The following is a 115343-nucleotide window of genomic DNA, read 5'->3' as shown; positions in this document are numbered from 1 at the left end:
TAAAATTGCATTAAATTCATTAATAAGATTATCCAAATTACTACGTTCAGTAGTAATTTGATTGATTAAGGCATCAATTTTTTCAATACTATTAATGCTTTCTTCATTTAAATCATTAAGTTTAGGTTCTAAACCTTTACGGGTATCATTTTCTAAACCTAATTTTGAAGTTAAATCTAAACGAAGTTGATCTTTTTTAGCATTTCAATCCCTGATAAATGTTTCAAGCTCAGTTTCAATAGCTTGAATGTGGTCTAAGGTTTTGGTTTGGTTTAAATCTTCTAATTTTGCTTTAAGGGAGTTTAGTGCATCATTGTTATTTGGAACATGATTAAACTTATCTAAAACCTCTTGTTTACGAACTTGGAATTGATCAAGAATTTGATCAATTTCTCGTTCTAATTCTTCTAATTTTAGAATACTTTGGGTTTTTTCATGTTTCTTGTTATTTAAAATATCTAAGTAAGCTTGTTTTTGAGTGTCATCTAAAATATTATCAACTTTAGCTTTAATTTGATTAATCTTATTATCTAATAAATTACGTTTGTCTTGTGCTCTTTGAATTAATTCATTAATTTTAGCTTCTGTTGCTGTTTCAGTTAAATCATTGAAATTAGCTGTATCTGGGAAATAAGGGCTAAATTCATTGTATGTTTCTGAATTTTGAGCAAAGTTTGCTTCCACATAAGTTTTTAATTCAGATGCTTTATTTTTTAGTTTTTCTTGCTCTTGTTTAACTTCATCAATTAAAGCTTGAATTTTTGCTTCTGAATTTTTAGCTGGATCTTTGAAGGCCAGATTTTGAATTTCTTGGAAGCGTGGGTTAAGTTTATGAACCTTAGCTAACTCTTGAGTTAATTCATTATTCTTTGTATAAAGTTTTTGTAATTCAGTTTCAATTTCTTGGATCTTAGCATCAATTTTATTTGTTGAATTTAATTCATCTGAATGGCTTGTCATTAATGCATTAATTTGGTCAATTAAAGCATGTCCTTCAGGTAAATCGTTTAATTTGTTTGAAAGTTGTGCTAATTTTTGATCGTGAGCATTTTTAGCTTGAACTAAAGTATCATAGATTGCTCTTATTTTGTCAACAGAATTTACTGATTCAGCAGTTTTATCATTAATTGCATTTAAAGCTGTAGTTTTAGCCTCAGCATTATATACTCAATTATTTGCAAAATCAGTGATTTTTGCAAATTCAGCATCTAATAAGGCTTGCTCAGCTAAAGCTTCTTGGGTTTTAGTTTCGTAGAATGATTTGTTTAAGGCATCTGCACCAGAATTATTATTAATACTTGGATTAAGAGTAGTTCTTACACTATTATTTGTAGGTAATTTTTCAACTGTAGTTTTGAAGGTTTCGATAGTATTATTTAAATCTGTGTATTTATCTTTAAGTAATTGTAAGTTAGTATCAGATTTAATATTATTAAAAGTTAATTCTTTTTCTACTTCGCTTTGTCTTGATTGAATATGACTTACAGTAGGCAAGTAAGTATTTTTAAATTCATCAACTCTAGTTTTAACAGTTTCCAAAGTAGTTGTATAAGCCTTAATTGCATTACCACCAGCAGGATAAATTTCATTATCTCTTTGGTTTTCAAATCCACTTCTAGCGGCTTCTGGTAAAGCAGCAATTAAAGCATCAATTTTTTTCTTTTCTTCAGCAAGAAGACGTTTAGCTTCTTCGGCTTGTTTCTTAATTTCTGTAATATCTCTGGTAGCATAAATTGCTTGAGTTAACTTATCTTTATCAGCATCTCAAAGTTTATTAATTTCGACTAAGGCTTCAGCGCGAGCAGTTTTAACCTCATTATCAACTACTTGCTCTTTAACACGTTTTTTAATCTCATTAATTTGAGCAACGCTAGTTGCTAATGCAAGCTCTTGCTCAAATTGAGTTCTTTCATTAGCTGGTAATTTATTAATTTCTAATTCAACTTGTTCTCTAGCTTGTTGTTTAATCTTAGTTTCTAAAGTATTTAGTTTGGTTCAAGTATCTGCATTATTTAATTCAGTTTGTAAGTTTGCTTTATCAGCTAATTCTAATTGTTCTAATTCAGCAGTTACTAAAGTTTTTTTATCTTCATAAAGTTTCGTTGCTTGAGTAACTACATCATTATGAATTGATTCAAGTTCTGAATCTTTAGCTTTTTGTAATAAAGTTTGGTATTCAGGAGCATTTTCAATTTTGGCTAAAGCATCTGTTGATTTTTTCTTGTATTCAGTTTTCAAATTATTAAGCTCGGTAATAACTGAATTATAATCTGTATCTGAAGAAGTATCACTTACTTTACCCAATAATTCATTGTATTTAGTTTGAGAAGTTCCATCTTTATCAATAGAATTTTCTAATAATGCTCTTGCATTAGCTTGTAAGTTGACTAAGTAGTTTTGAGCATCTTGTTTTAAATTATTTAAAGTATTTAATTCAGGTAATTGATCATAGTTAATAGTTGCTTTAGTTTGATTAAATTCATTTGATTTATTTGTTTCTTGAACTCTAGCAAGCAATGCATCAATTTCTTGTTTTAAAGCTTCTTTTTGGCTTGTATAATCAGCAATTGCATTAGCAATTTCTGAATCTAATCTTGCTAAAGCAGCTACTTTATTATCTAATTGATTTGCACCATCTGTTGGAGCAAAAGTATTTTGTAATTGTGATGAATATTGATTTTTTAAACTTTCAGGAAGTTTATTAATTTCTTCAAGTAAACGCTTTTGATTACTTGAAGCTTGTTTTGATTTAAGAGCAAAGTCTAAATCAGCAATTGTTGCATTTTCTGCATTCATTTTGGTATCAAAACCACTTGTATCAAAAGTATCTTGAGCAGTTAATGTGTTATATTGTGCAAGAACTTTCGCTTTATGATCATTAAATGCTTGGGTATATTCAGCAATTAAAGCATCAGCCTCTTGCTCAGTTAAATTAGCATTAAATTTAGCAGCAAAATTATTATAATCAGGATTACCAGCAAGTTTAGCTAATGCTGCATTAGCTTTAGTTTGTTTCTCAGCTAATGTTTGTTTCATTTCAGCAAGGATCGCTTCCACTTGTGCCTTAGTTGTTGCTGATGCAATTTGTGCTTTAAATTCATGAACATTGTTCATATTATTTGCAAAATCATTGGCTTCTTGTTTTTTAGCAGCTAATTCATTTGCTTCTTGATTTTTATGTTCATCAATTCTTGTTTCTAATTCGTTTAAGGTATTTAAATCAGGAGCTTGATCAATAGCAGATGCAAATTCTTCCTTTTTGGTTTGATCTTCAATATTTGCAATTTTATTTCTAAGAGCTGTTTTTTGTTTTTCAACTAAAATCTTTCCTTCAACTTCTAATAACTTAGCAAATGAATCTGCCGTTTCTTCTTTTAATGATTCAGTTAAAGTTGCTCTTTGAGCCTGAGTAAGTAATGGATCATTTAATGAATCAAGTAATGCTTGGCGTTTTTCACTATATTTAGTTTTCGCTTGATTTAAAACATTTTGTATCTCAGTATAAGATGTTTTATTATCGATTAATTGAAGCAAGGCTTCTTTTTCAGGGTGACCATCAAGAACTTTAGTTACTTCTTGTTTTGCTGTTTGTTTATGTGCTGCTAATTTAGTATCAATTTCAGTATTTAAAGCTGCAAAATCTTCAAATTTTTGAACTGCATTAATACGAGATTCTAAATCTGTAATTTCTTGTGGACTTAAAGAGTCTTTTTTAGTTAATAAACGTTGTTTTTCAGCTTCAAAAGCATTTTTATCAGCTTCTAAATCTTGTTCAAGGCGCTGTTTTAATTCAAGTAATTGATCAACTAAATTATTTGATCAATTAGCAACTGGGTTAGTACTTGAAACTAGTGCATCAAGTTGGGCTTGGTAATTTTGTTTTTTAGAATCACCATCTTTTTTAAAGCCATCTAACTTACTTACTAAATCAGCCTTCATAGCTTGTAAAGCGTGTGAATAATTATCAATTAATTCTGTTGCTGTATTTGAATCAAAAGTTTTTTGATCATTTGCTTCTTTTTGAGTAGTCACATCAACAAAGGCTTTAGCAAGTTGCTCTCTAATTTGAGATTGTGTTTGAGTAAATGCATTTTGAATCTCTTGTTCAAGTTGCGCATATTCAGCTTCAGTAAGGGTTCCTTTGTTTTGCTCTAAATTATCTTTAATTTGGTTATAAGTTCTGCTTAAAGGATTTGAATTAGCGATAACACCAGAAGGTTGTTCTAGTTTTTTAAGTTTTTCTAAAGCTGCAGTGTTTTTTTGCTCTAAGTATTGTTCAAGTTCTTGTTTTAATGTTTCAAGTTCTTGTTTTTGGTTTGATTTAATTTTCTCTTGATATTCAGCATATTTTGCATTATCAGGACTAATTCGATCTAAGACTTGTTGAGCTGCTATTCTCGCTGCTTCTAATTCGCCTTTATCTTTTTTAATTTGCTCATTAATCTTTGTTTCGAGTGCTTTAACTGATTCGCCTCTGCTTGTTAAAGCACTAATTTCTTGAGCAAGGCTTGCTTTTTCCGCTTGATCTAAAACATTTTCTAGTAATGCACTAAGAGCTTCTTTATCTTGTTCTAATTTAACTTGCTCTTTAAGGTCGTTTAAATCTTTAATAGTGTTTTTGTTCGCTAAAGCAGTTTCAAACTCAGCTTTTTTAGCTGGGTCTTTGATTTTAGCTATTTCGTTATTTACATTATCTTTTACACCATCAAATGCAGCATTGGCTTGCGCAATGATTTCATCAAGTTTACTTTCTTGTTTTTGTTCACCCATTGCTTGTTGCATTGAATTTTTAAGTGTTTCATCACCTTCAAGTCGATTAATTGCAGCTTGACTGCTAGCACGTTTTTGATTAATATAATCATTAATACGAGCTTGTAATGCCGCTAAGTCATTTTTATCACGGATGTTATTTAATTGTTCTTGTAATTGGTTTTTTAACTCATTATTAACATTAATATTAGCAAGTAAATCATTAACAGGTGTTTTATCTTTTTCTAATTCTTTATTGTAAGTTTCTCTAGTTGCTATTTCTTGTGTAGTTCTTTCTAAATCTTCTAATGAACTAGAATTATTGATTTTATCAATAAAACCTTGAATTTGGTCTTGGTATGTGGCATTTGCACGCACTTTAGCAATTTGAACTTCTTTTGCTTCTTGTAAGGTTATTGCGGGTGTTAATGCTGTAACTTGTGTTAAAGAACTTGCATTGTCTAAGCGTGCTTGTAAAGCTGCTTTTTGCACAGGATCATCTAAAGCATCAATACGAGCTTGTAAACTGGCTTTAACATCAGCTAATTCTTGGCGAGCCTGATTAATAAAGTTGTTTAATTCTGCTTCACTAGAAATATTTGATAATGTTGCTAGTTTATTTTCATATGATGCTTGTAATGGTGAACCAGCAATGATTTTGAAAGCATCTTGTGCTGTTTTATATAAATTATTTAACTTAGTCTTATTTGCTTGATCTAAAGCTTTAATTGCGGCAAAATCACTTGCTTGATTAATTAATACACTTAAAGCTGATTTGTCATCTAGTTTTTGTGCAAAATCAATAGCATCAGTTTTAGCAGCATTTAAGGCAGCTACTAACTCAGCTTCAATTGCATTAAATTCACTAATACTACTTGCATTATTAGCTTTAGCTAATAATTGGTGTTTTAAATTATCTACTTCTTGTGTATTTAAAATGCTATTAATTGATTCAATTAAGTTATCTTTAGCTCTTGCTAGAATATTATTAACTTGAGCAATTTTGTCTTCTAATTCTGCTTGAGTTTCTAAAGTTTTTTGTTCTTCTAAAAATTGTGCTTGTTGCTCAGGGGCAAGCTTAGCAATTGCATCAGATAAATCATTATTTAAATTATCTAAAACATCTTGACCTTGCTTGGTTATATCAGCTAAGGCTACAAAAGTTGAAGCATTATTTAGCGCATTTTCCAATTCTTCACGAAGCGGGTTATCAATTCTTAATTTAGCTAAAGTTGCAAGGCCCTCGCGACGTGAATCTTGAATTCTTGATTCTTGTAATGCTAAATAATTATTAACATTAGCCAGTAAATTATCAATTGAACCAATTGAATGAGGATTTGCTAATTCTTGTTCATATAATTTAATAATTGCTGGGTCTTGGATTGCTGCTAATTTTTCTTGAATTGTAGCCTTAGTTTGGGCAACGTAGCTAGTTTCTTGAGCTAGTTTTTCTTTAACTTCAGATAATAATTGGTCAACAGCTTCTTTATCTTGAGCAGTTGAAAGTTTTTTAAGATATTCATTAACTAAAACTTGATCATTAATTTTTTCTAGTTCTTGTGCTGTTTCTTTTTTAACTTCTTGTAATTGTGATGATTTTTCAATATTTGCTTCAATAGCAGCAACATCGTTAAGACTCTTAATATCTTGTGCTAATAATGCTAAACCTTTTTTATTAGGGTTATCATAATCTAAGTCATAAATTTTCTTTAATAAATCATTTTTAGCATTAGTTACTTCTTGTTCTAACTGTGCTAATTTATCTTGCACTTCACCAGGATTTAATGCTTCTAAATCAAGGTTCTTAGATTCATGTCCATCTGGAAGATTATTAACTAATTCTGCTAGTTTTGCCTTGTTTTGTGCTAATTTTTCTTTAGCATTAGCAATATTATTTTTAGTATTAGTCAAATTATTAACTAATGAAGGATTTAAATAATCACTAATGAAATCAAAGTTTTGGGCACCAGATTGTTCACCTAAATCACTTATTAAATCATTAGCACCTCCTAATAATTCTAATAAATCACCTTTTAAAGCCGTATTTTCAGCAAATGCATCGTTTAATTTTGGTGCTAAACTTGCATAAATTGCCTCTAATTCTGCTTTAGTTGTATTTGGATCAAGTAATTTATTATTAATTTCTTCAAGGTTATCGAAAATTGTAGCGGCATTAGCTCCAGCTTGGCGAATTACACTTGCAATTTGATTACGAAGTGGTGTTTTATTTTGTAATTCATCTAATAAATTATCAATTGTTGCATCATTAACTGGATCAGTAGTTAAAGACAGTTTTTTCTCATTTGATAATTTAAAGCCAAGGTCTTTAGCAATTGCAGCAAGTGCTTCTTTTTTCTTGTCTTCTGGAATTGAAGAATCAGATTTAATTTTAGTTAAAGAACCAAGAAGAATATCCCTGGTTTCATTTGGAGATTTTTTATCTTTTTGTGCATTATATGAATCTAATACTTCTTTTAGCTCAGGAATCTTAGCTAAATTAGCGGCAAGATTTTCATTATCTTCAATATTTCTATTTAAGTTATTAAATTCAGCAATTGCTAAGAATTTTTCAGTATCAGTGCCTTCTAAATCAGCTAATAATTTTGCTTTTTCTTTATACTCAGGAATTTTAAGAGCACCATCAGTTAATTGAGCAAATTTTGCTTTATTAACTTCAGTTTGTAATTCTTTAAGTTTTACTTGAGATTGTGCTAGTTTTTCTTCATATGGTAAAGTTGTATTTTTGCTTAATGCTTGAATTTCTTGTTTTAATTTTGTGATTGCTTCATTTTCTTTAACATTCGCTAATTGATTTTGTAATTTAGAATCAATAATAGAATTTAGAGCATCTTTTTTTAGTTCTTCAAGTTTTGCTAATACTTCTGATTCAGATGAATTAAGTGGTAAAGTTGCATCAAAATTATCAATTCACTTTGCTTTAAATTCAGGGTTATTTAATAAAGCATCATTGGCTTTAGCATACTTTAAAACTGCATCACGTTCTTGACGTAAAACATCATTAATTGAATCTAAAGCACGTTTGTAAGCATCAACATTATCTTGATCAATAACGTCTTTTAAAATGCTATTTTTTAATTTAGAATTATTTGCTAATTTAGCTACAGCTTTGTCAAATTCTTTTTTAGAATCATCATAAATTTTATATGCTTCATCTTGAAGTTTTTTAACATCCTCAACTGAAGTTAAATCATTTAATTTTGCTTTTAGTTTTGTTTTTAATGGTTCATTAATTAAGTCTAAAACTCCATTTGTATTATCTTTAGCTCTTTGTAATCTAACTTGGTTAATAACTTCCTTACGTAAGTTATTTAAATCAGTATTTGAAGATGCGTTTTCGAGATCTGATAATAATTTTGCTTTAGTTTGTTCATCAAAGGTTGAACTGTTAATAATTTTCTCAATTTCATCTTTTTTAAATTTAGCTAAAGCACCTTCTCCAGAATTAGCCTCTAATAATTTCTCATATTCGTCTTTCAAGTCTTGTGCTTTTTTAATAAAATCATCGGCATTTGTATTTGCTTTAAGCTGTGCAAGTTTATCTCTTAAAGTTGGATCCTTAATTTCATTATCTAAAAAATCAAGTTGTTTAATAAATGATTCTTTTACGTCAACATAATCAATTTGCACTTGTTCTTGCACTTGAGCAAAAATAGTTGGTAATTCATTTAAATTAGCATTTCTAATTTTTTCTAATAATTTATGACGTTGAATTGGATTTTCAATTTGATCTGCAAGTAATAAAGCTTCATTATATTTTTCTAGTGAACCTTTTAATGATTCTTTATCTTTAATTGTTTTAGCTTTATTGAATTCATCTAAATACTTAGCTTTGTTTTCAGGAGATAGTTTATCAACCACACTTGAATTAAAAGCATCAAGTGTGGTTCTTTGGTTTGCTTCTTTTTCTAAAGTTTCATTAATTAATGCACTTGCTTTGACAAATGATTCTTCAGTTGCAGTTGGATTTTTAGAAGAATCAAATAAATCTTTAAAAGATGCACGAACTTTATCTTTATCTTCAATATCTTTTGCCTTAGCAAGGTTATTTTTATTTGCTTTAATTAAATCACGATTTTTTATATTTCTCGCAAACTCTTCTTCGCTACCTAATGCAGGGAAATATTCTTTCTCAATTCCAGAAGCTGCCGAAGCATCCTCAAGCACTTCTTGGGTTGTCACATAAGCATATTGATTTAAATTAGCATTGATCTTTTGTAATTCTTGAATAGTTTTCTTGCTTAAAACTCCACTAAAGTTGATATTTGCAATATCAACTGAAGCACCTAAAATGAGTTTATCTTCATCAGATAATAATTCTAACTTACTTTGAATTAACTTTTTCAAGTTGTCAAATGTAGTAACATTTTCTTTATGTTTAGTTACTGTTGTATAGCCCAAAACTCCGGTGATACCAGCTGCTGTTGTTAAAAAAGCGGCACCACCAATAATAATGGCTTTTTTCTTGTTGTTTTTCTTTTTAGTCTCTTGACTCATGTTTATCCTTTCTATTGCATATATATATATATATATATATATATAAAGTGTAAAAAATATGCTTTAAAAATTATACAACTTTGTATAAAAAAGTTAAGAAAATCACCTAAAAATGTATTTTAGGTGATTTGTAGATTATTTTATTCATTAACTGTTGTTGTTTCAACTTCAGCAAAATTCGGTGCTACTTGGCCGTTAGTATATTGGTATGCAGGCCAATCATATTTGTAAATAGTATATTCAAAAGCCTTGCGTAAACGTGCATCAGCATTAAATTTCCAGTTAACATTTGAAATAAATTCATTAGTTCGAATCGTAATAGTCGTATTTTGAGAAGTTTTATAATTAGTTAAATCAAGATTACGGTCATTTGGACTAACTGAACCAACTACTGGGTGTTCTCTTGAGGCAACTGCATCTGTTTCTGATTTAAATAACGTTATTTTTCATTTTTGGTTTCTACCACCAGATTTGAATAATCCTGAGTTATTGTATATATCAGCCATTTTAGTTGCAAAAGTTGTAACTTCTTCTGTAGTAGCATGATGTTTTAAATAACCAAGATAATTAATCATATCTTGTTTATCTCAACCATCAATATACATACGAATATCTGTATTAGCACCATTACCTGTGGTTATTAATGCTTTGGTATTTATAATAACTTTGAGTTTTTTAACTTCTTCAGGCTGAGTTACAGTACCACCATTAGAACCATTATTTTGCTGTGGATCTTCTGGTTGGGCACCAGTAGTGTTATTTTGGTTTTTTTCTAGTTCTGCAACCTTTGCTGCTTTTTCGTCTAAATTACGTTTTTCAGTTGTTAATCTTGGTTTAACAGAATCAACTAAAAGTTCATAATCACTTAAAGCGGCATTAATTAGATCTTTATCACTTGTAGTGATAGTAATTAATTCTTTGTTCAAGATTGTTGCATGTTTTGATTTAAAATTTTCAATTGCTTGATTACGTATTTTTTCATCACTTTCAGCTTGTTCAAGTTCTTGAACGCGTTTTATTTTGTCATCTAAATTTCGTTTTTCGTTACTTAATTTAGCTTTAGTTCTAGTTTCTAATAAACTATAATCACTTAAAGCATTATTGATATCTTGCTTATCACTAGTGGTAATATCAAAAACTGACTTACCAAGAATAAGATTATGTTTTTGTTTAAAGTTCTTTTCGGCATTATCCTCGATTGTGCCAGAATTATCTGTTTTCACTGGAGGAGTATTTTGATTATTAGCATTACTTTCTAAAGCTGTGATCTTAACTAATAATCTTGCCAAAAGATTTTTCTCAGCAAGCAACTTATCTTTAGATTGCTCACTGAGTTCATCGTATTTAACTAGTGCAACATTTACTTTGAATTTGTCTTCTAAAGTAATGTTATCTTCTGTTTTAGATAATACTTCTTGATGGTCCTTTCGATATTTTGTTTCCACATTTTCAACTTGTGAACGTCTTGGAGTTGCGCTAACTGCAATAATGGTAGTTAAAATAGAAATACCTAATGCACTTGCTCCACCAATAAGGATTAATTGCTTCTTAGTTAATTTTAACAATTTATCCTTCATGTTCTGGATTGAGTTTTTCATGTTTGTGTTATATAAAATTCCTTTCAATTAAATATTATTTGTCACGGTTTAATTATAGCATATATATATATATATAAAATATTAAATTAACCCCAAAACGTATTATATAGGCACAAAAGAAATAATTTTAATTTTTTTGCATTAAAAAATATTTAAAAAAGAAATAAAACTATCAAATAAATAGATAAAAAGATAAAGAATTAGTATCTTTATCTTTTTAGTAATTTTTCTTTTAATTCCAAAATCTCAGTTACTTTATTCAATCTTTCTCATGGTAGATCTAAATCATCACGCCCAAAATGTCCAAAGTAGGCTGTTTTAGCATAAATTGGTTTTTGTAATTCTAAAGTATCAATAATTGCTTTAGGTCTTAGATCAAATAATTGGTGCACAATTTGGTAAATAATATCTTTTGAAACTGTTTCAGTTTCAAAAGTTTCTACCAAAATTGAAACTGGTTTTGCGATCCCAATTGCATATGAGATTTGGATTTCAAGTTTACTAGCTAAATTTGCTGCAACTAAGTTTTTAGCTACTCACCTTGCAGCATATGCGCCAGAGCGATCAACTTTAGTAGCATCTTTGCCACTAAAAGCTCCGCCGCCATGCCTAGATGCTCCGCCATAAGTATCGACAATAATCTTACGACCAGTTAATCCAGTATCGCCAGTTGGTCCGCCAACTACAAATTTACCTGTAGGATTAATTAAAGTATGTTTTGGAGTATCCAAATCATACTTTGCTAAAACTGGTTTAATAATCTTTTCTTTAATATAGTTTTTAAATTCACTTTCAACATATTTTTCACTATGTTGAATACTCATTAAAACTGTATCAACTAAGGTTTGCTTTGGATCAGTGTAATCCAAAGTAACTTGTGATTTCATATCAGCTTTAGCTCATTTAAAATCCTGGCTAACTCTTAAACTTTCAGCTTTTTTGACCAATTCATGGGCTAATGTAATAGCTAAAGGCATATAACTCTTAGTTTCATTAGTGGCATAACCAAACATAATCCCCTGGTCACCTGCTCCTATTTCGTTATTATCCAAAATAACTCCTTGAGAAATATCTGGACTTTGGCGGCGTATATCAGTAATAATGCTGGTATGACTGGTAAAATAATTTAATGATTTTAAGATATTAATAATTATTTCAACAACATAAATATCAGCCTTTGATTGAACCTCTCCAGCTACAAAAATAATATTGCCACTTGCTAATGTTTCAATAGCAACTTTTGAATCAGGGTCTAATTTTAGATACTCATCTAAAATTGCATCTGAGATTTGGTCACATAATTTATCAGGGTGCCCGCGCCCCACTGATTCACTAGTAAATAAATTTTTCATAAATAAAAACCTCGCATTCTTTCTATGTGAGGTATAAAGACATTTACAGTATGTTAAGTTGATCCAACTTCTGGCTATCCACCTTACACTTTGTGCAGGTTGGCGATGGTTAAAGCTGCCTAGCTACCATCTTCTTTATACCTTGTTTTGTTTATTATATTACAAAATATAAAAATATCAAAGCTATTTAATATATTTTATAATGCAAATTATTTTAGTTATTTGCAACCAAATAAAATATATATGGTTTATAATAATAATTAATATGAGAAACGCAGCAATTTTTAGTGATGTTGATGGAACAATTTATCCATTTCCATCAAAAATCTTACCTGAAAAAAATAAATTAAAAGTTAATGAAATAGTTCAAAAAGGTGTTAATTTTGTAATTAGCACAGGAAATGGGCCATACCCAAAAATTAAAAAACTTGCAAAAACCTTGGGGGCTAGATATATATCTTTTTCTAATGGTGCATTTTTATATGATAATTTAAAACACGAAATTTTAAATATTGAATATATTGATCATAATGAGGCTCAAAAAATATGATCTTTAGCTAAAGAATTTAACTTACCATTGTATTATTTTGGGACAGAAAGATTTTTCTTAAAAGATGCAACTAAAGAGCAAAAACAATTCTTTACAGATTTTTGTGAATATGAAGCATGGATTGAAGATGGCTTAATTCCTGATGATTTGCATAAAATTGAAATTTATGGTGATCCTAAATTATTAAAAGCATTTTATGATAAAGCATTAGAGCAAAAAATTAACCTTAACATTGTTTTATTAGCAAGACATATTGAAATAACTAAATTAGGTATTTCAAAAGGTTCAGGTCTTAAATGATTTTGTGAAAAGATTTTTAATTTAGATGTTAGCGATGCAATGGCAATTGGGGATAGTCAAAATGATATTTCAATGTTCCAAATGGCTGGATATTCATATGCAATGGAAAATACAGATCCCGAAACTATGCAATATGCTAAATATTATACATCAAGCGTAGAACAAGCCGGACTTGCTGAAGCAATTGACGATTATTTATACCGTATTGATTGAGATTTAAAAAGAGAAATCTCACAACAAGGACCCAAACATTCTAAATAGTCAACATGTTGACTATTTTTATCATATATTATAAGGAGGTAATATGTATCAAAAAATCTTAATTCGCTATGGAGAATTAGTCTTAAAAAAGAAAAATCGTAAAACTTTTATTAATTATTTAGCAAATAATATAAAGCATATCTTAGGCGAAGCACCAGAAGTAGAGTTTGACCGCATGTATGTAACTTATTCCAAAGAAAATTTAGAAAATTTAAAATATGTCTTTGGAATAAGTTCTTATTCACCAGTTTTAGTTCTTGAAAATAATTTAGATAAATTTAAACAATCATTAAATGTTTTATTAAATAAAAATACTAAAACATTTAAAATAGCCGCAAGACGTAATTATAAAGCTTTTGAATATACTTCAAATGAGTTAAATCATAATTTAGGATCATATTTATTAAAAAATTATGATTTAAAAGTGGATGTACATGATCCTGATCAAATTTTTTATTTAGAAGTAAGACAAAAAGCTTCATATATGTTTAGTAATTATATAAAAGGACTAGGTGGGCTGCCAGTAGGTTCATCAGGTAAAATCTTACATTTATTATCAGGAGGCTTTGATTCCCCAGTTGCAGCTTGGCAATTAATGAAGCGAGGTTTAAAAGTTGATTGTTTAAGCTTTATGACTCCGCCGCAAACTGATCAATTAACATTAGATAAAATTCACAACATAGTTAAAACCTTAAATAAATATCAAATTACGAGTAATTTGATTATTGCAAATTATTCTCATTTGATGAATTATATTGCATTTGTGTCAAAAGAATCATATAAAATAACTTTAATGCGCCGCAGTTTTTACAGAATTGCAGAGCAAATAGCTTTAAAAAATAAAATATCAGGTATTTCAAACGGCGAAAACTTAGGACAAGTTGCCTCGCAAACATTAGAATCAATGCACGTGATTGGCTCAGTGACTACCTTACCAATCTTACGTCCTTTATTAACATTTGATAAAAATGAAATTATTCAAATTGCTAAAGATATTAATACATACCAAATATCAATTATTCAAGCTAACGAAACTTGTGAATTATTTGCACCTAAAGAGCCTGTAACTAAGCCGTCTCTTGCAGTTGCAAAATTATTAGAACAAGAACTTAATCAACTTCCAGATTTAGAACAAGAGTTAATTAAAAATTCTTTAGAATATCATAAATATAGTTTAAAAGATGAAAACTAAAATTTACATTGATTTTGAAGCTATTACTTTTAATTATTTAACTCCCTTAAATTATGTATATTTTAAAGAATTACAAGATCAAAAGCTTGACTTGCCCTTTTGTTATACACTTGGTGTCGTAAACTCAAAAAATAAATTAAAAACAGTCTCGCAAACTTTTGATCTTAAACCCATTGCAAAGTTTAAACCCTTTGATGTTTTTTGAACTAAAGCAAAAACATTATTTTTAAAAGATTTGAGGATTTTATTGCATACTAAAAATCTAGATTTTAATCAAATTGAATTTTATTCTTGAAATAATTCGCTTGAATCAAAATTATTAACAAAGTTTTTTAATGTTGAATCAAATGACTTATCAAAAGGGCGCTCAATTTCACTTGATAAATTAGTTCCATTAAATGAATTTGAAGATGATAATTTTCAAACTATAATTAATATGCAAGCCAATAAACTTACTAAGCGCATTAAATTTCAAGATAATGATAGCAAAGGGAAAATTGCAGCATGCCTAGGTGCTTTAATCATTGCTTGTCAAAATAGTTTTTATGCTCGAAACCTTAAAATATCTAAACCCTTAACACAAAAACAAATTGATGATATCTTAGCAGTTATTTTAGCTTATAATAAAAATGATGTTTTAAAATTACATTATGTGGATATGCATAGCCAGCAAACCACAGAAATTATTAATAAAATAACGAAGTTAAACCACAATAAATCTAAAATTATTAATGAAATTAATAAATTATCTAGTTGAATTAAAGACCTAGAAATTGCTCATACAGAATATAAAATCTCGTATAATATGAATTTGCAACAATTAATGGAATATTTAAATAAAGCTATTCAAAATTTAGAAACTCACAACTTTAATCCTAAACAACCTTCTAATCAACATAAGTTTTATAACAAACTACTTTTATTAGTTGTGCGCCGTGGTAAATTTGATTTATATATTAAAAACCTTGATGCTAAATTAAATACTCTAAAACAAAATTTGCTACATGCTATTAATTTATTAAATCAAAAATTAGAATTAGCAAAACAAGAAATTGAGCAAACTCCACAAAAAATAATTAGAAAAAACCAAGCCAAGTAAACTGGGAAATTTTTTTCGGACGGTTTAACCTTCCCCAACCATACCATTTGGCTAAGCCAAACGGAATGCTTTGGGAAGGTTTTTTTATCTTATTCTTTTATAATTATATCAGTTTATAAATTCTTTGATTTTTTGTGATAATTCAATAAAAGTAAGTTTTTTACAGGTTTGATCAAAATTTGGGAAAATTTCACTTTTAAGAATTGAAAAGAAATACTCAATTTCACGATTGTCAAGACTATTACCAATTCTTGACATTGATATTTTACCTTTTAGTGATTTTATTTTTTTAGTATATTCGACCGACGAATAAGCAGTTCCATGGTCAGAATGTAAAATAAAATTATTTTTGAATTTTGTATTACTGATATTATTCAAAATTAGTTCAGTATCATTTCTAAGTGATAATTCATAGGTCACAAACTTAGTTTTATGATCAATAATTGCAGATAAATAAATATGATTTTGTTCAATATCTTTTGGTGCTGGTATGTAGGTCACGTCTGTTGCATATATATTATTGTTACGTGAATTATAATCTCTTTTTACTAAATCAGGTATTTTAATACTAGTATTTTTAGATTCCTTGGTTTTACGTTTTTGTCTAACAAATGTTTTCAAATTAAGCTTTTTCATATAATTTCCTAGGGTTCTAGGATTTATTTGAATATTATATTCTTGGAAAATATATTTAGCAAGTCTCCTTCGTCCATACCTTTCTTTATTTTCGACAAAACTTTGAAAAATTATTTCTTTGTGTTTAACCTTTAGTTCTTTAGTCTTGTTGTTATCTTTCAATTTCTCGTAATATGTAGATCTTGAAACACATATCATTTTAGATTTTTTAGTATGTGAAAGATTCTTGATTTTCTTTATCTTTGAGATATCTGCATCAATATTATTTTCATTAAAAATTCGATAGTAGTATTTTATAACTGCATCTTTTTCATCATCTTTAAGAGTATCAATTCATGTATAATCGAGAACTTTCTTTTTCTTTCTCCCAACACCTTTATCTTTCTTAGGTGATTTACCGCTTTGTGATTCTATGTTCATATTTAAATTATACAGTTTTCTTTTCTTTAACATATTTCTCATTGATTCTTTATTTCAGTATACTTTTCTGATATCAAAACAGAAATTATCAAATTCTGCCTTCGTTATTCCCAGGTTCAAATATTTATCGTATAAGTCAAAAATTTTGATTCATTCTTTAGTCTTTAAATGCCTCATAACTACCTCTCTTTCTTTATATTAAAAATATTCGGATTTTGTCCGAATATTTTTTCCCTGTCTACAAGTAAAGTTGGCTTGGTTTTCTAAATAAAATTATTTGTCTTTGTAGCCTTTGCCATCACGGATTTTTCCATTTTCTCCGTGAATATAAAAAGTTCCACTGTGTTTTTTAGCTAATTCTCTTGCATAAGGAATAGCTTCTTTTTGTGTATCGAATAAACTAGTCGCTCTTTCAGCTCCTTCACGGTACACTCTTCATTTATCTTTTTCTTTATCTTTTGTGATATGTCAAACAGGTCTTAATTCTTTTTTGTCTTCCATTTTATACCTCCTGGTCTAATTGTTCTATTCTAACTTGGTGTCTGCCACCTTCAAATTCTGTTTTAATATATTCATCAACCATAGCCTTTGCTTCGTCAAATGATATTTGACGCCCGCCAAATACAAGCACATTAGCATTGTTATGTTGTTTTGCTAAGTGAGCATCTTCTAATGATACTACTCTTGCTGCTCTAATTGCTTTATGACGATTTAAAGCATAAGAGATGCCAAGTCCAGTACCACACATAGCAATCCCAAAATCTGGTTGTTCTTTAGTAATGTAATTGGCTAATTTATGACCTTGTTCAGCATAACTTACTGAATTAGAATCGGTATCAGGTCCTAAGTCTACAATTTCATAACCTAGTGATGCTACATATTCTTTTAGCTGCTCTTTCAATGCAAAAGCTGCATGATCGCTTGAAAAAGCAATAACTTTTTTCTTCATTATACTCCTATTAGTTGTGTAAGTTCAATATCTTTAGTATATAAATTATACATTAAAATTAATAATAACAAAAATCATATGAATAAATGTTATTTTTTGTCCAATGACAACTATTTAGGCCCATATATAAATCCCTCCGAAAATGAACTAATTTAATAAAATATGGTATAAATTATTTATGATAATCAAACATAACATAGATAAGTACAAAAACTTAACAAACTACGAACTAAAAAAACAGCAATCTCTCATATTAATTGCTGCTAATATTGAAAAATCTTTATCGAAACTTAGTTTAATTACAAACCTTAGTGTATCAACTGTAAAAAGATATAAAAAAATAATAAAAAGTAATCAAGAAATTGACATCAGTCATAAAAATAAAAATCAACAAAGAAGTTGCAAAGTTACCGATTCAGAAATTGAATTAGTGTTTAAAGATTATTTAAAAACATGTGAAATTATTTTAAACAGTGTTTAACAAATAACCAACTTTCGTTTAAAAGTTATTATTATTCAGAATATGGTTCTTTTATAAGGCAAAAAATTTCTTACAAAACTTTGGTAAGAAGATTCAACCAATTAGGATTATTTAATATACATACAACCAAAAGAGGAAGAAAAATAGCAAAATTATCAAAGAAGAAAACTTCACAAGAGACAACATTGCTATTAAAAAAATATTATAAACAAATTAAACAAAATGAAAAACAAAGACAAGTTTTGGGTCTAAAGAAAAATTTAGAATTTGGTGAAATTGTTGAAATCGATGCTCAGCTTGAACCATATTTAAAAAATAAAAAACCATTCTATCTTTATCATGCAATTGATGTTGCCACTGGAACATTATTAGCAGCATGATTTGAAGAACAAGAAACAACGTTAGGATATCAAAGACTGTTAGAAATAGTATTTAAGAAATATGGATTTCCAAAGAAAATTTATACTGATAAAAGAAGAACTTTTTGGGGAAACGAAAACACACAAACAATTTTTGAAAAAGATTTAAATAAAAAAGGAATAGAAGTACTCAGTTCATCTAATCCCAAACATAAACCACACGTTGAGAGATCTTTTAGAACATCATTAGACAAATACCCATTATTAATTCATGAAAACGGATATAAAGATATTAACGATTTAAAGCAAAACAACGAAGTATTTCAAAATTATTACAACACGAGGAATAAAAAAATAATTTCTAAACATAATGTCTTTCAAAAAGAAGGAAAGAAAAACGGCAATTGAGCCGTTGATTTAGAGATTAATAGAAAAGTTTTAAATGGTGTTGTTAGATACCAAGGCAAAAACCTTGCGGCTTTTGATATGCATGACAAAAGGATTGTATTTCCTTATAATTCTGATGTTGTGTTAGTACATTGTTCTGATGATAATTTGTATTTTAAATATAATGGAAAAAAATACTTTGCCAAAGAACCTAATGGAAAATATCTAAGCTTTACAGAAATGTGAGCTCTTGAGAAAGGTTTAGATTATTCTATCCCTGCCGTTGGAAAACTAGCATTTATCCATAAGAAAACAAACTCATTTTTTAAAACTCTTGAATTATACATCTCAAAGTTTAATAGTGTCTCTGTGAATGCACAAGGAAATAACCTTGAAGCCAATAAGATTATGGCTGAGTATTTAGAGATACTTCGAACATTACACAGAAGCATCAATGATGAAATAAAAATTGATGCATATTAATTTTAATATTTTTTAATAAAAAAGAAAATAATAAAAATAGAAAACACGGGCACGTGTTTTCTGGGAGTTTTGCTTACTTTTTCAAAAGTAAGGCCCCCTTGATTGCAATCAAGGGCGGGGGGTTTAAAAATCTTTTTGTTTCATTTTGAAATTTTATAGTTAATTTAACAATATACATAATTATGTCTTGATTTTTTAGACAGTAAAAATATCAAAAAATATATAAATTTCCTAATTTAGTTGCCAAAGAAGAGAAAAATTTTTTTTCTTTGTTTTTTCGTTATCTTTTTTTGCAACAAAGGAATCCATAATATAAATCAAAAAATAAAAAAATGATTAACCCCAAGAGTCTGGGCAAAAAATTAAAAAAGTAGTGCAAAAAAGTAGTTATTCTACAAATAATAACAAAAATCATATGAATAAATGTTATTTTTTGTTTTTATGTATAGTACAAAAAGAATTAAATATCATTTATATATACATATGAAAAATTAATTTAACGTTATTTTTTTAATAAACAAGTATTAATTCTTGTATTCAGTAGATATTATGAAATTAACTAAATCCAGAAATTACATATGGTATAATTATTATAAGCGAATCAAAAAAAACCTTATCTTTTATATTAAAATGCTTATATTAAAGTTTTTCGCTAAATTGCATACATAAATATTTAAGGAGATATTATGACTAAATTAAAATTCAAAAATCTGGTTATATGACCAGTTACAACACACGTAGTAAGGAATGAAAATGAATAAAAAAATATTATTGATTGGATCTTTATTAACTCCACTTATTGCTTTTTCGTGTACACATACCAAACCACATGAGCCTTCAAAACCAAATCCTGTGCCCGTTCCACCAACATCTAGCCCATCATATGGATCATATAAACCTCCTCAAGCTTCATGAAAACAAAAAGTTAAAGATGATATAGAAAAAATTTATAAGAAGGCTTTTGATAAATTCACAAAATTTATAATTAGAGCTAGATTTATACCACCTACAGCTGACGAAAATTTTGAAAAGATTGTGAATGGTAACTATAATAGAATTAATTTTGGGTTCTTTGATCCTGTTGCTGAAAGTAAAAAATTCCATGATTGGATTAAAATCCAAAACAAGGATGATTTTGATCAAATTATTATCAAAAGATTTCAAGAATTAAATAATCGTAATGATGTACATACTGATGAAACTGAAATAAGAGAGTATTTTCAAAAAGTATATTTAAAAAATCAAGATGTATATGAATTTTTAAAAAACAATGATATTTATATCACAGATTCTACTTCTAATTTTGCATATTGATACATCGTGCCTTTTGAAGAGAATAACTCTGTTGTTTTAAATATAATTGATGATGTAATACCTAGAGTTGAACCTGCTGCATTAAGTTATCATACAACATGAGGTGTATTTAGTTTTCCTAAAAATAAAGATATTACAATTAAAAATATAAAAGTCGACAGAAACAATGATGACGAAATTGCTTATTTAGAGAAGTTTAAAGCTGAGCTCTATAATTGGTATAACAACGAATATAAGAAATATTATAATGATTAAAATGTAGTTAAAAGTTATATGAAAGATAAAACCTTCATATAACTTTTTTTATTATTAAATAGTGTTATTTTTAACTTATTGAACTATAATTTAAACATGAAACAAAGGATTGATAAATTTATATCTCATAATACTAATTATTCACGAAATGAAGCAAAAAAATTAATAAATAAAGGTAAAGTTAAAGTAAATAATGGAATTATTAAAGATCCAGGTTTAATAATTGCATTACAAGATCAAATTATAGTTAATGATGTAATTATAAAAAATAATCAAGAAATTTATCTGATTTTAAATAAACCTAAAGGTTATATTTGTGCAAATTTTGATAAAATGCATCAAACTGTCTTTGATTTACTGCCTGAATATTTAAAATCACTTAATAATATTCATACAATTGGCCGCCTTGATTTAGATACTACTGGCCTATTAATTATTACTACTGATGGTAATTTAACTCATAAGTTAACAAGCCCTAAAAAAGATTTATTGAAAACGTATTTTGTAACAGTTGATAAACCCTTAGATAAAAACTTGATAAATATTTTCAAAGCAGGGTTTAACCTTGGGAATTTTTATACTTTACCAGCTTACTTAACTATTTTAGATAAATTTCATGCAAACTTGAAAATATCTGAAGGGAAATTTCACCAAGTAAAACGGATGTTTGCAAAATTTGGATATACTGTAACAGACTTAAAACGAACAAAAATTGGGTTTTTAAGTTTGCCTGATGGTTTATCTGAAGGAAAATATAAAATCCTAAATAAAGAAGAATTAATTAAATTAATATTTGAAAAATAAAATATGGAAACAATTCCACCTTTTTTTTATTTTTCTTTGTATAATCTATTTAATTATTAATATTTTCTATTAAAATATAACATTATAGAATTTAAAGCAAATTAACAATATATGGGAGGTATATTATGAATATTAAAGGTATCGGAGCATCAAAAGGTGTAGCAATTTCAAAAATCTTCAAAATCGAAGAATTACCGGTTGAAATTACTCAAAAAACTAATGATGTACAAGGTGAACTTAATTTATATCAAGAAGCAAGAGAAAAAGTTGTAGCAAAAATACAGCAAACTAAAAAACTGGCACAAGACCCAGAACATGCTGCAATCTTTGAAGCACATATTGGCTTTGTCAATGATCCTTTTGCAATTGAAACAATTGAAAATAATATTAAAAATAATTCTGAAACAGCAGAATATGCTGTTAAAGAATTTTACACGAGTTTTGCAAGTACGTTTGAAATGATGGATGATGAATATATGCGTGAAAGAGCCGCTGATATCAAAGATGTACTTAAAAAACTTTTATACGTTTTAAATGGCTTAGAAGAACCTGATTTAGCTAATATTAGCGAAGAAGTCGTTATTGTTGCTCAAGATCTAAGTCCATCACAAACAGTACAATTAAACAAAGAATTTGTTAAAGGATTTGTAACAAATATTGGTGGACCTACATCGCATACAGCTATTATGGCCCGTAGCCTTGGAATTCCATCTGTAGTTGGAGCAGCAGGTGTTATGGAACATGCAATGCATGGGGATTTAATCACCTTAGATGGAGCAACTGGAGAGGTTATTTTAAATCCTAATCAAGAAGAAACCCAAAAATTCCAGGTTGCAAAAGAAAAATATTTAAATTATTTGGCAATGCTTACAAAACTAAAGGGACAAGAATCAAAAACTCTTGATGGTAAACATGTAGAATTAGCCGCTAATATTGGTACACCAAAAGACTTACCTGGTGTTATTGACAATGATGCTGAAGGTATTGGATTATTTAGATCAGAATTTTTATACATGGATAATGCTAATTGACCAACTGAAGAAGAACAATTTAATGCTTATAAAGCAGTTGTTGAGGGCATGAAAGGTAAAAGAGTTGTTATTAGAACTTTAGATATTGGTGGTGATAAAACCTTAAAATACTTTAAGTTCCCAGAAGAAATGAATCCATTTTTAGGTTACCGTGCAATTAGATTTTGTTTACAAAACTTAGATATTTTCAAAACACAATTACGTGCCTTAATTCGCGCTAGTGAATTTGGAAAAGTTGCAATTATGTTCCCAATGATTACAAATGTACGTGAATTTTTAGATGCGAAAGAAGTATTTATAAAATGTTACAATGAATTAAAAGATCAATATCCAAACATTAAGCCAATCTATGATATAGAAGTTGGATTAATGATTGAAACTCCTGCAGCAGCTATTTTAGCAGATAAATTTAGTGAACATGCCGACTTTGTTTCAATTGGTACAAATGATTTAATTCAATACTCAATGGCCGCTGATCGTATGAATGAAAATATTTCTTATTTATATCAACCATTAAATCCATCAGTTTTACGTTTAATTAGTCATGTAATTAAAGGTGCTCATAAAAATGGTAAATGAGCAGGTATGTGTGGTGAAATGGCTGGTGATAAACGTGCTATCCCACTTTTAGTAGGGTTAGGACTTGATGAATTTTCAATGAGTGCAAGCAGTGTTTTAGATGCCCGTGATTTAATTAATAATTTAAATTATGAACAAATGAAAGATTTAGCAAATCGTGCTTTAGACTTAAGCACACAAGATGAAGTATTAGCATTATTAAATGAAGAATTAGTATAAGAAAAAGTTGGTTATCCTTATAACCAACTTTTTATATTAAAAAAAGTTAAATCCGCTTGGTGTTTGGTTGGTATCTTGTTTTTTAGTATTGTCTCATTTAAAGGTTGTTAATTTATCTTTTACTTCGCCATCGATCGAAAAGGCAGCTTTAAAAAATCCTAAAATTGATGCTAAAGAATTCATTAAGACTGGGATACTGGAAACTATGGCACTAATACTAAAAGCAGCATTAGTTTGCTTAAGTTCTTGTTCATCTAATTTTTCTAAATTACTTAATTTCATGCTTATTTCTCCTTCCGTTTAATTGATAAATTATTTTTATATGCAAGACTAAAAAAGTAAAAAAATAAGACCATAATTAGGTCTTAGTAATTATTATTCAACATAATCAGTGCTAAAGAGCCCTTGGATCTGAGTTACTTTTTCAACTGAGATTCAAATTTTAGGATCAATTTGTTTTAAGTCTGCAATAATATTATTTGCTTCTAAGCTTAAAAGCACTGTGACGATTTTTGTTCCTTCTTGATTTGTATAACCAGAGATATATTTTTCAATGCGATATGAATGTCAAAAATTAATTAATTTAAAATATGCAATGACAATCTCGGGATTTGAACTAATAATAGTTAATGAAACTTTCTTATATTTCGGGTATAGTAAATTTACTACTAAATTTACTACAATAATATATATAAAAGTAGTAATTTCACGCATACCAAAATAAATCTTTGATTCATAATAATTTTTGGTAATGAGTTCATGTTGCTTAGTTACTGCTTCAAGATTTTGGTTAATTCCTTTATAATCATGTAATTGTGCATATTCTTGAGAATTTAAAGCCATAATTTGCTGAATTGTTAAAGGTTCTTCTTTTAAATAATTTGGCTTAATAAATGCAAAAATAATTAAGAAAACTAAGGCACTCGCAAAGCCTAGAGTTGATAATACTTGACCAATACTTTTTTTAGCTTTAGTTGAAAAATAATATCCAATAATATCAGTCCCACCTGTTGAGCCACCAGATTTTCAAGCCAATGAAATTCCAAGGCCCACTAATGAAGCTCCGATAATTGCATTAATTAAATTACTTCAATTTGTGTATGGTAAGTATTTTTCAGTTAAGACAATTTTATCTTTAAACCATTCTGAGACTTCTGGAGTAGTAAAGATCAGGTTAGTTAAAATTTGAAATAACATAAAAATAAAAGTAAAGAGGATAAAACTTAGTTTTACTTTTTTAAAAAAGATTAAAAATAGCGGTAAATTACAAACTAAATAAATTAAAGCAAAATAAGGTTCAGTTGCCGGTACTATATATTGAATTAAAGTGGGGATTCCAGTTACCCCTGAAGGAATTGTTTCAGCAGGTTTTAAGAATACTTGAATTCCACCATTAAATATAAGGGCTGCTCAAAAGAGCATAAAAATTCTAAATCAATATCTTTGGACAATTTCTTTAAAAGATAATTTTCCTTTTTGACAGTTATGCAAGTATTTCCCCATTTTAAATTTTAATAATTCAGCATTATTAGCACAATTATCAAGTTTTTGCTCTAAATTATTTGCCTGACTATCTTTATTTAAAAAACTAAACAAGATATTTTTTTGTTTTTCTTGGCTTTGGTCCATATTGGGAATATTTTACTTTATTTTTTAAAAAAATAAAGTATTAAAATATTTAAAAACCTGGACGATGTTTGGTCCAGGAAACTTAGGCAACTAAGTGTTGAATATTAGAATAAGTTTTCTTACGAGAAGAAAAGAAGGTGTAAATTGCAAAACTAATAATGCCCATCATTATCTCAACATCAGCTATGTTAAAAGTTCCTGAATTAGCACTAAAAGTAAAGTAAAAGACATCTTTAACATGTGTTTGAAAAATAAAGCGATCGATCATATTTCCAGCAACTCCAGCTAAAATATTACCTAAAATTATTCCTCCGCCATAACCTAAATTGCGCCAAATTAAAGGGCTAATTAAGACTACGGTGCAAAAGACAACACTTAATCCTTGAATTAAAAATTGATTTCTTGTCTTAACTAATGTAACTCCTCCATGCCAAATACTTCTGATTCCTAAAAATCCGTACACTGGTCATTGATTAGGGTCATTTGGTCAAATGCTTTCAGCTCATACAAAGCTTCCATCATGTGTTACAACATATAATCGATCATTAATTCAGACTTTATCATCATTTATAACAGAACCATGTTCAAATAATAAGGTTTTAGTCAATTGGTCAAACAAAAATAAGATTAAAAATGAAACAAATAAAACTAAATATATACCAAGAATTTTATATTTATTTGCCTTAATATAATTAAGGTTTCTATCTAATCTATGTTTCAAGTGCTTCATGACATTTCTCACATATATCATTTTTAATAGTATTTGGTTCAAAATGATTTCAACATCTTAAACATTTTAAAGATTCAAATTTTTGCACTTTTAATTCTTTGCTGTTAGTTAGTTTACCAACACCAAGTAAAGTTTTAAAATCTAAATCTTGGTAAGCAGTATATTTAGCAAAATCATAACAAAGTTCTAATTCATTAGAACGTTTAACATTACCCATTTTAATTGCATTTTCAATTAATAAATTTACTTGTGACCTAAATTCAAAGAATCCTTGATATTTTTTTAAAATTTCATAGTTAACTGATTGTTGTGATACTGTTTCTAACTTTTCAAGCATTACTGATTCTTCTTTAGTTGCTTTCGGGAAATAACTATAGGCTTCCTCTGCAGTTGTTGGTAAAATTGGTGCTAGTGCAACAATTAAGAATTCAGCAATTTCAAACATATTTGCTAAAATCATTAAACGTTCAGAATCATTAAACTTACGTACATATAAAATATCTTTAGTAACTGATAAATAAAAACTTGATAATTCGACGATATAATTATTGATCAATTTAATTACATTAATAAATTTAAATTGATCATATGCATTTTGTACATTATATTTTAATTCATTAAGTTGTTCTTGAATAAATAAATGTATACCACTTCGTTTAGTATTTGGGTCATATTGGTAATTATGTAAATTGCCAAGTAAAAACCTAATAGTATTACGTATCTTACGGTAAATTTCAGTATTTTGGTCTAAAATGGTGTCAGAAATTGTGACATCATTAGTATACTCACTATTTGCTACTCATAACCTTAAAATATCTGCTCCACGTTTTGAGACCACTTCTAAAGGCGAAATAGTATTTCCTTTTGATTTAGACATTTTTTCACCTTTTTGGTCAAGGGTAAATCCATGTGAGATTAAATTCACATATGGACTAAATCCATTATAAGCTACTGAATTAATTAAAGATGAGTTAAATCACCCACGGTACTGGTCTGACCCTTCTAAGTAAACACTATATGGAGCTTGTGAAAATCCTCCATCAATATCAGTTGCAATTGATGAAACTCCTGAATCAAATCAAACATCCATAATATCCATTTCTTTTTTATAACCTAAATTACGGTATTGCTCAGGCAATAATTCATCAGTGGTTTTTTCTCATCAAACATCAGTACCATATTGACCTACTAAATCAATTACATAATCAAAGATATCTTCTTTAATTACTGGATTGTCATTTTGGTCATAAAAGAAAATTAACGGAACACCTCATGACCTTTGGCGCGAAATAGTTCAGTCATTGCGATTTTCAATCATTTTCGCAATTCGCTTTTTAGCCCACGGAGAATGTGTAATTACATTATTTTCAATTTGGTCTAAAATCTTATCCCTAATTTTATCAATTGAGACAAATCATTGCGGAGTTCCACGGAAAATAATTGGTTTATGGGTTCGTCAATCATGTGGGTATGAGTGTTTAAAGCGTTTGAAATTTAATAAAGCGTCACCAAGAAACTCCGAAATTTGTTTATTAGCATCATCGTAAAATAAACCATCAAATTGGGTATTTGTGTTATAAATATAACCTTTATCTGAAATATGCATAATCATATTTAAATTATTTTGCTTTCCAATTAAAAAGTCATCTTCTCCAAATAATGGTGCAATATGAACAAGACCTGAACCACTCTCAGTAGTAACATGGTGTCCAAGCACAACTTGTGCAACTTGTTTTAAAATTGGAGTTTGATATGAAATATTGCTAATTTCTTTCCCTAAAAACCTTGTAACTACTTCATAAGTTTCTCAGCCAATTGTTCCAGCAACACTACCAACTAATTCACTTGCAATAATATAATATTGATTATTTGCCTTAACTCTTGCATATTCAATATTTTCGCCTAATGCAACAGCAGCATTAGCAATTAAAGTTCATGGAGTTGTTGTCCAAATAATTAAATTATCATCAACTAAAATATTTGAAAAATCTGAGCTTTTTACTTTAAAAGCAACAAAGATTGAGGGAGATACTACATCATGATATTCAACTTCAGATTCAGCTAATGCACTTTGTGAACTTGGTGATCAATAAACTGGTTTTAATGCTTTGTAAACTAAACCATCTAATGCAAATTTCTTAAGCACTTTTAGTTGTTCTACTTCGTATTGTTTATCCATCGTTACATAAATCTTATCCATGTCGGTAAAAATTTGTAATAAACTAAATTGCTCTTTTTGACGAATAATTTGTTCACTTGCATATTGTGCTGCTCGTTTACGCAATGTTAAAACATTCAAATCTTCTTGCTGTAAATTAGCGCCACTTAGCATTTTATGTTCAATAGGTAAACCATGAGTATCTCAACCAAGTACAAAAGGAGAATAAAATCCTTTTAAAGTCTTATAACGCACGATAATATCTTTTAAAATCTTATTGAGTGCATGGCCAATATGAATATCCCCATTTGCATATGGTGGACCATCATGTAAAATAAATTTTTTATTATTTTTATTTTTTAAAATAGCTTTTTGGTAAATTTTTGATTCTAATCAAAAATTTCGGTAACTAGCCTCTTTATTTGTTAAATTAGCCCTCATTTCAAAATTAGTTTGGGGCATGTTTAAAGTTTTTTTATAATCCATAAATAACTCCTTTAATATCAAAATTTATAATATATAAAATTGTTTATATTATATAAGATAATTGTGTTTATTTTAATATTAATCTAAAAAAGTCTATAAATAGATTTATAACAAGGAATAATTCAAAATTGATACAAAAAAAGACCCATTATTTATTTAATAGGTCTTTTAGTCTAAATTATTAAGATTCTTTATAAAACTTTCGGTATTCATCTTGATATCATTTTAAAAGGTTATTTTTAAAATTAATTATAGATTGCCTTCTATCTGATAATCTGTGATATGGAAATTGATTAAATTTAACTATTTTGTCTTTAGGAATCAGGAAAACTCCTCAAGTTCTCCTTGATATTAATCCATGTGGTTCTCTTTGAGGCAAAACAAATGGAATTAAATTAATAATTTGTGAATCTTTGTTTTTAAATGGGATAACAAATTCATGAATATTATTAACAGAAAAACCACTAGAGTCTATTATATAAATATGATTTTGCTCTAAGATCTGATCGATAGGCTGATTGTTTAAATATAATTTTTCAAATGTTTTTTGTATTTCTTCATTAGATGCAACAGCGTTGTTAAAATTATTTAATTCTTTATATCTTTTTATAATAAGATCATCAAAATCTTCTTTATTAGAGATTTGGACATATTTACGATATAAAACTCTTTGATCATTAAGGTCAAAAAATAAAATTAAAAACACTATAAGGCATATGGTTAATATTTTTCAAACTTGTAGGTGTCATGAAAACACCTTCTTTAATATAAGAACGGAACGTTGATGTTAGAGATGTATAAATATTTCAAAGTTCCTTATAAGCTTCATCATATTCCTTATCTTCCTTGTTTGTTTCATCTTTAATATCTGGTTCAGATTCATTATGTTGAATACTAGAGCATGAGTAAGTAAAAAAGGTCATAGAAAGGGGTGTTAAAGTTCCTATGATAAATTTTAATTTATTTTTCATGGCGTACCACATGTGTAACAGCAAGTAAGTCATCAACAGAGTTTTCATATGCAAGAACTTAATATTGATAATGAAATTAATTTACTTTTTTTAAATTTCATGTTTTGTATCCTTTCTTTTTTTACTTATGTAGATTTTTTAGCTATTTTTTCAGAGTTGTTACATAAAAATCTACATTTTAATTATACCAAAGTTTATTCTATTTTTTGAATTTTAGTTTGGTCTAAGGTACTTTACGAAAAATAAATATTACTATCTTAACACATATAAATCTAATATTTTATTGCTTCAATTTCGCACGCCTTAATAACCTTAGAACAATTATATAAATCTACAAATTACTGATAAAAAGGTAAATTATCATAATGAAAAAAGGTTAACATTGTCTTGCTAACCTTTTATAAATAAATTATTGTAATGTTAAGTTTTGGTAAATGAAAAATCGTAATTTTTAATATCTGAAAGTTTATCGATAACTATGTAATGTACCGTTGATGTACCACTTAAAACTTGATCTTCTGCAGCGCTTCTTGAACCTTTTTCTCTAATCTCTACCCATTTATATTGGAGATTAATCAAATTATTTGTTATATCAATTTTTTTAATTCAATATCCAGAATCCTTTACAACTGAACTAGAGGTGTTTGTTACATAGTTCAGACCGTTTATAACTAAGATTGAAGATTTACTAAAATCAATGTTTTTAAAAATATCTTTAATGTTAATGTATTTATCAGAAGATAACTCATCTTGTGAGTTTATTAAACTAAATATATTACTTTTATTAACTTTTATATTTTTTGCTTGCCATTTAGCAATAACCTCTTTTTGAGCATCTCTTAATTTTGCATACTTTGCATCACTATCTTTTTCATCATAATACGTTGTTGGTTTATGATATTCATTGTAAGCATCATTATATTTTTTTATAATTTCTGCATGTTCGTTTTTAAAAGCATCATCAAAAAGAGCACTTTTTTCAATTTCGTCATAGAAAACTGAAGATCATAAGGCATTTTCATAATCAGGTGCACTATTTGGATAGTGAAATCTAACCACTCTTTGACCATCATCTGTTTTTGATTCTGAAAAGTAGGGTTCACTTGTTGTATTAGAACAAGATACTGCAGATAGTGTAGCCAAAGCCAGTGCGGGAATACTGAAAGAGTAAAATAATCTTTTAAGTTTAGTTTTTATTTGCATAAATATCCTTTTTATTATATTTAAAATAATTTAAGATGTTAAATTCTCAAGATATTTTTAACATAAATATTTTATATTCATTAAATTAATATAAATGAAAAACAAATTTCTTGCAGTTTTAAATTTACAAAAAAGAAAATACTAAATCTCTAAATGATAGTATCATTACTATTAACTAAATTTTTTGTCATGATGTTCTTCACTTAATACCTCTTTTAATGTATTTATCAAGATATTTTTTCATTTAATATTTTTTCAGCTGGTTATAATCTGGAATTAATCATTAATTGGTTATTTATAAATTTTGATAATTCTAAGTCTATCTTTTAATTTAAATTTTATTAAAAACAAAATAGTGTTAAAAATTACAAATAAGATAAATTTTATAAAGTTGTTAGAGTACTTCCACTTAAAAAAGCAATTGCTCCAACAATAAAAATAACTGCGAGAAAAATATGGGCATTATATTTAGCTCTTTGCCAGGCAGGTAAATATAAGCGGGCATTTTCGTAAGTTACATTTTTACGGCTAGGATTATTTAACTTATATTCATGTAATTGTTTTTCTTTATACTCTTTTATCTTGCGACGGGTATAATTATGCATTGCAAGGCAAATAATTGCAAAAATAATAAATGAAACGGCTAGTAAAATTGCAACTGTTGAATCAATTTTTAAACTACGTTCGCCACTATAAAAAGGATTAGGGTTACTTGATCTAGTAGCTTGTTGAAAATATGTCATAATATTAATATTATAACATAAATGAAAAACATACCAATTAGACAGGGAAAAAATATTCGGACAAAATCCGAATATTTTTAATATAAAGAAAAAGAGGTAGTTATGAGACATTTAAAGACTAAAGAATGAATCAAAATTTTTGACTTATACGATAAATATTTGAACCTGGGAATAACCAAGTCAGAATTTGAAAATTTATGTTTTGATATCAGAAAAGTATACTGAAATAAAGAATCAATGAGAAATATGTTAAAGAAAAGAAAACTGTATAATTTAAATATGAACATAGAATCACAAAGCGGTAAATCACCTAAGAAAGATAAAGGAGTTGGGAGAAAGAAAAAGAAAGTTCTCGATTATACATGAATTGATACTCTTAAAGATGATGAAAAAGATGCAGTTATAAAATACTACTATCGAATTTTTAATGAAAATAATATTGATGCAGATATCTCAAAGATAAAGAAAATCAAGAATCTTTCACATACTAAAAAATCTAAAATGATATGTGTTTCAAGATCTACATATTACGAGAAATTGAAAGATAACAACAAGACTAAAGAACTAAAGGTTAAACACAAAGAAATAATTTTTCAAAGTTTTGTCGAAAATAAAGAAAGGTATGGACGAAGGAGACTTGCTAAATATATTTTCCAAGAATATAATATTCAAATAAATCCTAGAACCCTAGGAAATTATATGAAAAAACTGAATTTGAAAACATTTGTTAGACAAAAACGTAAAACTAAAGAATCTAAAAATACTAGTGTTAAAGTACCTGATTTAGTAAAAAGAGATTATAATTCAAGCAACAATAATATATATGCAACAGACGTGACCTATATACCAGCACCAAAAGATATTGAACAGAATCATATTTATTTATCTGCAATTATTGATCATAAAACTAAGTTTGTGACCTATGAATTATCACTTAGAAATGATACTGAACTAATTTTGAATAATATCACCAATACAAAATTCAAAAATAATTTTATTTTACATTCTGACCATGGATCTGCTTATTCTTCGCTTGAATATACTAAGAAAATAAAATCACTAAAAGGTAAAATATCAATGTCAAGAATTGGTAATAGTCTTGACAATCGTGAAATTGAGTATTTCTTCTCAATTCTTAAAAGTGAAATTTTCCCAAATTTTGATCAAACCTGTAAAAGACTTACTTTTATTGAATTATCACAAAAAATCAAAGAATTTATAAACTGATATAATTATAAAAGAATAAGATAAAAAAACCTTCCCCAAAGCATTCCGTTTGGCTTAGCCAAATGGTATGGTTGGGGAAGGTAAAACCGTCCGAAAAAAATTTCCCAGTTTAAATATGGTATGTTTTTATATATTTAGGTAGTATTTAAATTTTATAGTACTTTTCCAACTAAGGTAGCTTGTTCAACTGAAGATCCAGTGTTTTCTAAAACAACTGTAGTTTTTGCACTTTCAGAAAGGGCAACAACAATAACATCAGTTTTGGCAATACCATTAGCTTTTAAAACATCTAAATCAACAGTAGAAATTTTATCACCTTTTGATACAACTTGGTCTACCTCAACGTGTGATGTAAATCCAAGTCCATCCAGTTTAACAGTATCAACACCAATATGAATTAGTAATGATAATGCTCCACATGTTGACACGATGCCAAAGGCATGTTTAGTTGGGTAGGCTACAGTAATTTTACCATCAATTGGTGCATAAACATCAACTTTACCTGTTTCACCAACTTGGATAGCAAATCCATCTCCTAGTAGTTTGTCAGAGAATACTCCGTCTTGAACTGCACTAATATCAACTAATTTACCTTTTGAAGGACTATATAATTTTATTTCATTACATCGATCTTCAGTTTTTTCTTCAACAACTGGTGCTGGAGATTGAGATCTAAGTAGTGAAATTTGTGATTTAATTTTTGCGTTTAATTGTTCAGCAACTGGACCCATAATTGCTTGTACGTGGTTTGCACCTTCGACTTTAATAGCAACTGCTCCAGCAGCTTTTAGTTTTTCTTCTGATACTTTAGATAAATCTTTAATATCATATCTTAATCTTGAAGCACAGTTGTTAAATGCAACAATATTATCTACTCCACCATAACCTTCAACAATAGCAGCAACTTGTGGATCTACTGTTGTCTTATCTTCAGTTTTTTCTGCAGTTTTACCATCTTTTTTGTTTAGGTAGTCTTTTTTAGTAAATAATCTTACTGTTTTTCCGCGACCTGGGGTTTCAAGGTTTTGTCATTTGATAATAAATAAGAATCCAAAGAAGTAAATTGGTACATAAGCAATACCAACAAGAAGTGGTCATCAGAAGTTTGTTCCTTTTTGAACTGGAACAATTCCATATAATAACATATCTAATGCTCCACCACTAAATGCCATTGGAATATGCACACCAAGTAAGTTAGCTAATCAGAATGAAATAGCCATCATAACAGCGTGGAATCCTCAGAATAATAATGGTGATAAGAATAAGAATGTGAATTCAATTGGTTCTGTAACACCTGTTACAAATGAAGTAAGTGCAGCAGGGAACACAGTACCAATTGCTACTTTACGGTTTTCTTTTGGAGCGGCTCACACCATAGCAGCTGCAGCAGCTGGTAGTCCAAACATCATTCCTGAGAATTTACCATCGGCAAATCTACCAATTTTCATTCCATTATTTTGTAAGAATGTAAACAATGGAATTGCAAACTTTTTACCATCAGCGGTATAGTCAATAAAGTTTCCGTATTTAAGAAGTTTTAAGGCAGCTGTTGAGTCACCTTGGAATGCTGCTTTATCTAAGTTATAATCCTTTAAAATAGCAGCTGTATTTTCACCAGCAACAACTACAGTTCCAGCAGCTTTAAGACCAGATTCAATAGTTGCACCAGCATCTCCCCCAACTGATGTATATCATAATGGAGAGTAGAATACGTGGTGTAATCCAAATGGAATTAATGATCTTTCGATGTACCCAAAAATTAGGGAATCAAATCCATATGGAGTTCTGCCTAATGCGGCACCTAATTTGTTAAGAATAATACCCACTCATGGTCAGAAAATTAAGAATACAATTGCAAGCAAAGCCATTGCAGGAATAGTTACTAATGCAACAAATCTCTTTCCTCCAAAGAATGAAATAATTTGAGGTAATTGAATTGTGTGGAATTTATTGTATAAATATTGTACAATCATTCCAACTGCAATACCACCAAAAACAGAGGTTTGAAGTGAGGTAAATCCTAATGTTTTACCTACGATTTTAACAAGTTCACTTTTACTACGCCCAGCTCCCTCAAACAAGATAACAACTTGAGGTTGTTTGTCTGGAGTCTGAGATTCAGTAATAAATACTTGTTGAACAGCAACGAATATTAAGTAACCAATAATCGTTGCAAAGACCGCAACACCGGCTTCATCAGTAAAGGCTATAACAAAAGCAATAGCAAATAAAACTGGTAATGCAGCAAACACTGGGTCACCTAAAGTTTGGATAAATTCACCAAATTTCTTAGCACCTTCTGCTGTACTGTTACTTGCGATAGCAGCACCAACACCAAGGAACAATCCAGCAATTGACATAACTGAAATAGGTAACATAAATGCGCCAGAAATTTTAGATAAAATTTGGCGTAAATTACCTTTTTTAGAATTATCACTAGCTTTAGCTGACTTTGATTTAAAAAGTCCTGTGATTGACATTTCTTTTTCCTTTCGTAATTAAAATTCGATATTTGAAATTGTGTAAATATATAAGCATACTCAGATATATATATATATTTACCTTAAAATTATACCACACCCTAGTTTAAAAACATTAAAGCAAAAAATAAATTATTTTTGGATATATAAAAAGTTGGCATTTCCTATTGCCAACTTTAAATTTATATTACTAAAACTAATTAAGTTTTTCTTGAATTAAATCAATTACGCTCTTAATTGTAGTTAAAGATAATAATTCTAGATCGCTAATTGAAATATTAAATTCTTCTTCTGCTTCAATAATAACTTCTGCTAAATCTAGTGAATCTATTTTTAAATCTTTAATAAAATCATGTTCACTAACTTTCTTTTTAGTCAAAGATTCAAATTTTGCGATAATTTTGTCTCTTGTATTCATATGCTAATTATACTCTAAAACGGGATTTCATAACTTTTTGATTCAACTAAGGTTTGTCCATCCATTAATTTAAAATAAAGTGTTATAGTTTTTTTACTCTGGTTAATTGTATAGTCAAACAAAATTTCACCTTTGAAAGAGTCAACACGATATAAAATATGTCTAAATAGTCTTGAAGCAAATCCTTGATCTAAAATTACATTTCCGCTTTGGTCATATTTTTTCGTATACTCAATTTCTTTTTGTAAAATTTGCGGAAAAATTGAACGTTTTGCTTTTGGTGGATTAATAGGATCATTACCAGGTTCTTTTTCTTCTAAACGCGGCTCTTTTGGTGTTTCATCATTAGATTTCCTTTGAGTAGTAATAATAACATAACCTAAAGATCCCACCAAGATGGCTCCTGATACAAATAATAAAATCTTAGCTTTTGAGCCTAGTTTACTCATTGCGACGTTTCCTAATTTGATAATCTTCAATAGTTCATTCAGTCGATCGATTAAAATGCATATTATTAATTTCTTCCAAAGTTATTTTATATGAGTATTCTCTTTCAAGTACCCGTTCAGATTCCACAATTTCTAAATATCGGCTTTTATCTGGCTTAGGTTGATCTTCAGGATTTTTTTCACCATTATTGTAGACACTAACTAAGTCATTAAATAAATGAAAACTAAGTACATATTCATATCTAGGTGTAACTTTTTCAGGTATTTCTAAAATCTTTTTAGCATTTATGCTTGATGAACTTTTCACAATTGTTCCATTAATATAATCAGGAGCAAGATAATCATCAATATGGAAAGTAACCGTTCAAACCGAATCATCATCAACTTGTGCTTTTGTTGAAATAGCAATATTTGGATCTTTTTCAATTACATTAGGCATTCTAAAATAAGGATTTTCAACCAATAGTTGAATATCATCACTTTTCGGAAATAATTCCTTAATTTCTTTACGCAAAGGATCAGAATAATATACCATCGATCCAATTTGAGTAATCTTAGTATTTTTTACAATATCATTTCAAAGAAAAATAATATGGAAATATTTACGTTGAATTGTCAATTTACCATTGTTTAAAAAATAAACATAGGCAAAAGGTTTTTTGATCTTTTGAGTTTTATTACTAGTTAATACTCTTTTATCACTATTTTTGTTCACTTTATCATAAAGAATGATATATTGTCCAACTTCTTTAAGTTCATCATTCAAAAAAGCAATTTCAAGGTTTTTTAAGTTTTCTGCCTCTTTAGTGAATTCTTTTACAGTATTGTTAAAGTCAATTAATGCCTTTTTGTTTGTAACAAAACGACCAACTTCTTTAGAGTTGATACGAAGTGTGTAGCCTTTAATTAATTTATTAGTATCTAAATTCTTAGGTTCAAAAAAGACGTGTGGCGCCTTTAATCCAGGACTATAAGAAACTTCAAGTTCAAAGTTTACTTCTCACTCGTGCTTGTTTTTAACATCACGATCATTCCAAAAGATAGTTGAAGTAAAATTATCACCTAAAACAAAATTCTCATCTGAGCTACTTGAATTCTCTCGTTGCTCATAACTGTAGTTATAGTAATACAAGATAATAACTCGCAAATTCTAAAACTGCAGTTTTTTTCTTTTTATAAAAGGTGGTTTTTGAGAAATGTTTTAAATATCATTCGGTCATATCTTTGGTTTCGTTGTTTAAATAACAATTTTTTAATAATCAAGCTGATTCAGCACTCATATAAGATAGTATTAATTGAATAAAATCTTCCTTATTCTTTAATTTTTCCTCCAAATAACCTAAACCTTCTTCGATATTTTTATCATTTGGAAAAAATCTTAATTCGAGTTTTGTTCTGATAAGTTGTTTCTTGATTAAATCTTTGTATTCTAAGTATGTTGCGAATAATTCTCTAAGTAATTTACACATTTGTGCGTAAAAATCCTTGTCTTCCATTTCTTTCATCATAAGTTTTTTTGCATCTAAAATATTCTTGTCGAGCATTGTTTACCTCTTTACATTTTTCTATTAATATTTTAAATAAATCTTGCCAAAAAAACTGAAAAAGGAAAAATGGCCAGTTTTTCCCGGGGAATTTTTAAAAATTAGTATGATTTAGCAAAAACAACGTATCTACGGGTTGCTTTGTCACACTCAGGATTAATACAATTTTTGAGACTTTTCTTCTCCATAACTTGTTTTTTTAACAAAATACAACGAGCACTAGCTCCAGTTTCTTCTTTAATCAGTTCTTCAACTGTATCAGAACAACAAAATGGTGCAACTACAAAGTTTTGAGCAGCAATTTCTTTTTTGAAGTCTTCATAATTATCAACATGTTTGGTTTTATCCTCCAAACGTTTTTTGGCTTCAAGATATAAATTTTCTTGAATCTCTTCTAATAAAACACCAACACGCTTCTTAACATCTGCAAGGTCAACTAATTCTTTTTGTAAAGTATCTCTTCTGATTAATTGCACTTTATTTTGTTCAAGGTCCCTTGGACCAATTTCAACACGTAATGGGACACCTTGAATTTCACTATTAGATGCTTTAAAGCCTGGATTTTTATTTGAAGAATCTAAGTTAACTCTATACAATCTTCCTAAATCTATACTTAATTTCTTTGCAACTTCAGATACTTTTGGATCTTTAGCCGCAAATAATTCTAAAACATCTACTTGCACAGGAGCAACCCGTGGTGGAATAATAATTCCCCGATTATCGCCATGAGTCATAATCAATGCACCAATTAAACGAGTGGTCATTCCTCATGAAGTTTGATAAACAAAGTTTTCTTGGTTTTCTTTATTTTTAAAACTAATTTTATAAGCTTTTGCAAAATTTTGAGCTAAATAATGGCTAGTTCCAGATTGCAATGCTTTCCCATCTTTCATCATTGCTTCAATGGTGTAAGTACTTAAAGCACCAGCAAACTTCTCTTTATGAGTTTTTTTACCTAAAATAGTTGGAATAGCTAAATATTTTTTTAAGAATTTAGCATATAACTTAATCATTTCACGAACTAAAATTCTAGCTTCCATTGCTTCTGAATGACAAGAATGCCCTTCTTGTCATAAGAATTCACGCGAACGCAAAAATGGGTTAGTGGTTTTTTCTCACCGCACAACGTTTGCCCATTGGTTATATACCAATGGCAAATCATTATACGATTTAATTGAGTTTTTAAATAAATCGGCGAATAATACCTCTGAAGTCGGTCTGATAAATAATTTTTCACTAAGTTCTTTTTCGCCAACATGTGTAACTGTTGCTAACTCAGGATTAAAACCAGCAATATGTTCTTTTTCTAAATTGAACAAACTTTCAGGTATTAAAAGCGGTAAATATACGTTTTGAATTCCTTTCTTTTTAAATAATTTATTTAAGTTTTCTTGAATTAATTCTCAAATCCCATATGAATTAGGTTTGAAAATTAATGAACCCTTGGTTGGACCATAAGCAATTAAATTACCATTTTTGACAACATCTGTGTATCATCTGGCAAAATCTTGTTCCATTGGGGTTATCTTCTCAAGTTCTTTTTGGCTTTTCATATACTTTAATTATAATATAATTATAAAAAAATATAAAAAAACACCGCTTTTTAAGCGATGATATGGCTGCCCCAGTTAGATTCGAACTAACGCATGTCGGAACCAAAACCCGATGCCTTACCGCTTGGCTATGGGGCAATAATGGTGGGGGGAGAGGGATTCGAACCCCCGAATCCTAAGAAAGTGGGTTACAGCCACCCGCATTTGGCCGCTTTGCTATCCCCCCAGATTTGCTTATTAATTATACACACTTTTTAAAAAAAACAAATTTATTTTTTATTTTTTATTTTTAAGGTATAATATTTTAGACAAGAAATAGGAGTATAGTTCAACGGTAGAACAACGGGCTTCAACCCCGTGTGTTGTGGGTTCGAATCCTGCTACTCCTGCCAATAATAACCCTTTTAATAAATGATATTCCCCTTCATTTATTAAAAGGGTTTTATTAATCTTTAATATATAATATTTAATTATGAATAAAAAGTATAAATTTGGTTTTATTGGAACAGGAGCCTATGGCTCAGCAATTGCAAATGTTTTAGTGAACAATCGCATACCTGTCTTAATGTATGGTATTGATAATAATGAAATTAATGATATTAATCAAGGATTAAATACAAAATATTTTAAAGATCAAACTTTTAAATATCCTGAGTTGATTCAAGCAACTGACTCATTAGAAAAATTAATTGATGATTGTGATTCATTAGTTTTAGCTGTTCCTTCGTTTGCGATTGCAAACGTGCTAGAACAATTACAAAATTTGAGACCAAAAGAAAAGTTTAATTTAATTAATTTAGCTAAGGGATTTGAAAAAACTACAAAAATGTTTTTTTCAAGTTTTATCCAGGAAAAAATGAAAGATAATTTAGGTAATTTTGCAACAATTCTAGGACCTTCATTTGCTCCTGAGTTATTTAATGGCTCAAACACAATTGTAAATGTAATTAGTCCTAGCCCTGCTTATGCTAAATATTTAAGCGAACAGTTTAATAATAAATATTTTAAATTAGTAGTTTTTGAAGATCATTTTGCTGCCGAATTATTTGCTTCTTTGAAGAATGTTTTAGCGATAGGTTGCGGAATTTTGCATGCCTTAAATGACTCACATAATACACATGCTGCTTTTTTAACTAGCGGATTAATGGAAATGCTCGAAATTTATAAAACAATTGCTAGGCAAAAGAAATATAAAGCAATCTTAAATTATTCAACCATAGGCGATACAATCCTTACATGCTTCTCCCAAAAAAGCCGCAATTTCTCTTACGGAAAAGCCATTGCGGAGCATGGGTTATTAGAAGCTAATAAATTATTTAAAGGAACTATTGAGGGTAAGGAAGCGGCCATTGTTTTAGTTGAAATAATAGGCGCTTATAAATTAGATACTGTAGTCTTTAAATTAATTATTGGAATTTTATCTGGTAAATTAAATCCTAAAAATATTAATAAGTTTATTAATTAATATTAATAATAGTGTAAAATATAAAAATATACTTATAATATTATACATTTTAAACAATAAGGAGAAATGGAGAAACAATGTTTAAACATAAATTTAATGCAGAAAAAAACGAAGTTTTAGTAACCTTAAATTGAGACCGTAAAGATTTTGATTTAAAATTACAAAAATCTCTAGATATTGCTGTAAAAACAATCAAAGTTCCAGGTTATAGACCAGGGAAAGCACCAAAGGAAAAATTATTACAAAGAGTTGATATGCTTGCAGTGCAAGATCAAATTATTAGAGAATATGTTAATTCAAAGTGAACAGATTTAACTAAGTACTTAAGTGATAAAAAATTACAAGTTCTTAAATATATTTTAGGATTAAGTATTGGTAAAGAATCAAACGAAAAGGAATTGCATCTTGAAGTGCATTTACCAGTAATTCCATCATTTGATGATGTTAACTTTGCGAAAGTTGCTGCAAAACTAGAATTACCTAAAGTAACAAAAGAAATGGTTAAAGATGATATTACACATTTTACCAGCCATTTAACATCAAAAACTGAAGTTACAGATAAAAATGCTAAAACACAATTAAGAGATACTGTTGATTTAGATTTTAAAGGATTTATTGATGATGTAGCCTTTGAAGGTGGTGAAGCAACTCACTATGAATTAGAATTAGGTTCAAATTCATTTATTAAAGGTTTTGAAGAACAATTATTAAATAAAAAAGCAGGTTATGAGGGTGAAGTAAATGTCCAATTCCCTAAAACTTATTTTGTTAAAGAATATGCTGGAAAAGATGCTGTATTTAATGTTAAAATTCACAAAATCCTAAGACAAAGTACTTTAGGTCTTGATGATAGTATTTTTGAAAAACTTGGTAATAAAAATGTTAAAAACTTAAAAGACTTTCAAAAACTTACTGAACTCAAATTAAACCTTGAAGGTTTATCTCAAAACTTAACTAAATATGTTGAAGAATTAGCTTTTGAAGCTTATAAACAATCTAAAATAAAACTAAACAAAATCTTTTATGAACAAGAAATCAATAAACTTAAAAATGAGTTTAATAAAAACCTTGAACAATTCGGAATTAAAAAACGTGAATATATTTCATTGCTAAAAACTTCTGAAAAAGCTATTGATGATGAAATTAATGCAACAGCTGAAAAAACTACAGCCATAAATTACTTAAGATCAAAAATGCTTAATAACTTCACTTTAGATTCACAAGCAGCAAAAGAAAAATACAAAGACAAAATTGCATTTTATGCAAGTGAACAAGAAGCACAAAATATCTCTGAATTTTTAGTTCATAATATTGAATTATTCAAACATATTGGTAAAGAAAAAGAAGCAAAAGATGTTGAAGAATTTATAGCTAAAAAAATTGCTAAATAAAAATTAAAAAGCTTAATAATTAGTATTAAGCTTTTTTTATTAAAAAACTAGCTTTACAGCTAGAAAATTATAGGATTTATATTTTTAATATGAAAAATTTATATCAAAAAAATATTTTTGGTGCACTATACAGGGCTTGAACCTGCGACCTTTTGATTACGAGTCAAATGCTCTGCCAACTGAGCTAATAGTGCATAAATAAACCTTTTAAATGGTTTTTTTAATTTTGGTCATATAATATGATATGGTACATCATACAGGGCTTGAACCTGCGACCCGCTGGTTAAGAGCCAGCTGCTCTGCCAACTGAGCTAATGATGCATTTTAATTATAGCAGATTTTAATCTTAAACCAAATTATTTATAGATACTTATAATTGCTTGTTTGGGATCAACAATTGCTCCTGCCATGAAATCGTCATATTCAACTTGAGTTGCATTACTTTCGGGTAATACTAAAACAATTGCATCTGTGTTAATGCCTTTATCTCGCAATTTATTTAAATCCACTTTAACTAATGCATCACCTTCGCGCACTTCTTTACCTTCTTCAACTAAGGCTTCAAAAGCTTCTGGCAGGCTTAAAGATTCAATCCCTAAACTAACAAGTACCTTAACATCTTCCTTAGTTTTTAAAACATAGGAATTTAATGATGGAAAAATTAAATCTAAAACTCCTGATATAGGTGCTTTAATAATTATATATTGCAATGAATTGCTAAATTCAATTGCAAAACCTTCACCAAGACTATGATAATCATAGTTGTAATGCGATACATCTGCAAGAGATTTAATTTTACCTTCAAAAATAGGGAATACTTTTGTGATAGTTATTGCTTTCTTTTTTTTCTTAATTAAGTTGCTAAAAATACCCATAAAACCTCCAAATATTCTTATTATTTTACACATTTATTTATTTTATAGAAGCAAAAAAATATAAAAACAAGCCGTTATTACGGCTTGAAAAAGATGGTCACACATGAAATGGAGCGGGTGAAGGGAATCGAACCCTCATAGTCAGCTTGGAAGGCTGAAGTTCTGCCATTAAACTACACCCGCATTATTAATTCATTAATATTATAGCAGAAAAATATTTAAATACTAATGAAAATTTTGATTTTTTTTTGGTGGCCCCGGCAGGAATCGAACCAGCGACACACAGAGCTTCAATCTGTTGCTCTACCAACTGAGCTACAGGGCCAAAAATGGCGGTCCAGACGGGGATCGAACCCGCGTTCTCCTCCGTGACAGGGAGGCGTATTAACCACTTTACCACTGGACCTTATGGTTGCGGAGACAGGACTCGAACCTATGACCTCCGGGTTATGAGCCCGGCGAGCTACCAAACTGCTCCACTCCGCGATATATAAATAAAATAATGGTGGCGGGTGATGAGGGATTTGAACCCCCGCGGGCCGTGAAGCCCCTGCTAGTTTTCAAGACTAGTCCCTTCAGCCAGACTTGGGTAATCACCCATTATTTTTGGTGGACCTAACAGGATTCGAACCTGTAACCGACCGGTTATGAGCCGGTTGCTCTAACCGTTGAGCTATAGGTCCAAAATTGAATTAATATTTATGGTAGCACCGAAGAGAGTTGAACTCTTGACCTTCCGGGTATGAACCGGATGCTCTAACCAACTGAGCTACAGTGCCATATATGGTGGAGAGTATGGGATTCGAACCCACCACCTCCTGCGTGCAAGGCAGGCGCTCTAGCCAAATGAGCTAACCCCCCATAAATGGTGAAGAAGACAGGATTTGAACCTGCGACCACTACAGCCCAAATGTAGTGCTCTACCAAGCTGAGCTACTTCTCCGTTATTTTTAGGCTTTATAATTATACAATAGTTCTTAAAAAACGTAAATATTTTTTTATATTTTTTAATTATGTTTTTTGTAAGTTAGTTGCAGGTTATTATATTATTAATTTTAACATAAGTTATAAAAAACAGCAATAAATTACAATGTTTTTTGGAAAAGTCACTTGCGAGATATTAACAAAATAATTGTCTTTTAATTTTAACATAATTTTTATATAAAAAATGTATGAGAAAACAGAAAACACGGCAGTGTTTTCTCGTCGGTTTTGCTTACTTTTGCCAAAAGTAAGGCCCCTTTGATTGCAATCAAAGGCGGGGGATTAAAAAAATTTTAGGTTATCTTATATTTCCGGACAACTTGCCGATAGTTATTTATTTTTTCCATCATATAATCAATTTCTTGCTGAGAGTATTTATCTAAGCTTTTTCCTTTGGGAATGTAATACCTAATTAAGCGGTGCATATTTTCTATTGAACCTTTTTGTCATGAACTATATGGTTGGCATTTAAATAATCTTTCAGTTGGAATGACCTGGTACAATAAGACATTTTCACTACCATTATCAACTGTTAAAGTTTTAATGTCTAAGTTGTGTTTCTTGATTAGTTTGATAAGAGTTTGTTTTATAGCTTTGGAGTTGCGTTTTGAGAGCATAGCATAAGAAATTCTGGTTTGCCGTTCAATTATGGTTACAATACAATATGTATCATTGATTTTACCAATAACGGTGTCTAATTCAAAATGGCCGTGTTCAGAGCGATCATTAATATAAGCTGGACGTTTTGAAATTTCTGTAGCATATTTTAATGTTTTAGGTTTGGTTTGCTTCTTCTTCCTTATGCCATATTTGCCTTCAGATTTTTTAACAATATGGTCAAAATCAAGGAAATAAGGGTATTTTTTAATTATTTTATAAATTGTACTAGGTGAAGGAGCAAATTCATCAGGGGATAATTTTTTAAAAGAATTCACAAGATAGGTAACTGATTTCTTAACTTCTTTTTGCTGCAAATTATTTTTATTTCTATTTTTATTGTATGTATTAAGCTCACTATACCAATATTTTCTGTAGGTCTTTCATTTCTCTTTAATTGCATCACTTACAAAAAAGAGTCTCGAAAACGAATAGCCTAATAAATGTTCATATAGTTTGCTAAAATTAAGGGTTTTAACACGCATTACCCTTTTTGAACACTTAGGACAAACATAGCGATTTTGTTTATCTAAACTAAGTGGTCTGCGATTTGTAATAATTTTAATTTTGCTTTTTATACTTCGAATGTCTCTGTTAAAAATCTTGGCTACTTCTTGGATTGAGAAGCCTTCAGAAAGTTCTTGTAAAATATTATAAAGTTGTTCTAGATAGATTTGATCTGATCGTAATTTTCGATGCGACTCAAGAGCCCCTTGCATTTTCAAGATAGTATTATGATTCTCTTCGATTTTAAAATGTTGATATTTATTTTCTTTTCGATATTTGTCAAAAACACAAATATATTTTTCTAAATTTTTCATATAATTTTAAAGTCTCCTTTCATTTTTTTAAAATTTATTAATACAACTATTTTATTACAAGGCAGACAAAAACAATGTCACATGCAAAAAAACTTGCATGTGACATTTCCATTTAATAATTTAGGAATCTTCTAAAAAAATACTCTAAAGTATAATTAAATGCAACTTATTTGCTTTAAATACAGCTGAAGAAATAATTTATTGGGATCATATAATATGATAAAAGTAATTTAATCAGTATTATTATTAATGAATATATTTTTGTTTTAACAAACGGATAAAGATTCTGCTTCTTATTAATAATAAAGAAAGTGAAATTTCTCCTACAGTTTGTTGCAATAAAACCTCAACAATAATATTAATTTACTAAAATTAATAAAAAAATATTCAAGGCAGTGCCTTGAATATGAAGATCAATAAAATTATTATTAAAGGTTAGATCAATTAAACAAGTTCGATAATTGCCATACGTGTGCTATCACCTTGACGACGAGGTAATCTGATAATTCTGGTGTATCCACCATTTCTATCTTTGTATTTTGGTGCAATAGTGTCAAATAAATATTTTAAAAGTTCTTTTTCTTCACCTTTGGTATTTACAGTAAGTTTACGTAAGTATCCAGCAACCATACGACGGTTTGCTAATGTAGGGTTTTTTGCTTTTTGAATCATTTTTTCTGCATGTCTTCTTACTTCTTTAGCTCTTGTTAAAGTAGTAATGATTGTTCCGTTTGCATAAAGTTCACTAACAAGTGAACGCATTACACCAGTTCTTCATTTTGTATCACGTGAATAGATTTGTGTAGGATTTGCCATATTATTCTTCTTCCTCTCCTTGTGCTAATTCATAACCATGTTCTCTAAGTTTTTCTACAATTTCGTCAATTGATTTACGACCTAAATTCTTAGTACCTTCAAGTTGTTCAATAGTTAACAAAGCAACTTGACTTATTTTTCTTTTACCAATTTTCTTAAGGGCATTCAGCGAACGAACTGATAAACCTAATTGTGTAATATCTAAATCATCACTAACTGGTTGTGCTTCTTCTTTCACTGCTTCATCAAAAATCTTAATTTCTTGCATATTTTCAACATCACCAATAACTTGGAACATTCCAATTAAGATTTTTGAACCTTGAGCAATCACTTCTTTAGCATTAATAGTTCCATCTGTAATGACTGAGAATTGTAATTCTTCTTCAATTTTCGGTGAAGAAGAGTTTAGTTCTCTAGTAGAATATCATGCTTTTAAAACTGGTGAAAAGTCTGAATCAACTGCGATAAATTCTGCTTGATTTCGAACACTAATATCAGATAAAGTTGCTAATTTATCTTTAACTTCTGCATCAAGAATATAGTTTTTGTTTTCAGAAAATGACATAAAGCCACGACCAACTCTTAAATACATTTCAATATTTAAAACAGCTTCTTTGCTTGTTTCAGCAACAAAAACACTTTCATCAACAACTCTAATTCCAGGATGGTTAATTTCAATTAATTGTGCAGTTAATTTACCTGGTTCTAAAGAACGTAAACTAACTTTTATAATTTCATCATCAGAAACATATTCAGGGTCATAAGTAAAACGTACCTTACGCAGGTTCATAATGATTGACGGAACATCTTGGATAACACCATCAATAGTGCTAAATTCATGTTGAACTCCAGCAATTCGAACACAGAAAGGTGCCAAGTTAGTAATATTTGATAAAATTACTCTACGCAGAGCAACACCTAAAGTATTACCAAATCCTCTTTCTAATCCTGATAAAGTAAATGTTACTTCGTTTCTATTTAATTCTTTATATTCAAATTTTTCTTTGTATGATAAAGGTTGAAATTTCTTCATATTTGATTCCTTAAATGGTTATTAGTTATTTACGAGCACGTTCACGTTTTAAGATACGTTTTGGTGGTCTTGTACCGTTATGCGGAATTGGTGTAACATCTTTAATTTCAGTAATTGTAATCCCTGATACTTCGATTTGTTTTCTAGCAGCATCTTTACCTGCTCCTAGTCCTTTTAACTCAACTTTAACTGATTTCATACCGTGTTCTTTAGCAGCTTCAGCTGCTGCTGCTGCTGCTAAACCTGCTGCATAAGGGGTTTTCTTTTTAGTTCCTTTGTAACCAATAGCTCCTGATGAACTCCAAGCAATAACATTACCTTTTTCATCAGCAAATGTAACAATAGTATTTTGATTTGATGAGTGGATGTGTGCCACACCATTAACTATATTTTTTTTCTTAGTTTTACGAGCCATTATTATTTACCTTTCTTTCCAGCAACAGTTTTTCTAGGACCTTTACGTGTACGAGCGTTCTTTTGAGTTGATTGTCCACGTACTGGCAACCCTTTACGGTGTCTAATTCCACGGTAACACTTAATTTCCATTAAGCGTTTAATATTTAAAGTTGTTTCTCTACGTAAATCACCTTCGGTTAAGTAAGCTTTTGCTTCTTCACGAATTCTTGATAATTCTTCTTCAGTTAAATCATGAACTCTTGAATTTTCATTAATGTTTGCTTTTTTGCAAATTTCTTGCGCTAATGATTTTCCAATACCATAAATGTATGTTAAAGAAATAACAATACGTTTATTATTTGGAATTTCGACGTTTAAAATTCTAGCCATAATATACTCCCTTCTTAACCTTGTCTTTGTTTGTGTTTAGGCTGCACACAAATTACCCGGTTTACACCTTTTCTTTTAATCATTTTACAGTCTTTGCACATTCTTTTTACACTTGCTCTAACTTTCATTTATACTCCTTAATTTATTTGTGACGGTAGACAATTCTGCCCTGAGTTAAATCATATGGGCTTAATTCTACATCCACAGTATCACCAGGTAAAATTCTTATGTGGTGTACCCTCATTTTACCTGAAATATGAGCTTTAATAATTGCTCCGTTATCTTCAAGCTCAACAGTATATAAATCTGTTGTGTGAGCCTCTTTAACAGTAGCTTTAAATTTTATTGCATCTTTTGCCAAATTAAATTCCTTTCGTAAGAACAATTCCTTTGCCATCTTTAATTAAAACTGTATGTTCATAGTGGGCTGTATTTTTACCATCTATGCTAACCGCAGTTCACCCATCTGCAAGAATCTTAATTCCTTTACTTTGGGTTATCATTGGTTCAATACAAATTACCATGCCATCTTTAAGTAAGGGCCCAGTGTTTTTTTTACCATCATTAGGTACATACGGATCTTCATGTAATTCTAAACCAATGCCATGGCCTGAAAATTCTTCTGGTGTATATAAATTGTTCTTTTTAATATATTGACCGATAGCTGCTGAAATATCGCCAACCCGAGCACCTTTTTTAATGGCTTTTAAGCCAGCTTCAAAAGCACCTTTGGCTACTTCAATTAGTTTTAAATCAGTTTCTGTTACATTACCAACTGGTTTAGTAAATGCACTATCGCTATTATAACCTTCTCATAGACAACCTAGGTCAACACTAACTAAGTCTCCATCCTTAACTTTATAATTTGATGGGATTCCATGGATCAATTCATGATTAACAGATATACAAGCTGTTGCAGGAAAGCCATATAAACCTAAGAAAGCTGGTTTAGCTCCCCTTTTAATAATTTCTTTAAAAGCTAATTGATCAATGTCTTTTAAAGAAACCCCTGGTCTTATAAAGTCTCAAATAATTTGTTTAACTTCTGCCAAGATTTGACAACTTTTAGTAATTTTTCTAATTTGCTGTTCGTTTTTAATTGTTATTGCCATTATAGCCCTCCAAAAAGTAGAATATGAAAAAAGATACTTAACTAAAAGTATCTTTATTTTACCACATTATTAAATTAATTCTAATACTTTTTGAGAAACTTCATCCGGGCTTAAAGTAGCTGAAATATTGATGAAATGACCTTGATTTTGATAAAAATCTAATAGAGGTTTTGTTTGCTCTTCGTAGATCTTTAAACGATTATTAATTTTATCTGGTTTGTCATCTTCACGAATAATTAATTCTTGATTATCTAGATCACAAAGTCCACTAACTTTAGGGGGTTTAAAACTTATATGGTAACTTGTCCCACATTTTTTACACAACCTGCGACCACTTAAACGCTCGATAATGACTTCATTTGGAACATCTAATTTAATAATTTTAAAGGAAAAATCTTGTTGTTGATTTAGAAATTCAGCTTGTTCTTTCGTGCGAGGATACCCATCTAAAATAAAGTATTTACCTTCTGCTTTAAATTTATTAATTGCATTTAAAACAATGTTATTAGTGACTGAATCTGGGACATAACCACCAGAATTAACATAATATTCAACTTGTTTGCCAAGTTCCGTTTGATTCTTTATTTCATTACGAAAAATATTTCCAGTTGATAAATGTACTAAATTTGTTTGATTTGCAAGAATTGAGGCCACTGTACCTTTTCCTGCACCTGGAGCTCCCATAAAAATTAAATTTGTTTTTACCATAAAAGTCCTTCATTTTTATTAATGTTATTTTCATCATCATTAGCTAATTCTAAGTTTTTATATGTTTGGTGTTTAGCTAACGAAAGTTTATTTGATTTATTACGTGCTTTTAATTGACCAACTGTTTCCAATGCTGTTGAAACTAAAATCATTAGACTAGTACCACCAAAGGCAATACTTTGTGGTAAAATTCCGGTCATTGTTTGCACAAATTGCATACTTGCTAAAATTACTAAGTAAAATGATGAAAAAACACTTAATCTAAAGACAACTGCAATTAAATAATCTTGTGTATCTTCTCCGGGTCTAAGGCCTGGGATATAAGTAGAATTCTTAGTAAAGTCTTCAGCTACTTTATCTACTTTTGATTGTTGAATACCCATAATTAATGAGAAGAAAAATACGATTCCAACTAAAAGTCCAAAACCTACTGGTGAAGTGAATTGCATGTTAAGGTCAATTCATTGCTTTGCTGCATTAGTTTGCGGCAAGATATTTGCAATCATTGATGGAAATGATAAAACCATCATTGCAAAAATAATAGGCATAATTCCACCTGGATTTAGCTTAATTGGTAATTTACCAATTTCTTTTTTATTTTTAGATCTTCCAGCCCCAACTTGTTGAATTGGAATATGTCTTTCTGCTACATACACAATAGCAATAATTAAAAGAACAACTAAATATGTAAAAACATATGAAATAAAGCTTAAGATATCTCCAACAATATTTTGACTTTTTAAATCACCAATATAGTAAACAAAAGCAGATTGGAATTGGAATGGTAATCTTGCAGCGATTCCTGTAAAAATTATTAAAGAAGTTCCATTACCAATTCCTTTATTTGTGATTTGCTCGCTAATAAAAAGAGCAAATAATGAAGCGGCAGTTAAGATCATTGGCACTAAGAAATAAACAATAGTAGTTTCAGAAAAAATATCTGTTCCGGTAATTTGGATAAAACTTGAGCGTAAATTTCCTGATGATAATGATCTTGTTAAAAATACAGCTTGTGGATAAGCTATCACAAGAGTGATAAAACGTGTCATAATGTTGATCTTACGCCTACCTTGTGGTCCTGATTGACTCATCTTATGAATTGGTGGTACAAGTTTTGATTGTAAAACCATCATAATTAAGGATGCATTAATAAAGGGACTAATCCCTAGGGCGAACATTGAAAATTGGCGCAGCCCTCCTCCACCAATTAAATTTAAAGTATTTAAAAATGAATTATCATTAATTTGGTTAATATTTGAAAGTTTGATAAATGGTGCGGTAATTGTCGTGCCAGTTATAAAAATTATTAATAAGAAAAATGTGAAAATCCCCTTTTTTCAAAGTTCTTTACGTGATCAAAAATCTTTCCATTTATTATTAAATTTATAAAATAACTTTGATAAAGAGAGTGTTAAATTTTGCAATTTTACTCCTAACTATTTAAATATATCTCTATTATATTAAAAAAATGATATTTTCGAAATATTAAAATAACAAAATAAAAGCCACTGAATTACAAATATTTAAGTCTATATATGAATCTTGCCTAAATAGAGCATATTTAACTAAAATATGGTATAAATTATTTATAAAATAATTTATATTTATTATTAGTAAACTCAATTAATTGGTAAGTTTATAGATATATTATAATTTTGTAGTAATAACAATATTAATGTAATTAATAAAAATTTTAAAATTTAATATCACTCTTTCATTATTTATAAATAGTAAATGCATTTATTGGTTATATTATATATATTGGAAATTAGCACACATTGAAATAAAAACTTAGGTTAAAGTAAGATCATTAATACTATAAAAAATAATTAAATAAATATGAAAATATTCGGCCTTCCATTGCCGAACATTGATTACTGTTTATATTATTATTCTTTTTTATACGATTTCTGGAATTCATTATTATAATAACTTTTAAGGATATTAACTTCTTCTTGCAGTTTGTCTAAGTCTGTACTTCCAAAAGTAAAATCAGGAGTCATACTAAGAGTAAATTTTTCTCTTTTTGGTAATGTAAAAACTTTTCATAACTGTTCTGTGAATACTCTTTCATCAACAGTTAAAGTTAAATGGTTATTAATGATTTTTAATTCAACAGTATTATCTGATACAAAAGGTATGATAATTTCTGAAAACGTTCCACTTCTGCCTGCAGTTAATATATAAATATCATTATTTTCAAGTTGCTGATAAACGTTCGCATAATTTAAAAAAGCTTCTTCAAATGCAGATATTACTTGCCCAGACGTCGGTTTATAGTCTTCCAAAGTATGTAAATCTTGATATCTTTTTATTATTAAATTCTCAAATTCTTCTTTTGTAGATATTTTTACAAGTTTTAAACCATATTTATTATAAACTGGTTTTGTTATATGATCAAAGAATTTATATGTATACATATAACCATTTTTTTCTTCAATTTTTGTTTGATTTTCAGGGGTTGTAGAAACTTTTAAATATCCTTCTTTTGATATTTTATCAAATTGACTAGAAAATTTTCAATAAATTTTAATACCTTCATCCAATAAATTCCCAAACTTTTTTAGGATATTATCAGGATCTTCTGTTTTAGAGCAAGCAATTGTTGCAAAAGGTAATGCAAAGGCAGGCACACCTATTAATAATTTTTTAATTATTTTCATTTCTTACCACATGGGTTACTGCGACTAAGTCATCAACAGAATTAGTATATTCTGATGATGAGTATTTTTTTATTACATATCTATACAGACCACCTTTTGTTGCTTTGTGTTCGATTAACTCATCATTAGATGCAACAGTAGAAACCCTTTTTATTTCAACCCATTTACCATTTGACTCTTTGTACTCTAGGAATAAATCATAATCTGTAAACCATCTATGACCTTGATACTTAATGGTTTCATTAAATTTTGGCCAAAATTCTTTGTCATGAATTTTATTTCAAAATTTTCTTATTTCTTCTTCCTCACTATTTGATGAGCCAGGTAAATTGCTATGCCCAGTTCACCAATTATAATTTGTTTGATAACTTTCTCAGCTAGGAATATTTTTTAGTACACCAGCATTAAAAGTTCATGAACTTGATACTTTTATTGTTTGGTTTATGTTCAAAAAGATCTCATTGCTTGTAAAAACTGTTCCAGTTTCTTTAGTTGGCTTAATGCTAATAGTTCTATAGTTTCTAGCTGCCTCATGCATTTTTATACCATCTGGTGTTCCTGCCCCGTATTTTTGTTCATATCCACTAGATTTATATTGTAATTCAGATAACTGGGGGGTAACAGCAGATGCAGATAAAATTGCTTTTATAATGGGTACTCTTAATTCTGTTTTGTTAATTTCAGGATATTTTTTTAAGAAATTAGATACTAGGCCAGCTACCAGTGGCGTTGAGAAACTTGTGCCATTAATAATTTCATGGCTATCTTTAACTCCTTTTTGGTAAAAAATATTATTATAAAATCCTGGTGCTACTACAAGTGGTTTTGCTAGGTTTTCATATTGAGTATTTAACTTATAGTTTGAAGTATTAACAACTTTATTAGTTTTTAAATTATATTCTCTTGCATTTTTATCTAAGGAACCAACTATAATAGAATTAAAAGATAGTTTACTTTTTGTAATTTGATGGTCAGTTTTATCACCATCGTTTCCTGCTGAAACAAAATTAATAACACCATATTTTCTTGAAATATAGTCTAAATAATATGCCTTATCCTCGTAAAGTTTATAGTAATTTGCTTTATCACCATCGTAATTTGGTCCATAACTATGATTAATAATTCTTACGCCATCATCAATTATCATTTTTTCAATTGCTTCTTGCCAGTCTTTATAATTTAAGAATTTTGATAAATAAACAGAAGATGATCTATCTACTCCAAATTGGCTACCTGCTATCATTGAAACCATAATCCCATGTTCATCAATTGGGGAATTGGGTTCTAAAACAAGATCTTGGTTAATTTTAATTCCACCTTTAAAAAATTCTTTGTATTTATCATCAAATTTTTCGTTTCCAACTTCTAAAACCCCTATTTTTCCAACTCTTTTATCTAAAAGACCAACATCGGCTTTTATTATGCCCACATTTTTTTCTACAGATTGTTTAAAATTATTTAGGTTTTTATTTGGTGCTATATTTAAATGAGAATATGCTCTACGGTAATAATCGAATCCAGGATCGTTGCCTCAAACTCCTTGGTTAATATCTTCATTTTTATATATGATTATTTTATAAATTTCATGTCAGTTCTTAATGTTATTTACAAATAATTCTCTATCAGATTCAGTTTTAAAGTAGAATAGTACAATTGGCATTATTCTGCTACTACTTGATTCTGAAAATACTAGGTTACTATTTGTAACCTTATTAATAAAATTATTGTTAAATTTTCGAATAAAATCCGCATTATCAGTTTCAAAACCTGGATTTAACAATAATTTAAGTTCAAAATCATTATTAACTGGTTTGTTAATTAACTCTCCATTTGGTGATCATTCCTTAATAACTAACTGATCCCTAATTTCAAATTTTGTATTATTCAGGTTATTATATCAATAAATATTAGTTGTATTTTGGTTTGCTACTTTAGTATTTGGAATTAAAGTTGCTCCTGTAAATGCTACTGATCCTAAAATCATTAGTAGCGAGTTTTTAACTTTTGATAACATTTAGTTATCCCCCTTGTGTATTTTATAAGTTTTAATTTGTGCAGCTTGTTTTTCTTATAAAAGTGCCACATATTAATTATAATAAATATTTAGAAAGATAAAATCATAAAAAGATATATATATATATATATATATCTTCAATAGTAAAATTTTATATTTAGATTATATAATTTTAAAATTAAACACAATATTTTATTATAATTTATTAAATAAATTAATTCACTTATACTTTCACTATATCTCACTTACATTTTATAAATAATTTTACATATCATTCATTTCTAAGAAAAACACAATAGAATTAAATAGTCTTTATATAATATTAAAATTAATAAAAAACTAAAATTAATTTAAGGATTGATCCTATATCCTAAATTTGTTAGTCCATTTAATAAAATATTTTGTTTAACAAGCAAATTAAATTTTTAACCTTAAACAAAAAAACTCCCCTGAGGGGAGTTTTTACTTATTCTCTGAAAACTGAACAGTAAAGTAATTTATTAAAATGTCATGAATACATTTAACTTTTAAACCTATCAATTTATTAGTAATGGTCAGCTGAATGTATTACTACACTTACACTTCCATCCTATCAACCTCGTAGTCTACAAGGAATTTCAAGGGAATACTTATCTTTGAGGAGGCTTCCCACTTAGATGCTTTCAGCGGTTATCCCTTCCGTACTTAGCTACCCAGCTATGCTCCTGGCGGAACAACTGGAACACCAGCGGTACGTCCACTCCGGTCCTCTCGTACTAAGAGCAGCTCTCATCAATATTCCAACGCCCACATCAGATAGGGACCGAACTGTCTCACGACGTTCTGAACCCAGCTCGCGTACCGCTTTAATTGGCGAACAGCCAAACCCTTGGAACCGACTCCAGCTCCAGGATGCGATGAGCCGACATCGAGGTGCCAAACCTTGCCGTCGATGTGATCTCTTGGGCAAGATAAGCCTGTTATCCCCAGGGTAACTTTTATCCGTTGAGCGACTGCCGTTCCATGACGTACAGCCGGATCACTAAGTCCTGCTTTCGCACCTGCTCGACTTGTAGGTCTCGCAGTCAAGCACACTTCTACCTTTGCGCTCTACATACGGTTTCTGACCGTATTGAGTGTACCTTTGAACGCCTCCGTTACCTTTTAGGAGGCGACCGCCCCAGTCAAACTACCCACCACGCACTGTCTCCCCGCCGGATAACGGCGGCAGGTTAGAAACTCAACATACCAAGGGTGGTATTTCAAGGTTGACTCCTTCAAGGCTAGCGCCTTGATCTCACTGTCTCCCACCTATCCTACACATGTTAGGCCAAGTTTCAATACGAAGTTGTAGTAAAGCTCCATGGGGTCTTTTCGTCTTGATGCGGGTACCCAGCGTTTTCACTGGGACCATAATTTCACCGAGTCCAATGTTGAGACAGTTGAGAGATCATTGCGCCTTTCGTGCAGGTCAGTATTTAGCCGACAAGGAATTTCGCTACCTTAGGACCGTTATAGTTACGGCCGCCGTTCACCCGGGCTTCATTTCAACGCTTCGCATTAAGCTAACGCATCCACTTAACCTTCGGGCACTGGGCAGGCTTCACCCCCTATACATCACCTTGCGGTTTAGCAGAGAGCTGTGTTTTTGATAAACAGTTGCCCCTCACAATTTACTGTGGCCAACGGTTTAATGTTGGCACCCCTTATCGCGAACTTACGGGGTTAATTTGCAGAGTTCCTTAACATTGGTTTTCTCGCTCGCCTTAGAATACTCATCTTGGGAACGTGTGTCCGTTCTCGGTACAGGTACCCTGTTATTTAAACGTTTAGAAGCTTTTCTTGGAAGTATGAAATCACACAATTCAGGCCAAAGCCTTATGCATCGTAGCTCCCGGTTGTAGAATACGCATTTAACTATATTCACCAGTCACTACTTACCCCTAAATCCATTAATAGGTAGTGTTATCCTTCTCCGTCACTCCATCACTATAACAAGGCAGTACAGGAATATTAACCTGTTATCCATCAGATACGCTTTTCAGCCTCTCCTTAGGTCCTGACTAACCCTGGGTGGACGAACCTTCCCCAGGAAACCTTTCCCAATAGGCGTCGTAGATTCTCACTACGAATCGTTACTCATACCGGCATTCTCACTTCTTAACGCTCCACCAGTCCTCACGGTCTGACTTCGTTGCATTAAGAACGCTCCTCTAACGTACTTTCGTACCCGTGGCTTCGGTATTATGTTTTACTCCCGTTACATTATTGGCGCAAGATCTCTTGACTAGTGAGCTATTACGCACTCTTTAAAGGGTGGCTGCTTCTAAGCCAACCTCCTAGTTGTTTATGAAATCTCACAACCTTTCTGACTTAACATAATTTTGGGACCTTAGCCGACGATCTGGGTTGTTGCCCTCGCGAGCCGGGACGTTAGCACCCCGGTTCCGACTGCATGACAATACACAATGGTATTCGGAGTTTGATTATAGTCAGTACCGCTAGGCGCGGCCATTCCATATTCAGTGCTCTACCACCAAAGTTTAACATCACACGCTAGCCCTAAAGCTATTTCGAGGAGAACCAGCTATCTCCAAGTTCGATTGGAATTTCTCCGCTATTCACAAGTCATCCGGGCACTTTTCAGCGTACTACGGTTCGGCCCTCCACTTGGTATTACCCAAGCTTCAGCCTGCTCATGAATAGATCACCTGGTTTCGGGTATATGTCAACATACTAAACGCCCTATTAAGACTCGATTTCTCTACGGCTCCGCTTTTTTCCGCTTAACCTCGCATGTTAACATAACTCGCCGGTCCATACTGCAAGATGTACGCCATCAGCCATTAACGGCCTCTGACTAATTGTAAGTAAGTGGTTTCAGAATCTATTTCACTCCCCTCCCGGGGTTCTTTTCACCTTTCCCTCACGGTACTAGTTCACTATCGGTGTCTGGTTAGTATTTAGCCTTACCGGATGGTCCCGGTAGATTCAGACAGGGTTTCACGTGCCCCGCCCTACTCAGGATGCTATCAAAAGTTTTTGCTATTTCGCATACGGGAGTATCACCCTCTATGCTAAAGTTTCCCAACTTTTTCTGCTATAACAAAAATTTGTAACTTTATGTAGATAGTCCTACAACCCCACCCTAAGGTGGTTTGGGCTCTTCCACTTTCGCTCGCCGCTACTAATGGAATCATATTTTATTTTCTTTTCCTGTTGCTACTAAGATGTTTCAGTTCACAACGTGTCTCGCAATCAAGACTATTTTATTCATCTTGAAGCAGTTAGACATTACTCTAACTAGGTTTCCCCATTCGGAAATCCCCGTATCGTAGCTCATATCCAGCTCCACGAGGCTTATCGCAGGTAATCACGTCCTTCATCGACTTCCAGACCCAAGGCATCCACCACTCACTCTTACTTATTTAAAAGTTCAATATTTACCTATTGTTGTTGATGTATTCAAAGACATTTTAATAAATTATTTATAAAATAATTACTCGGTTATCCAAAACAAATTGACTAATTTATTTTTTGATGTCGTTGTTATATTAATTTATCTTTACTATTCAGTTTTCAAAGAACAAAATGAGAGAAGTTCTCTCAAAACTAGATATACATGTTGGGTTATCTCAACCATGACATTAAATAAGAAATGATAACCATATCATAAATTGGTAATTGTTACTAAAATGAATTGTAACTTAATGTACTCCGTAGAAAGGAGGTAATCCATCCCCACGTTCTCGTAGGGATACCTTGTTACGACTTCACCCCAGTCACCGGCCCTGCCTTAGGCAGTTGTCTCCGTAGTTAACAAAACCGACTTCGGGCATTACCAGCTCCCATGGTGTGACGGGCGGTGTGTACAAGACCCGAGAACGTATTCACCGTAGCGTAGCTGATCTACGATTACTAGCGATTCCGACTTCATGTAGTCGAGTTGCAGACTACAATCCGAACTGAGAATAGTTTTTTGAGATTTGCTTGATGTCACCATTTTGCGTCTCTTTGTACTATCCATTGTAGCACGTGTGTTGCCCCACTCGTAAGAGGCATGATGATTTGACGTCGTCCCCACCTTCCTCCCAATTACTCGGGCAGTCTCCCTAGAAAATTAACTAAGGATAAGGGTTGCGCTCGTTGCAGGACTTAACCGAACATCTCACGACACGAGCTGACGACAACCATGCACCATCTGTCATTCTGTTAGCCTCCACTATATCTCTATAGCTTTGCAGAAGATGTCAAGAGTGGGTAAGGTTCTACGCGTATCTTCAAATTAAACCACATGCTCCACCGCTTGTGCGGATCCCCGTCAATTCCTTTAAGTTTCACTCTTGCGAGCATACTACTCAGGCGGATGATTTAATGCGTTAGCTGCGCCAATAGATTTTCTATCAGCTAATCATCATCGTTTACAGCGTGGACTACCAGGGTATCTAATCCTGTTTGCTCCCCACGCTTTCGTCTCTCAGTGTCAATATGTGCCCAGTTAGCTGCCTTCGCCAAATTGGTGTTCTTCCTAATATCTACGCATTTCACCGCTTCACTAGGAATTCCGCTAACCTCTACACAATTCTAGCATGCCAGTATCCAACGCAATTTGGGGTTGAGCCCCAAGTTTTCACGCCAGACTTAACATACAACCTACAGACGCTTTACGCCCAATAATTCCGGATAACGCTTGCAACCTATGTATTACCGCGGCTGCTGGCACATAGTTAGCCGTTGCTTTCTGACAAGGTACCGTCAAGACACTAGCATTTCCTCTAATGCTTTTTCTTCCCTTATAACAGCAGTTTACAACCCGAAGGCCGTCATCCTGCACGCTGTGTCGCTCCATCAGACTTTCGTCCATTGTGGAAAATTCCCTACTGCTGCCTCCCGTAGGAGTCTGGGCCGTATCTCAGTCCCAGTGTGGCGGATCAGTCTCTCAACCCCGCTAAACATCATCGCCTTGGTAAGCCATTACCTTACCAACTAGCTAATGTTCCGCACCCCAATCTCTTAGTGAAGCTTTAAGGCTCCTTTTATATATAATTCATGCGAACTATATAAGTATCCGGTATTAGCGATAATTTCTCACCGTTATCCCAATCTAAGAGGTATGTTAAGTACGTGTTACTCACCCATTCGCCGCTAAGTTCTAAAAGAACTCCGCTCGACATGCATGTATTAGGCACACAGCCAGCGTTCATCCTGAGCCAGGATCAAACTCTCGAAAAAATTGACTGTCATGTTTTGTGTGTATATCTAGTTTTCAAAGAACTTCATGCTGCTTTTTCAAAAAGCGCAAGATAATTATAGTACAAAAAAATAAAAACCAAAATATTTTTTTATTTTTTTGTTGGGTTGTTTTTTTTAGTGATATTTAAAAAATATAATAATTCATTGATTGTTATAAAAGCAAGCGACCCATAATATAACACAATAATATATATTATATTTATATAAGATAATTAATTATGGTTTTTGTACATTATTTAAATATAACCATTATAATATGGTAAATTTTAACTTTATATTTTTGTTATATATATATATATATATTAATTTAAACCCAATGAAGATGTTGGTGGCTTCATAAAAAAGTTATAGGAACTAATGCTCCAATTTCTCATGTCTAAAAATGACCAAATTATCAAATTCTTGACAATTTCACAAAGATAAGAAGAGGACTATCCAGGAAAACATATCTTTCAAAAAGATAAAATAAACCAGCAAATATTAATTTGCTGGTTTATTAATTATATTAAACCTTTTGTTTTTAAGGTTTTAAGAGTTTTTGCACTAACACGTAAAGTCATTCTTCTACCATCAATTGTCACTCTTACTCTTTGTAAGTTAACATTGAATTTTCTTTTTGAAGCATTCATAGCATGTGAACGAGTGTTTCCTGATAAAGGTCCAACACCTGATAATTGACATCTTCTTGCCATATTCTAATTCTCCTAACTAATAAATTACTTACGGATATTTAATGCGTCGGTAATTTTGTTGTATTCTTCTAAGTTTGCTTCTTTAAGGTGTTTTAATAATACTTTACGTTGTGCAATTTTAGCTAAGAACCCTCTACGAGAGTGATTGTCCTTAGGATTTTTTGAAAAGTGTGGTTTTAGTAATTCAATATCTTCTGTAAGAATTGCAATTTGTACTAAAACATTACCAGTATCTTTATTATTTTTACCGAATTTTTTAACTAATTCAGCTTTTTTAGCTTTTGAAACCATAATATCTCCTTATATATTAAATAAATCTATTATGTTTTAAACCTAGTTATAACTCTATTTTGCTGTTATAACCAAGAATAAAATTATTGTTTTGCTTATACTAAGCTTGCTTATTATATCATAACTTAAGCATTTTTCAAATTGACTAAATAATTTTTTGCAACTTGGTAGTCTTCTTTGGTAAGTTGATCTTGTGAACTAGAAATAATTAATCTTTGCTTAGTTAAAAATTCAACATAACATTTTTTCTCTTTTAAATCTTTGAGTAAATTAAGTTCAGATGATAATAAATAACAAAATAGTTCCTTTTGCAATGACACATGTGTTAAAGATAAATAAGCTAAATCATCTAAATATAAAATCGTTAAATAAATACCTGGATGCATTAAAAGTTGTTTTTGATTAACTAATAACTTAGTTTCATGATAAATTGCATCAATGGTAAAGTTATAAACTAATAAATCATTAATTAAATCTAAATCACCAAATTCTAAAGATTCTTTTAATAAACTTGTTGAAATTTTTTGATTTTTAAATTTAAAAATTTCAACAATCTGCAAATCAATTAATGAATTATTGCTTAGATCTAATTCAGTTGCGCGAAGTCGGTCACTACCAAAAATAAAATCTTGCCCAACAAATACTTTGATTAACTTTTTATTGCTTAATTTATTTAAAAATTCTAAAGCTGCACAACTTCTAACTTTTGCAAAATCTAGTTCAATTACACAATCTATGTTTAATTGTGCCAAATTAAAATAGTTAGCATGATTACTTTGAAAATATTTCCCTTTATTTTTAAAGTCGAAACTATCTTGCTGAAAAGTAACTAAAATGATCCGGCCAGGATGTTTTAAAGCTTCTTGATAAAGTTGATAATGGCCTAAGTGAAAAGATTCAAAACTTCCAAGCAAAAAATTATCTGATTCTTTTGTTTCAAAATTATCTAAAGTATAAATTTCTAAATCATTCATTTATATAATTTTTAATTCTTTTAATTTTAAATATGCCCCATCATATTCGCAATCTAAAGCTATATCATTGGCGACACTTTTAAGCCTCTCATTAGCTCGTTGCATCGCAACACCATAAAAAGCATCACGGAGCATTTCATAGTCATTTGAACTATCACCAAAGGCAATTAAATTATCCATGCTAAAACCTAAATGCTTACATAAAATTCTTAATGCGTTACTTTTAGTTACATTTTTCGGGCTTACCCAAAAGCCTCTTGATCATCTTGATTCAATTTCAACATCTAAATTATTTTGGTCAATATATTCTTGAACTTGCTTTGAAACTTTAGCTGCTTCATTAGTTCCAAAAGTAATTACATATAAATCAGTATTTTGCAACATTCAATCTTGATAATCTAAATAATTATCTTTAAATGGCTTAATAAATCATGTATCTAAATTCATATTTGGACTTTTGTAAACTTTATCAAAATCAGTAACCGAAATTTGCACATCTTGATCTTGGAATTTGTCATAAATATCTAACACAACTTTTTTATCAATAGTAGATTTATAGATAAATTTTTGGGCTTTAACATCCCAAATAAATGAGCCATTAGCACCAATGAAATAATCAACTGGTGCTAATTGTTCTAAAAAATCACCTATTGTTGCAAATTCTCGTGCCGTAGCAACAACACTGACTACATTATTATCTTTAAGTTCTTGAAACATTTTTTTAATTTTGTCAGGAAACACAATATCACCATTAGGCAATAATGTTCCATCAATGTCAAAAGCCGCAACTTTAATAATTTCTTTTAAATTTTTCATATACACCTCTTTAAAAATACTTTTTTAGGATAAAACACTTGTTCTTTAACTAAGCCTACAGCACAAATCTCGTTTGTGGTAGGATTTAAGATAAAAATTTCACTCTTATTTTCTAAATTTACTTTAAAACTAGCTCCATTTAATAAAAGTTTTAATTCTGGTTCATTCGCATCATAAATTGGTAAATTAAATAATTCATCATTTTTCACTTGCTCATATTCATTTGGATGCAAATTATTTAGCTGAATTTTGCCAATGCTAAGCCGTTTTAATTCACTCATAACACATGTTGTATTTAATAAACTTGCAATATCACAAAGTAAAGTGCGGATATATGTGCCATGTGAAACATCAGCAAGTATTTCAAATTCACAGTTCTCTTTTGAATATGAAAGTATTTTAAGCTCATTAATATTAATTTGTTGGGGTTTCAATGTTATTTCTTTATTTTCCCTTGCATATTCATAAGCTTTTTTGCCATTTATTTTTTTAGCACTATAAACAGGCGGAATTTGGCTTGTAAATTTACTTACTTTGTTTATTGCTTTAATTAAATCTTCTTCGCTAATATTTTTACTTGGCTTTTGAACTAAATTGCCGGTTATATCTAAAGTATTACTTTCTCAAAATAATTTTGCTTTTGCAATATACACTTTATCTTTATTTTGAATATATTCTAATAACCGTGTATCTTCATTAGTAGCTACAATCATTAAGCCGTGGGCTAATGGATCCAAAATACCTAAATGTCCAATTTTTTTGACATTTAATTCCTTTGCTAATTGTCTAATTCTTTTATTCGAATAATCACCTTTTGCTTTGTAAAATTTAAAAAACATATTTATCTATCTTTCTTGTTTTTATATTTTAACACATATTATTTTTTAAGTATGACACAAATATTTGGCAAAATTTCATTCTTGTGTTAAAATTTCTATATGATGGTAAAAAAGAATTCAAGGAAAAAACCCATAATTATTCTATCAGGGCCTAGCGGGGTAGGCAAAGGTACAATCGAAAGATTGTTATTTGAATTTGAAGAATTAAACCTTTCGCTTTCTTGTTCGGCAACAACAAGAAAGCGCCGCCCAGGTGAACTTGATGGAATTCATTACCATTTTATTGATGTTGATCAATTTCGTGATTTATTAAAAAGACGCAAGTTTGTCGAATTTTCATACCACTTAAATAACTACTACGGAACTTTAAATTCTGAATTAACAAAAATTCACGATAAAAACATGGTTCCCTTGTTAGAAATTGAAACTAATGGAGTAAAAAAAATTATTAATAAATTTGAAAAAGAGGAATGAAATTCAAAGTATAACTTAATAACTATTTTTATTTTACCTCCTTCAGTAAATGATTTAAAAAAACGTATTGTTAAACGTGGTTCAGAAAATAAAGATACTTTAAAATATCGTTTGAAAAAAGCTGAAATCGAACTTGCGGAAGCTAATATTTTTAAATATAAAGTGATTAATGATACACCAGAACGTGCCGCTAATGAAATTAAACAAATCTTATATTTAGAATTAGGTATTAAATAAAAACAAAAATTATGAAATTTATATTTGGTTTTAAACCAAGTATAAATTTCTTTTGCAATTTATGATTCCTAAATTAAAAATCTTTTCCTTAGTAGCTGGAGTTTACAAAGTAGTAAACTTAGACACAATGCACAGACAAAATATCAAAGCAGCTGGTAAATTAAGGTATTTAAATTTATCGCCAGTAGTTGGTGATTATGTCAAAATTTCAGGCGGTTTAATCACCGAAATTTTACCGCGTAAAAATTATTTGGTTCGCCCGAATATTGCTAATATTGACCAAATGATTATTTGTATGTCGGTATACGAGCCAGAATTTAGTTCTTTTTTGCTTGATAAATATTTAAGTATTTTAGAATTTAAAAATATTAAGCCAGTTATTTTTATTACTAAAGCGGATCTTGATATTCACAAAGCAAAAGAATGACAAATGCAATATCAACAAATGGGCTATGAAGTATATTTAATTGACAATACGCAAAAGATAGATAATTCTTATAAATTTATTTTTAAAGATAAATTTAGTGCTTTCATGGGCCAAAGCGGGGTTGGTAAAACCACAACTTTAAACAAGTTAACTAACCTTAATTTTGAAACCCAAAGTATTTCCAAGGCTTTAGGCAGAGGCAAGCATACTACAAGGCAAATTCAAATCATTAATTTTCAAGATGGCTTTTTAATTGATACTCCTGGTTTTTCTGCTTTAAAACTAGATTTAGATAAATATCAATTAGCCAAAAGCTTTGAATTATTTCAGTCTTTAGCTAAAACATGTAAATATCGCTCATGCTTACACGTTAATGAACCAGAAGATGGCTGTGCAATTAAACTAGCTGCTTTGCAGAAAATAATTCCTTTCTTTCGTTACCAAAATTATCTTAAATTACAAAACGAATTAACAAATCAAAAATAGGAGCTAAAATGCAAAAATATGTTACCCCAAGTTTATTAAATATAGAAATTGACCAAAGATTAAATATGGCTAATACTTTAATTAATAATGGTATTAAATGAATCCATTATGACATAATGGATGGAAAATTTGTACCTAATACTGCTATTTCAGTAGATGAAATTAAACAAATTAACCAGCAAGGTTTAAAACATTTTAAGGATGCTCATTTAATGGTTTTAAATCCTTATGATTATTTAGAACACCTCAAAGACCAAGTTGATATCTTCACCTTTCATTTTGAAGTAATTCAAAATGATCTAGATAAATTTCAAGCATTTTTAAATAAAAACAACCAAGAATTAAAAATTGGTTTAGCAATTAAACCAAATACTACTGTTGAGCAAATTAAACCATTTTTAAAAAAATTATCATTAGTTTTAGTTATGTCAGTAGAACCAGGTAAAGGTGGTCAGAAATTTATCGAAAGTTCTGTAGATAAAATTAAAGAATTACGTTTGTTAAGAATTCAACATTCTTATGATTATTTAATTCAAGTGGATGGGGGAATTAACTCAGAAACTGGTCCTTTATGTTTAAAAGCAGGAGCTGATGCTGTTGTAGCCGGTACTTATTTAGTAGCTATGCCAACTAGTGAACGTATTAATAGTATCTTAGGTAAATTTGCTAACAAAGAATAATGTAAATTTAATTTAAATTTCATTTGTAAATGTTATAATATTAGTAACTAAATCAAGATATATTTTTGAAAGAGTTGCGCTAGCAACTCTTTCTATTAAAAGGAGGTAACATGGATTATAAAAAAATCTTAACAGAGCAATTTGGAGAAGTTATTTTAGGTGCTAAAATCACAAATACATTTGGCCAAACATTAGAAGTGACCGTTGATTATAATGATTTAGATAAAGTTCAAGAAATATCCAAAGCAATCAGTGAGTATTTAGATACACAAAACTGATTTAGTGATAATTATTATCTTGAAGTTTTATCTAAAGGTGAAGCAATTGAGCTTGATTTTGCAAAATTGCCTAATTATATAAATCAAGATCTTAAAATCTTCTTAAAAAAACCTTTTGCCGATCATGATATTTTAATTGTAAAATTATTAGAAATTAATCAAGATATTCTGAAATTCCAATGAAACCAAAAAGGTAATATTCGTAAAATCCAAATTAACCTAAATCAAATTAATAAAATTGAAAAATATATAAAATTTTAAAGGAGATATTATGCCTAGAATTAAAAAAGATACTAAAGGAGCCCAAGTAAATAAAAGCCATCAAGGAGTTTTTTATGAACTTTTAAAAGTGAGTTCAGCACATAAAAAACTGCCATTTGAAGATATTGTGCAAATCTTCCAAACTGAAATTCAACGCGCGCTTAATAAATCATATGATCCAGATGCACAAATTGAGATCAGAGTAGATCATGAGAATTCAATTGCCAGAATTATTAATTTAAAAGGTAAAGTTATTGATGATCTTACTAATTCAAATTTTGAACAAGATGAAGATAAAAATATTTACTTTATTGATTTTTTGCTTTCGCAAGTTCCTGAAGACAAACGTGCTAATTATCAACCAGGTAGTGAAATAGAAATTGAATTTAAGTTTGATGATCTCGGAGAAAGATCACGTAAAGCTATTTTAAGTGGTTTTAAACAAGAATCTCGTTTATTAGAAAGATCACGCGTAAAAGAATTATTTGGCAATAAAATTGGTGAAAAATTCTTTGCTAAAGTTAATACCACTTTAAAACATGAATACGATATTGATATCTTCTACAATAATGAAGCATTTCGTGCTTTATTACCAAAGAAAAAAACACCACCACGTAAAACTTTAAACCCTGGAGCTGATATCAGAGTTATCTTAGAAAAAGTTAACTTAGAAAAAACTGCTACTCCGCTTGAAGTAACTATGCTTGATAAAAATGAAATTAAAGACACTTTAACTAAAGCAATTGTTGAAATACAACGTGGTGATCTAGAAATTGTTAGAATCAGAAGAAAATACGGAATTAGATCAAAAGTAGCCGTGCGTGTAAATCCAGAACGTAAGTTTGATTTTGATATTATTGGTTCAATCTTTGGGCAAAATGCCCAAAGAATCAATGATGCTTCAAAGGCAATTGGTGAATCAATTGACATTATTCGTTATTCAAATAATAAAAAAGAATTTATTTCTAATTCGCTTTCGCCTGTTGTCCCAGTTGATATTTTAGTAACCAAGGATCATAGGGCAGCATTTGCAATTGTTAAAGATGAAGATATAACTAGAGCAATTGGTAAAGATGGAATTAATATTGAATTAGCCTCAAAATTAACCGGTATTAAAATTAAAGTAAAAAGTATTCAACAAGCCAACGAACTTAATTTACCATATAATAAAGAAAAACTTAAAGAAACACAATCAAATAAATTATTAGATAAACAATTATTTAAAGCAACAAAGCCAAAACTTGGCAAACGTTCACAAGCTCAAGAATTATTGGATGTTAAAGAAATGAAACTTGCCTTGAGTAATTTTAGTGATGATTTACAATCATTTATTGATAATACTCTAAACACCCCCGAACAAGATAAAACTACCAGAAAAACAAAAACTCAAAGCCCTAAAAACGATGATATCAACAATCTGTTTTATAATCTAACTAATGAAATGAAAGATTCAGACCAAAGTATTGAGTCATATGAAGATTTAATGGCTACGAGCGATGAGGAGCAATGAGAGTACATTTTCAACCCTTCATTTGCAGATGAAAATGAAGTTTTTGATGATGAAAATTTTGAAAATAATGAATCAAAAACAAGTGGAGAACCTGTTAATGAAAATCCTAAAAAAGCAAAAAACCTTGTGCAAGTTTATAAAGGAATTAAAGATTTCAAAGTTGATAGTGATTTAGCTAGTTATGGATTATCTGAAAATCTTGACTTTGGTGATTTAGAAGATGAAAATTGATAAAATATTAACGAGAAAATGTATTGCAACAAATCAAATTCTTCCAGTACAAGATCTTGTAAGATTTGATTATCAAAAAAGCACTAATACGCTTGTAATTGATTGAAATAAAAATCTTAAGGGACGAGGCTGCTATTTCCTTCCAACGCAAGAAAATTGGAAATTAATTATCAAAAAAAGAGCCTTTAATCGCTCTTTAAGGTCTAACATATCAATGGATCAATATCAAGTTTTAGAAACACAGTTAAAGGAGTTAATATGAGCAAAAAACAAACCAGAATAAGTAATGTTAGTGACATTAAAGAACAATTACAAAATACAAAAACTGAGCTTAAAGATGGTGTTTTTGTATTTACCGGAAAAATGTCAATTATAGACTTTGCCCAAAGTACCAAGCTTAATGCTAATGATATTATTAAAAAATTCTTCCTAAAAGGTAAAATGTATAATTTAAACCAAATCCTTGATGAAGATGAAATTGCTGAATTGTGTATTGACAATGGCTTTGACTTCCAAAAAGCAACTAATATCGATGGAACTAATTTCCTTGATGAAGTATTATTTCAAGATCACCAAGATGATCTTGAAAAAAGATACCCAATTATTACCATCATGGGCCATGTTGACCATGGTAAAACAACATTAATTGATAAAATTAGAAATTCAAATATTGTTTCTACTGAATCTAGTGGTATTACCCAGCATACTGGTGCTTACCAAATTTCACATAAAAATAGCAAAATAACCTTTTTAGATACTCCTGGTCATGAAGCTTTTACCAAGATGAGAGCAAGGGGTGCCAAAGTAACTGATATTATTATTTTAGTTGTAGCAGCTGATGATGGAGTAATGCACCAGACCAAAGAAGCTATAGTTCATGCAAAAGCCGCAAATGTTCCAATCATTGTCTTTGTTAACAAAATGGATAAACCTAATAAAGATTTAGATCGTTTAAAAGGTGAGTTAGCTGAAAATGATGTAGTAATCGAAGAATATGGTGGGGATACCCAAATTGTCTATGGATCGGCTTTAAATGGAGATGGAATCACTGATTTATTTGATGCAATTATGCTCTTAGCTGATATTATGGATTTAAAAGCTAATCCAAATCGTTATCCAATTGGAACTATTATTGAATCAAGAATTGATAAAGGTTCAGGTGTTGTTTCAACTATTATTGTTGAAAATGGAACCTTAATCAAAGGAGACTTCATCGTTGCTGGTTCAAAATACGGAAGAATTCGAACTTTAGCAGATGCTCAAGGCGAACCACTTGATAAAGTAGTTCCTGGTTCTCCGGCTATTATTACAGGTCTAAATTATGCTCCTGATGCTGGTGATAAATTTGTCGGTTTTAACGATGAAAAATTTGCCAAGAAGCTAGCCAACGAAAAAGCCTTCGCTGATAAAATGAACTTTTTACATGATAAAAGCATAGCAGCCACCAATGCCGAAGGTAAAAAAGTTATTAACATTTTAATTAAAAGTGATGTGCACGGAACTGCCGAAGCTTTAAAAGGGCAAGTTAACTCACTTGAAAATGATGATGCCATTATTAAAGTTATTTCAGCAAGTGCTGGGCACGTTAATGGAAATGACCTTTTACTTGCCCAAGCCTCAAATGCAATTATTTTTGTCTTTAACTTAAAAACCCCAACCACAGTAAAGCAAAATGCTGCTTCGCAAGGGATTAGTTTAATTGAACATAATGTTATTTACAAAATTATTGAAGATTGCCAAAGTTTATTAGAAGGACAAAGAGCTCCAATTTATGAAGAACGTAAAATTGCTAGTGCTCACATTATTAAAGTCTTTTACTATTCAAAAGTGGGGCATATTGCCGGTTGTTTAGTAGACTCAGGTACAGTAAAAATGAATGCAAAAGTTAAAGTATACCGCAAGGGTAATTTAATTCACGAAGGAGTAATTGAGAGTTTACGCCGTGAATTAAATGATGTTAAAGAAGTAATTAAAGGAAAAGATTTTGGTACTCATATTAAAAATTTCAATGACATTGCAGAAGATGATGTGCTTGAATTTTTTGAAGACGTACGTATTAATTAAGACATAAAATGAATTTAGAAAAATATATTAAAGATGTTCCAAATTTCCCAAAACCAGGCATTATTTTTAAAGATGTAGCCCCTTTATTAGCAAATGCTAACGCTTTTAAAGCAAGCATCGATTTAATGGCTAGTTATCTTGATGATGTTAATGTAGTTATCTCGCCTGATGCTCGCGGTTTTTTATTTGGAACCCCCGCTGCATATGCTGCAAATAAACCATTTTTAATGGTCCGTAAACCAAATAAATTACCCGGTGAAGTGATTTCCCAAAAGTATGATTTAGAATATGGACAAAATACATTACAAATTCAAGCCAACCTCATAAAACCAGGCCAAAAAATCGCAATTATTGACGATGTTTTAGCAACTGGTGGAACCATTGATGCAATGATTAAATTAGTTGAATCACAAGGAGCAAGCGTTACTAAAATTGTTGTTTTAATTGAATTAACAAATCTTAAAGCATCTCAAAATTTTGATTCAAGTATTAAACTTTACTCATTAATTAAAGCTTAGCAAAAACCTGCCTTAAAGGCAGGTTTTATCTTATTCTTGGGATTTGGTTGGATATTTTAAAGTATATGAAGCACTAATATTGGTATCTAGGGTGTTTAAATAACTTAAATCATCTTCTTTAGCTTCATTAATAATGGCTCTAAGTTTTGAAGAAAATAAGATGGTATTTTTTTCATGATCAAAACTAAGTTCAATTGAACTAGGAATAACCATAGATGAACTTGATGAACCATAATAACTAAATACTTTAGTGTAAAAACTTATTTTTTCAGCAGCATTTGCTTTAACATTATTATAAGCTGCTTCAAAATCAGCTAAAGTAGGATATTCACTTTTTAACACATCTTCTTTTAATAACACTTCTTTAATAAACATACCTTGGCTATATGAAACTTCATCATAAGGTTTAAAACCGTTCAATTTATAAATATATTCAACTTGGGTATTTAACGTTTTACTACCTTTTGGATTTAAGATGAGTTTTAAATATAAAGTACCAGTTAAATCATTAGCATATGAATAAAATGATAAATTATATTTATCTTGATAGAAATTAAGTAAGCGACCTTTAGCATGATTTAAACCAAATAATTTCTCTTGGTTTAAATCACTAGTAATTAATTGTTTTTTTAGAATCAATTGATTGGCCCAAAAGTTTGTATCTCCTCGTGGGGTATTAACAGAGGATTGTAAATACATTGGACTACTTGCATACTTACTAGCATAAACAATTGTTTTATCAAAGTTACCAACCTCTAATTTAAATTGCCCTAATTCTTCTTTTAACAAAGTAACTTGATCATTATATGTTACTTGTTTAAAAACCTTAGCATCTTTCAGTTTTGTGGCTAAGAGCGGTATTGAACTAAATAGCACAAATAGTCCTGATCCAAATAATATTACTTTACGATAATTTAATTTTGCCATCTTATACTCCTAATAATCTTTGATTAATATTTTCAATTAATTCATTAATTCCTTTGTGTTTTTCAGCTGAAACAATGAAATAAGTAAAGTTACCATATTCTAAGTTAACTTGCTTAATTGATTTAAGCAAGTTTTGATAATCCTTTTGTCTTAGTTTATCACTTTTAGTATAAACAAGCACAAAAGGCATATTAATATTTAATAAATATTTAATTACTTGTGCATCATTTTTTAAAATTCCATGGCGCGAATCAATTAATAAATAAACACATTTTAAATTTTCCCTAGTTTCTAAATAATTCTCCACCATTAGCATCATTTGTTTTGATTGCTCAATTGAAATTTTAGCATAGCCATATCCAGGTAAATCCACAAGCACAGCCCCGTGATTATTTTCAAAAAAATTAATTAATTGTGTGCGACCTGGAGTTTTAGACACCCTAGCCATCTTTTTATTAAAAACAATTGCATTAATTAAACTACTTTTACCTACATTAGAGCGGCCCCAAAAAGCTATTTCATAGTTTTGATGCTCATAATAATTACTAGGATTTGTTGCTGATTTAACAAATTTAAACATTTTGCTCCTTAATTAATTTTAGTTCACTTGATGAATATTTTATGTATTCATGATCTGGAATAATTAAAATTGTTTCTAATTCTGGGTTAATAGATTTATTTTGACTGGCTAATTCAATTTCATAATTATAGTCTAAATTTTGCCTAGCTGATCTAATTAAATATTTAATTCCCAAATCTTGGGCAAGTTGTGCACTTAAGATTTGGGGATACGGGTTTAAAACAACTAAATTTTTAAATTCTTTAGTTTGGGATTTAATATAGTTAATATTCTTTATTATATCATTTTTCTCTTTTTTTGGATTTTGAGCAACTAAAAGAAATACTTGATCAAAAAGCTTTAAAGCTTTTTGTAGTATTTCTTTATGTCCTTGATGAAAAGGATCAAAACTACCAGCATATAATGCTTTTTTAACTCCCATTTTATTTACTATAAATTTTTAAAGCATTTTGTGCAATAACTAATTCTTCATTAGTCCTAATTACATAAATTGGAATTTGACTTGATTTTGTTGAAATTAAGGCAAAATCTTCAATATTTCCATTATTTGCCTTGCTACATAATTCTAAGGTTTTAAAATGTAATTTATTAATAATTTTCTCACGAATCATAGCCACATTCTCACCAATTCCAGCTGTAAAAACTATGCTATCAATGCTACCACCAAGTTTATTGAAGTAAATAGCACAATAATCCGCAATTTTTTGAGCATATAAATCAAGTGCAAAAATTGCATCTGGATTACCTTGCTCGGCAGCAGATCTAATATCACGCATATCACTTGAAACTCCGGATACTCCTAAAAGACCTGATTCTTTATTTAAAATATTGGTAAATGTATCAATACAAATTCCTTTTGATTTCATCACATATTGGTGAATTGAAGGATCAATATCACCGCTACGAGTTCCCATCATAATACCAGCTAGCGGAGTAAGTCCCATGCTGGTATCAAAGGATTGTGAATCTTTAATTGCACATAAACTTGCACCATTACCAAGGTGCAAGTTAATAAAAGTCACCTTTGATTTACCTAAAATATCTTGTAATTTTTGGGTAATATATTCATGGCTAATTCCATGAGCACCATATTTTTTAATATTTAATTCTTTTGCTAATTCTTTTTTAATTGGGTAAGTGTAATTCACTGGATCAATTGTGGTATGGAAGGCAGTATCAAAATCAGCTGATAGTTTTGCATTTGGAAAAATATCTTTAAAAGCATAAATAGCTTGCAAAGCACCAGGGTTATGTAATGGTGCATAGCTTGCATATTTATCAATAATTTTAATTAAATTTTCATCAACCTTAGCAGTTGTTTTAACTTCATCACCACCTTGCACAATCCGAAACCCAATAAACTCAATTTCGCTTTTATCTTTAATTAAATTAGCTTTTTGCATTAATTCATATAATAGTTCAACAGCCTTATGGTGATTTGGCATCTGTGCTTCTTTTTCAAATTTTTGACCATTATATTTCAAACTTAAATTACCTATAGGCAATGTGATTCTTTCAACTAATCCACTTGCAATCAAATCAAGTGAATCTTTATTAAATAAACTCATTTTAATTGAGCTACTTCCTGCATTAATAACTAAAACTTTTTGCATAATAATCTCCTTAAATGTAAAAAACCAAGATTTTGCAAAAATCTTGGTAAGAAAACTTTTTAAACTACTTTAATAAGTACTTCCTTAGAGTAATTTTCACCTCTAAGGTGGTCACGCTCAATATGAATAATTTCAATTTTTACGTTACCTTGGGTATGTTCACCATGTTTTTGACCACGGCGAAAACCTTTGATTAATCCTTCTAATTCTTCTAATGTATTTGATTTGGCAACAATTTCACCATTTGATAATAGTCTAGCCTTATATTTATACATAATTAACCTCCATATATCTATTAATATTATAGCATTTTTGTGCTAAGTTAGGTAAAAAATCTTATAAGATCTAATTTTTGGTTTGAATAATAATTTTCTTTGATTTTGTTATAATATTATACATTAATAAATATTGAATATAAAGGAGTATAATTTAACTATGAAATTTAAGAAATTAATTAAAAAAATCTCTGTTTTTTCACTCTTATCAATTACTACAGTTGCAGCATCATGTAGTTTTACTGAAAATCTTTTAACTGGAATTGGTTCAATTGCAGGTATTTTTAAAGATAAAAAAGATGATAAAGAACCAGCAGATCCCGGCACTGGTAACCAAAGAGAAATTACAGGGCCCCAAGAACCAAAACAAAGTGATCCAATTGAAATAAGCATCATTGGAACGCCACCTAAAAAAGATGAGGAACAAGATCCAAACCAAGGCAATGTACAAAATCCACCGCAAGATATAAATCCAGATAATGGTCAAACGCAAAAAGAAACACCAAATCAACAACCAAAAAAAGAAATTTATACAAATAAAGTACAAAACTTTTTACCAATTTCTGAGCAAGAAGTCGGATTTATTGGTACTTTAACACCTCAAGAAAAAGAGCAAGAACTCAAAAGACTTAATTCTACTTTATATACTTCACTTGATCAAGTACAAGTTAAAATGCGTAATAATGAACCATATTTAGAATATGTAGACCCTGAAATTGGTTTAATTTTCAGAGATTTTAGTTACCAAGCAAATGGAGAAACTAAATATTTACTTGGTAAAGAAGGATTATTGCAATTAGTCCATGAATTTAAACGTAAAATTCCTTATGGGCCAGAAATTCATGATCTGAAATCTATTTCAATTAATGATTTAGCAATTATTAATGAAAAAGTAAATGGACTTTATATGCCTAATTCACGGAGAATGTTTGTTAATGGTCTAAATGCTCAAGAAAAAGGCTTTGATACTTATCAAATTATTGGTAATTTAATGCCAACAATTTTCCATGAATATATGCACCACTGAGTTACAGTGTATGCTGAGACAGGATTAATTGAAGATCCTAAAGCACAAGTGACTGAAGCTAAATCTAAAGATATTAATAAACGTCAGTTAACTGAAGTTTATTATAACCCAGGAACTACCCAAGAAAATGTTGATCATTCACATGGAGCAAGACAATTTTGAAACTCATATTTTACCGCTAATTTTTATAGTTTATTAAATTATGATGTTACGAAAAAAACCTATATTGAAGATGAAGTCTTAGAAAAACTAGGCGTTAATTCTCGTGTTAAAGAAACTTTAATCTACAGTAATTTATCATTGAATGATATTTGACGCTTAGCTAATGAACTAACTACTCCTGCTCATTTAGTTGGTAATGATAATATTAGCCAGGTAATGAGTGTTAGTCCAAGTGGTTTATTCAAAACAACTAAATCAAGAATTAAATACAACTTTTCTTTAACTGAATTAGTGCCACGTGAATATACTAAATATGCCTATGAATCATATTTTTCAATTGATGAAGAAAATGAAAGTTATGATAATGAGGCCGCCAGAAAAAGCACCATTAACTGATTTGGATCAAGATACTTTACTAATTCAGAAGGTGAGTATCAAGGGATTAGAACCTTTTCACCTTCTGGTAATGCCGAGGATTGATCATATACATATTTAAATAACTTTGATTCATTACGTCGCCAAGGTTGATTCCAAAATGGTGAAGGTCATAATAAATATGATAATAGTCCTAAGTTTAATGCCACTGTTTTACCAAACTCAGTCTTTGATATCAATAAATATCGTGTCGTTGAGAAAACAAAGCAAAAACAAGAAAGAGTTCAAACAATCTTTGGACACACTCAAACAGTTACTCGAACCGTTGAAGTACCTGGAGAATTACCTGAAGCTAAAACTAAAAATCGCTCAGTTGATTTTTACAAAGTATTTTTAGAAACTATGGGATATGGCAAAACAATTAGTCAAATCTTTACCAAAAATGAATTAAGAAATAACGATAGAGGTATTGAAAATACTAATACTAGTTATCCAACCTTAATAAAATTCTCTGGTTATTTGGCAGAAAATACTAAAGCAACAGGATTAGTTTTAAAAGATCAAACTGGCAAAATTTATGAACAAAGCTTATTTGAGACTACTAAAACATTCAATTTCTTTGGTCATAAAGATATTGACGAAGGTGCAAAAATGTCCGAAGATGGTCAAAATCCTTCAACAAATCGCCAAAAACAAATTCAAAATCGTTTATATCCTGCTGATGCAGGATATAGCCAAAACTTTGTGAGTTATATCACCAAAAACTTCATGGATGTTAAAGATAATTCAACAATTCATTTATGGTATGATACCAATCAAGATGGCAAAGCAACTGATGATGAATTACTAACATATAATATTACCTTACCAACTCAAAGAGCTGTTTCAACCCAAAGATCAACTAATGTAACAACCAGCAACTTTGAAAAATTTATTATTGAGAATAACAATAACCAAGCAACGATAAGAAAGCTTAAACCATAATGTCATGAGATTTTAATGATATTAAAGTGGGCTCAATTGTAAATGTGCAAGCTTACAAACATAATGGATTTTTATACCGCCAGTGAACTAATGCTAAAATCTTATTTCATAACCCCCGCCATATTGTTTTATCTTTAAAAGGTGCAAGGGTTATTGAAAATATTAAAGGTCGCAAGGGATGATCATATAAAGATGATGCTTTATGATTCATCCCAAAAGCAAGTTTTTATAATTCAATTATGATGTTTCGTGATGGAGCAAAATGTTATTATATTAATTTAGCTTCGTACCCAATTTATGAAGATAATACCATTAAATTTATTGATTATGATTTGGATATTAAACATTATCCAAATAAAGAATTGCAAATTGTAGATAAAGAAGAATTTGAAGAAAATGCCCGTAAGTTCAATTATGGTCCATTAATCAAAGAAGCAATTTTAAACGAAATTCAAAACATCATTTGAATGTATAATAACGATTCATATTTCTTTAGTAGCAATATCATTGATTATTATCTAGATATCATGTTTAAAGATAAATTATTAACCCAAAAGCAATATAATGAATATAAGCATAATAAAGAACACAGTTATTTTGAAGAGTCACAAATGTTGCAAGTATTGCGAAATTATAAGAAAAAAACTTTTCCAAAATAAAACAGATCAAAGTAATTTGATCTGTTTTTAAATATAATAACCAGCTTCTACTAATAGATTTTTATATAATGCCCTTAAATTCATATCTAAATTATAATCAACTAATAATAAATATTTTTTTAAATTATGATATGAAGCCCAAATTGCATTCAAATATTCCACGCTCATTAGTTTTCGAGGATTACAATGCTTTTTACACACAAAACCAGCTTCATAAAAGTCAAATGAAACTAAATTGCGGTTTTCTCCACATTCTCAACATGATTCAAAACTGGGATTTATTCCAAAATAATATAAACTTTGAGCATAAAAAAACGTCAAAATCTTGAGAGTACACCCTTTAGTTAAATAATCAAATACTTTTAAATATAAATCATATAAATGGTTTACTTCTCTAATATACATTAAAACTTTTTTGATTTTTTTAAAAAAATACACTCTTTGCACCTGCGTAAGATCATACATTTTTAATAAATATGCTTTTTTTAACCGCCCAGTTTTTCCTTTTAATCTTGCCGAAAAATATTCAATTTCTACAAGGCTACCAAGTTGTAAATTAGCACGATTTTTCGATAAAGGCTTATCAATACCACTAGCTACTAGTCTTAAAACCCCGTAGTTAGTAAAAAAACTAACTACGTGGTTATTATCATTACGTAATTCAATTTCTAATACAATTGCTTTAGCCACAATATTTGCCATAAAAAGTCTCCTAATAATCAACAATATTATTTGTTAAATTATAATTATAATTTATAATATAAAAATATAAATAATAAGTTTTTATTTTATAAATTATACAAAGGGGATTTATGAACATAAATCAAGTCAAAGAACTATTTATTAACATCTTAACCTCCACACCAGGAATTAAGGAAATTCATCCAGTTTCCAAAACCATGAATGTGGTGGCACAAGTTAATTATGAAGATTTAATTGAAGTTTTTCAATTAGATAATATTTGAAGTTTCAAAGCTTCAATCTCAATTTTAGCTGGGGTGCAAGCCAATGAATTAATTATGGAGATAAACCAAAAACTTAGTTATGAATTTAAATTAACAAAACAAAAACTGAAAAACTTAACAATTACTATTAAAGGAGTAATTTATGAATAAACCAATTTTTCTTGATTCACTAACTTTTGCCAATATGATGATTTCAGGAGCCTATTCATTACAAAATTCAAAAAATAAAATTGATGCATTAAATGTCTTTCCAGTACCTGATGGTGATACTGGAACCAACATGTCTTCCACTTTTAGTTCAATTGTTTCAAAACTTAAAACAGTTGATGCAACTACACCTATTTCAGAAGCAACAAAATTAGTCTCAACAGCCATGATTTATGAAGCTCGTGGTAATTCAGGAGTTATTTTAAGCCAAATCTTTAAGGGTTTTGCATTAGGCTCTGAAGGCAAAGATTCTTTAAGTTTACCTGAATTTTTAAAGGCCCTGCAAGCAGCTGTTGAAAGAGCTTATAAATCAGTTTTTAAACCAGTTGAAGGAACTATCTTAACTGTGATTAGAGAAACCGTTGAAGCAATTGTTAAAGAATATCAAGATACTAGTGATCCAAATATTACCTTACAAGAAGTTTTTGGTAAATTATTAAAGTATTGCCGCCAAAGCTGCGATGAAACACCTAATAAACTTAAGATCTTACGTGAAGTTGGAGTAACAGATTCAGGGGGCGAAGGATTATACAAAATCTTTTGAGGCATTAATGAATATTTAAATAATCGCCCAGTTGAAATATCTTCACAAAATGAAGATATTTCAATCTTTGTTAGCGATAGTGAAGTTTATGAAGGTGAATTTGGATATTGTACTGAAGTTTTAATCCAATTAGATGATTGGCAAAACTTTGATAAAGATGCTTTAACTAAAGAAATAGAAAAATTAGCTAATTCTTTAGTAATTGTGACCGATGATGAAATTCTCAAAGTCCATGGTCATACAAAAGTACCTGGTGAATTTCTAACACTTTTACAAAAGTATGGTGAATTTATTAAAATTAAATCTGAAAACATGACCTTGCAAGCTAATAATTCAAAAGCAAATAGTGAAAAACTTCAAAATGCAAAAGAATCAGAAGATCGCCAAAAATGTGGGGTAGTTTCATGTAATGTTGGTCAAGGAATTATTGACAAAATGTATGAACTAGGAGCTAATTTTGTCGTGGAAGCTGGCGAAACCAAAAACCCATCAGCACAAGAAATTATTAATGCAATTGACAATGTTAATGCTGAAACAGTATTTGTTTTCCCAAATTCTTCAAATGCTATTTTAGTAGCCCAGCAAGCTGCCCAAGTTGTGGATGATAAAAATGTCATTGTGATTCCTACTAAAAGCCAAATTCAAGGTTTAAGTGCCATTATTAATTTTAGCCCTGAACTTGATTTTGAGGATAATAATGAATTAATTAGCGATGCAATTAACGATGTAGCCTGGGGAGAAATTACAGTTGCAGTTCGTAATACAACTATTAATGGTATTAATATTCAAAGTGGTAATTATTTATCAATTTTAAATGGTAAGATAATTGCAGCTAGCAAAACGGAAAAAGAAGCCTTAAGGATTTTAAGCACTAAAATGATTAAAGGATCAAGTGAAATAATCAGTATTTATTATGGTGAAGATGGCTCAGCTACTAGTTCCCAAGATTTAGCTAATTATTTAGAAACGCGGTACGAAATTGACGTGCAAATTACCGAAGGAAATCAACCTAATTATCACTATTTAATAGGAGTTGAATAAGATGAAACATATTGTAATTGATATTAATGGCTTAGATCATGGACCACAAGCCTATTTTGAAGCTTGCCAAGAATTTTTGATAAATCACCAAGATTTAAAACTCACTTTAATTGGTGATTTATCTAAGTTATCAATTAAAGAAATTAATCCGCAAATATCTTTAATTGATAATAACCATAAAAATAGTGATCCAAAAAACCTGAGGCAAAATTTAAAAGAACCAACATCCATGAACCAGGCTATTACAATGCTGCAAGAAAACCAGGCTCAAGGCATTATCTCAGGTGGTGAAAGTGGCAATTATATTACGGCATTAACCTTTAAAGTTGGTCGCTTACCTGAAATTGATCGCCCCGCCTTTATGCCAATACTCAGCGCTTTAAATCAGCGTAAAATCTTATTTTTAGATGTTGGTGCTAATTTACAAGTTAAACCTGAATACTTGCACCAATGAGCTAAATTAGCACAAATTTTTAGCCAAAAAATGTTTCAGGTCAAAAATCCTCAAATCACCTTATTAAATATCGGTACTGAGGATTATAAAGGATTTGAAACAACGATCCAAGCAGCAAAATTGCTGCAAGAGGATCCTGAGCTAAATTACATTGGTTTTAGCGAACCAAGAGATTTATTAAAAGGCAATTACGACATAGCCATCATTGATGGCTATGGTGGGAATTTAATCCTAAAAAGTTTTGAAGGAGCGATTTTATCCTTCAAAGATGCAATTAAAGAAGGAGCTTTAAAAAGGCTCAGAACTAAACTTGGTGCATTATTATTAAAACCAGTTTTCAAAGATATTATGAAAAAATTAGATTATCGTAATTCTGGAGCAGCTTGAATCATAGGCTTACAAAAACCCGCTTTGAAAATCCATGGTTCAAGTGATAAAATTGCCATTTTATATGCACTAGACCAAATGTACCAAGCAATTGATAATAATTTAATCAACGAATTCAAAGGAGAAACTAATGCAAACTAACAATCAAGAATACCAAATTAAACTAGAAAAATTTTTAGAAACAATTAATATTAAACCAGCTGATATAACTTTATATATTAAAGCTACAACCCATAAATCATTTAGCAACCAAGATGATCAACCTAGTGATGTCAACTATGAAAACTTAGAATTCTTAGGAGATTCAACTTTAGGTTTTGTAGTCTCATCATACATTTTAAAAACAAATCCAAAAATTAGCCAAGGATTATTAACTCGTTACCGTGCTGTAATTGTTGAAACTAAGATGCTATCAATGATTAGCCAAAAACTAGGTTTACCAGAATTATTACGTACAGGTCCTGGTAAAATGCACCAAGATGTAATTAATTCACCAAAGGTTCAAGCCGATGTGCTTGAAGCTTTAATTGGTGCAATTTACCTAGACCATGGTCTTAGCGATGCTATCATGTTTATTAAAAAATTCATTTTAGTTGAAGTAAAGGATAAAAACCTAATTAATTTAACTGATTTAAAAGATCCAAAAACTAAATTGCAAGAATTATTCCAAAGTATGAGTAAAGAAAATGTGACTTACCAAACTCAAGAATTAGGACATCAAGAATTTGAAGCTAAAGCAATTCATGAAAAAAATGTTTATGGATCAGGAAAAGGAAGATCAAAAAAAGAAGCAGAAAGCCAAGCAGCCCAAGCTGCTTTAGAAAAATTGCAAAAATTAAAAGGTTAATTACAAATGAAATTAATTAAATTAGAAGCCCATGGCTTTAAATCATTTGCGGACCCAGTAGTGCTCCGTTTTGACGGAGGAATTGTTGGTATTGTTGGACCTAATGGTTCAGGAAAAAGCAATATCAATGATGCTATTAGGTGAGTTTTAGGAGAACAAAGTTCCAAAGAACTCCGTGGCGATTCCATGGCTGATGTTATTTTCGCTGGCTCTAAAACAGCCCAGCCCATGAACAAAGCCCAAGTAACCTTAACTTTTGATAATAAAGAAAGATTAAGTTCTATTGATGCTGATACTATCAGCATCTCTCGGGTAATTGAAAGGGATAAAGGCATTAATGAATATTACATCAATGGCGAAAAAGCCCGTTTAAAAGAAATTAAGATGCTAGCCATGGAAACTGGAATTGGGAAAAGCTCTTTAGCAATTATTTCCCAAGGAACAGTTTCAGATATTGCCCAATCTTCAGATGAACAACGACGTAAAATCTTTGAAGAAGCTGCGGGAGTTTCAAAATACAAATTCCGTAAAGAAGAATCATTAAAAAAATTAGATCAAGCTCAACAATCTTTAAAAATTATCCAAGCAAAATTATCTGAAATGCAAAAACGTCTTGAAGGTTTGAAAATACAAGCTGAAAAAGCTTATAAATATAAAGAACTAAGTAAAGTACTCCAAGAAATTGAAGTGCCATATTTAGCTTTTAATATTGATAAAAACCAAAATCTTGTTGATACTCTCTCGCAAGAACTTGAAGGTTTTGAAGAAACTGAAAGTTCTTATAAACAAGATATCAAAGATCTTGAAACACAAAATACTAGTAAATCAGAACTTTTAAAAGATTTAAAAACTAAAATTGCTCAATATTCTAATATTAAAGAAACCTTAAAAGTTCGTATTGATGGGTTAGAATCTAGTATTCAAGAAGCAAAAACTAAACGTAAATTATTAGCTCAGGGTACTTTAGCTACAGATGCCAAAGAACAAAAAGCAGCTATTATATCTGAAGTTCAAGAATTAGAAAATAACCTTAATTCTTTTAAACAAACCTATGATGAAATTTTTAAGACAAAATTAGACTTAGATACAAAGATATCAAAGTTAACTCAAGAGATTAATGAGTTAACTTTGAAATACAAAGCTAAAGAATCACGTAATGCAGAATTAAAAGCTCAATTAAACCACCTTAAAACCATCTTAAAATCACGCAACAACCTCTTCCAAGGTACTAAGACCATTTTAGAAAATAAATCGTTTTTTAAAGGTTTAAAGGGCATTGTCGGCGATTTAATTAAATCCCCTAGTGAATACACAGTTGCTTTAGAAACAATTTTAAAACCTTCCTTACAACATTTAGTTGTAGACAATAATGATACAGCGATAAAAGCCATTGATTTTTTGAAAAAAAACAATGGCGGTAGAGCTACTTTTATCCCTCTTGCTACAATTGATGCAAAACATGTGCGAGATGATTATTTATTTGCTTTAAAAAACCAAAAAGGTTATATTGATTTGGCAAGCAATTTAACTATTGTGGATCAGCAATACCAAAAACTTAATAATTTTTTATTAGGTAATGTAATTGTAGCTAAGGATATTGAATCAGCTACATTTATCTCAAAAATAACTGAAAAAAAATATCCAGTAGTTTCATTACAAGGAGATTTAGTTAGAGTCGGCGGAATCTTAGTGGGAGGAAGCAAGGAACAAAGTGATCATACCTTTGGTTTAGAAGATAAAATTAAAACTTTGCAAGATGAACATGATGGTAACCAACTTATTAATCAAAAGCTTGCTTTTGATTTACAAACCTTAAATGATAATTTAAGGTCAATGCAAAATAACATGCAGTTTAATATAACTCAGCTTAATTCCTTGCAATACCAAATTAAAGAAAAACAAAACCAAATTGATAAACTAAAAAGTAAACTGTCAATTACTGATTTAGAACTTAAGGATAATAGTTTTGAAGCTTTAAACCAAGCTCAAACTAATATTCTTAAGTTACAACAAGAAATCAGCCAAAATGAATATAACTTACAAATTGCGCTGCAAGAAAAAGATTCAATATCAACAGATATTGAATCTAATAACCAAAAAATAAAAGAATTACATAGTTTGTTAGAAAAATTATGAGATTCTTTTAAGAAAAAAAATAACAATTTAACAAATGCAAAAAACCAATTAGCAATCGATTTACAAAGACTTAATGAACATTACAATATGACCTTAGATTATGCTAAAAACAATTTTGACCTCTCTTTAGCTGCTAATGCAGCTAAAGAGAGTATCGATAGTTTAAGGAGCGATATAAAAGCTTTAGGTAATGTTAATTTAGATTCAATTGCCGAGTATGAAGAATTAAATGAACGTTTTACTAAAGATTCAGCTACTGAACAAGAAATAATTGAGGCACGCAACCTATGTTTAGCGGCAATAACAGAATTAGATAAAAAAATCATTTTAAGACTTTCAAGCATCGTTAACGATGTTAACGATGAAATGCATAAAGTATTTTCTTCGTTATTTGGTGGAGGGACTGCAAAAGTTCAGTTCTTAGATCCAAATAACGTGCTTGAAAGTGGGATAAGTATTTATGCTCAGCCCCCTGGTAAAAAAGTTAAAAATCTCAAACTTTTCTCAGGTGGCGAAAAAGCATTAATTGCTATTTCCTTGCTCTTTGCAATTCTAAGAGCAAGGCCATTACCCTTATGTATCTTAGATGAAGTTGAAGCAGCTCTAGATGAGTCTAATGTTGTGCGCTACGCTCAATATTTACAAGAATTAAAGCATAAAACACAGTTTTTAGTTATAACCCATAGAACTGGCACTATGACGCGTGTTGATGCATTATTCGGAGCAACGATGCAACGGCGTGGTGTCACAAACTTTTTTAGTGTTGAACTTGCGCAAGCTAAGAAATTAATTGACCAAGAATAAAGAAAAATCAAAGCAATTAAGCTTTGATTTTTTTATTAAGAACTTGTTGTTTGAGATGTTCCAGCGCTACTTGCTTCACTAGATGATGAGCTAGACCCTCCCGCACCATTTGTTTGGGTTTGGGCAGAAGATGCATCACCTGTTGAACTAGTACTACTGTCTCCCCCAGTTGTAGTTTGCTCTTCTTGAGCTTTTACTTCTGGTTTAGGGTATACTTTGTAATCTAAGATCTTATTCTTAAGATCTGCTCAATCTTTGAGATGTTCGGTATTAACTACAGTATCTTTACCTTCTAATTTAGTTTTAAGTACTTTAAATAAGTTAGTAATTTCTGTTTTATAATGAGATTCTACTTCTACTTTTTCTCATCTATCAATATCTATTTTCAATAGATATTTAAGTAGTTTGTTATCTTTATTTAAACTATCAACTTGTTTTTGTTCTGTACCTTTAAAAGTGTCGTGTTTAGGAACTTTACCTAAGATAACTCTAAAGACATTATTAGGTTGATCTTCAGGTCTAATTTCTAATTCAACAGCTACTGGGTCATTATTGGTTGTTTGTGTTTCAGTATCACTGCTTGTATTTGATACAGCAGAAGTTTGTGGTGTTTCTTGCTTTTTATAATATTTTTTAACTTCTTTAATATTAAATGCCATTTTAGGTGAGATAATAGTTAACTTATCTTCATCTCGAAATTTAATTCAAAAGTCACTAACTTTTCAAGAAGTTAAATCATAATCATCTATAGTTACAGTTGCACCATTATTAACTTCAACAGTTTGTGGATTTGTTTGGGCGCCTGTAGAAGAACTACTTGTAGATTCTGTTTTTACTTTCTTTTCAACTAGAATGGTACCAGGAGTTTTGGTTAGGCCTCCGGCGGTTTGGTTTTGTTGGGCTACCTTGTATGGGTTGCTCTCACTTGGACCTCAAAAACCTACACGAAATATAGGCGTGTCCAGGTTTCCGGTAGTTTTTGTCTTTGCTTTCCACTCAACTGTCCCCGGGGAGTTGCTTAGGTTGTGTGTACCTTTTATGTATCAGGTGTCTAGTTCGTGCATATTTCCGCTCTTCATTTCCCTTGTGTTCTGTTTTGGTATCAACGTAATTTGCACGTATTTTGCTTCAGTCGGTTCAAACTCTGTCACTAGTTTGCCGGTGTCGTTTGTTAACCTTTTATGGAACTCAGCTCCTGTTTCCCACGCCGCTCTGGTTTGGTTTCAGTTGGGTATATTTACTTGCCCTTGTTTTTTTTCTGTGAACTTATTGTCATTATTAGCACCCAACCAGTCGCTTGCATGTTTGTGTGTTTGGTTGTTAACTTCGGTTCAAGTGGTCCCGTCCAAGCTTGTTTTTATTATCACTTTATCGGGTCACGTCCACCACCCATTTCCTCCAATTGTTGTTGGCATGTTCAGGTTGTTGTTTGTTAATTTCAGTTCTATCTGGACTTTAGATATTTCTAGTTTTTCCTCTTCTAACTCCCACGCCCACTGGTGGGTGAATTCCAGTCCTACTTTTTCGTACATGCTTCCGGGTTTTTGTTCGAGGTTCCCATTAAACTGCTCCCCCCCTTTGTTGAGGAAGTGCTTTTGTTTGTCGTATTCTTTTAAGTTTTTTACAGTTTCGTGCACCCCATCCTCGTGCACTCCTTTTATTCTTAGTGGTTTGTTGTTTCTTATGTTGTGGTTGCTTTTGCCTTCTTTTTCGCTATCACCCTCAACAGCGTATAGCCGGACGTTAGCTTTAGTGTTTGCTTGCGTATTTTGCCTTTTTGGTTTCCACTTTCTGACCAGTTGCTGTTGACTTTCCAATCAGCGTTCGTTGTTCTTGTGGCCTCTTTAGGTTGTGTTTCGTCGGTTGTTAGTCATTTTGTTGTATTTGGGGGGAACTCTCCTGGAAGGTATCTGAACAAATTGCCACCTTTTTGGCCCATCACAAATCATTGTTTAACAGCCGACATTTGGTCATTTTCGTTGACCAAATTATTTTTTTGGTATTTTGCGTCATCTGGAGCTTCTCCAAAGTACTCTTGAACTTTGCTCTTATTTTCCTCTACATATTTTGCACGTATTTCAGTTTCTTTTTCTGAATATTGGCTGATATCTGTGAAGTAAGTTTGCTCATTTAATGCTTTGGCAAATTCAGCTTCTTTTTCTTTTCTGAATTGGCTATTAGAACTAAAGTATCCTAGTTCTGATTTTAAAGTTTCAATTCCTTCTTTTAATCTAGTTTCTTCTTGAGTTAATTGAGTTTCAAAATTTGTTAACTCGGTAATTTCATCGGCATCAGAACTACGGGTAGTAACATAATTTAAAACTCTTGTTTTAAATTTATTACCAGTAGGTAATTTAGTTTCTAATGCAGTTTTTAATTTTGCATAAGCAGTATTTAAAGCATTTTTAAGAGTTTCTAACTCACTTTTAATATTTTGTAAGTTGGTTTGATCATTATTAGAATTTAACCCTAATTCAACTTCTAACTTACGTGGGTTACGTGAAGGAAGTTCACTAAGTAGAGTTCTTATTTCAGTTTTTAAAGCAGCAACTGCTTGATTACCAGTAGTTTCACCAGGTCTCTCAGGTTTAGGTGCTGCACCAGGAGCAGGGTCACCTGTTCCAACTTTATCTTTAGTTTGTCCTGCTTTTAATTGAGTAATTTTAGCACTTAATTTATCTAAATTACTTTTTTGGGTTGTTAATTGCCCTTTAGCTCCAGCACTAAGGCTATTGTAGTCACCTAGAGCTCTATTAACGCTAGCTTCATCGCCAGCGGTTACATTACTTTCAGTCTTAGCTAAAACTGTAGCATGTGTTTGTTTAAAAACATTAACTTCAGTAGCGGTTGGGTCAACTGGTTTAGGTTCTTGAGTTGTGCCACATGAAACGGCTACAAAAGGAACTAACACAGTACTTACGCTAAGTAAAGATAATAATTTCTTTTTCATAAGTTTCTCCTATAAAAATGTAATAATATTTTATTTGTATGTTGATTTAACTAAATAGTTAAAAACATACATTAATATTATAATACATATTTTAAAACTTAATATGGTTTTTATACTTGTTGACAAAAACCTTTTAAGGCTATGAGAAATATATAAAAAACATAAAAGCAAGGGAAATCCTTGCTTTTATGAGACTACTCTTATCATTAAAATTCAGTTAACTAGGCTATAATGTCCAATATTATGAATTTTATAAACCCCATTAACAGAATCAAAATATGAATGTTTTACTATTATGTTATTTAATATGAAAATACTTAAAATTCCCATAAATAATAAAACAATTAATAAATCACTAACTTTTAATTTAAAGACACGGTATTTCGTACGCTCTTCATATGGATCATAGCCCCTAGTTTCCATTGCATTAGCTAAATCTTCAGCTTTTTGAAATGATGATACAAACAATGGAATAATTAAAGTACTAAAGGCAATTATTTTATCTTTAGTATTACCATGTTTAAAATCAACTCCCCGGGAAGACTGTGCCTTAATAATCCGAAAAATTTCATTTACTAAGGTTGGAATAAACCTTAAAGCAATCGAAATAATCATTGCGATAATATGAGTTGGGATAAAAATAAATTTTAAAGGATATAATAAGCTTTCAATTGATTTGTTTAATAAAATTGGCCTAGTGGTATTAGTTAATAAACTAGTAACTAATACCATAACATATAACCGAAACACTAAGGTAATGATTCGATTAATAGAATTAATCGAAACCCCATATTGAATCTTAACATAATTACCATATGTTTTTATGTAATAATCAATGGTATCTTGGCCAACAACTTTAGCATTATAAAATTCACTTCACAAAATCTTTTTACCATCAATTTCTAAGTCTTTAGACCCAGATGTAAAGATCGGCCAAAAGTATGACACATAATAATTATTTTTATATACTGTTTCGTTATTAACAGTATATAAATTAACTACAAATAAAAAGATTGAAATGATTAAGGGCAGTTTTAAAGTTTTTAAAACTGGCCTGATACGTTTAGTAGTTACAATTGAAATAATTGTAATAAATGAAGCTAAAAGCAATAATTCAATAAAATTTGAAGCGATAAAAAGTAAAACAATAAATAAAATACTTAATAAAACTTTGATACGAGGGTCAATTTTATAGACAAACCCACTGCCAGGAATATAACGTCCAAATGCACTTTGTTGCATTAAATATCCTCCTTATCAAAAATACTTTGATTTAAATAATCAGCTAGTTCTTTTATATTCTTTACTTTTGGAACATCAATTCCTTTTGCTTTCAGCTCATAAATAAAAGCTAAAAGTTTGGGAGGTTCCAAATAATTTTCTTTAAGTAAATTAATATCATTTAAAACATCATAAGTTTGTCCATCAGCAACTATTTTTCCTTGGCGCAGCATAACAGTTCGCGTTGTTCGTTCTAACACACGATCTAAATCGTGTGTTACATTAATAATTGTTTTTCCTTTTTGGTGTAATTTGCTTAAAATATCTAAAATTTCAATTGTCCCAACTGGATCTAATCCTGCAGTTGGTTCATCAAAAACTAAGAAATCTGGGTTCATAGCTAAAACACCAGCAATAGCAACCCGGCGCTTTTGCCCACCAGATAATTCAAAAGGGCTTCGTTCTAAATATTCTTCCCCAAGGCCAACTTCCTCTAAACATTGTGCAGCTACTTGATATGCTTTTTCTTTAGGCATTCCAAAAGCAATAGGTGCAAAAGCAATATCTTCTTTAATAGTATTTTTAAATAATTGATATTCAGCAAATTGAAACACTATTCCAATTTTTTTTCGCAAATCTTTAAATTTAAACTTACTGGTTTTATCGCCATAAAACCAGTCTGTAATATTATTATTATCGTTTATATGCCAGTGCACATATCCATTAGTTGGTTTTAATAAACCATTAAAATGTTCAATTAATGTTGTCTTACCAGAGCCAGTTGATCCAATAATGCCAACATATTCACCATCATTAATTTTTAAAGAAACATCATTTAATGCTACAAATTCTCAAGGAGATTTTTTATTAAAAATTTGTATTACATTTTGAATTTTGATTTGCATATTTGATTAATCAATTCCTCTCTGTCGTATGTGGGTTCAATATTATGTAACAAACTACTTAATTTATAAATAAAAGGCGAATCAATTTTAGCAATTTCTAAAATTTCTTGATTATTTAAAATCTCCTTAGGATTCCCTTGGGCAATTAATTGCCCTTGGGAAAAAACAAGGCAACGGTCTGCTAAAATAGCCTCATCCATATCATGGGTAATAGATATTAAGGTTTTTTCTTTATTATCTTTTAATTCCTTAATAATTTCTAAAACACTGCTTTTACCTTTAGGATCAAGCATACTGGTAATTTCATCAAAAATAATTACATCAGGATCTAAAGCTAAAATTGAGGCAATGGCAACACGTTGCTTTTGACCTCCAGATAAATTCTCTGGTTCCCTGGATAAATGGTCTAACATATCAACTTTAGTTGCCACTTTATGAATAATGCCTTGCATAGCTTCATGAGGAATCTTGCGGTTTTCAAGACCAAATGCAATATCATCTTCAACTGATGAGCCAATAAATTGGTTATCAGGGTTTTGAAAGATAATACCAATTTTCTTTCGAATTTGATATAAATTTTGACGATTATAAACTATACCATCAACAGATAAAGAACCTGCTTGTGGTTTTAATAAGGCAACAAGCACTTTAGAAAAAGTGCTTTTGCCACTTCCATTATGCCCTAAGATGGCTATATATTCTCCTTTATTGATTTCAAAACTAACATTATTTAATGCTGGTTTTTGCACACCTGGTTTATAACTAAATACAATATTATTAACTTTAATCATAACTTTAATTAATTATAAAATAAATAATAAAAAATAACAAAATAATTTTTCTGATGTTATTATTTGTCCAATAATAGCAATTATTAATTGATGTTTATTCCAAGCAAGGTTCTTATAATACATATAAAAAATGAAAGATTTCAGTTTTTATATATTAAGGTTAATCTTTAAATTACTAACTAAGACAAGAGTTAAAATAAATTAAACTTAAATTCAGTTAATATATTAAAATTATATTATTAGTATTTGCTTATTTAATTTAAAAAAACTACACAAATAAAACAAAAAGGTATTTAAAATCAAGATAACATTTAAGAAAATTATCTACTACTATAATAAAAAGAGATCGATTCAATATACTAAAAAATATAATTACTAAAAGGTAGAATATCAATGTCAAGAATTGGTAATAGTCTTGATAATCGTGAAATTGTATATTTCTTTTAATTCTTAAAAGCAAGCTTTTACCAAATTTTGAAAAACAAGCAAAAGACTTGGTTTTATTGAAGTATCACAAAAAATTAAAGAATTTATAAAGTGATATAACTATAAAAGAATAAGATAAAAACCTTACCCAACCATACCATTTGGCTTAGCCAAATGGTATGGTTGGGTAAGGTAAAATAGTCTGGAAAATTTCTCAGTTTAAAACAATTATTTATACTATTTTTGTGCAGAATAATAGATTCTTATATAATTAATTAAAGATAATGTTTTATATTAATCTTGTAATAAATAACAAAATAAAAAAATATAGGTTTGTAATTTAGGAGTAATTAATGAATCAAGATGTAAAATTAAATGTCTTTGAGGCTTTTTCCGGTGTTGGTTCACAACATATGGCATTAAGAAATATTAATAAAAAGTTTAAAATTGTTGCAACATCAGATATTGATCCCGCTGCCACTTTGGCTTATTACTATATACATAAAAAAAATGATAATAGTTATAATATATTACCAAAACAAGAAATAATTAATTATTTATCAAAGATACTTATTAAATCTGAAAATGATCTCAAAAAATTGAGCAATGAAAAACTTACTGAGTTATATATAGCATGTGTTAAAACAAATAATCTTGGCGATATAACTAAAATAAGTATTGAAAATATTCCAGAGCATAATTTATTTACATATTCTTTTCCTTGTCAAGATATCTCATCAATCGGGACAAAAAAAGGCTTAGATCAAAATAGCGGAACGAGAAGTTCTTTGCTTTGAGAATGTAAAAAAATCATCGAAAATAAAAAACCAAAATATTTAGTTTTAGAAAATGTAAAAAGCCTTACTACTGGCAAAAACAAGCAAAACTTTGAAACATGATTAAGATATCTAGAATCTTTGGGCTATGAAAATTATTGGAAAATCTTTGATGCTCAGCATTATGGCATTCCACAACGGCGCCCAAGGGTGATTGTTGTTTCAAAATTAGGCAAAAGTAAAATAAACTTAATCAAAGATAACCAATTTATCCATAAAAGTATTAATGATATTATTGATGATAAAGAAAAAAAATGAACAATATTTAATCCAAAAGCTAAGGTCAAAGGAGAAGTAAAAGAAGGTGAAGTACTTTTTTTAGATGATCGAGATTGAAAAATAAATGGTGTTATGATTGATAAAGTATCTTCTACTCAAAGAGCCGGAAGATCTGGCCTTAAATTAATTAAATGTGAAAATGGTACTTTATATGAAAGAAAATTAAGTGCACTAGAATGTTGCAGATTAATGGGATATAATGATCAAGACTACCATAATATGAAACAAGGAAAGTTATCAGATAACACCATAATAAGGTTATGTGGTAACTCAATTGTTGTTAACGTATTGGAAAATATTTTTAGAAATATATATGAGGAGGAAGAAAATGATTAAAGGTTTATCATTATTTTCAAATGTTGGCATTGGTGAATTAAATTTAAAAAAAGTTGGTGTAGATATAGTTATAGCAAACGAATTAAAAAAAGATAGGGCTAAATTTTATCAACATATTTTCCCTGATTGTAAAATGATTGTAGGTGATATTTATGATAAATATAATCAAATAATTTCGCAAGCAAGAAAAGAAAATTGTAACTTTCTAATTGCAACTCCACCATGCCAAGGAATGAGTGTTGCAGGAAAAAGAGATTACAGCGACAAAAGAAACACATTAATAATACCTGTTTTAAATGCTATAAATGATTTAAATCCAGATTATGTAATAATAGAAAATGTTCCACAGTTATTAAAATTAAAAATTAAATATAACAATATTATTGATACAGTGGAAAAAACAATTGAAAGAGAATTCGGACAAAAATATTATATAAATAAAGAAAAATTAATTAATGCTCAAGATTATGGTGTACCACAAAACAGAAAAAGAGCAGTTATTTTATTAAGCAAAATAAAACCATGAAACTTCCCTAATAAGGAGGCAAAGTTAATAACTGTTAAAGAAGCAATTGGAAATTTACCTTCAGTAGAAGCAATTGTTGAAGGAAATACAAACTTTTTTAAAGATAATAGTTTAAAAATAAAAAAATGCCAAGAAATTAACAAATGGCATGTTCCAAAAAATCATTTATATAGACACGTAGAGGCAATGATGTATACCCCTACAGGTCGTTCTGCTTTTCAAAACTTATTTTATTACCCTAAAAAACCAGATGGTACTAGAATTAAGGGATATAACACCACATACAAAAGAATGGATTGGAATAAACCTGCCCCAACAATTACAATGGCTAATGGATCTATTTCATCTCAATGCAATGTTCATCCTGGGAGATTAAAACATGATGGAACTTATAGCGATGCCAGAGTTTTAACAATTTATGAAATCATGAAATTATTTACTATAAAAGATGATTGAGATATTCCAAATTGAGCAAGTGATAACTTTATTAGAAACGTAATCGGTGAAGGAGTTCCACCTTTATTAATTGAAAAAATTGTTAAAAATATTCATGTGGAGGATAATGATGCAAAATAAAAATGTATGGCTCTTTCCCCAAAATTCATGTAATATTAATCAATTTTTTATTACTTTAAATTTGTTTAGCAAACTAAATGGAATAAAAAGAAATAATAATATTCAACAACTTTTAATGAAAGAGCACTCATTAAAAGGAACTTATAAACCATATATTAAAAAAGACCATTACGATTTATCTTCGGCCAATCATAAAATAGATGAACCAAGATTTTACGGGGCTATTTATGAAACTTCTAATAGAAAAATTCACCTTAGTTCATATGGTGAATTATTGTTAAAATACAAAGAAGATATAAAAACAAGAAATAAAGTATTTATAGGAATGCTTTTTACAATACAATTTAATAATCCATATAAAAAATTAAATGATTTTAATATATATCCAATGAGGCTTATATTTAAATTATTAACTGAACCTAGAATTGATTATAAATTAAGTAATATAGAAGTTGCACACATTTTATATTATGTAAAAAAACTATCCACACCAAAAGATTATATTAATCTTATTAAAAAAATTATAAAATTTCGAAAATTAGACAATAAAAATAAGTTACAAAAATTACTACCTAATGCATCTCAATTTATCAGAAATTATGTTAGTTGTAATTATCTTTTTAATATGCTTTGTGAACTTACAATAACCAATCAAGTTAAGGAGAAAATAAACTTTAAATTACAATCACAATTCAGAAAATTACCAACCGCAATAACGACAAAATTCTTAAAATTAGATTCAATATACGGAGCTTTCCTAAACAGGTATTTGAAAAATGAATCAATTTATGCAAATATTAAACAACCTCAAGGTTTAAGAAGTGATTGAATTAGAGATATCTATAATAGTGTTCCACCAATCTTGCTCGAAGAAATTCAAGAAAAAGATCAAATGTATAAAGAATTTTTACAAATTCCTAAATTACTGGTTGAAGCCTCTGTAGACTCCACTAAATGATTATTATTTGAAGAATATATCACAAAATCTTTTAACTTGTTTACTGATGTTAAAGCAGAAACAATATCTGGACCAGGGCAACCAGATTCATTATGTCATTATTTAAAAGAAAATATTGTATTTTGTGCCGATGGTAAATCAACAAATAAAAAACTAACTAGTATAAATGATGGACGATTAAAACAACATAGAAAACTATATAATGCTAAATATACAATTGTCATTACTCCTGGTTTTGTGCCAAGTGCTGTTGAAGATATAAAAGGAACTAAAACTTGCATAATTACTTCATATTGCTTTGCAGATTTAATAACTAAATATATATTTAATATATATAAAAATAAACAAGAATGTAGTTATGAAATATTTAATGATTTAATCCTTAAAAATCTTGGCACAGACTTAAGTGAAAAAATATATAAAATTATTGATGATATATTAGGTGTTTCTATACATGAATTTAATTAAACTATTAAAAAAGACACAAAAGTTATCCCATTTATGTTTACTTTTGTGTCTTTTTATCTAAAAATTATTTTATTATAAAAAGTTTTAAAACAAGAAGATTTTGCTCTTATATTGCATTTGTTAAAAGAATAAACGAAGTTTTTAGACATGGAAAAAATATTCGGATAAAATCCGAATATTTTTAATATAAAGAAAAAGAGGTAGTTATGAGACATTTAAAGACTAAAGAATGAGTCCAAATTTTTGACTTATACGATAAATATTTGAACCTGGGAATAACCAAGGCAGAATTTGATAATTTCTGTTTTGATATCAGAAAAGTATACTGAAATAAAGAATCAATGAGAAATATGTTAAAGATAAAGAAAATCAAGAATCTTTCACATACTAAAAAATCTAAAATGATATGTGTTTCAAGATCTACATATTACGAGAAATTGAAAGATAACAACAAGACTAAAGAACTAAAGGTTAAACACAAAGAAATAATTTTTCAAAGTTTTGTCGAAAATAAAGAAAGGTATGGACGAAGGAGACTTGCTAAATATATTTTCCAAGAATATAATATTCAAATAAATCCTAGAACCCTAGGAAATTATATGAAAAAGCTTAATTTGAAAACATTTGTTAGACAAAAACGTAAAACCAAGGAATCTAAAAATACTAGTATTAAAATACCTGATTTAGTAAAAAGAGATTATAATTCACGTAACAATAATATATATGCAACAGACGTGACCTATATACCAGCACCAAAAGATATTGAACAGAATCATATTTATTTATCTGCAATTATTGATCATAAAACTAAGTTTGTGACCTATGAATTATCACTTAGAAATGATACTGAACTAATTTTGAATAATATCACCAATACAAAATTCAAAAATAATTTTATTTTACATTCTGACCATGGATCTGCTTATTCTTCGCTTGAATATACTAAAAAAATAAAATCACTAAAAGGTAAAATATCAATGTCAAGAATTGGTAATAGTCTTGATAATCGTGAAATTGAGTATTTCTTTTCAATTCTTAAAAGTGAAATTTTCCCAAATTTTGATCAAACCTGTAAAAGACTTACTTTTATTGAATTATCACAAAAAATCAAAGAATTTATAAGCTGATATAATTATAAAAGAATAAGATAAAAAAACCTTCCCAAAGCATTCCGTTTGGCTTAGCCAAATGGTATGGTTGGGGAAGGTAAAACCGTCCGAAAAAAATTTCCCAGTTTAATCTTTCAATCTCTAATGGCACTATGTCAATTTTTGGCAACTGAATTTTGTAATATTATATCAATTAATTTGTAAGTTGTGGTATGTTTAGATTTTTCCAGGGTTTAAATTTTTATCTCCTTTTTATAGATTTAGTGCTTTTACAAGATAAATCAATTGTATTTCACTTAACAAATTGCTCTAATAGCTTTCTGTCTTTTGTTTGGTAATAATTTAATAATGCCATTTTATAATCATTATTGTTTGATAAAGTAAGGTTAAATAATTTATTTTCTTGTAATAATGCTTTTTGAATTAACATTGTTGCTGTACGTTTATTCCCATCATTAAATAATTGTTCTCTAGCAATTAAACTTGGTGATGCTAACAAATCATCTTGTTTGATTGCTTCTTCTAACATTTCTTTATATTGATATTGCGACAATAAAGGCGGAACATATTTAGAGCCGGAAACATAAATATTTCTTGTACGATAATAACCATTACCATCAACTAATCCATCCATTAAGATTTTATGTAATTGTAAAATATAATTAGGACTTAAAGGCAAATCATATGTTTCAAAAATAAATCTTCACGCATCTTTTAAATTAATTGCTATTTTAAAAGCATCTGTATTATTTTCAAAATATTTATTGTTAATAATATTTTGTGTTTCAAGTTTGGTAATAATTAAATTTTCAAAATAGACTTGCGCTTGGATAATATCAACAAGTTGCTTTGAATAATCTTCAAATTTTAATAAATTTGATTCCGTTGCTTTCATGTGATGTTTTTATCTCCGTTTATTAATTTTTCAATTTCATTAATCATATCAAAATATAAATCTGTAAAAAGAGTAGTATTTAAAATCTTATTAGCGTTTTGTAATTTAATTAATTCGCTTTGTTTTAAATCATAAATTAACTTAATGATCACATTTATTCCCATATTAACTAATAACATTTCTCTAAACACTTCTTCACTCATTGGTTTTTTAAGTTTAACACTTTGATTAAATCTAAACGCTTCTCATTCAACATAACCAAAGGGGTGATTAATTTTTTTCATTCAGTAATTATTAACTACTTCAATTGCTTTGGTAATTTCATTTTGAAATTCTCATTCTAAATGTTTAGTTATATTGGTTTTATACATATCTGTTCCTTAAATTCAATTTTATTATATTTAACTGTGTGATTATTGCAAAATATTTAGATGCATTATATCATAAATTATCACAATGTATCAAAAAACAAGATTTTTTGATATCTCGACTATTATGATTATTCTTCTGCAAATCATAAAATAGATGAACCAAGATTTTACGGTGCTATTTATGAAACATCAAACAAAAAAAATTCACCTTAGTACAAATGGTAAATTACTGTTAAAATACCAAGAAGATATTGAAGTAAGAAATAAAGTGTTTATTTGGATGCTTTTTAGCATACAATTCATTAATCCATATAAAAAATTATATGGTTTAATATCTATCCATTAAGACTTATATTCAAATTATTAACCGAAGTAAGAATTGAATATAAGTTAAGTAATCTAGAAGTTGCACATATTTTATATTATGTGAAGAGTTTGAATTCGCCAAAAGATTATAATGATATTGTACATAGAATTATAAATTTCAGGTTATTAAACAATGGGGATAAAATACAAAAATTTGACACATAATGCATCTCAATTTATTAAAAATTATGTTAGTTGTAATTACTTATTTAATATGCTTTCTGAGCTATCTATAACTAATCAAGTTAAGGATAAAACAAATTTTAAATTACAATCTCAATTTAGAAAAATGCCAACAATTATAACAACAAAATATCTAAGTTTAAATCAAGTATATAACAATTTTGTTGATATGTATTTACAAAATAAAACACCTTATGAAAATATTAAACAGCCGCAAGGTTTAAGAAGTGATTGAATTAGAAATATTTATAACAGTGTTCCAGGGTTTTTGCTTGAAGAAATTGGCGAAAAAGACCAAATGTACAAAGAGTTTTTACAAATTCCAAAATTACTTGTGGAAAGTTCAATTGACTCAACTAAATGGTCTTTATTTGAAGAATATATTGCTAAAGCATTTAACTTATTTAGGGGTGTAAAAGCACAAACAATAGGCAGGCCAAGTCAGCCAGATTCATTATCTCATTATCTTAAAGATGATTTTTATTTTGTGCTGATGGTAAATCAACAAATAAAAAACTAATAAGTATAAATGACGGAAGATTAAAACAACACAGAAACTTATATAATGCAAAATACACAATTGTTACACCATGATATATCCAAGTGCTGTTGAGGATATAAAAGGAACTAACACTTGCATAATTACTTCATATTGCTTTGCAGATTTAATAACTAAATATATATTTAAAATATATAAAAATAAACAAGCATGTAGTTATGAAATATTTAATGATGTAATATTAAAAAATCTTGGAACTGATATAAGTGAAAAAAATATATAAAATTATTGACGATATATTAGGTATTTCAACACATTAATTTAATAAAATATTAATACACTTATATAAAACAACAAAGCGGACATATTAATAGTCCCGCCTTGTTTATATTTATACTTTATCAACTTTTGTTTTATTTAATTAACATATTAAAAGAATAATCGAGGCTTTTGATTCTTTTTATAAATATACGTTAAACTAAATTTTGAATTACGATTTTCAAAGATTTTTTGCATTCTTTGCAAGATTTTAACTTGCTTATCAGTTGGTAAACTTAATGGTTTTTTATTATATTTATATAAGTTAATATGCCTGGCTAAATTTATTTTAGAAATTTTATAAAAACGATCTAAATGAATTTTATAATAAGGTTCTTTAAAAGCACTGAACAAATAAGCCCTGCCTGGATTTTGGCATAATGTCCCAAAAATCACTTCATCTTTTAAGTCTACTAAAGTAATTAATAATTCACAAGGGCGCTTGGCAAATATTTCAATGCCTTCTTTCAAATTACGTTTTGGTTTATAAATTTTGAACATCTCAATCTTGTGCATTTCTCTGTTGCTCCATTCATTAATAAATTAAAATATTTTTTATTAAAGAACTAAAAGTGAACTAAAGCAAAAAACACATATTATAGTATAATAATAATATTAACTATATATTAAAAAGGAGTTTTAAATTATGATTAATGTTAATGAATTTAAACCAGGAATCACATTCCAAGACGAAGGTGAAATCTATGTTGTGCTTGAAGCACAACATTCTAAACAAGGTAGGGGACAAGCTAACGTTAAAGCAAAGGTAAAAAATTTACGTACTGGTTCAACTACAATTAAATCTTATACTGGGGGCGATAAAGTCAAACCAGCTCACATTGATAAACGTAAGATGGATTATTTATATAATGATGGTGAAAATGTCATTTTAATGGATAAAGAAACTTATGAGCAAATTGAAATTCCATTAAATCGTTTAGAATGAGAAATTAATTTTCTGAAAGAAGGAATGGAAGTACAAATTCGTAAATTCCAAGACGAAGTCTTGGATATTGAATTACAAACTAATATATCTTTATTAGTTACTAATGCACCAGATGCCGTAAAAGGTAACACCACAACTAACCCACAAAAGAAAGTAATTTTAGAAACTGGTTTTGAACTTGAAACCCCAATGTTTATCAAAGATGGAGATTTGATTATTGTCTCAACTGAAACTGGTAAATACGTTGGAAAAAGTAAATAAACAATGCAAGACTGAATTAATGTAAAATATCTTTTTAACCAAATTTATATGGTTGATAAAGAAGCAATTGAAGATGTGATTAAAAATGCTTTTAAAGAGCAAAAGCATTTTAAACTTATGCCTTCATCCCATATTAAAATTGAACCAGATCATAGTGATTTGCAAGTTTTTTTAGATTTAAAAATTAATAAAAATAATCTTAATGATCAAGCCAAGTTAATCAATTCACTTGTCACAGAACTTAATACCCAAATCAAAAAACTAATTATTAAAAAACCAAAAAATATTCAAGTTGTCATGTTAGGAACCTTTTAGTGCAAAATCCTAACTTGCCCCAAGACTATGCAATATTAAGATTATTATTTTTAGAAGATATCAAACAAGAATTAACAAAACTTTCTAAAAAGAAAGTTTTAAATAAAAAAAGTCAAAAATATCAAAATTTATTAATAAAGTTAAAAAAACAATTAGAAAGTTTTGAAATTTCAAACCAAGAATTAAAATTAAATAAATTAGCTTATGAAAAAATTAAACGTGAGCAAACTTTTGATAAACTTAAATGATATTTTATTGGTGGCTTAATTATCTTCTTTATTGCAATAGCACTCAGCATTTATTTTGCTATTTAAAAATATCACTTTTTTACAAAGTGATATTTTATTTTGTTAATTAAGCACTTCTACTTTAACATGTGATAGGTATTTTTTGGTTTGCTCCAAGGTTCCAACGTGCTCACTAGCTACCGTTCCCATTGCGCCAGCACTAGCAAATAAAAGTGAGTTTGCTGCATCTCTAGTTTCTAAATATTTAGCACAAAATAATGCAATCATGCTATCGCCTGCTCCAGTAGCAGAAAATACCTTAATTGGTTTAATAATGGATGCTTTAAGGATTTGTCCATCTTTTGTTAAAGCATATGAACCATCTTTATCCATTGAAACAATAATATTTTGAGCCCCGTAAGTTTGCAATTGCTTCATTGCACTAAGCAAGTCTTGCTCATGATTAATTTCAAACTTAAAGTTACGTTTTAATTCATCAAGGTTGGGTTTAATTAAATAAGGATGGAAACTTAAAAATTCCTTAAGATTTGGTGAATCAATATCCAAAACAAAGTTAACTTTGTTTTGTTTTAAAATTTCTAAAATTTCTTTTAAAAATGCATCATCACTTAAGCCCATGATCATTAACATATCTTGGCTTGTTAACTTTGCAATTTGATCTAAAACTTTTGCTTTGATTTCAGATGTTAAAATTGTTCTTGGTCCATTTAACTCAAAAGAATCTTTAGCTCCATAATATTTAATATTAATCCTAGTTAAATTTGGATGATTAATATTAATAATTTCTAAGGATTCATGTTTAAATAGATCTTGGAACGAATTAAAGGTATGTTGGTCAAATAAGCTAAAGGCAATATTATCAAAGTTATGACGTTTTAATATTAGCGAAGCATTAATACCTTTGCCTCCAGGCAAAAGCTTGGAATCTTGATATCTATTGACAGTTTCTAAAGAGAAATCTTCAGATTTAATTAATAAATCTGAAGATGGTGATAAAGTAAGGGTATAAATCATAGCTTTGTTATTTTTTAACAAAAATTCAATTTGGGTATTTTTGGTTTAATTTTGTAAAGAGGATAATTGCTCCAGCTTGGGCTAAAGCTCCAGCTAAAATTGAAGCAATTCAAAACACAATCCCTAAACCAGCTGAAGCCCCAAAATCACTGAATAAGTTAGTTCTTGCTAAAAATCCAACAAAGATTCCACCGTGAGGTGCAATGATGTTAACACCTAATGAAGCTGATAAAATACCAGCTACTGCTCCACCAATCACGTTAGATGGTACTAATACTTTAGGGTTTTTAGAAGTATATGGAATTGCACCTTCTGAAATAAAGCTCATTCCAAATAAAATATTCGAATATTTTCCTGAGTTGATTTCATCTTTAGTTCATAGTTTTTTACTAATAAACATTGATAATGCAATTCCAAGTGGAGGTACCATACCTGCAGCCATAACAGCCGCCATTGAAACACTCGATGTTCCGTTTGCAATAGTTAAAGTTCCAAAGATATATGCTGCTTTGTTAATTGGTCCCCCAAGGTCAATAGCCATCATAGCACCTAGAATTAATCCTAAGATTCAAGCTAATTGAGGACGGTTTTCAAATAATCCTAAGAATAACACTAATGCTAAGTTAATGTAAATTAAGACAATATTAGCAACTCAGAATAATAAAGCAATTGTTAAAGTTCCAAATAATGGAATAAATAAAATATTTTTGATTCCTTGCATGGTTTTTGGTAATTTACCAAAAATATATTTTGAAAAAACAATTACCATTGCTGCGGCAAAGAATGCTCCAAGGATTCCGCCAATAAAACCTGAACCAGTCCCTAAAAATGAATCGGGGTTGGCTACTCCAGAATTGACAATTGAAGGTCTTAAAAAAGCATATGTCCCAGAAACTTGCCCAGAAGCAATAGCCCCAACGACAAATCCAGGTAATAACCCTTGGCGCCCTACTAATGAGTAAGTAATATAAGCAGCCAGCACAGGGACAGCAAGGTTAAGTCCAATTTTTCCAATATCAAAGATAACTTTTGATAATGGAGCATTAAATCCAAAGTTACTTAAAAAAGCACTTGAATTAATGTCTGTTTTATTAAGTCCACCAATAATAATGTCTAGTAAAAATCCAATTGCTAATAAAATTCCACCAAAGACAATAAATGGTAACATGTGAGAAATTCCAGACATTAAAGAACGACGTAGTTTTCCACTAAAGCCATCAAAAGTCATTTCAGCAAATGATTCTTCACTAGTTTTAGCACCTTTTATTTTCTTTCCTTTTTGATCTAAAATTTCTTGAATTTGCTCTCTAGTCTTATAGATTGCTTTTTGGGTTGAGATTTCTAAAACATTAGTTGCATTACTAAATTTAGATTTTTCAATCTCGCGATCAGTTGCTAAAATAACACCTTTAGCATTGGCAATATCTTTTTCAGTTAAAGTATTTTTAACCCCTTCTGCACCTTGGGTTTCAACTTTAATTCTTAAATTCATTTTCTTAGCTTGCTCAACTAACTTTTCTTTAGCTAAGAAAGTATGGGCAATACCAGTAGGACAAGCAGTAACTGCGACAATGTCATAAGTTCCTTCTTGATCTAGTAATTCCTCAAGTTCATCTTGTGGTTCAAAAGCATCAAATAATGCTAAAAATTCATCAGCACTTTGAACTTTGTCTAATGCCTTAATAAATTGTTCTTTAAGTAATAAAGACGATAATTTTTGCATTACTTCAATATGTCCTGATTCTCTTTGGTCTTTTGATAAAGCAATTCCAAAGATATATTTTACAGGTTGATTATCTAATGCTTGCCAATCAAGGTTATTTACTCTAGCAAAGAGCAAAGTGCTCATTGTTATAGTATCATCACCTAAATGTGGCATGGCAATATGATCACCAATCCCTGTTGAATTTTGATTTTCTCTTTCTTTAAAAAGATCGTAAATTTTTTGGGTATCTAATCCATAGTTTTTTGATACAAGCTCACTAGCAAAAAACTTTAAAACTTCATCTTTTGAAGCAAAGTTTTTATCCAAGTAAATTGTATCTTTGTTGTTAAATAATGATCTAATCTTCATAGTTCCTTTCGTTGTTATCTAATTAAATTATAGATCATTCTCTTTGATATACGTATATATAAGATGAAAAAACCTGGAAATGTTTCCACTTCTTTTAATTTTATTGTTTTATGGTATAATAATCTTTAATACTTTAGATAGGAATGAAGATGAATTACGAAAAATATACAGCAGCTTATTTTGAAACAACTAAAGAAATTTTAGCAAGTGAAAAGCCCGATAACGTTATTGTTATGCAATTTTTCCAACGTAAAAATAATTGTATTTTAGGTGGTATAAATGAAGTCTTAGCTTTTTTAAAAGCCAAGACTGATACTGCAAAATATACAATTAAATATCTACCAGAAGGAACCATAGTCAATGAATTAGATATAGTTTTAGAACTGGAAGGTCATTACCAAGATTTTGGACAGTGAGAAGGGTTAATTGACGGTATTTTAACACGTTATTCTTCTATAGCGACAAATGCAGCAAAATGCGTTAGGGCCGCAAGAAATAAACAAGTTATTTTCATGGGTGATCGATCTGATCATTACATAACCCAAGAAATTGATGGAAAAGCCGTTGCTCTTGGTGGAATTAAGCTAGTTTCAACTTTAGCCCAAAAATCACACCAAGATGATATTCATGATGAAAATCTCTTTGGTAGTATGCCACACGTTTTAGTTCAAGGGTTTAATGGGGATATTGTCAAAGCCGCTGAGGCATATATAAAATTATATCCAAAACGTAAATTAATTGCTTTAGTTGACTACCACAATAACGTGATTCAAGAAAGTTTAAAACTATGAACTGCCTTAGGCGATAAAGTTTGAGGTGTTAGAATTGATACTTCAAAAAGTTTATCAGATCATATGTTTGATCAAGAAACTCCTAAATACGGTGTAGTTCCTGAGCAAGTGATTCGCCTGCGTAAAGCATTAGATCAAGCCGGAGCTACTAATTATAAAATAATTGTTTCATCTGGCTTTAATCATTCTAAAATAAAATGATTCGAAGATCTTAAAGTGCCAGTTGATTATTATGGAGTTGGACAAAGTATTTTTAAAATGACTAATACTTTTTCAGCAGATGCTACCATGTTAAATGGACATAATCAAGCTAAAGAAGGGCGTTATTATCGTTATAATCCAAAACTAATAGAATATAAAGGTTAAGTAAAAGCAACACTTATAGGTAAGTGTTGCTTTTATATTATAAAAAGTAATTATAGTTCGGCTAAAGCTTTCATAACTCTGACAAGCTTTTCCCAGTCTCCATTCCTCTTCATTTGCACATCAAGCGGTTCAACATATTTATCAAGATTTTCTACATATTCTTTTAATGTCACAATATCCTCCTATTTAATATTATATTTATTTTATCATATTTTCTTATTTATAATTAATTAATGTATTTTTTATAATTCACTCTTTTATCTCTTTTTTAACTTTTTCTTGTCTTTCTTTTGTGCTGGTTCCTTTGTCATTTTTAATAATAAAATTATAGCATCATTTATAAATTGCGTTTTTATCATTATTAGCTATTAGTTCTCCATCATTTAATAATTCAATAAAATCTTCATATGACCTATTTGACAGTCTTGATACAAAGCAAAACATTTCTCGTTCTTGTGCTACTTGATAACTATTTTTCATTGTTAAATCAGAAGATCATTTAAAGTAAAATCCAAAATTTCTTAATAAGTTGATTAAAAATAAAAAGCAAAAACGTTTATTCCCATTTTTAAGTTTATGAACACTAAGTATTTTGTTTAAAATTGTAGCAAAGAAATCAAAAATATCATTTATTTCTTTCGGTTTTGTATAATATAACATATTTGAAATTAATGTATTAAAAGTATCATTATCATTAACATATTCATAATCATTTGCACCTTCGTTTTTAAAATATTTTTTTGCATAATTAAAGGTTGTAGTTAATGTAGATTCTATCAATGTCATAATATCTTTTCTATTGTTGTCATCTTGTAAATTTATAACTAATCGCTTTCACTTTATTTCTTGAAGATTAGAAGAAAATTTACTATTTAAAAAATATTTATCACCTTTTTTAATTAGTAAACTACTTTGAAATTTAGCTATAAAAGAATCAAAATTATCATATTCACTTTTGGTTATTACAATTTTAGCACTTAAAAAAGTCATTTCTTAAAACCTCCTATAATATAGAATAATTATACTCTAAAAGAGAACAAAATCTTTATTTTATAAGAATTGAAATCGAAATTATAAGAGTAATTTACTATTAAAGAATATTGGCAATTTTAATAAATGTTTTCTAAACTCTGCCGTAAATAAGAATATAGAAAAAATAGTATACAAAAACAGGCAAATAAATGCCTGTTTTTGATTATTTATTATAAACTTGTTCGCTAAGTTTTATTAATTTAGCTAATGATTTCTTGGCAGCATCATAAGCAGCTGCACGGGATGTTGCCATTATTTTTGCAATTTCACCATAAGAGAGATCTTGATAAAAATAAAGCTCAAACACTTGCCGCTGAGTTTGAGTTAATAAATTCTTGTATTTTTCGTAAAGTAATGTATAAAACTGTATTTTATCCAAATCTTTATGAAGCATGTATTAAATCCTTTGTTAGTTGGTAGATAAAGAGTTCAAGGTCAAATTCTTGAAAATCATTGATTTGTTCACCTAAGCCAATATATTTAACATCTAAATTATATTCATCTTTAATTGATAAAACAATTCCACCTTTAGATGTACCGTCTAATTTTGTTAAAATAACCCCTGTTAAATTGGCTATTTCTTTAAAGCTTTTAGCTTGTGAAAGACCATTTTGTCCAGTAGTTGCATCTAAAACTAATAATGATTCATGTGGTGCATCAGGAATAAAGCGCTTTATAATTCCAACCATCTTTGATAATTCGCTCATTAAATTAACTTTATTTTGTAATCTACCTGCTGTATCAATGATTAATAAATCATATTGCTCGTTAGTTGCTTTTTCTAAAGCTTGGAAAACTACAGAAGATGGATCGCCCCCTTCTTTTTGTGGTTTAATAATATCCGCTCCTACTCGCTGAGCTCAAATGTCTAATTGGTTGACTGCCCCAGCTCTAAAGGTATCACCAGCAGCAATTAAAACCTTTTTGCCTTGCATAATATATTTATGAGCCATTTTAGCTATTGAAGTAGTTTTACCCGAACCATTAACCCCCACAAAGATAAAAACATTTAAACGATCATTTTGGAAATTTAAATTAGTATTGGTAATGGTGCTCCCGGTATAAATCACAAATAATTGATCCGCAATTAATTCCCCAATTAATTTCGGATCATCAATATTATTCGTTCTTACTTCTGACTTTATTTTTTCAATAATGACATTAACTAATTTTAAGTTAATGTCAGACATAATTAAGAGTTCTTCTAATTCTTCAAAAAAATCTTCATCAATTTGATTATATTTATTTTGTATCTCTAAGATTTTTTTACCAAGACTCGAGCTATTTTCTAGACCTGCCTCATATTTTTTAAATTTCTCACTATTTATAATTGCTTTTTGTTCTTCTTGTTTTAATTCTAGTTTTAAAGTTTCAACATCTTTGGTTTCTTTCTTGAAAACCTTGTTAATTAAATTCTTAAAAAATCCCATGCATATATTTTAATACATTATTGTAAGTTTGTTGCTTTAATTTTAATTTGTTATAATAAAACAATGAAAAAAAGAAAAGATCTCAGTCATTTAACTGACTTACAATATAAAATTACCCAAGAAGGGTACACCGAAAGACCTTTTGAAAATGAATATGACCAACATTTTGAAAAAGGAATTTATGTTGACATCGTAGATGGAAAGCCGCTATTTATTTCTAGTGATAAATTTAATTCGGGCTGTGGTTGGCCCGCATTTAGTAAACCAATTGATGATTCTGTTGTTTCAGAGCACCTTGATTTATCACATAATATGGTTCGCACTGAAGTTAAAAGCGCTAGTGCAAATTCACATTTAGGACATGTTTTTAATGATGGACCAAAAGATAAAGGTGGTTTAAGATATTGTATTAATTCAGGTTCTTTGAGATTCATAGCTTATGAGGATTTAGAGCAAGAAGGATATACAGAATATAAAAAATTATTCAAATAAAAAACTAAGCTTATTAAAGCCGGACAGAAAAGTTAACATGTAAATGTTAGCTTTTCTGTTACCATTCGTTGGTACCAACGAAGAATTTTTTGAAAGGATAAATTATGTCAAGACATTTAAAGAAAGAAGAATTTGCAAAAATATATGAAGAATATCAAAAATCAGGTTTCCCAGGTGCTTTCCAAGCTATTTACCAAATATCACCAGAAACAAAAAACTTACAAAGAAATAGTGTAAAAGTTAGAATTAATAAAATAATTAAGCATTATAATTTAGGTATGGAAGACTTATTGCAGACAAAGAAAGGTGAAAGCCGTAAAAAAGGATGCGGCAAACCTAAGACGAAAAGAGAACCAAATTGAGATATTTTTGATCGTGATGATTTGTTGCAAATAGCTAAAAGATATTATGAAATTACCAACGAATTACCTAAAAGTAAGAAAGTTATTGAATCTAAAAGTTTTAGTATAAGTTATGTTAAGCTTGCAGAAGTTTTTGGCATTTCTAGACAAACAATTTCAAAAACTCAAAATATTAAAATTGCACAAAAACTCCCTAAATATAGTGATGTAATCGAAAAATCGTTCGCAGAAACAAAGTCAAGATATGGAAGGTTAAAACTAAGTGTTTACATATCTAAAAAATACAAAATAGATATAAACGAACGTTCATTAGGGAGATATATGAACCTTTTAGGCCTAAAATGTAAGCTTAGACAAAAATCAAAACGAAAAGAAATTAAAAACCTATCTACTCAGATTGATAACTTCGTAAATCGTGATTATAATGATCAAAACAATCGAAATATTTATGCAACTGATGTTTCATATATAAAAGCGCCAAAAGATGTGTTAGAATCACACGTTTATTTGTCTGCAATTTTGTCTCATAAAACTAAACAAATTATTGGTTTTAAATTATCAAAAAGTAATAATCTAGAACTAGTTTTAGACAATTTAAATTCATTAAAGCAATACAAATCCAAAAATTTTATCATTCACTCAGATCATGGCTTTCAATATACACATCATCAATATATTAAAGAAGTTAAAAATCTTGGTGGGATTATTTCGTTATCAAGAGTGGGAAATTCTCTTGATAATCGAGAAATTGAATATTGGTTTGGAATCATTAAAACTGAATTATTAAATGATTTAGATTACTCAAAAATAACATTTAATGAACTTAATGATATGATACAAGAATATGTAATTTGGTACAACAATGACCGAATTCAATCAAACTTAAACTGAAAAACTCCACAGCAATTTGCTATGGAATTATAAATAACTAAAATGTTAAATTTTGCTGTCCATGTTTATATAGCTTAGTTTTTTTGATTAAAATAATTGATAATTTTTTGATAATTTAATTCACTAGTATTAGTTAAAACTAAATTTGCACCAGAAAAATCTTCATGAGAATTATGAGTAATTACTACTGAATGCATTTTGGCTTCATTAATACCCGCAAGACCAGCAGGTGCATCTTCAAACCCAATGCATTCACTTGGATCTAAATTAATTCCTTTTGCAGCTTGTAAGAAGATATCAGGAGCAGGTTTGCCTGCTTTTACATCACCAGGGTAAACAATAAAATCAAATAGCTCAAAGATACCAAGTTTAGTTAAAATAAGTGGTGCGTTGAAACTACTTGAAGCAATTGCTAATTTAATTTTATTCGCTTTTGCTTCTTTTAGAAAATCTAAAACTCCTGGTAATATTGAAGTTTCGTTAATTTGTGTTTTTAATAATTCTTTATAATATTCATTTTTATCATTGGCAATTTGCAATAATTCTGCTTCGCTTAGCTTTAATTCAGGTTTTTTTAAGCGAATTATTTCTTTTAATGTTTCAAGACGCGGAATCCCTTTTAATTGTTCATTATCAGTTAAAGTATACTCAATGCCCAGATCTTTAACTTTATGTGCTCAAGATTGAAAGTGCAAAATAGCTGTGTCAGTAATTACACCATCTAGGTCAAAAACAAAACCTTTAATCACGGTTAATACCAAATTCTAAAACATTATTTTTTTGCATAAAGTTATCTTTGTTAAAAGGTACATATTTACCTTGGACATTAATAAATAATTTTCCTTTGAAGTCTTCTGATTGCAATTTAACACTGAAAACTTGTTTACCGACATTAACCTCGAAATTTGAGCCCTGGTATTTAAATTTGTATTTTAAACTAGTTCAATTATCAGGTAAGATTGGGTCTAAGTGTAACTTACCATTATGTCAATCTAAACCACCAAATCCAAATACAATCATTTGGTAAATTGCAGCTAATGCTCCAGCATGAATTCCAGCATTTGATGTATGCATAGCAGGACCTAAATCAATGTTAATTCCATATTTAAAAATTGAATATGCTTTTTCGATATTTTTAAGCCTTGCTGCTTCAATAGCATAAGTAGCCGGGCTTAATGATGAATCATGGGTTGTAATAGGTTCATAATAATCAAAGTTGGCTTTACGCACTTCTTTAGAATATAAATGTGGCAAGATATTTAATAATAATACAACATCAGCTTGTTTGACAAGTTGTGATTCAAGGCGAAGGTGTCCTTCTTTGGTATTAAATAATTTTTTACCAGCATCACCAAGCATTTGGAATGGTAAAACATCTACTAATGGTAATTGTAAGAAAGTATCATTTTCAGCAATAATTAAATTTTCATTTGGTAATTGTTGTTTTAATTTAGCTGATACATCTTGCATTTTTTGATAATCAATTGGGTATGGAATTCTGTCTTGTAGTGCATTTCATACACTTTTTTTATTTACTTTTAAATAATCAATATACTTAAGAGCTAAATCAATGTTATATTTAGCAAACATATTGATATAAGCATTATTATCAATATTCCCCTTATATTCGTTTGGCCCCATAACGTCTTTAATTTCATAAGTACCGTTACTTTGTAATTCAGCACGATTGGCATAGAAAATTGCAGTATCAATGATCATTTCATATCCCATAGTTTCCATGAATTTATAATCCTTAGTAACTTGGAAATATTGATCAACCGCATAGGCAACATCAGCAGAAACGTGAATTTCTTGACGGCGTGATGCAATTGGAACTTGCTGTCCACTCACTACATCAGCTTGCCCTCAATATGGACAAACTTCACCTTCAGTAGGTCAAGCCATTTCTCAAGGATATTGGGCTCCTTGCAAGTTACTTTCAGCATCACGTTCTTTTTTCTCAAATGCTTTAGCTCTGGCCCCTTCTAGGCCTTTATATCTATATGTTAAAAGGTTTCTTACAATTCGGGGTTGATTAAATAAATAAATTGGATTAATAAAGAATTCAGTATCCCAAAAAGTATGTCCTTGATATCCCTCACCAGAAAGCCCTTTAGCTCCAACATTCATATTAGTAGTATGTCTTGGCACAAATCCATTAAGGTGGAAAATTCCAAAATCCAGTGCTAAAGCATCATATTTAGCTTGCTCATTCCCTTCAATTTGCACTGAAAATTCATTTCAAACATTTGAATGCATTTTAGCAATTGAAGCTTGCTTTAATTGCTCATAATTAGCAGATAATAAATAAGTATGTTTTTGATTTGCTAAATCTTGTATTTCATCTTGTTTAAGCAATTTTTTAGCATCAACAGGTGTATGCACTGACATAATTTTTTCTAAAGTAAAGACATCGCCTACTTTTAATGGGACATTAATTTTAAATCCAATATAGCGGCGCTTCATTTCAACGATGTAATCATCAGTTCCACCAGTGATTAATTGATCATTTAGGTATGCCTTAGTAATCAAGTTATGAACAATAAAACGTTTTGAAATGGTCGTAGTTTGCGACATTTGTAATGATTCTTTTGTTAAACGGCGCTTATGACCTTCGCTAAAGTGCTGTGTTCCTGAGTTGGTTACTTGCCCATTGATTCTTGGTTTAATAAGTAAATTTACTTTTCCTAAATCATTTAATTCTAAAACTTTAACTTGGATTTTTTGAGCATATAAATTAGCATCATCTCGTGATACAAATCTTTCAAAGGTTAATTCATATTTACCACTTTTACGTGTTGCGATAATAGTTCTTTTTAAAAATCCATCTTTAATATATAAAGTTTTATTATATTGATCACAGCAACTTACTTCAAATTGTTCATTATTAAAATAAATTGGTGTGGTCATTAAATCAGCTAAATTAGCTAATTCTGATACTTCTTCTCTGGTATCTTTGTTAAAGATACCATTAACAAAGAAGTTTTCTTTGTTATAAGAAGTATTTTCTTCATCAGCACTTCTTATTCCAATATGTCCATTTCCAAGTGCAAAAATACTCTCAGTTTTGGCAACCACATTTTTGTCAAATTTAATTTGTGAAATTGTTTTATTTTCTAAATCATATTTTAAGTAATTCATATTCCTCCTTTTATAATTCAATAAGTATTGATTCAAATGGTCTTAAAACAGTTTGTGGCATTTTTTGATCGCTATAGCTAGACATGATCAAAGTTCCTGGTTTTGCTTCTAAATTAAGCTGATATTTAGTTGGATTCAAATAAACAGCTAATTTTTGGTTTTGGTAGCTACGTTCTATTACCAAAACACCGTTTTGGTCAACATAAATTTTTGATAATCCATAGATTAAAATATCATGATATTTATCTTTACGTAATGCAATTAATTCTTTGTAAAAGTAAAAAATACTATCTGGGTCTTTTAAAGCAGCATAAACATTAATTTCATCTTTATTACGCCCATTTTTAATTCAAGGCTTATGCCCTCTATTAAATCCAGCATTTATAGATTTATTTCATTGCATTAAACCGCGCCCTGCATCACGTGAATTAATATTTAAATATTTAATAAATTCTTGTTCACTATAAATTGGATTTTGGTCAACTAAGTCCCTAAATCCATTTTTAATATCAACATCTCTAAATTCACTACGGTCATTAAAAGCTACGTTAACCATTCCAATTTCTTCTCCATAGTAAATGCATGGAATTCCTTTTAAAGTTAAGAGCATTAAAGCATGAGTTTTAGCTGCTTCTTTGCGGTAAAAAGTTTCATCTCCTCAACGCGAAATGCTACGAGATGTATCATGATTTGATAAAAAGTTAGTAAACATATCTGATGTAATATGAGGATTTTCTTGGAATGGAGCTTGTTGGTAAGCAAATTCTTTATAGTCTCAATTTGCATCTAAACCATTACGCCCTGTTTCTTTTCCTCACCCAATTCATCACCACGCAAAATTAAAGTAATTATCAGATACTTTGTTTTCACCTGCTCCATATTGTAATAATTCTTGTGCACTAATACCACTTGCTTCTCCTAATGTGTATGCATCAGGTTTGTTAGCAAAAGCTAATTTACTAAATTCTTTAAGAAATTCAACGGCTCCTTTATTTCAAGCAAAATATGGGTTTTTATCAACTTCATCGAAAGTTTTAGCAACATGTTTAATAGCATCAAGTCTAAAACCACGTACTCCTAAATCATATCAAAAATCAATAACGTCCACCATAGCTTTAATAGTATCAGGATGAACTCAGTTTAAATCCACTTGTTCTTTTGAAAATAAGTGGAAATAGTATTTATTTAATGATGGCACATATTCTCAAGCTGAGCCACCAAAAATACTTTTAGCTTTTTGTTCTTCTTGGGTTAATTCATCCCTTCAAATAAAGTAATTATGTTCTTTATTTGAAGATGATTCTAAGGCTTTTAAGAACCATGAATGCTCGTTAGACACATGGTTTAAAACAATATCCATAATAATGTCTATGCCATATTCTTTGGCCTTAGCTGCCATTTTTTTAAAATCATCTAAAGTACCAAATTGTTTTCATACTGATTTATAGTCTAAAACATCATATCCAGCATCAACAAACTGAGTTTCATATGTTGGACAAAGCCAAATCCCATTGATACCTAGATTTTTTAAGTATCCTAATTTTTTTGTAATTCCTTTTAAATCTCCATCGCCATCATTATTTGCATCATAAAATGAACGAGGGAAAATTTGATAAAAGATTTTATCTTCTAATTTAATTGTTTTCACTTTTATTTATTCCTTTCTATTACTTGTGTTGAATGAGCTTTTAAAACTCCTGGTGTGTGGTCTATTTTTGAATCAAAGATTAAAATACCTTGATACAAACTTAGATCAAAATCTCGATCACCAAAATTATGCAAGGCTAAAAGTTCTTTAGTTCCTTCTTGGCTTGCAATGCTATAAATTAAAATTCCAGATTCTAGATCACTATATTCAAATTTTAATCTTTCAAGCACTTTTTGATTTGTATCAAGCCTCAAATAATCATTAGCTAATCTAAAATGATTGATTTTGGCTTGAAAATCAAAAATATGTTCTTTAACCTCAGGATTTTCTAAATGTTTTCATTTTAGCCCATTAGTATAATCAGTAGTTTTATATGAATTAGGCATAAAAGCATTATTGTCAGGTTTTTCATTAAAATCATCATGTAAGCTAGCTTGGCATTTAAAGCCTTCTTCACCACTTAAATCACACGGTTTGCTTTGCAATAATTCAGTTCCTGCTAAAGTTAAATGTCTCCCTTGGGTTAAATATGACATTAATAAACCTTGGCGGTAGGTTTCAAGACGCTGTTTAAAACTCTTTTTAGGACTTAAAATATTAATTTTATCCCATAAAGTCATACCATCATGGCATGCACTATAACTTAGGTTAATTGCAATATCATCATTATATAAGTCATATTTAGTTTTTGAATGTGGAATATTGCTAAAATCATAATCTTTCAAACCTCCAACAACACTAGTTACATATTGTTTATACTGAGTTTTCGAATATTTATGAATTAAGCCAGTTCCATACTTTTCATGCTCAGTTCCTTTAATTGCATCTCGTAAAGTATCATTAAAATATCCAAATTTGATTGCATTATTACTTGATCCTTTAATGTATGAACTACTAAATTCAAGGTCACTAAAAGGCCATGCTTCTCCATGTAAGATTATCTTTGGATTTAGTTTTCGAAGTTCTCTTGCAATTAAATCTAAAGTTTCTTTGTGGTGAAAACATGAAAGATCAAAGCGAAAACCATCCACATTAAATACTTCAACATAATATTTTAATGAATCAATCATTAATTTTTGCACCATAAATCTTTCGTCGGCTAATGGTGGATAATTTACTGGACGTTTAGTTGCTTTATCACGATAATAATAACCAGGTAAAATATTATCAAAAATATTGTTTGTCATCATGTGATTATAAACCACATCAACAATCACGCCAATATTTTGCTCATGTGCTTTATCAACTAAATTTCTAAGTTCCTTAATTCTGGCATATGGATCTGTTGGATTAGACGCATAAAGGCCATTAATTGTAAAATAGTTATGTGGATCATAACCTCAGTTATAATTAGTAGTTCACCCTTTCCCGGTTCCTTTTAAATAAATGGTTTTATCTAAATCATTTACAGTATATGCAGCATGAATTGGTAAAAGTTGCAAGTGGGTAAAACCTAAATTTTTTAAATATCCAAATAAATCATGTTTTAGTAAATTATTAAATTTACCTACTTTTTGGTATTTTGGTCTATTAGGTTTTAAACTTGTAAAATCACGCACATGCAGTTCATAAATATTTGCATCTACTGAATTATTTAAGTTAGTAACTAGATCTCTTGGTTTATCTCCTACTCTTGCTGATTTAAAATCAATAAAAGCACCTAAGCCAACTTTATCCTCCATCCCTTGTCAATTAAATGGAGCCATAGATTTAGCATAAGGATCTAATGCCCTAGTTACTTTATTACCTTGATGAATAATTTCAAAATTATAATAACTAGTTTGATATTTTTGTTTGTTAATTGTTATATCTCAAACAAAAATATCATTGCTTGTTTGTGCATAAACTTTTTGCATTGACAACTTTAAATATG

The 115343-nt window shown here is 29.5% G+C and carries 100 protein-coding genes, 14 tRNA genes, 2 rRNA genes and 1 pseudogene (2 of these 117 cut by a window edge); 40 read left to right on the top strand and 77 right to left on the bottom strand.

What is annotated here, in order from left to right; genetic code table 4:
• The 3 genes from AC0B4T_RS01065 to metK form a co-directional block, all read right to left on the bottom strand.
• A protein-coding gene (locus AC0B4T_RS01065) for a hypothetical protein (RefSeq protein WP_465102761.1) crosses the window boundary here: on the bottom strand, nucleotides 1–9264 show its 5' portion. 3627 nt of this gene lie to the left of the window's left edge; the window shows 9264 of its 12891 coding nt (coding positions 1–9264); it begins with the start codon at nucleotides 9262–9264; its stop codon lies off the left edge, out of view.
• A 140-nt stretch (nucleotides 9265–9404) separates the two neighbouring features.
• Complete coding sequence (locus AC0B4T_RS01060) at nucleotides 9405–10862, bottom strand: hypothetical protein (RefSeq protein WP_465102760.1); 1458 nt, start codon at nucleotides 10860–10862, stop codon at nucleotides 9405–9407.
• Between the two features lie 209 nt (nucleotides 10863–11071).
• Nucleotides 11072–12214 (bottom strand): methionine adenosyltransferase, encoded by a 1143-nt coding sequence (gene metK, locus AC0B4T_RS01055; RefSeq protein WP_465102759.1) that lies wholly within the window; start codon nucleotides 12212–12214, stop codon nucleotides 11072–11074.
• Between the two features lie 265 nt (nucleotides 12215–12479).
• On the opposite strand from metK, the gene AC0B4T_RS01050 reads away from it, so the two are divergent.
• Genes AC0B4T_RS01050 through AC0B4T_RS01040 form a run of 3 tightly spaced genes read left to right on the top strand, consistent with a single transcriptional unit; the run spans nucleotide 12480 to nucleotide 15616 of the window.
• Nucleotides 12480–13325, top strand: coding sequence for a Cof-type HAD-IIB family hydrolase (locus tag AC0B4T_RS01050; RefSeq protein ID WP_465102758.1), 846 nt, complete (start codon nucleotides 12480–12482; stop codon nucleotides 13323–13325).
• Between the two features lie 43 nt (nucleotides 13326–13368).
• Nucleotides 13369–14517, top strand: coding sequence for a tRNA uracil 4-sulfurtransferase ThiI (gene thiI, locus AC0B4T_RS01045; protein WP_465102757.1), 1149 nt, complete (start codon nucleotides 13369–13371; stop codon nucleotides 14515–14517).
• Nucleotides 14507–15616: a hypothetical protein gene (locus AC0B4T_RS01040; protein ID WP_465102756.1), complete on the top strand. Its 1110-nt coding sequence runs from the start codon at nucleotides 14507–14509 to the stop codon at nucleotides 15614–15616. Before thiI ends, AC0B4T_RS01040 begins: the two co-directional genes overlap by 11 nt.
• An 84-nt stretch (nucleotides 15617–15700) precedes the next feature.
• Here the strand turns inward: AC0B4T_RS01040 and AC0B4T_RS01035 are convergent, their stop codons facing one another.
• The 3 genes from AC0B4T_RS01035 to AC0B4T_RS01025 form a co-directional block, all read right to left on the bottom strand.
• Nucleotides 15701–16849 carry an IS3 family transposase gene (locus tag AC0B4T_RS01035; protein WP_465102614.1) on the bottom strand — a complete coding sequence of 383 codons (1149 nt, stop codon included), beginning with the start codon at nucleotides 16847–16849 and terminating at the stop codon, nucleotides 15701–15703.
• Nucleotides 16850–16945: 96 nt separating this feature from the next.
• Nucleotides 16946–17173 (bottom strand): DUF2188 domain-containing protein, encoded by a 228-nt coding sequence (locus AC0B4T_RS01030; protein WP_465101735.1) that lies wholly within the window; start codon nucleotides 17171–17173, stop codon nucleotides 16946–16948.
• Nucleotide 17174: 1 nt separating this feature from the next.
• Nucleotides 17175–17621, bottom strand: a complete 447-nt coding sequence (locus tag AC0B4T_RS01025; RefSeq protein WP_465102755.1) for an RpiB/LacA/LacB family sugar-phosphate isomerase — start codon at nucleotides 17619–17621, stop codon at nucleotides 17175–17177.
• A gap of 178 nt (nucleotides 17622–17799) precedes the next feature.
• Between AC0B4T_RS01025 and AC0B4T_RS01020 the strand changes: the two genes are divergently transcribed.
• From AC0B4T_RS01020 to ptsP, 5 genes are all read left to right on the top strand, one after another.
• Complete coding sequence (locus AC0B4T_RS01020) at nucleotides 17800–18102, top strand: hypothetical protein (RefSeq protein WP_465102754.1); 303 nt, start codon at nucleotides 17800–17802, stop codon at nucleotides 18100–18102.
• Nucleotides 18075–19331, top strand: coding sequence for a transposase family protein (locus AC0B4T_RS01015; protein WP_465102753.1), 1257 nt, complete (start codon nucleotides 18075–18077; stop codon nucleotides 19329–19331). Before AC0B4T_RS01020 ends, AC0B4T_RS01015 begins: the two co-directional genes overlap by 28 nt.
• A 753-nt stretch (nucleotides 19332–20084) precedes the next feature.
• Nucleotides 20085–20900, top strand: coding sequence for a hypothetical protein (locus tag AC0B4T_RS01010; protein WP_465102752.1), 816 nt, complete (start codon nucleotides 20085–20087; stop codon nucleotides 20898–20900).
• Between the two features lie 96 nt (nucleotides 20901–20996).
• The gene (locus AC0B4T_RS01005) at nucleotides 20997–21704 is read left to right on the top strand and encodes a pseudouridine synthase (RefSeq protein WP_465102751.1); all 708 of its coding nucleotides are present in this window, start codon (nucleotides 20997–20999) and stop codon (nucleotides 21702–21704) included.
• Between the two features lie 125 nt (nucleotides 21705–21829).
• Nucleotides 21830–23533, top strand: coding sequence for a phosphoenolpyruvate--protein phosphotransferase (ptsP, locus tag AC0B4T_RS01000; protein ID WP_465102750.1), 1704 nt, complete (start codon nucleotides 21830–21832; stop codon nucleotides 23531–23533).
• Between the two features lie 36 nt (nucleotides 23534–23569).
• On the opposite strand, the gene AC0B4T_RS00995 is transcribed toward ptsP, so the two are convergent.
• The 8 genes from AC0B4T_RS00995 to AC0B4T_RS00960 form a co-directional block, all read right to left on the bottom strand.
• A complete protein-coding gene (locus tag AC0B4T_RS00995; protein ID WP_465101742.1) occupies nucleotides 23570–23815 on the bottom strand; it encodes a hypothetical protein in 246 nt (81 codons plus the stop codon).
• Between the two features lie 93 nt (nucleotides 23816–23908).
• Nucleotides 23909–25162, bottom strand: a complete 1254-nt coding sequence (locus AC0B4T_RS00990) for a YitT family protein (protein ID WP_465102749.1) — start codon at nucleotides 25160–25162, stop codon at nucleotides 23909–23911.
• Nucleotides 25163–25244: 82 nt separating this feature from the next.
• A complete protein-coding gene (locus AC0B4T_RS00985; protein ID WP_465102748.1) occupies nucleotides 25245–25883 on the bottom strand; it encodes a signal peptidase II in 639 nt (212 codons plus the stop codon).
• Nucleotides 25873–28536 carry an isoleucine--tRNA ligase gene (gene ileS / locus AC0B4T_RS00980; RefSeq protein WP_465102747.1) on the bottom strand — a complete coding sequence of 888 codons (2664 nt, stop codon included), beginning with the start codon at nucleotides 28534–28536 and terminating at the stop codon, nucleotides 25873–25875. Before ileS ends, AC0B4T_RS00985 begins: the two co-directional genes overlap by 11 nt.
• A 181-nt stretch (nucleotides 28537–28717) precedes the next feature.
• On the bottom strand, nucleotides 28718–29242 hold the full coding sequence (locus AC0B4T_RS00975; protein WP_465102746.1) for a hypothetical protein: 525 nt from the start codon (nucleotides 29240–29242) through the stop codon (nucleotides 28718–28720).
• On the bottom strand, nucleotides 29214–29507 hold the full coding sequence (locus AC0B4T_RS00970; RefSeq protein ID WP_465102745.1) for a hypothetical protein: 294 nt from the start codon (nucleotides 29505–29507) through the stop codon (nucleotides 29214–29216). The genes AC0B4T_RS00975 and AC0B4T_RS00970 overlap by 29 nt, the downstream gene beginning before the upstream one ends.
• 420 nt (nucleotides 29508–29927) lie before the next feature.
• Nucleotides 29928–30710: a hypothetical protein gene (locus AC0B4T_RS00965; RefSeq protein WP_465102744.1), complete on the bottom strand. Its 783-nt coding sequence runs from the start codon at nucleotides 30708–30710 to the stop codon at nucleotides 29928–29930.
• A 383-nt stretch (nucleotides 30711–31093) separates the two neighbouring features.
• Complete coding sequence (locus AC0B4T_RS00960) at nucleotides 31094–31453, bottom strand: hypothetical protein (RefSeq protein ID WP_465102545.1); 360 nt, start codon at nucleotides 31451–31453, stop codon at nucleotides 31094–31096.
• A 102-nt stretch (nucleotides 31454–31555) separates the two neighbouring features.
• On the opposite strand from AC0B4T_RS00960, the gene AC0B4T_RS00955 reads away from it, so the two are divergent.
• Complete coding sequence (locus AC0B4T_RS00955; RefSeq protein ID WP_465102743.1) at nucleotides 31556–32704, top strand: IS3 family transposase; 1149 nt, start codon at nucleotides 31556–31558, stop codon at nucleotides 32702–32704.
• Nucleotides 32705–32832: 128 nt separating this feature from the next.
• Here AC0B4T_RS00955 and AC0B4T_RS00950 read toward each other — a convergent pair whose 3' ends face one another.
• The 8 genes from AC0B4T_RS00950 to AC0B4T_RS00915 form a co-directional block, all read right to left on the bottom strand.
• Entirely contained in the window at nucleotides 32833–35160 is a 2328-nt protein-coding gene (locus tag AC0B4T_RS00950; RefSeq protein WP_465102742.1) for a PTS sugar transporter subunit IIABC, read from the bottom strand.
• 196 nt (nucleotides 35161–35356) lie between these two features.
• On the bottom strand, nucleotides 35357–35578 hold the full coding sequence (locus AC0B4T_RS00945) for a phosphopantetheine-binding protein (RefSeq protein WP_465102547.1): 222 nt from the start codon (nucleotides 35576–35578) through the stop codon (nucleotides 35357–35359).
• A 14-nt stretch (nucleotides 35579–35592) separates the two neighbouring features.
• Entirely contained in the window at nucleotides 35593–36027 is a 435-nt protein-coding gene (locus AC0B4T_RS00940) for an MHO_1590 family protein (RefSeq protein ID WP_465102741.1), read from the bottom strand.
• Complete coding sequence (locus AC0B4T_RS00935; protein ID WP_465102740.1) at nucleotides 36020–37159, bottom strand: hypothetical protein; 1140 nt, start codon at nucleotides 37157–37159, stop codon at nucleotides 36020–36022. The genes AC0B4T_RS00940 and AC0B4T_RS00935 overlap by 8 nt, the downstream gene beginning before the upstream one ends.
• Nucleotides 37146–37571: an MG284/MPN403 family protein gene (locus AC0B4T_RS00930; protein WP_465101198.1), complete on the bottom strand. Its 426-nt coding sequence runs from the start codon at nucleotides 37569–37571 to the stop codon at nucleotides 37146–37148. Before AC0B4T_RS00930 ends, AC0B4T_RS00935 begins: the two co-directional genes overlap by 14 nt.
• Before the next feature lie 101 nt (nucleotides 37572–37672).
• Nucleotides 37673–39124, bottom strand: coding sequence for a proline--tRNA ligase (gene proS, locus AC0B4T_RS00925; protein ID WP_465102739.1), 1452 nt, complete (start codon nucleotides 39122–39124; stop codon nucleotides 37673–37675).
• Nucleotides 39125–39187: 63 nt separating this feature from the next.
• A tRNA-Gln gene (locus tag AC0B4T_RS00920) sits at nucleotides 39188–39262 on the bottom strand.
• Nucleotides 39263–39266: 4 nt separating this feature from the next.
• Nucleotides 39267–39350 (bottom strand) — tRNA-Tyr (locus AC0B4T_RS00915).
• A gap of 91 nt (nucleotides 39351–39441) precedes the next feature.
• On the opposite strand from AC0B4T_RS00915, the gene AC0B4T_RS00910 reads away from it, so the two are divergent.
• The 3 genes from AC0B4T_RS00910 to tig all read left to right on the top strand — a co-directional run bounded on the left by AC0B4T_RS00910 (nucleotide 39442) and on the right by tig (nucleotide 41980).
• Nucleotides 39442–39516, top strand: a tRNA-Trp gene (locus AC0B4T_RS00910).
• Nucleotides 39517–39596: 80 nt separating this feature from the next.
• Nucleotides 39597–40589, top strand: a complete 993-nt coding sequence (locus AC0B4T_RS00905) for an NAD(P)H-dependent glycerol-3-phosphate dehydrogenase (protein WP_465102738.1) — start codon at nucleotides 39597–39599, stop codon at nucleotides 40587–40589.
• 77 nt (nucleotides 40590–40666) lie between these two features.
• A complete protein-coding gene (gene tig, locus AC0B4T_RS00900; protein ID WP_465102737.1) occupies nucleotides 40667–41980 on the top strand; it encodes a trigger factor in 1314 nt (437 codons plus the stop codon).
• Between the two features lie 118 nt (nucleotides 41981–42098).
• Here the strand turns inward: tig and AC0B4T_RS00895 are convergent.
• The 31 genes from AC0B4T_RS00895 to truB form a co-directional block, all read right to left on the bottom strand.
• Nucleotides 42099–42174: transfer RNA gene (locus AC0B4T_RS00895), tRNA-Thr, on the bottom strand.
• A gap of 51 nt (nucleotides 42175–42225) precedes the next feature.
• Nucleotides 42226–42301: transfer RNA gene (locus tag AC0B4T_RS00890), tRNA-Lys, on the bottom strand.
• A 35-nt stretch (nucleotides 42302–42336) separates the two neighbouring features.
• Nucleotides 42337–42855 carry a PTS glucose transporter subunit IIA gene (locus AC0B4T_RS00885; RefSeq protein ID WP_465102736.1) on the bottom strand — a complete coding sequence of 173 codons (519 nt, stop codon included), beginning with the start codon at nucleotides 42853–42855 and terminating at the stop codon, nucleotides 42337–42339.
• 109 nt (nucleotides 42856–42964) lie between these two features.
• A tRNA-Gly gene (locus AC0B4T_RS00880) sits at nucleotides 42965–43038 on the bottom strand.
• A 66-nt stretch (nucleotides 43039–43104) separates the two neighbouring features.
• Nucleotides 43105–43180: transfer RNA gene (locus tag AC0B4T_RS00875), tRNA-Phe, on the bottom strand.
• Nucleotides 43181–43185: 5 nt separating this feature from the next.
• Nucleotides 43186–43261 (bottom strand) — tRNA-Asp (locus AC0B4T_RS00870).
• Between the two features lie 3 nt (nucleotides 43262–43264).
• A tRNA-Met gene (locus AC0B4T_RS00865) sits at nucleotides 43265–43341 on the bottom strand.
• A gap of 20 nt (nucleotides 43342–43361) precedes the next feature.
• Nucleotides 43362–43454, bottom strand: a tRNA-Ser gene (locus tag AC0B4T_RS00860).
• An 8-nt stretch (nucleotides 43455–43462) separates the two neighbouring features.
• Nucleotides 43463–43538, bottom strand: a tRNA-Ile gene (locus tag AC0B4T_RS00855).
• 19 nt (nucleotides 43539–43557) lie between these two features.
• Nucleotides 43558–43634 (bottom strand) — tRNA-Met (locus tag AC0B4T_RS00850).
• Between the two features lie 5 nt (nucleotides 43635–43639).
• A tRNA-Ala gene (locus tag AC0B4T_RS00845) sits at nucleotides 43640–43716 on the bottom strand.
• A 5-nt stretch (nucleotides 43717–43721) separates the two neighbouring features.
• Nucleotides 43722–43798 (bottom strand) — tRNA-Pro (locus AC0B4T_RS00840).
• Between the two features lie 334 nt (nucleotides 43799–44132).
• On the bottom strand, nucleotides 44133–45317 hold the full coding sequence (locus AC0B4T_RS00835; RefSeq protein ID WP_465102735.1) for an IS30 family transposase: 1185 nt from the start codon (nucleotides 45315–45317) through the stop codon (nucleotides 44133–44135).
• Nucleotides 45318–45761: 444 nt separating this feature from the next.
• A complete protein-coding gene (rplQ, locus tag AC0B4T_RS00830; protein WP_465101216.1) occupies nucleotides 45762–46133 on the bottom strand; it encodes a 50S ribosomal protein L17 in 372 nt (123 codons plus the stop codon).
• Between the two features lies 1 nt (nucleotide 46134).
• Nucleotides 46135–47166: a DNA-directed RNA polymerase subunit alpha gene (locus AC0B4T_RS00825; protein ID WP_465102734.1), complete on the bottom strand. Its 1032-nt coding sequence runs from the start codon at nucleotides 47164–47166 to the stop codon at nucleotides 46135–46137.
• Between the two features lie 25 nt (nucleotides 47167–47191).
• Nucleotides 47192–47581 carry a 30S ribosomal protein S11 gene (gene rpsK, locus AC0B4T_RS00820; RefSeq protein WP_465101214.1) on the bottom strand — a complete coding sequence of 130 codons (390 nt, stop codon included), beginning with the start codon at nucleotides 47579–47581 and terminating at the stop codon, nucleotides 47192–47194.
• 2 nt (nucleotides 47582–47583) lie between these two features.
• Nucleotides 47584–47952, bottom strand: coding sequence for a 30S ribosomal protein S13 (rpsM, locus tag AC0B4T_RS00815; protein WP_465101213.1), 369 nt, complete (start codon nucleotides 47950–47952; stop codon nucleotides 47584–47586).
• A 14-nt stretch (nucleotides 47953–47966) separates the two neighbouring features.
• Nucleotides 47967–48080 carry a 50S ribosomal protein L36 gene (gene rpmJ / locus AC0B4T_RS00810; protein ID WP_004794374.1) on the bottom strand — a complete coding sequence of 38 codons (114 nt, stop codon included), beginning with the start codon at nucleotides 48078–48080 and terminating at the stop codon, nucleotides 47967–47969.
• A gap of 14 nt (nucleotides 48081–48094) precedes the next feature.
• Nucleotides 48095–48313, bottom strand: a complete 219-nt coding sequence (infA, locus tag AC0B4T_RS00805; protein WP_465101212.1) for a translation initiation factor IF-1 — start codon at nucleotides 48311–48313, stop codon at nucleotides 48095–48097.
• A 1-nt stretch (nucleotide 48314) separates the two neighbouring features.
• Complete coding sequence (map, locus tag AC0B4T_RS00800; RefSeq protein ID WP_465102733.1) at nucleotides 48315–49064, bottom strand: type I methionyl aminopeptidase; 750 nt, start codon at nucleotides 49062–49064, stop codon at nucleotides 48315–48317.
• A 69-nt stretch (nucleotides 49065–49133) separates the two neighbouring features.
• The gene (locus AC0B4T_RS00795; RefSeq protein ID WP_465101210.1) at nucleotides 49134–49772 is read right to left on the bottom strand and encodes an adenylate kinase family protein; all 639 of its coding nucleotides are present in this window, start codon (nucleotides 49770–49772) and stop codon (nucleotides 49134–49136) included.
• Complete coding sequence (secY, locus tag AC0B4T_RS00790) at nucleotides 49766–51196, bottom strand: preprotein translocase subunit SecY (protein ID WP_465101888.1); 1431 nt, start codon at nucleotides 51194–51196, stop codon at nucleotides 49766–49768. The genes AC0B4T_RS00795 and secY overlap by 7 nt, the downstream gene beginning before the upstream one ends.
• A gap of 465 nt (nucleotides 51197–51661) precedes the next feature.
• Nucleotides 51662–52435, bottom strand: a complete 774-nt coding sequence (locus AC0B4T_RS00785) for a hypothetical protein (RefSeq protein ID WP_465102732.1) — start codon at nucleotides 52433–52435, stop codon at nucleotides 51662–51664.
• Nucleotides 52422–54449 carry a S8 family serine peptidase gene (locus AC0B4T_RS00780; RefSeq protein ID WP_465102731.1) on the bottom strand — a complete coding sequence of 676 codons (2028 nt, stop codon included), beginning with the start codon at nucleotides 54447–54449 and terminating at the stop codon, nucleotides 52422–52424. The genes AC0B4T_RS00785 and AC0B4T_RS00780 overlap by 14 nt, the downstream gene beginning before the upstream one ends.
• Nucleotides 54450–54972: 523 nt before the next feature.
• Nucleotides 54973–57862: ribosomal RNA gene (locus tag AC0B4T_RS00775) — 23S ribosomal RNA — on the bottom strand.
• 289 nt (nucleotides 57863–58151) lie between these two features.
• Nucleotides 58152–59660, bottom strand: a 16S ribosomal RNA gene (locus AC0B4T_RS00770).
• The 16S and 23S rRNA genes sit together here, the layout of an rRNA operon.
• Before the next feature lie 521 nt (nucleotides 59661–60181).
• A complete protein-coding gene (gene rpmB / locus AC0B4T_RS00765) occupies nucleotides 60182–60373 on the bottom strand; it encodes a 50S ribosomal protein L28 (protein WP_465101890.1) in 192 nt (63 codons plus the stop codon).
• A gap of 24 nt (nucleotides 60374–60397) precedes the next feature.
• Nucleotides 60398–60664: a 30S ribosomal protein S15 gene (gene rpsO, locus AC0B4T_RS00760; RefSeq protein ID WP_465101891.1), complete on the bottom strand. Its 267-nt coding sequence runs from the start codon at nucleotides 60662–60664 to the stop codon at nucleotides 60398–60400.
• A gap of 125 nt (nucleotides 60665–60789) precedes the next feature.
• Nucleotides 60790–61638: an FAD synthase gene (locus AC0B4T_RS00755; RefSeq protein ID WP_465102730.1), complete on the bottom strand. Its 849-nt coding sequence runs from the start codon at nucleotides 61636–61638 to the stop codon at nucleotides 60790–60792.
• Complete coding sequence (locus AC0B4T_RS00750; RefSeq protein WP_465102729.1) at nucleotides 61639–62454, bottom strand: YcsE-related riboflavin metabolism phosphatase; 816 nt, start codon at nucleotides 62452–62454, stop codon at nucleotides 61639–61641. It lies immediately after the preceding gene.
• Nucleotides 62442–63293: a tRNA pseudouridine(55) synthase TruB gene (gene truB / locus AC0B4T_RS00745; RefSeq protein ID WP_465102728.1), complete on the bottom strand. Its 852-nt coding sequence runs from the start codon at nucleotides 63291–63293 to the stop codon at nucleotides 62442–62444. The genes AC0B4T_RS00750 and truB overlap by 13 nt, the downstream gene beginning before the upstream one ends.
• Before the next feature lie 99 nt (nucleotides 63294–63392).
• On the opposite strand from truB, the gene gmk reads away from it, so the two are divergent.
• The 8 genes from gmk to AC0B4T_RS00705 all read left to right on the top strand — a co-directional run bounded on the left by gmk (nucleotide 63393) and on the right by AC0B4T_RS00705 (nucleotide 70459).
• Nucleotides 63393–64004 carry a guanylate kinase gene (gmk, locus tag AC0B4T_RS00740; RefSeq protein ID WP_465102727.1) on the top strand — a complete coding sequence of 204 codons (612 nt, stop codon included), beginning with the start codon at nucleotides 63393–63395 and terminating at the stop codon, nucleotides 64002–64004.
• Nucleotides 64005–64065: 61 nt separating this feature from the next.
• On the top strand, nucleotides 64066–64917 hold the full coding sequence (gene rsgA / locus AC0B4T_RS00735; RefSeq protein ID WP_465103274.1) for a ribosome small subunit-dependent GTPase A: 852 nt from the start codon (nucleotides 64066–64068) through the stop codon (nucleotides 64915–64917).
• 8 nt (nucleotides 64918–64925) lie between these two features.
• A complete protein-coding gene (locus AC0B4T_RS00730; protein WP_465102726.1) occupies nucleotides 64926–65597 on the top strand; it encodes a ribulose-phosphate 3-epimerase in 672 nt (223 codons plus the stop codon).
• A gap of 110 nt (nucleotides 65598–65707) precedes the next feature.
• Nucleotides 65708–66136, top strand: coding sequence for an LSm family protein (locus tag AC0B4T_RS00725; protein WP_465102725.1), 429 nt, complete (start codon nucleotides 65708–65710; stop codon nucleotides 66134–66136).
• A gap of 10 nt (nucleotides 66137–66146) precedes the next feature.
• The gene (locus AC0B4T_RS00720) at nucleotides 66147–67880 is read left to right on the top strand and encodes a NusA N-terminal domain-containing protein (RefSeq protein WP_465102724.1); all 1734 of its coding nucleotides are present in this window, start codon (nucleotides 66147–66149) and stop codon (nucleotides 67878–67880) included.
• Complete coding sequence (locus AC0B4T_RS00715; protein ID WP_465102723.1) at nucleotides 67867–68160, top strand: YlxR family protein; 294 nt, start codon at nucleotides 67867–67869, stop codon at nucleotides 68158–68160. The genes AC0B4T_RS00720 and AC0B4T_RS00715 overlap by 14 nt, the downstream gene beginning before the upstream one ends.
• Nucleotides 68136–69941, top strand: coding sequence for a translation initiation factor IF-2 (infB, locus tag AC0B4T_RS00710; protein ID WP_465102722.1), 1806 nt, complete (start codon nucleotides 68136–68138; stop codon nucleotides 69939–69941). Before AC0B4T_RS00715 ends, infB begins: the two co-directional genes overlap by 25 nt.
• 8 nt (nucleotides 69942–69949) lie before the next feature.
• On the top strand, nucleotides 69950–70459 hold the full coding sequence (locus tag AC0B4T_RS00705) for an adenine phosphoribosyltransferase (RefSeq protein ID WP_465102721.1): 510 nt from the start codon (nucleotides 69950–69952) through the stop codon (nucleotides 70457–70459).
• Nucleotides 70460–70489: 30 nt separating this feature from the next.
• Here the strand turns inward: AC0B4T_RS00705 and AC0B4T_RS00700 are convergent, their stop codons facing one another.
• From AC0B4T_RS00700 to AC0B4T_RS00680, 5 genes are read right to left on the bottom strand one after another with little or no spacing between them, the layout of a single operon-like run.
• Nucleotides 70490–71386 (bottom strand): MAG1430 family protein, encoded by an 897-nt coding sequence (locus AC0B4T_RS00700; protein ID WP_465102720.1) that lies wholly within the window; start codon nucleotides 71384–71386, stop codon nucleotides 70490–70492.
• 1 nt (nucleotide 71387) lies between these two features.
• Nucleotides 71388–71966, bottom strand: coding sequence for a ribosome biogenesis GTP-binding protein YihA/YsxC (gene yihA, locus AC0B4T_RS00695; RefSeq protein ID WP_465102719.1), 579 nt, complete (start codon nucleotides 71964–71966; stop codon nucleotides 71388–71390).
• Entirely contained in the window at nucleotides 71959–72387 is a 429-nt protein-coding gene (gene coaD, locus AC0B4T_RS00690) for a pantetheine-phosphate adenylyltransferase (RefSeq protein ID WP_465101904.1), read from the bottom strand. Before coaD ends, yihA begins: the two co-directional genes overlap by 8 nt.
• Before the next feature lies 1 nt (nucleotide 72388).
• Nucleotides 72389–73579, bottom strand: coding sequence for an acetate/propionate family kinase (locus tag AC0B4T_RS00685; RefSeq protein WP_465102718.1), 1191 nt, complete (start codon nucleotides 73577–73579; stop codon nucleotides 72389–72391).
• Between the two features lie 59 nt (nucleotides 73580–73638).
• Nucleotides 73639–73854, bottom strand: a complete 216-nt coding sequence (locus AC0B4T_RS00680; protein ID WP_465101906.1) for an MAG6790 family protein — start codon at nucleotides 73852–73854, stop codon at nucleotides 73639–73641.
• A 160-nt stretch (nucleotides 73855–74014) separates the two neighbouring features.
• Here AC0B4T_RS00680 and AC0B4T_RS00675 point away from each other — a divergent pair, with 160 nt between their 5' ends.
• The gene (locus AC0B4T_RS00675) at nucleotides 74015–76402 is read left to right on the top strand and encodes an MYPU_1760 family metalloprotease (protein WP_465102717.1); all 2388 of its coding nucleotides are present in this window, start codon (nucleotides 74015–74017) and stop codon (nucleotides 76400–76402) included.
• The gene (locus tag AC0B4T_RS00670; protein WP_465101909.1) at nucleotides 76402–77061 is read left to right on the top strand and encodes a DUF402 domain-containing protein; all 660 of its coding nucleotides are present in this window, start codon (nucleotides 76402–76404) and stop codon (nucleotides 77059–77061) included. The genes AC0B4T_RS00675 and AC0B4T_RS00670 overlap by 1 nt, the downstream gene beginning before the upstream one ends.
• A gap of 27 nt (nucleotides 77062–77088) precedes the next feature.
• Here the strand turns inward: AC0B4T_RS00670 and recO are convergent, their stop codons facing one another.
• A complete protein-coding gene (gene recO, locus AC0B4T_RS00665) occupies nucleotides 77089–77763 on the bottom strand; it encodes a DNA repair protein RecO (RefSeq protein ID WP_465102716.1) in 675 nt (224 codons plus the stop codon).
• A gap of 110 nt (nucleotides 77764–77873) precedes the next feature.
• Here recO and AC0B4T_RS00660 point away from each other — a divergent pair, with 110 nt between their 5' ends.
• Genes AC0B4T_RS00660 through AC0B4T_RS00640 form a run of 5 tightly spaced genes read left to right on the top strand, consistent with a single transcriptional unit; the run spans nucleotide 77874 to nucleotide 84446 of the window.
• Complete coding sequence (locus AC0B4T_RS00660; protein ID WP_465102715.1) at nucleotides 77874–78176, top strand: hypothetical protein; 303 nt, start codon at nucleotides 77874–77876, stop codon at nucleotides 78174–78176.
• Nucleotides 78169–79818, top strand: a complete 1650-nt coding sequence (locus tag AC0B4T_RS00655; protein ID WP_465102714.1) for a DAK2 domain-containing protein — start codon at nucleotides 78169–78171, stop codon at nucleotides 79816–79818. The genes AC0B4T_RS00660 and AC0B4T_RS00655 overlap by 8 nt, the downstream gene beginning before the upstream one ends.
• A gap of 1 nt (nucleotide 79819) precedes the next feature.
• Nucleotides 79820–80800, top strand: coding sequence for a phosphate acyltransferase PlsX (plsX, locus tag AC0B4T_RS00650; protein ID WP_465102713.1), 981 nt, complete (start codon nucleotides 79820–79822; stop codon nucleotides 80798–80800).
• Nucleotides 80790–81506, top strand: coding sequence for a ribonuclease III (gene rnc, locus AC0B4T_RS00645; RefSeq protein WP_465101775.1), 717 nt, complete (start codon nucleotides 80790–80792; stop codon nucleotides 81504–81506). The genes plsX and rnc overlap by 11 nt, the downstream gene beginning before the upstream one ends.
• A gap of 6 nt (nucleotides 81507–81512) precedes the next feature.
• Nucleotides 81513–84446, top strand: coding sequence for an AAA family ATPase (locus tag AC0B4T_RS00640; RefSeq protein WP_465102712.1), 2934 nt, complete (start codon nucleotides 81513–81515; stop codon nucleotides 84444–84446).
• Between the two features lie 35 nt (nucleotides 84447–84481).
• Here AC0B4T_RS00640 and AC0B4T_RS00635 read toward each other — a convergent pair whose 3' ends face one another.
• From AC0B4T_RS00635 to AC0B4T_RS00615, 5 genes are all read right to left on the bottom strand, one after another.
• Complete coding sequence (locus AC0B4T_RS00635) at nucleotides 84482–85978, bottom strand: hypothetical protein (protein WP_465102711.1); 1497 nt, start codon at nucleotides 85976–85978, stop codon at nucleotides 84482–84484.
• A gap of 149 nt (nucleotides 85979–86127) precedes the next feature.
• Nucleotides 86128–87396: a variable surface lipoprotein gene (locus tag AC0B4T_RS00630; RefSeq protein ID WP_465102710.1), complete on the bottom strand. Its 1269-nt coding sequence runs from the start codon at nucleotides 87394–87396 to the stop codon at nucleotides 86128–86130.
• Nucleotides 87397–87582: 186 nt separating this feature from the next.
• Nucleotides 87583–88638 carry an energy-coupling factor transporter transmembrane component T family protein gene (locus AC0B4T_RS00625; protein ID WP_465102709.1) on the bottom strand — a complete coding sequence of 352 codons (1056 nt, stop codon included), beginning with the start codon at nucleotides 88636–88638 and terminating at the stop codon, nucleotides 87583–87585.
• Nucleotides 88638–89522: an energy-coupling factor transporter ATPase gene (locus AC0B4T_RS00620; protein WP_465102708.1), complete on the bottom strand. Its 885-nt coding sequence runs from the start codon at nucleotides 89520–89522 to the stop codon at nucleotides 88638–88640. Before AC0B4T_RS00620 ends, AC0B4T_RS00625 begins: the two co-directional genes overlap by 1 nt.
• On the bottom strand, nucleotides 89498–90313 hold the full coding sequence (locus AC0B4T_RS00615; RefSeq protein WP_465102707.1) for an energy-coupling factor transporter ATPase: 816 nt from the start codon (nucleotides 90311–90313) through the stop codon (nucleotides 89498–89500). Before AC0B4T_RS00615 ends, AC0B4T_RS00620 begins: the two co-directional genes overlap by 25 nt.
• 381 nt (nucleotides 90314–90694) lie before the next feature.
• Here AC0B4T_RS00615 and AC0B4T_RS00610 point away from each other — a divergent pair.
• From AC0B4T_RS00610 to AC0B4T_RS00590, 5 genes and pseudogenes are all read left to right on the top strand, one after another.
• Nucleotides 90695–90872, top strand: a pseudogene (locus AC0B4T_RS00610) (IS3 family transposase); the annotation flags it as partial.
• A gap of 220 nt (nucleotides 90873–91092) precedes the next feature.
• Nucleotides 91093–92190, top strand: a complete 1098-nt coding sequence (gene dcm, locus AC0B4T_RS00605) for a DNA (cytosine-5-)-methyltransferase (protein WP_465102706.1) — start codon at nucleotides 91093–91095, stop codon at nucleotides 92188–92190.
• Nucleotides 92183–93292 (top strand): DNA cytosine methyltransferase, encoded by a 1110-nt coding sequence (locus tag AC0B4T_RS00600; protein WP_465101783.1) that lies wholly within the window; start codon nucleotides 92183–92185, stop codon nucleotides 93290–93292. The genes dcm and AC0B4T_RS00600 overlap by 8 nt, the downstream gene beginning before the upstream one ends.
• The gene (locus AC0B4T_RS00595) at nucleotides 93279–94718 is read left to right on the top strand and encodes a hypothetical protein (RefSeq protein ID WP_465102705.1); all 1440 of its coding nucleotides are present in this window, start codon (nucleotides 93279–93281) and stop codon (nucleotides 94716–94718) included. The genes AC0B4T_RS00600 and AC0B4T_RS00595 overlap by 14 nt, the downstream gene beginning before the upstream one ends.
• Nucleotides 94719–94924: 206 nt before the next feature.
• Nucleotides 94925–95869: an IS3 family transposase gene (locus AC0B4T_RS00590; protein ID WP_465102704.1), complete on the top strand. Its 945-nt coding sequence runs from the start codon at nucleotides 94925–94927 to the stop codon at nucleotides 95867–95869.
• A gap of 199 nt (nucleotides 95870–96068) precedes the next feature.
• On the opposite strand, the gene AC0B4T_RS00585 is transcribed toward AC0B4T_RS00590, so the two are convergent.
• Together AC0B4T_RS00585 and AC0B4T_RS00580 are read right to left on the bottom strand one after the other, a co-directional pair.
• Complete coding sequence (locus tag AC0B4T_RS00585; RefSeq protein WP_465102703.1) at nucleotides 96069–96722, bottom strand: Fic family protein; 654 nt, start codon at nucleotides 96720–96722, stop codon at nucleotides 96069–96071.
• Nucleotides 96695–97093, bottom strand: coding sequence for a hypothetical protein (locus AC0B4T_RS00580; protein ID WP_465102702.1), 399 nt, complete (start codon nucleotides 97091–97093; stop codon nucleotides 96695–96697). The genes AC0B4T_RS00585 and AC0B4T_RS00580 overlap by 28 nt, the downstream gene beginning before the upstream one ends.
• A 520-nt stretch (nucleotides 97094–97613) precedes the next feature.
• Between AC0B4T_RS00580 and AC0B4T_RS00575 the strand changes: the two genes are divergently transcribed.
• Nucleotides 97614–98162, top strand: a complete 549-nt coding sequence (locus tag AC0B4T_RS00575; protein WP_465102701.1) for a hypothetical protein — start codon at nucleotides 97614–97616, stop codon at nucleotides 98160–98162.
• A 70-nt stretch (nucleotides 98163–98232) separates the two neighbouring features.
• The gene (locus AC0B4T_RS00570) at nucleotides 98233–98424 is read left to right on the top strand and encodes a hypothetical protein (protein ID WP_465102700.1); all 192 of its coding nucleotides are present in this window, start codon (nucleotides 98233–98235) and stop codon (nucleotides 98422–98424) included.
• A 146-nt stretch (nucleotides 98425–98570) separates the two neighbouring features.
• Here the strand turns inward: AC0B4T_RS00570 and AC0B4T_RS00565 are convergent, their stop codons facing one another.
• Nucleotides 98571–98975, bottom strand: a complete 405-nt coding sequence (locus AC0B4T_RS00565) for a hypothetical protein (RefSeq protein WP_465101793.1) — start codon at nucleotides 98973–98975, stop codon at nucleotides 98571–98573.
• 130 nt (nucleotides 98976–99105) lie between these two features.
• On the opposite strand from AC0B4T_RS00565, the gene efp reads away from it, so the two are divergent.
• Genes efp through AC0B4T_RS00550 form a run of 3 tightly spaced genes read left to right on the top strand, consistent with a single transcriptional unit; the run spans nucleotide 99106 to nucleotide 100295 of the window.
• Nucleotides 99106–99666 carry an elongation factor P gene (gene efp, locus AC0B4T_RS00560; RefSeq protein WP_465101794.1) on the top strand — a complete coding sequence of 187 codons (561 nt, stop codon included), beginning with the start codon at nucleotides 99106–99108 and terminating at the stop codon, nucleotides 99664–99666.
• Between the two features lie 3 nt (nucleotides 99667–99669).
• Complete coding sequence (locus AC0B4T_RS00555) at nucleotides 99670–99981, top strand: MMB_0454 family protein (RefSeq protein WP_465102699.1); 312 nt, start codon at nucleotides 99670–99672, stop codon at nucleotides 99979–99981.
• Complete coding sequence (locus AC0B4T_RS00550; RefSeq protein ID WP_465102698.1) at nucleotides 99981–100295, top strand: hypothetical protein; 315 nt, start codon at nucleotides 99981–99983, stop codon at nucleotides 100293–100295. The genes AC0B4T_RS00555 and AC0B4T_RS00550 overlap by 1 nt, the downstream gene beginning before the upstream one ends.
• A gap of 36 nt (nucleotides 100296–100331) precedes the next feature.
• Here AC0B4T_RS00550 and AC0B4T_RS00545 read toward each other — a convergent pair whose 3' ends face one another.
• Both AC0B4T_RS00545 and AC0B4T_RS00540 read right to left on the bottom strand, forming a co-directional pair.
• Complete coding sequence (locus tag AC0B4T_RS00545) at nucleotides 100332–101243, bottom strand: 1-phosphofructokinase (protein ID WP_465102697.1); 912 nt, start codon at nucleotides 101241–101243, stop codon at nucleotides 100332–100334.
• Between the two features lie 7 nt (nucleotides 101244–101250).
• Nucleotides 101251–103317, bottom strand: coding sequence for a PTS fructose transporter subunit IIABC (locus AC0B4T_RS00540; RefSeq protein ID WP_465102696.1), 2067 nt, complete (start codon nucleotides 103315–103317; stop codon nucleotides 101251–101253).
• A 149-nt stretch (nucleotides 103318–103466) separates the two neighbouring features.
• On the opposite strand from AC0B4T_RS00540, the gene AC0B4T_RS00535 reads away from it, so the two are divergent.
• Nucleotides 103467–104474, top strand: a complete 1008-nt coding sequence (locus AC0B4T_RS00535) for a nicotinate phosphoribosyltransferase (RefSeq protein ID WP_465102695.1) — start codon at nucleotides 103467–103469, stop codon at nucleotides 104472–104474.
• Nucleotides 104475–104524: 50 nt separating this feature from the next.
• Here AC0B4T_RS00535 and AC0B4T_RS00530 read toward each other — a convergent pair whose 3' ends face one another.
• The 4 genes from AC0B4T_RS00530 to ftsY form a co-directional block, all read right to left on the bottom strand.
• Nucleotides 104525–104647, bottom strand: a complete 123-nt coding sequence (locus AC0B4T_RS00530) for a hypothetical protein (protein WP_465101800.1) — start codon at nucleotides 104645–104647, stop codon at nucleotides 104525–104527.
• Nucleotides 104648–104690: 43 nt separating this feature from the next.
• Nucleotides 104691–105464 (bottom strand): type II toxin-antitoxin system death-on-curing family toxin, encoded by a 774-nt coding sequence (locus AC0B4T_RS00525; protein WP_465102694.1) that lies wholly within the window; start codon nucleotides 105462–105464, stop codon nucleotides 104691–104693.
• Between the two features lie 205 nt (nucleotides 105465–105669).
• The gene (locus AC0B4T_RS00520) at nucleotides 105670–105900 is read right to left on the bottom strand and encodes a sigma factor-like helix-turn-helix DNA-binding protein (RefSeq protein WP_465101802.1); all 231 of its coding nucleotides are present in this window, start codon (nucleotides 105898–105900) and stop codon (nucleotides 105670–105672) included.
• Nucleotides 105890–106936, bottom strand: a complete 1047-nt coding sequence (gene ftsY / locus AC0B4T_RS00515) for a signal recognition particle-docking protein FtsY (RefSeq protein WP_465102693.1) — start codon at nucleotides 106934–106936, stop codon at nucleotides 105890–105892. The genes AC0B4T_RS00520 and ftsY overlap by 11 nt, the downstream gene beginning before the upstream one ends.
• Nucleotides 106937–106999: 63 nt before the next feature.
• On the opposite strand from ftsY, the gene msrB reads away from it, so the two are divergent.
• On the top strand, nucleotides 107000–107428 hold the full coding sequence (gene msrB, locus AC0B4T_RS00510; protein WP_465102692.1) for a peptide-methionine (R)-S-oxide reductase MsrB: 429 nt from the start codon (nucleotides 107000–107002) through the stop codon (nucleotides 107426–107428).
• 104 nt (nucleotides 107429–107532) lie between these two features.
• Nucleotides 107533–108714: an IS3 family transposase gene (locus AC0B4T_RS00505; RefSeq protein ID WP_465102648.1), complete on the top strand. Its 1182-nt coding sequence runs from the start codon at nucleotides 107533–107535 to the stop codon at nucleotides 108712–108714.
• A gap of 41 nt (nucleotides 108715–108755) precedes the next feature.
• Here AC0B4T_RS00505 and pgmB read toward each other — a convergent pair whose 3' ends face one another.
• The 4 genes in view from pgmB to AC0B4T_RS00485 are tightly spaced (at most 10 nt apart) and all read right to left on the bottom strand, a layout consistent with a single transcriptional unit that may run on beyond the window.
• Nucleotides 108756–109430, bottom strand: coding sequence for a beta-phosphoglucomutase (pgmB, locus tag AC0B4T_RS00500; protein ID WP_465102691.1), 675 nt, complete (start codon nucleotides 109428–109430; stop codon nucleotides 108756–108758).
• On the bottom strand, nucleotides 109423–111822 hold the full coding sequence (locus AC0B4T_RS00495; protein WP_465102690.1) for a glycosyl hydrolase family 65 domain-containing protein: 2400 nt from the start codon (nucleotides 111820–111822) through the stop codon (nucleotides 109423–109425). The genes pgmB and AC0B4T_RS00495 overlap by 8 nt, the downstream gene beginning before the upstream one ends.
• A gap of 10 nt (nucleotides 111823–111832) precedes the next feature.
• Entirely contained in the window at nucleotides 111833–113470 is a 1638-nt protein-coding gene (locus tag AC0B4T_RS00490; protein WP_465102689.1) for an alpha-amylase family glycosyl hydrolase, read from the bottom strand.
• Between the two features lie 2 nt (nucleotides 113471–113472).
• On the bottom strand, nucleotides 113473–115343 hold the 3' portion of the coding sequence (locus tag AC0B4T_RS00485; RefSeq protein WP_465102688.1) for an alpha-amylase family glycosyl hydrolase. Its footprint extends 175 nt past the window's final position; only the last 1871 of its 2046 coding nucleotides appear in the window; its start codon lies off the right edge, out of view; it ends in the stop codon at nucleotides 113473–113475.

The organism is Mycoplasma sp. 10961, from assembly GCF_055523525.1.
Note: the sequence above shows the minus strand (reverse complement) of the source record. Positions and strands in the feature narration are given on the sequence as shown.